General features: G+C 39.0%; 117 protein-coding genes (2 of these 117 only partly in view). 73 read left to right on the top strand and 44 right to left on the bottom strand.

Annotated features, from left to right (window positions below):
- A protein-coding gene (locus EHQ16_RS02465) for an aminotransferase class I/II-fold pyridoxal phosphate-dependent enzyme (protein WP_135636677.1) crosses the window boundary here: on the top strand, positions 1-515 show its 3' end. 643 nt of this gene lie to the left of the window's left edge; only the last 515 of its 1,158 coding nucleotides appear in the window; the start codon falls outside the window, past its left edge; the stop codon is at positions 513-515.
- A 37-nt stretch (positions 516-552) separates the two neighbouring features.
- Here EHQ16_RS02465 and EHQ16_RS02460 read toward each other — a convergent pair whose 3' ends face one another.
- The 5 genes from EHQ16_RS02460 to EHQ16_RS02440 form a co-directional block, all read right to left on the bottom strand.
- Positions 553-1,236 (bottom strand): cytochrome c-type biogenesis protein CcmH, encoded by a 684-nt coding sequence (locus tag EHQ16_RS02460; protein ID WP_135636679.1) that lies wholly within the window; start codon positions 1,234-1,236, stop codon positions 553-555.
- Position 1,237: 1 nt separating this feature from the next.
- Entirely contained in the window at positions 1,238-3,436 is a 2,199-nt protein-coding gene (locus EHQ16_RS02455) for a heme lyase CcmF/NrfE family subunit (protein ID WP_135636681.1), read from the bottom strand.
- Complete coding sequence (locus EHQ16_RS02450; protein WP_135636683.1) at positions 3,433-3,825, bottom strand: cytochrome c maturation protein CcmE domain-containing protein; 393 nt, start codon at positions 3,823-3,825, stop codon at positions 3,433-3,435. Before EHQ16_RS02450 ends, EHQ16_RS02455 begins: the two co-directional genes overlap by 4 nt.
- Before the next feature lie 100 nt (positions 3,826-3,925).
- Positions 3,926-4,702: a YdcF family protein gene (locus tag EHQ16_RS02445; RefSeq protein ID WP_135636685.1), complete on the bottom strand. Its 777-nt coding sequence runs from the start codon at positions 4,700-4,702 to the stop codon at positions 3,926-3,928.
- Between the two features lie 30 nt (positions 4,703-4,732).
- Positions 4,733-5,134 (bottom strand): hypothetical protein, encoded by a 402-nt coding sequence (locus EHQ16_RS02440; RefSeq protein ID WP_135637330.1) that lies wholly within the window; start codon positions 5,132-5,134, stop codon positions 4,733-4,735.
- Positions 5,135-5,236: 102 nt separating this feature from the next.
- Between EHQ16_RS02440 and EHQ16_RS02435 the strand changes: the two genes are divergently transcribed.
- Positions 5,237-6,247: an MBL fold metallo-hydrolase gene (locus tag EHQ16_RS02435; RefSeq protein ID WP_244241894.1), complete on the top strand. Its 1,011-nt coding sequence runs from the start codon at positions 5,237-5,239 to the stop codon at positions 6,245-6,247.
- A 58-nt stretch (positions 6,248-6,305) separates the two neighbouring features.
- Positions 6,306-7,772, top strand: a complete 1,467-nt coding sequence (locus tag EHQ16_RS02430; protein WP_208742250.1) for a sodium:proton antiporter — start codon at positions 6,306-6,308, stop codon at positions 7,770-7,772.
- A gap of 265 nt (positions 7,773-8,037) precedes the next feature.
- Here the strand turns inward: EHQ16_RS02430 and EHQ16_RS02425 are convergent, their stop codons facing one another.
- Positions 8,038-9,021: a DUF368 domain-containing protein gene (locus EHQ16_RS02425; protein ID WP_135636692.1), complete on the bottom strand. Its 984-nt coding sequence runs from the start codon at positions 9,019-9,021 to the stop codon at positions 8,038-8,040.
- Between the two features lie 27 nt (positions 9,022-9,048).
- Positions 9,049-10,116, bottom strand: coding sequence for an MraY family glycosyltransferase (locus EHQ16_RS02420; protein ID WP_135636694.1), 1,068 nt, complete (start codon positions 10,114-10,116; stop codon positions 9,049-9,051).
- 77 nt (positions 10,117-10,193) lie between these two features.
- Between EHQ16_RS02420 and dapA the strand changes: the two genes are divergently transcribed.
- From dapA to EHQ16_RS02400, 4 genes are read left to right on the top strand one after another with little or no spacing between them, the layout of a single operon-like run.
- Positions 10,194-11,078: a 4-hydroxy-tetrahydrodipicolinate synthase gene (gene dapA / locus EHQ16_RS02415; protein ID WP_135636696.1), complete on the top strand. Its 885-nt coding sequence runs from the start codon at positions 10,194-10,196 to the stop codon at positions 11,076-11,078.
- A complete protein-coding gene (gene dapB / locus EHQ16_RS02410; RefSeq protein ID WP_135636699.1) occupies positions 11,071-11,874 on the top strand; it encodes a 4-hydroxy-tetrahydrodipicolinate reductase in 804 nt (267 codons plus the stop codon). Before dapA ends, dapB begins: the two co-directional genes overlap by 8 nt.
- Before the next feature lies 1 nt (position 11,875).
- A complete protein-coding gene (gene cdaA, locus EHQ16_RS02405) occupies positions 11,876-12,706 on the top strand; it encodes a diadenylate cyclase CdaA (RefSeq protein ID WP_135636701.1) in 831 nt (276 codons plus the stop codon).
- Positions 12,703-13,752 (top strand): CdaR family protein, encoded by a 1,050-nt coding sequence (locus EHQ16_RS02400; protein WP_135636703.1) that lies wholly within the window; start codon positions 12,703-12,705, stop codon positions 13,750-13,752. The genes cdaA and EHQ16_RS02400 overlap by 4 nt, the downstream gene beginning before the upstream one ends.
- Positions 13,753-13,755: 3 nt before the next feature.
- Here the strand turns inward: EHQ16_RS02400 and EHQ16_RS02395 are convergent, their stop codons facing one another.
- Complete coding sequence (locus tag EHQ16_RS02395) at positions 13,756-14,679, bottom strand: alpha/beta fold hydrolase (protein WP_244241893.1); 924 nt, start codon at positions 14,677-14,679, stop codon at positions 13,756-13,758.
- Between the two features lie 50 nt (positions 14,680-14,729).
- Between EHQ16_RS02395 and EHQ16_RS02390 the strand changes: the two genes are divergently transcribed.
- A complete protein-coding gene (locus tag EHQ16_RS02390; protein WP_135636705.1) occupies positions 14,730-17,291 on the top strand; it encodes an adenylate/guanylate cyclase domain-containing protein in 2,562 nt (853 codons plus the stop codon).
- A gap of 4 nt (positions 17,292-17,295) precedes the next feature.
- On the opposite strand, the gene fliF is transcribed toward EHQ16_RS02390, so the two are convergent.
- Positions 17,296-18,996 (bottom strand): flagellar basal-body MS-ring/collar protein FliF, encoded by a 1,701-nt coding sequence (gene fliF / locus EHQ16_RS02385; RefSeq protein WP_135636707.1) that lies wholly within the window; start codon positions 18,994-18,996, stop codon positions 17,296-17,298.
- Positions 18,997-19,141: 145 nt separating this feature from the next.
- On the opposite strand from fliF, the gene EHQ16_RS02380 reads away from it, so the two are divergent.
- Positions 19,142-19,390 carry an AbrB/MazE/SpoVT family DNA-binding domain-containing protein gene (locus EHQ16_RS02380; RefSeq protein ID WP_135637334.1) on the top strand — a complete coding sequence of 83 codons (249 nt, stop codon included), beginning with the start codon at positions 19,142-19,144 and terminating at the stop codon, positions 19,388-19,390.
- Positions 19,384-19,707: a type II toxin-antitoxin system PemK/MazF family toxin gene (locus EHQ16_RS02375; protein WP_135636709.1), complete on the top strand. Its 324-nt coding sequence runs from the start codon at positions 19,384-19,386 to the stop codon at positions 19,705-19,707. Before EHQ16_RS02380 ends, EHQ16_RS02375 begins: the two co-directional genes overlap by 7 nt.
- Positions 19,708-19,744: 37 nt before the next feature.
- Here EHQ16_RS02375 and EHQ16_RS02370 read toward each other — a convergent pair whose 3' ends face one another.
- Positions 19,745-21,214: an aspartate aminotransferase family protein gene (locus EHQ16_RS02370; protein WP_135636712.1), complete on the bottom strand. Its 1,470-nt coding sequence runs from the start codon at positions 21,212-21,214 to the stop codon at positions 19,745-19,747.
- Between the two features lie 163 nt (positions 21,215-21,377).
- Between EHQ16_RS02370 and EHQ16_RS02365 the strand changes: the two genes are divergently transcribed.
- From EHQ16_RS02365 to EHQ16_RS02330, 8 genes are all read left to right on the top strand, one after another.
- Positions 21,378-22,028 (top strand): TetR/AcrR family transcriptional regulator, encoded by a 651-nt coding sequence (locus EHQ16_RS02365; RefSeq protein ID WP_135636714.1) that lies wholly within the window; start codon positions 21,378-21,380, stop codon positions 22,026-22,028.
- A gap of 67 nt (positions 22,029-22,095) precedes the next feature.
- The gene (locus EHQ16_RS02360) at positions 22,096-22,752 is read left to right on the top strand and encodes an HAD family hydrolase (RefSeq protein ID WP_135636716.1); all 657 of its coding nucleotides are present in this window, start codon (positions 22,096-22,098) and stop codon (positions 22,750-22,752) included.
- A gap of 85 nt (positions 22,753-22,837) precedes the next feature.
- Positions 22,838-23,332, top strand: a complete 495-nt coding sequence (locus EHQ16_RS02355; RefSeq protein ID WP_135636718.1) for a DUF7000 family protein — start codon at positions 22,838-22,840, stop codon at positions 23,330-23,332.
- A 152-nt stretch (positions 23,333-23,484) separates the two neighbouring features.
- Complete coding sequence (locus tag EHQ16_RS02350; RefSeq protein ID WP_135636720.1) at positions 23,485-23,730, top strand: DUF4160 domain-containing protein; 246 nt, start codon at positions 23,485-23,487, stop codon at positions 23,728-23,730.
- Entirely contained in the window at positions 23,711-23,971 is a 261-nt protein-coding gene (locus EHQ16_RS02345; protein WP_135636723.1) for a DUF2442 domain-containing protein, read from the top strand. The genes EHQ16_RS02350 and EHQ16_RS02345 overlap by 20 nt, the downstream gene beginning before the upstream one ends.
- Before the next feature lie 283 nt (positions 23,972-24,254).
- Positions 24,255-25,022 (top strand): hypothetical protein, encoded by a 768-nt coding sequence (locus EHQ16_RS02340; RefSeq protein WP_135636725.1) that lies wholly within the window; start codon positions 24,255-24,257, stop codon positions 25,020-25,022.
- 208 nt (positions 25,023-25,230) lie between these two features.
- The gene (locus EHQ16_RS02335; RefSeq protein ID WP_135636735.1) at positions 25,231-25,797 is read left to right on the top strand and encodes a hypothetical protein; all 567 of its coding nucleotides are present in this window, start codon (positions 25,231-25,233) and stop codon (positions 25,795-25,797) included.
- The gene (locus EHQ16_RS02330) at positions 25,784-26,386 is read left to right on the top strand and encodes a hypothetical protein (protein ID WP_135636737.1); all 603 of its coding nucleotides are present in this window, start codon (positions 25,784-25,786) and stop codon (positions 26,384-26,386) included. Before EHQ16_RS02335 ends, EHQ16_RS02330 begins: the two co-directional genes overlap by 14 nt.
- Positions 26,387-26,481: 95 nt before the next feature.
- Here EHQ16_RS02330 and EHQ16_RS02325 read toward each other — a convergent pair whose 3' ends face one another.
- Positions 26,482-27,687 carry an MFS transporter gene (locus EHQ16_RS02325; RefSeq protein WP_135636739.1) on the bottom strand — a complete coding sequence of 402 codons (1,206 nt, stop codon included), beginning with the start codon at positions 27,685-27,687 and terminating at the stop codon, positions 26,482-26,484.
- Between the two features lie 218 nt (positions 27,688-27,905).
- On the opposite strand from EHQ16_RS02325, the gene EHQ16_RS02320 reads away from it, so the two are divergent.
- From EHQ16_RS02320 to EHQ16_RS02300, 5 genes are read left to right on the top strand one after another with little or no spacing between them, the layout of a single operon-like run.
- Positions 27,906-29,504, top strand: coding sequence for a xylulokinase (locus EHQ16_RS02320; protein WP_135636741.1), 1,599 nt, complete (start codon positions 27,906-27,908; stop codon positions 29,502-29,504).
- 15 nt (positions 29,505-29,519) lie between these two features.
- Positions 29,520-30,371, top strand: a complete 852-nt coding sequence (locus EHQ16_RS02315; RefSeq protein ID WP_135636743.1) for a phosphotransferase — start codon at positions 29,520-29,522, stop codon at positions 30,369-30,371.
- Positions 30,368-31,972: a glycerol-3-phosphate dehydrogenase/oxidase gene (locus EHQ16_RS02310; protein ID WP_135636745.1), complete on the top strand. Its 1,605-nt coding sequence runs from the start codon at positions 30,368-30,370 to the stop codon at positions 31,970-31,972. Before EHQ16_RS02315 ends, EHQ16_RS02310 begins: the two co-directional genes overlap by 4 nt.
- Positions 31,973-32,032: 60 nt before the next feature.
- Entirely contained in the window at positions 32,033-32,965 is a 933-nt protein-coding gene (locus EHQ16_RS02305) for an MBL fold metallo-hydrolase (protein ID WP_135636747.1), read from the top strand.
- 31 nt (positions 32,966-32,996) lie between these two features.
- Positions 32,997-33,470 carry a DUF4430 domain-containing protein gene (locus tag EHQ16_RS02300; RefSeq protein WP_244241892.1) on the top strand — a complete coding sequence of 158 codons (474 nt, stop codon included), beginning with the start codon at positions 32,997-32,999 and terminating at the stop codon, positions 33,468-33,470.
- A gap of 71 nt (positions 33,471-33,541) precedes the next feature.
- On the opposite strand, the gene fliE is transcribed toward EHQ16_RS02300, so the two are convergent.
- From fliE to EHQ16_RS02265, 7 genes are all read right to left on the bottom strand, one after another.
- The gene (gene fliE, locus EHQ16_RS02295) at positions 33,542-33,907 is read right to left on the bottom strand and encodes a flagellar hook-basal body complex protein FliE (RefSeq protein WP_135586645.1); all 366 of its coding nucleotides are present in this window, start codon (positions 33,905-33,907) and stop codon (positions 33,542-33,544) included.
- 101 nt (positions 33,908-34,008) lie between these two features.
- Positions 34,009-34,470 carry a flagellar basal body rod protein FlgC gene (gene flgC / locus EHQ16_RS02290; protein WP_002975027.1) on the bottom strand — a complete coding sequence of 154 codons (462 nt, stop codon included), beginning with the start codon at positions 34,468-34,470 and terminating at the stop codon, positions 34,009-34,011.
- A gap of 10 nt (positions 34,471-34,480) precedes the next feature.
- Positions 34,481-34,912 carry a flagellar basal body rod protein FlgB gene (gene flgB / locus EHQ16_RS02285; protein ID WP_135586647.1) on the bottom strand — a complete coding sequence of 144 codons (432 nt, stop codon included), beginning with the start codon at positions 34,910-34,912 and terminating at the stop codon, positions 34,481-34,483.
- Positions 34,913-35,116: 204 nt separating this feature from the next.
- Complete coding sequence (locus EHQ16_RS02280) at positions 35,117-36,028, bottom strand: TolB-like translocation protein (RefSeq protein WP_167482623.1); 912 nt, start codon at positions 36,026-36,028, stop codon at positions 35,117-35,119.
- A 350-nt stretch (positions 36,029-36,378) separates the two neighbouring features.
- The gene (locus tag EHQ16_RS02275; protein WP_135636751.1) at positions 36,379-37,236 is read right to left on the bottom strand and encodes an SDR family NAD(P)-dependent oxidoreductase; all 858 of its coding nucleotides are present in this window, start codon (positions 37,234-37,236) and stop codon (positions 36,379-36,381) included.
- A gap of 52 nt (positions 37,237-37,288) precedes the next feature.
- Positions 37,289-38,143 (bottom strand): sterol desaturase family protein, encoded by an 855-nt coding sequence (locus EHQ16_RS02270; protein ID WP_135636753.1) that lies wholly within the window; start codon positions 38,141-38,143, stop codon positions 37,289-37,291.
- Between the two features lie 114 nt (positions 38,144-38,257).
- Positions 38,258-39,346 (bottom strand): helix-turn-helix domain-containing protein, encoded by a 1,089-nt coding sequence (locus EHQ16_RS02265; RefSeq protein ID WP_135636756.1) that lies wholly within the window; start codon positions 39,344-39,346, stop codon positions 38,258-38,260.
- A gap of 87 nt (positions 39,347-39,433) precedes the next feature.
- On the opposite strand from EHQ16_RS02265, the gene EHQ16_RS02260 reads away from it, so the two are divergent.
- The 7 genes from EHQ16_RS02260 to EHQ16_RS02230 all read left to right on the top strand — a co-directional run bounded on the left by EHQ16_RS02260 (position 39,434) and on the right by EHQ16_RS02230 (position 45,818).
- The gene (locus EHQ16_RS02260; RefSeq protein WP_135636758.1) at positions 39,434-40,558 is read left to right on the top strand and encodes an MlaE family ABC transporter permease; all 1,125 of its coding nucleotides are present in this window, start codon (positions 39,434-39,436) and stop codon (positions 40,556-40,558) included.
- The gene (locus EHQ16_RS02255; protein ID WP_135636760.1) at positions 40,555-41,322 is read left to right on the top strand and encodes an ABC transporter ATP-binding protein; all 768 of its coding nucleotides are present in this window, start codon (positions 40,555-40,557) and stop codon (positions 41,320-41,322) included. The genes EHQ16_RS02260 and EHQ16_RS02255 overlap by 4 nt, the downstream gene beginning before the upstream one ends.
- Positions 41,319-42,266 (top strand): MlaD family protein, encoded by a 948-nt coding sequence (locus tag EHQ16_RS02250; protein ID WP_135636763.1) that lies wholly within the window; start codon positions 41,319-41,321, stop codon positions 42,264-42,266. Before EHQ16_RS02255 ends, EHQ16_RS02250 begins: the two co-directional genes overlap by 4 nt.
- A gap of 5 nt (positions 42,267-42,271) precedes the next feature.
- Positions 42,272-42,883 (top strand): ABC-type transport auxiliary lipoprotein, LBF_0736 family, encoded by a 612-nt coding sequence (locus EHQ16_RS02245; protein WP_135636765.1) that lies wholly within the window; start codon positions 42,272-42,274, stop codon positions 42,881-42,883.
- Positions 42,884-42,949: 66 nt separating this feature from the next.
- Entirely contained in the window at positions 42,950-44,134 is a 1,185-nt protein-coding gene (locus EHQ16_RS02240) for a sterol desaturase family protein (RefSeq protein WP_135636767.1), read from the top strand.
- Between the two features lie 8 nt (positions 44,135-44,142).
- Positions 44,143-44,565: a VOC family protein gene (locus EHQ16_RS02235; protein WP_135636769.1), complete on the top strand. Its 423-nt coding sequence runs from the start codon at positions 44,143-44,145 to the stop codon at positions 44,563-44,565.
- A gap of 2 nt (positions 44,566-44,567) precedes the next feature.
- Complete coding sequence (locus EHQ16_RS02230) at positions 44,568-45,818, top strand: BaiN/RdsA family NAD(P)/FAD-dependent oxidoreductase (RefSeq protein ID WP_135636771.1); 1,251 nt, start codon at positions 44,568-44,570, stop codon at positions 45,816-45,818.
- Here the strand turns inward: EHQ16_RS02230 and pyk are convergent.
- The gene (pyk, locus tag EHQ16_RS02225; RefSeq protein ID WP_135636774.1) at positions 45,811-47,247 is read right to left on the bottom strand and encodes a pyruvate kinase; all 1,437 of its coding nucleotides are present in this window, start codon (positions 47,245-47,247) and stop codon (positions 45,811-45,813) included. The genes EHQ16_RS02230 and pyk overlap by 8 nt on opposite strands.
- Before the next feature lie 91 nt (positions 47,248-47,338).
- Between pyk and EHQ16_RS02220 the strand changes: the two genes are divergently transcribed.
- The 3 genes from EHQ16_RS02220 to EHQ16_RS02210 are packed head-to-tail and all read left to right on the top strand — an operon-like array spanning position 47,339 to position 50,196.
- Positions 47,339-48,238, top strand: a complete 900-nt coding sequence (locus EHQ16_RS02220) for a histone deacetylase family protein (RefSeq protein ID WP_135636776.1) — start codon at positions 47,339-47,341, stop codon at positions 48,236-48,238.
- Positions 48,238-49,053: a hypothetical protein gene (locus EHQ16_RS02215; RefSeq protein ID WP_135636778.1), complete on the top strand. Its 816-nt coding sequence runs from the start codon at positions 48,238-48,240 to the stop codon at positions 49,051-49,053. Before EHQ16_RS02220 ends, EHQ16_RS02215 begins: the two co-directional genes overlap by 1 nt.
- 27 nt (positions 49,054-49,080) lie before the next feature.
- Positions 49,081-50,196: a SpoIIE family protein phosphatase gene (locus tag EHQ16_RS02210; protein ID WP_135636779.1), complete on the top strand. Its 1,116-nt coding sequence runs from the start codon at positions 49,081-49,083 to the stop codon at positions 50,194-50,196.
- On the opposite strand, the gene EHQ16_RS02205 is transcribed toward EHQ16_RS02210, so the two are convergent.
- From EHQ16_RS02205 to EHQ16_RS02190, 4 genes are all read right to left on the bottom strand, one after another.
- Positions 50,153-51,775, bottom strand: coding sequence for a glycosyltransferase family 39 protein (locus EHQ16_RS02205; protein WP_135636781.1), 1,623 nt, complete (start codon positions 51,773-51,775; stop codon positions 50,153-50,155). The two genes, EHQ16_RS02210 and EHQ16_RS02205, sit on opposite strands and share 44 nt — an antisense overlap.
- Positions 51,772-53,391: a hypothetical protein gene (locus tag EHQ16_RS02200; protein WP_244241890.1), complete on the bottom strand. Its 1,620-nt coding sequence runs from the start codon at positions 53,389-53,391 to the stop codon at positions 51,772-51,774. Before EHQ16_RS02200 ends, EHQ16_RS02205 begins: the two co-directional genes overlap by 4 nt.
- A gap of 221 nt (positions 53,392-53,612) precedes the next feature.
- The gene (locus EHQ16_RS02195; protein ID WP_244241889.1) at positions 53,613-54,077 is read right to left on the bottom strand and encodes a putative lipoprotein; all 465 of its coding nucleotides are present in this window, start codon (positions 54,075-54,077) and stop codon (positions 53,613-53,615) included.
- Positions 54,078-54,147: 70 nt separating this feature from the next.
- Positions 54,148-56,034, bottom strand: coding sequence for a glycoside hydrolase family 36 protein (locus EHQ16_RS02190; protein ID WP_135636785.1), 1,887 nt, complete (start codon positions 56,032-56,034; stop codon positions 54,148-54,150).
- Between the two features lie 54 nt (positions 56,035-56,088).
- Here EHQ16_RS02190 and EHQ16_RS02185 point away from each other — a divergent pair, with 54 nt between their 5' ends.
- The 3 genes from EHQ16_RS02185 to EHQ16_RS02175 all read left to right on the top strand — a co-directional run bounded on the left by EHQ16_RS02185 (position 56,089) and on the right by EHQ16_RS02175 (position 59,371).
- Positions 56,089-56,727: a ribonuclease D gene (locus EHQ16_RS02185; protein ID WP_135586685.1), complete on the top strand. Its 639-nt coding sequence runs from the start codon at positions 56,089-56,091 to the stop codon at positions 56,725-56,727.
- Positions 56,727-58,094 carry a DNA repair protein RadA gene (gene radA / locus EHQ16_RS02180; protein ID WP_135636787.1) on the top strand — a complete coding sequence of 456 codons (1,368 nt, stop codon included), beginning with the start codon at positions 56,727-56,729 and terminating at the stop codon, positions 58,092-58,094. The genes EHQ16_RS02185 and radA overlap by 1 nt, the downstream gene beginning before the upstream one ends.
- A 365-nt stretch (positions 58,095-58,459) precedes the next feature.
- The gene (locus EHQ16_RS02175; RefSeq protein ID WP_135636789.1) at positions 58,460-59,371 is read left to right on the top strand and encodes an esterase/lipase family protein; all 912 of its coding nucleotides are present in this window, start codon (positions 58,460-58,462) and stop codon (positions 59,369-59,371) included.
- An 80-nt stretch (positions 59,372-59,451) separates the two neighbouring features.
- On the opposite strand, the gene EHQ16_RS19545 is transcribed toward EHQ16_RS02175, so the two are convergent.
- Positions 59,452-59,619, bottom strand: coding sequence for a hypothetical protein (locus EHQ16_RS19545; protein WP_244241887.1), 168 nt, complete (start codon positions 59,617-59,619; stop codon positions 59,452-59,454).
- A 61-nt stretch (positions 59,620-59,680) separates the two neighbouring features.
- On the opposite strand from EHQ16_RS19545, the gene EHQ16_RS02170 reads away from it, so the two are divergent.
- Positions 59,681-60,478 (top strand): lipase secretion chaperone, encoded by a 798-nt coding sequence (locus EHQ16_RS02170; protein ID WP_244241885.1) that lies wholly within the window; start codon positions 59,681-59,683, stop codon positions 60,476-60,478.
- Between the two features lie 38 nt (positions 60,479-60,516).
- Here EHQ16_RS02170 and EHQ16_RS02165 read toward each other — a convergent pair whose 3' ends face one another.
- Positions 60,517-61,476 (bottom strand): putative glycoside hydrolase, encoded by a 960-nt coding sequence (locus tag EHQ16_RS02165; RefSeq protein ID WP_135636793.1) that lies wholly within the window; start codon positions 61,474-61,476, stop codon positions 60,517-60,519.
- 86 nt (positions 61,477-61,562) lie between these two features.
- On the opposite strand from EHQ16_RS02165, the gene EHQ16_RS02160 reads away from it, so the two are divergent.
- Positions 61,563-62,126 (top strand): hypothetical protein, encoded by a 564-nt coding sequence (locus EHQ16_RS02160; RefSeq protein ID WP_135636796.1) that lies wholly within the window; start codon positions 61,563-61,565, stop codon positions 62,124-62,126.
- A gap of 67 nt (positions 62,127-62,193) precedes the next feature.
- A complete protein-coding gene (locus EHQ16_RS02155) occupies positions 62,194-63,135 on the top strand; it encodes a histone deacetylase family protein (RefSeq protein WP_135636798.1) in 942 nt (313 codons plus the stop codon).
- Positions 63,136-63,149: 14 nt separating this feature from the next.
- Here the strand turns inward: EHQ16_RS02155 and EHQ16_RS02150 are convergent, their stop codons facing one another.
- The 3 genes from EHQ16_RS02150 to EHQ16_RS02140 form a co-directional block, all read right to left on the bottom strand.
- Positions 63,150-64,421, bottom strand: a complete 1,272-nt coding sequence (locus EHQ16_RS02150) for an esterase/lipase family protein (protein WP_135636800.1) — start codon at positions 64,419-64,421, stop codon at positions 63,150-63,152.
- Positions 64,422-64,490: 69 nt separating this feature from the next.
- On the bottom strand, positions 64,491-65,801 hold the full coding sequence (locus EHQ16_RS02145; protein WP_135636802.1) for a DUF1554 domain-containing protein: 1,311 nt from the start codon (positions 65,799-65,801) through the stop codon (positions 64,491-64,493).
- A 76-nt stretch (positions 65,802-65,877) separates the two neighbouring features.
- Positions 65,878-67,482, bottom strand: coding sequence for an NADP-dependent glyceraldehyde-3-phosphate dehydrogenase (locus EHQ16_RS02140; RefSeq protein ID WP_135636804.1), 1,605 nt, complete (start codon positions 67,480-67,482; stop codon positions 65,878-65,880).
- 84 nt (positions 67,483-67,566) lie between these two features.
- Between EHQ16_RS02140 and EHQ16_RS02135 the strand changes: the two genes are divergently transcribed.
- The 5 genes from EHQ16_RS02135 (at position 67,567) to EHQ16_RS02115 (ending at position 72,023) form a co-directional block, all read left to right on the top strand.
- The gene (locus EHQ16_RS02135; RefSeq protein WP_135637340.1) at positions 67,567-67,749 is read left to right on the top strand and encodes a hypothetical protein; all 183 of its coding nucleotides are present in this window, start codon (positions 67,567-67,569) and stop codon (positions 67,747-67,749) included.
- Positions 67,750-67,820: 71 nt separating this feature from the next.
- Positions 67,821-68,999 carry a MaoC family dehydratase gene (locus EHQ16_RS02130; protein ID WP_135636806.1) on the top strand — a complete coding sequence of 393 codons (1,179 nt, stop codon included), beginning with the start codon at positions 67,821-67,823 and terminating at the stop codon, positions 68,997-68,999.
- Positions 69,000-69,008: 9 nt separating this feature from the next.
- Entirely contained in the window at positions 69,009-70,031 is a 1,023-nt protein-coding gene (locus EHQ16_RS02125; protein ID WP_135636808.1) for an MBL fold metallo-hydrolase, read from the top strand.
- Between the two features lie 772 nt (positions 70,032-70,803).
- A complete protein-coding gene (locus EHQ16_RS02120) occupies positions 70,804-71,253 on the top strand; it encodes a TFIIB-type zinc ribbon-containing protein (protein WP_167482622.1) in 450 nt (149 codons plus the stop codon).
- 146 nt (positions 71,254-71,399) lie between these two features.
- A complete protein-coding gene (locus tag EHQ16_RS02115; RefSeq protein ID WP_135636812.1) occupies positions 71,400-72,023 on the top strand; it encodes an SH3 domain-containing protein in 624 nt (207 codons plus the stop codon).
- 48 nt (positions 72,024-72,071) lie between these two features.
- Here EHQ16_RS02115 and EHQ16_RS02110 read toward each other — a convergent pair whose 3' ends face one another.
- Entirely contained in the window at positions 72,072-73,901 is a 1,830-nt protein-coding gene (locus EHQ16_RS02110; protein ID WP_135636814.1) for a DUF2079 domain-containing protein, read from the bottom strand.
- A complete protein-coding gene (locus tag EHQ16_RS02105) occupies positions 73,902-74,693 on the bottom strand; it encodes an aldolase (protein WP_135636816.1) in 792 nt (263 codons plus the stop codon). It abuts the gene before it with no gap.
- A gap of 112 nt (positions 74,694-74,805) precedes the next feature.
- On the opposite strand from EHQ16_RS02105, the gene lepB reads away from it, so the two are divergent.
- The 3 genes from lepB (at position 74,806) to EHQ16_RS02090 (ending at position 78,112) form a co-directional block, all read left to right on the top strand.
- On the top strand, positions 74,806-75,843 hold the full coding sequence (gene lepB, locus EHQ16_RS02100) for a signal peptidase I (RefSeq protein ID WP_409035672.1): 1,038 nt from the start codon (positions 74,806-74,808) through the stop codon (positions 75,841-75,843).
- A complete protein-coding gene (locus EHQ16_RS02095; RefSeq protein ID WP_244241883.1) occupies positions 75,824-76,072 on the top strand; it encodes an AtpZ/AtpI family protein in 249 nt (82 codons plus the stop codon). The genes lepB and EHQ16_RS02095 overlap by 20 nt, the downstream gene beginning before the upstream one ends.
- A gap of 348 nt (positions 76,073-76,420) precedes the next feature.
- Complete coding sequence (locus EHQ16_RS02090) at positions 76,421-78,112, top strand: thiamine pyrophosphate-binding protein (protein ID WP_135636820.1); 1,692 nt, start codon at positions 76,421-76,423, stop codon at positions 78,110-78,112.
- Positions 78,113-78,158: 46 nt separating this feature from the next.
- Here EHQ16_RS02090 and EHQ16_RS02085 read toward each other — a convergent pair whose 3' ends face one another.
- Positions 78,159-78,506: a P-II family nitrogen regulator gene (locus EHQ16_RS02085; RefSeq protein WP_100734139.1), complete on the bottom strand. Its 348-nt coding sequence runs from the start codon at positions 78,504-78,506 to the stop codon at positions 78,159-78,161.
- 5 nt (positions 78,507-78,511) lie between these two features.
- A complete protein-coding gene (locus tag EHQ16_RS02080; protein WP_244241882.1) occupies positions 78,512-79,801 on the bottom strand; it encodes an ammonium transporter in 1,290 nt (429 codons plus the stop codon).
- Between the two features lie 329 nt (positions 79,802-80,130).
- Here EHQ16_RS02080 and EHQ16_RS02075 point away from each other — a divergent pair, with 329 nt between their 5' ends.
- The 17 genes from EHQ16_RS02075 to EHQ16_RS01995 all read left to right on the top strand — a co-directional run bounded on the left by EHQ16_RS02075 (position 80,131) and on the right by EHQ16_RS01995 (position 96,832).
- Positions 80,131-80,616, top strand: a complete 486-nt coding sequence (locus EHQ16_RS02075) for a glutathione peroxidase (protein ID WP_135586738.1) — start codon at positions 80,131-80,133, stop codon at positions 80,614-80,616.
- A gap of 61 nt (positions 80,617-80,677) precedes the next feature.
- The gene (locus EHQ16_RS02070) at positions 80,678-81,043 is read left to right on the top strand and encodes a MarR family winged helix-turn-helix transcriptional regulator (protein WP_409035605.1); all 366 of its coding nucleotides are present in this window, start codon (positions 80,678-80,680) and stop codon (positions 81,041-81,043) included.
- A gap of 242 nt (positions 81,044-81,285) precedes the next feature.
- Positions 81,286-82,302: a DUF5018 domain-containing protein gene (locus EHQ16_RS02065; protein WP_135636827.1), complete on the top strand. Its 1,017-nt coding sequence runs from the start codon at positions 81,286-81,288 to the stop codon at positions 82,300-82,302.
- Between the two features lie 130 nt (positions 82,303-82,432).
- On the top strand, positions 82,433-82,921 hold the full coding sequence (locus EHQ16_RS02060; protein WP_244241881.1) for a hypothetical protein: 489 nt from the start codon (positions 82,433-82,435) through the stop codon (positions 82,919-82,921).
- Positions 82,890-83,969 (top strand): F0F1 ATP synthase subunit A, encoded by a 1,080-nt coding sequence (atpB, locus tag EHQ16_RS02055; protein ID WP_425269950.1) that lies wholly within the window; start codon positions 82,890-82,892, stop codon positions 83,967-83,969. Before EHQ16_RS02060 ends, atpB begins: the two co-directional genes overlap by 32 nt.
- Positions 83,970-84,017: 48 nt before the next feature.
- Entirely contained in the window at positions 84,018-84,302 is a 285-nt protein-coding gene (gene atpE / locus EHQ16_RS02050) for an ATP synthase F0 subunit C (RefSeq protein ID WP_002975055.1), read from the top strand.
- 2 nt (positions 84,303-84,304) lie between these two features.
- Complete coding sequence (locus EHQ16_RS02045; protein ID WP_135636831.1) at positions 84,305-84,829, top strand: F0F1 ATP synthase subunit B; 525 nt, start codon at positions 84,305-84,307, stop codon at positions 84,827-84,829.
- On the top strand, positions 84,826-85,389 hold the full coding sequence (gene atpH / locus EHQ16_RS02040; protein ID WP_135636833.1) for an ATP synthase F1 subunit delta: 564 nt from the start codon (positions 84,826-84,828) through the stop codon (positions 85,387-85,389). Before EHQ16_RS02045 ends, atpH begins: the two co-directional genes overlap by 4 nt.
- Positions 85,386-86,900 (top strand): F0F1 ATP synthase subunit alpha, encoded by a 1,515-nt coding sequence (gene atpA, locus EHQ16_RS02035; protein WP_135599993.1) that lies wholly within the window; start codon positions 85,386-85,388, stop codon positions 86,898-86,900. The genes atpH and atpA overlap by 4 nt, the downstream gene beginning before the upstream one ends.
- A gap of 11 nt (positions 86,901-86,911) precedes the next feature.
- Positions 86,912-87,781, top strand: a complete 870-nt coding sequence (gene atpG / locus EHQ16_RS02030) for an ATP synthase F1 subunit gamma (RefSeq protein WP_135636836.1) — start codon at positions 86,912-86,914, stop codon at positions 87,779-87,781.
- Positions 87,782-87,802: 21 nt separating this feature from the next.
- A complete protein-coding gene (gene atpD, locus EHQ16_RS02025; protein ID WP_135571323.1) occupies positions 87,803-89,209 on the top strand; it encodes a F0F1 ATP synthase subunit beta in 1,407 nt (468 codons plus the stop codon).
- 5 nt (positions 89,210-89,214) lie between these two features.
- A complete protein-coding gene (gene atpC / locus EHQ16_RS02020) occupies positions 89,215-89,595 on the top strand; it encodes an ATP synthase F1 subunit epsilon (RefSeq protein WP_135636838.1) in 381 nt (126 codons plus the stop codon).
- Between the two features lie 128 nt (positions 89,596-89,723).
- A complete protein-coding gene (locus tag EHQ16_RS02015; RefSeq protein WP_244241880.1) occupies positions 89,724-89,939 on the top strand; it encodes a hypothetical protein in 216 nt (71 codons plus the stop codon).
- Between the two features lie 9 nt (positions 89,940-89,948).
- Positions 89,949-92,198, top strand: coding sequence for a hypothetical protein (locus EHQ16_RS02010; RefSeq protein WP_135636843.1), 2,250 nt, complete (start codon positions 89,949-89,951; stop codon positions 92,196-92,198).
- 1 nt (position 92,199) lies between these two features.
- Positions 92,200-94,368, top strand: coding sequence for a GAF domain-containing protein (locus EHQ16_RS02005; protein ID WP_135636845.1), 2,169 nt, complete (start codon positions 92,200-92,202; stop codon positions 94,366-94,368).
- Positions 94,355-95,779 (top strand): MBOAT family O-acyltransferase, encoded by a 1,425-nt coding sequence (locus tag EHQ16_RS02000; RefSeq protein WP_244241879.1) that lies wholly within the window; start codon positions 94,355-94,357, stop codon positions 95,777-95,779. The genes EHQ16_RS02005 and EHQ16_RS02000 overlap by 14 nt, the downstream gene beginning before the upstream one ends.
- Before the next feature lie 9 nt (positions 95,780-95,788).
- Entirely contained in the window at positions 95,789-96,832 is a 1,044-nt protein-coding gene (locus EHQ16_RS01995; RefSeq protein ID WP_135636847.1) for a hypothetical protein, read from the top strand.
- Here EHQ16_RS01995 and EHQ16_RS01990 read toward each other — a convergent pair.
- Genes EHQ16_RS01990 through EHQ16_RS01980 form a run of 3 tightly spaced genes read right to left on the bottom strand, consistent with a single transcriptional unit; the run spans position 96,794 to position 98,661 of the window.
- Positions 96,794-96,979: a DUF5808 domain-containing protein gene (locus EHQ16_RS01990; protein WP_135636849.1), complete on the bottom strand. Its 186-nt coding sequence runs from the start codon at positions 96,977-96,979 to the stop codon at positions 96,794-96,796. The two genes, EHQ16_RS01995 and EHQ16_RS01990, sit on opposite strands and share 39 nt — an antisense overlap.
- A gap of 28 nt (positions 96,980-97,007) precedes the next feature.
- Complete coding sequence (gene carA / locus EHQ16_RS01985; protein WP_135637348.1) at positions 97,008-98,093, bottom strand: glutamine-hydrolyzing carbamoyl-phosphate synthase small subunit; 1,086 nt, start codon at positions 98,091-98,093, stop codon at positions 97,008-97,010.
- A gap of 46 nt (positions 98,094-98,139) precedes the next feature.
- Complete coding sequence (locus EHQ16_RS01980) at positions 98,140-98,661, bottom strand: hypothetical protein (protein ID WP_135636852.1); 522 nt, start codon at positions 98,659-98,661, stop codon at positions 98,140-98,142.
- Between the two features lie 223 nt (positions 98,662-98,884).
- On the opposite strand from EHQ16_RS01980, the gene EHQ16_RS01975 reads away from it, so the two are divergent.
- Positions 98,885-99,811, top strand: coding sequence for a porin OmpL1 (locus tag EHQ16_RS01975; RefSeq protein ID WP_135636854.1), 927 nt, complete (start codon positions 98,885-98,887; stop codon positions 99,809-99,811).
- A gap of 56 nt (positions 99,812-99,867) precedes the next feature.
- Here EHQ16_RS01975 and EHQ16_RS01970 read toward each other — a convergent pair whose 3' ends face one another.
- Genes EHQ16_RS01970 through EHQ16_RS01955 form a run of 4 tightly spaced genes read right to left on the bottom strand, consistent with a single transcriptional unit; the run spans position 99,868 to position 102,898 of the window.
- Positions 99,868-100,164: a 4a-hydroxytetrahydrobiopterin dehydratase gene (locus EHQ16_RS01970; protein ID WP_135636856.1), complete on the bottom strand. Its 297-nt coding sequence runs from the start codon at positions 100,162-100,164 to the stop codon at positions 99,868-99,870.
- Positions 100,161-101,048 (bottom strand): DMT family transporter, encoded by an 888-nt coding sequence (locus tag EHQ16_RS01965; protein ID WP_135636859.1) that lies wholly within the window; start codon positions 101,046-101,048, stop codon positions 100,161-100,163. The genes EHQ16_RS01970 and EHQ16_RS01965 overlap by 4 nt, the downstream gene beginning before the upstream one ends.
- The gene (gene ung / locus EHQ16_RS01960) at positions 101,038-101,703 is read right to left on the bottom strand and encodes a uracil-DNA glycosylase (protein ID WP_135636862.1); all 666 of its coding nucleotides are present in this window, start codon (positions 101,701-101,703) and stop codon (positions 101,038-101,040) included. Before ung ends, EHQ16_RS01965 begins: the two co-directional genes overlap by 11 nt.
- Positions 101,684-102,898: a hypothetical protein gene (locus EHQ16_RS01955; protein ID WP_135636864.1), complete on the bottom strand. Its 1,215-nt coding sequence runs from the start codon at positions 102,896-102,898 to the stop codon at positions 101,684-101,686. The genes ung and EHQ16_RS01955 overlap by 20 nt, the downstream gene beginning before the upstream one ends.
- A 42-nt stretch (positions 102,899-102,940) precedes the next feature.
- Between EHQ16_RS01955 and EHQ16_RS01950 the strand changes: the two genes are divergently transcribed.
- Complete coding sequence (locus EHQ16_RS01950; protein ID WP_135636866.1) at positions 102,941-103,855, top strand: DMT family transporter; 915 nt, start codon at positions 102,941-102,943, stop codon at positions 103,853-103,855.
- 47 nt (positions 103,856-103,902) lie between these two features.
- On the opposite strand, the gene EHQ16_RS01945 is transcribed toward EHQ16_RS01950, so the two are convergent.
- Together EHQ16_RS01945 and EHQ16_RS01940 are read right to left on the bottom strand one after the other, a co-directional pair.
- Positions 103,903-104,961, bottom strand: a complete 1,059-nt coding sequence (locus EHQ16_RS01945) for an AI-2E family transporter (RefSeq protein WP_135636868.1) — start codon at positions 104,959-104,961, stop codon at positions 103,903-103,905.
- Positions 104,958-105,479, bottom strand: a complete 522-nt coding sequence (locus EHQ16_RS01940; protein WP_135586785.1) for a cyclic nucleotide-binding domain-containing protein — start codon at positions 105,477-105,479, stop codon at positions 104,958-104,960. Before EHQ16_RS01940 ends, EHQ16_RS01945 begins: the two co-directional genes overlap by 4 nt.
- A 59-nt stretch (positions 105,480-105,538) precedes the next feature.
- Here EHQ16_RS01940 and bioD point away from each other — a divergent pair, with 59 nt between their 5' ends.
- From bioD to serB, 7 genes are all read left to right on the top strand, one after another.
- On the top strand, positions 105,539-106,231 hold the full coding sequence (gene bioD, locus EHQ16_RS01935) for a dethiobiotin synthase (protein ID WP_135636871.1): 693 nt from the start codon (positions 105,539-105,541) through the stop codon (positions 106,229-106,231).
- On the top strand, positions 106,221-107,543 hold the full coding sequence (gene bioA / locus EHQ16_RS01930) for an adenosylmethionine--8-amino-7-oxononanoate transaminase (RefSeq protein ID WP_135636873.1): 1,323 nt from the start codon (positions 106,221-106,223) through the stop codon (positions 107,541-107,543). The genes bioD and bioA overlap by 11 nt, the downstream gene beginning before the upstream one ends.
- 63 nt (positions 107,544-107,606) lie before the next feature.
- The gene (bioB, locus tag EHQ16_RS01925) at positions 107,607-108,662 is read left to right on the top strand and encodes a biotin synthase BioB (RefSeq protein ID WP_135636875.1); all 1,056 of its coding nucleotides are present in this window, start codon (positions 107,607-107,609) and stop codon (positions 108,660-108,662) included.
- A gap of 92 nt (positions 108,663-108,754) precedes the next feature.
- Positions 108,755-110,269, top strand: a complete 1,515-nt coding sequence (locus EHQ16_RS01920) for an MFS transporter (RefSeq protein ID WP_135637350.1) — start codon at positions 108,755-108,757, stop codon at positions 110,267-110,269.
- Between the two features lie 24 nt (positions 110,270-110,293).
- Positions 110,294-110,473: a hypothetical protein gene (locus EHQ16_RS01915; RefSeq protein ID WP_002975048.1), complete on the top strand. Its 180-nt coding sequence runs from the start codon at positions 110,294-110,296 to the stop codon at positions 110,471-110,473.
- 19 nt (positions 110,474-110,492) lie between these two features.
- On the top strand, positions 110,493-111,218 hold the full coding sequence (locus tag EHQ16_RS01910) for a GDSL-type esterase/lipase family protein (RefSeq protein WP_135636877.1): 726 nt from the start codon (positions 110,493-110,495) through the stop codon (positions 111,216-111,218).
- A gap of 2 nt (positions 111,219-111,220) precedes the next feature.
- Positions 111,221-112,132, top strand: coding sequence for a phosphoserine phosphatase SerB (serB, locus tag EHQ16_RS01905; protein ID WP_135636879.1), 912 nt, complete (start codon positions 111,221-111,223; stop codon positions 112,130-112,132).
- Here serB and mutS read toward each other — a convergent pair.
- The 3 genes in view from mutS to EHQ16_RS01890 are tightly spaced (at most 16 nt apart) and all read right to left on the bottom strand, a layout consistent with a single transcriptional unit that may run on beyond the window.
- On the bottom strand, positions 112,103-114,625 hold the full coding sequence (mutS, locus tag EHQ16_RS01900; protein ID WP_135636881.1) for a DNA mismatch repair protein MutS: 2,523 nt from the start codon (positions 114,623-114,625) through the stop codon (positions 112,103-112,105). The two genes, serB and mutS, sit on opposite strands and share 30 nt — an antisense overlap.
- On the bottom strand, positions 114,609-115,241 hold the full coding sequence (locus EHQ16_RS01895; RefSeq protein ID WP_135636884.1) for a phosphoribosylanthranilate isomerase: 633 nt from the start codon (positions 115,239-115,241) through the stop codon (positions 114,609-114,611). Before EHQ16_RS01895 ends, mutS begins: the two co-directional genes overlap by 17 nt.
- A gap of 16 nt (positions 115,242-115,257) precedes the next feature.
- A protein-coding gene (locus tag EHQ16_RS01890; protein WP_135636886.1) for a TetR/AcrR family transcriptional regulator crosses the window boundary here: on the bottom strand, positions 115,258-115,343 show its final stretch. Its footprint extends 535 nt past the window's final position; the window shows 86 of its 621 coding nt (coding positions 536-621); its start codon lies beyond the right edge, outside the window; it ends in the stop codon at positions 115,258-115,260.

Genomic DNA, 115,343 nt, shown 5'->3' with positions numbered 1-115,343 from the left:
TTCGGGATTTAACTCTGTCGGAAATTCATTCCATTGATTACAGAGTTTACACTTTGGGAAAGTCCTTGGGGCTTGAAGGTGGAATCATTGTCACAAAAAAAATTGGCCGTGACCACTTAGTTAATGTAATGCGATCTTTTATTTTTTCTACGGCACCACTTCCTATGATTTCGGAATTTGCATCCTACTCATTGAAACTCCTTAGTTCGATGGACAAAGAAAGAGATGAATTGTTAAAAATAGCAGATACACTGAAAAATTCTTTAAAAACCAATGGATTTATCATCACTGCCTCTACTTCACATATCGTTCCTCTGCTTCTTGAAACAGAAAAAGAGGCTTTGTTTTATGCTGCCAATTTACAAGAGAAAGGTTTGGATGTACGTGCAATTCGCCCGCCGACGGTTCCAAGCCCTAGGTTACGAATCAGTTTGAACGCTAAATTAAAGTTAAGTGATATTCAAGTGTTGGTAGAAACACTCGTTCAAGTTAGAGAGATGTGGAACTCTCTCTAACTATTTGATTGGTTGTCGCTTTCCCAGAGAAATTTGTTTAAGCTTCTTCTTCGAATTTACGGATTTTGTTTTTGATTTCTTCTGTTGTAGATTTTTGGTTTTCTAGTTTGTTTGTATCCTTTGTTACGGATGATTCCCTCTTTTTTTTGGTTCCATACTTGTAGATTCCAAAAAGCCCAAGAACTCCTATTGCAAACAAAGTAAAGTTGATCCAGGTTCCATCAGGTTGTGCGAGAATTTTTGGCCCAAAACCATAAACAATGGAATCCACCATCCCTTGGTTCCCATTTTCCTGGAACATCACAACAATCGGATCTTGTAAAACAGAATTCCCAAAACCATTTTCCATTTTCGAAATGATTTCCTCTTCTTTCATCCCGTCTTTGATACGGTTTTCAATAAATGTTTTGAGATAACTAGACGCCGCACACATGTTAAACGAACAGGATTGGATGGGTAAACTTGGCAAACAAATACAACGAATTTGTTCTGTTACTTTTAAGAAGGTTTGGATTTGCCCATCTTCTTTTAAGTTTGTGGTTGTTTTTTGCGCTAAAAGTAATGTTGGAAAGAAAAAACAAAATCCAACCAAAACAAGTTGAAATAGAGATTTGTTTAAAACATTGAACTTAGTTTTTTGTTGGATCTTATTTAAAACAAATTTGGATGTTTCCCATCCAAACAGACTGGACGGGGTATTGTTTGGAATTGTAAAATCCATTTTAACCAACCACCTTCTTTTTCTTTTCGCCAACAGGCAGTAGTAAAAAGATTCCTGTTAAGAAATAAAGTAATGATCCTACCCAAATGAGTTTTACCAGTGGGTTTACCCATACTTCTAAGTTGGCTACAATTTGTCTTGGGAAGTTCAGAAAGAATTTGAGTTTGTCCATTTCACTTCCTGGTGTGAAGTAATACTGCATAAACATCAAAGGTAGGTCGGGGTTTTCTGATTTTAGATCCGAGGTTTCTATCGCTCCCAGTTGGATGTAAAAATCTTCTTTAGCCATAGAGAGAATGGCTGGTTCACTTGTAGGGATATGTGTTTCAAAATCTCCTGTTAGGTGAGAGATCTGTGGATAAAATCTACGTTCTGTCACAAGATCCGAAAGTTTATCCATCCCTCGAAAGATAGAATAAGTTCCTTCCTGGGCAACAATTACGTTTTGGATGTTTGGTTCCCCACCAAGTCCTGAAATTAATACTGGTTTTAATTTGAGAGTGGATGCTTCAATTTGGTATCCACCAATCATTGCTTTGTCGATCGATTGGTAAACAATCTCTTCTGAAGTTGGTGGTTGGAGTTCGTAAAAGAAACGAACCGATGTATTGATTTTAAATGCATTCCCTGCATAACCAATAAAAATAAGAACCAGTGAAAAATGTACTAAATACCCACCATACCGCCGTTTGTTTTTGAGTAACATTCGGTATCCAGCAATCACGATATTTTCGTTTTGGAATTCTTCTCTTCGTGCTCGGATCCCACGATAGTATTCTTGGATGATGCCTGAAATGGTAAAGACACCAATCGTAACCGTCAGAACCGAATAAACCTCAGCTAAAACATCTCCATACTTACTGTCTGGTTTGGTAAAGTTTTGTGAATAAAAAAGAATATAAAGTCCACCGCCGACAAGTCCGGCGATAAAGGGTTTGAGAAGTGTGGAAAAAAATACAGCTCCCGCTCCCTTTCTCCAAGCAAGGAGTGGTGCGGCCCCCATTAGGAGTAAAAGAAATATTCCAGCAGGAACTCCCCAAGAATTAAACCACGGCGCTTTGAATTCTTTTCCGTATAAAAGAGGAGAAAAGACACCGAGCAAAATGGCTGCGGTCGAAAGAACCAGTAAAAAGTTATTTAAAAGAAAACTTCCTTCTTTGGAAGTGATGGCTTCTAAGTTTCTTTCTGGTGTTAGGTGTTTTCTTCTATAAATCACAAATCCTGTGAAAAATAGAAAACTAGCAATGATATAAATGATAAAAGGAGTTCCAATGGTTGATTTAGAAAAACTATGAGGGCCTTCCAAAACTCCAGAACGTGTGATCCAAGTTCCAAGCAAACTAAAATGAAAAGCTAAGATCACAAGTAACATATTCCAGAACTTTAACATCCCTCGACGTTCTTGGATCACAACTGAATGTACAAAAGCACTGGTCAGTAACCATGGCATAAGCGACGCATTTTCTACCGGATCCCAAGCCCAGTATCCACCCCAACCTAACTCTTCATAGGCCCACTTGGACCCGAGTAAAATCCCTGTTCCGAGAAAGAACCAAGAAAACAAAGTCCATTTACGAATGAACTTCATCCAATCTTCAGAGAGTTGTCCCGACACAAGAGCAGACATCGCAATAGCAAAAGGAATAGAGATACTCACATAACCAATATAAAGAATTGGTGGATGGATGATCATCGCCCAATGTTGGAGGAGGGGATTGAGTCCACGACCCGCCGCCGCTTCCGGAACAAATTCACGGAATGGTTGTGCATCTCCATAAAAAACAGCGAGGAAAGAAAAAAATCCAGAAAGAACCGCAAGGATAAGATTCATCATCGGGATTCTATCTTCGATGGACTTACGAGTTTGCCATAAAACAATAAAAGTAAAAACGTTTAGAATCAAATTCCAAAATAACAAACTTCCAGAAGATCCCGACCAGATGGATGTCATTTTATAAAACAGCGGGAGGTGTTCGCTGGAATGCATGACCACATAATAATTGCTATAGTCTGATCTTACAAGCTGTGTGAGTAAAACTGTAAAAGTCAGGATGATGACAAAAGGATTTGTCATCAGAGCCAGGCGGCCTAGTTCAACGGCTTTTCTTTCTTGTTTGTAGATTCCGTAGATGGTTTGTAATGCGGAAAAAATTAAAATGGCGAGAGAAGATGCGAGAAGGATGGTTCCTAAATTGTTCATTGTTCCTCAGCATATCCCGCTTCATATTTGGAGGCACATTTTGCTTCTACGTGACTCGCAACAAGAACTCCGTGATCTAACTTTCCATCCACGCGAGCCCTTGCGCCTTCTTTAAAAGCATCTGGCAAAAGAGTGGCTCCTGTGAAAAACACGGGGATGATTTGATCATTCAGTTCCAAATCAAATTTGGCTTTTTTTCCTTCGCGAACAAGGCTCCCGATCCGAACAAATCCTCGCACGCGAAGGTTTTGGTCTGAATATTTTGTGGGGTTTGCTGCCAGTTCCGACGCATCCAAAAGAAGGTAAGAGGTTTCTTGGGAGGAGAAAAAAGCGATTCCTCCCAGAGAGAGTCCGATGAGAAACAAAAGAGTTAAAAACTTACGATTCATAGTTCATTCTTTAGACGGATTCCCGTCTTTCCTCTAGCCTCTCTGATTGCAGGTTTCGGTCAAACAAAAAGGTCTTAAAAAACGCGCAGATTTGGAAACGTTATAAATAGGATTTGGCACGATATACGAAGTATCCTACCCATTCTTTGATGGCCATAGAGGTTTGGTCTAAAAATCCCGCAGAAGGAATGTAAAGTTCAAATGCCCCTGATTGTAGGTCTGTGGCTCTGTAGTCGGTGGGATAAACCACAAAAGAAATACTTTGTTTTTGAAAACAACCGGCCGCACGTTTCATATGGAATGCAGAAGTCACAAGGATCGCGGATTCTATCTTTTTATCCTGGAGAATCTTTTTTGTTTCAACAGCATTCTCATAAGTGTTTCGCGAATTATTTTCCCAGATTAGGTCTTTTTCAGGAACTCCTAAATCCAAAAACAATTCTTTGGCAAGGTCTGCTTCGCGGTATGTATTGGCAAAGAGAAGACCGGATCCACCAGTAAATAGAATTTTTTTTACTTTTCCTGCTTTGTACATTCGCACAGCGTCTGTTAGTCTGTCAGCCGAGTCAGATAGTTCGGGTCTACCGGGGTGAGCTGAAATGGTTTGGATCATTCCACCTAACACAATCGCAACGTCTGATTTGGGAAGTTCTGCAATGTTTACGGGTGGGTAATCTTTTTCTAGAGTTTGGACTAGAAAGTTGGAAATAAAAGCATTGGAAGCCAAATATAAAAACAAAATAATCTGAAAGAGTCTGTATTTCCCATGCCCTGATTTTGTTTTAAAGATCAAAAGAAGTGCCAAAAGAAAAAAAACAGGAAGAGGATACAGTAAGATGGTGCCAAGTTTGGAGAGAATAAAGAAGATTGAATCCATTGGTGATAGGATTTGTAGGACTAAAAAATCTTACCAGTCTAAATCGGGACCAAGAACTCCTATCCCACTTCCCCAATATTGGGAAGGATGAGGGTAACGTACGGAAATGCCTAAGGGTGAGCGGGAATATTTCCAATCGCGTGCAATTTGTTTTCGTCTTTGGATTTGTTCTTCTGGAATAGAAGTTTCCATTGTGTTTAAATACTGTTTGGTGAGTTCCACCCATTCTTTGATGGCGGCAGGATTTTGTTTTTTTAAATCTTGGATGAGAATCCTGAGTTCGAATTCTGCATCTTCCCTTAGGTCACGTGCAATTTCCGAAACTTCGGCATTGGCCCCAAAGACAGTTTCGCTCCCTTCCGTACGATCTACAGTATCTCGCCATTTTGCATAGGCAATCATTAGATCTTTTGTCTCATCATACCTAAACATAGTATAAGAAGGATCGTTCCTAATTCTAAAAAACGCAATCGAAAATTCCAAACACCGGAAGTTTGTTTCTGTCTAATCCTCGTGAAGTTCCTATCTTTCCTTTTGTTAGTCTTCTTTTTTTCCCTCTCTTGTTTTACCGATGTGAGTGTTCGCAAATCCCATCACACAGAGAGCGGATATAAAAATCCAAACCCAACCTTCGAAACCAAAGGCCTGTGGAATGTAATCGTTTGGCAATTCCAAAGGTTCCGACTGCCCAATAGTTTGGATCCGGCCGACTATCCCCCGTTTCCCGTTGTTGGAAATGACGGTGTGGAATTGAAGAACAATCCATCCAAACTTTCAGTCACTTGGGTGGGACATGCCACAACCCTCATCCAAATCGATGGAGTGAACATTCTGTCCGATCCCATTTGGAGTGAAAGATGTTCCCCGGTTAGTTTTGTTGGCCCGAAACGTTATACCCCTCCCGGAATCAAAATTGAAGACCTTCCCAAGATAGACATTGTGATTTTATCGCATAACCACTATGACCATACAGATTTACCTACACTCCGGCAACTTGAAGAAAAGTTTCATCCCCTGGTTCTCACTGGGCTTGGTAACAAAAAATTGTTGTTAGGTGAAGGTTTGAAAAATGTGTTGGAGATGGATTGGTGGGATGAAACAAAAGCTTTCGGACTGAATATCACCTTCACTCCTACCCAACATTTTAGCGGGCGGGGTTTGTTTGATCGGAACGAAACTTTATGGGGAAGTTATCTCATTTCGGGGAAAAAGGAAAAAGTCTACTTCGGGGGAGATACCGGATACTACACCCATTTTCGTGAAATTGGTGAGAAGTTTGGGTCGATCGATGTGGCGATTTTACCGGTGGGTGCCACTGAACCTCGGTGGATGATGCAGCCCGTACACGTGGATCCCAAGGAAACAGTGCAGGCCTTTGTCGACCTAAAGGCTAAATATTTGATTCCTATGCATTATATGACCTTTGTTCTCTCGGATGAGCCCCTTGATTCTCCTGTGCCCCGCACTAAAGAGGAGATAAAACGATCGGGAATCTCCGAAGGACAATTCGTTCCTTTAAAAATTGGTGAATCTCGGTTTTTTTAGTTCCACGAGGTTTCTATTTTAGGTAAGCTGTCCTAAAAAAAATAGGATGGTGAGCATGTTGAAGAAGCTTCTCACAACGATAGTATTCCTGGTTTGTTTGTCAGTGACAACAGCGGGTTTATTTGCGGAAGACCCGACTCCGGTTCCGACGCCAACAACCACTCAGGAAGAAACAGGACATTCGTCTCACGGCGAATCAGTACATCAGGAATTACCGTATTGGACGGTCTTACCTTTTGTTGCCATTTTACTTTCCATTGCAATCTTGCCGGTTGCCTCTCACAAAACTTCTCATTGGTGGGAAGACAATAATAACAAATTGATCCTTGCTGTGGGACTGGGAGCCATTTCTTTTGTGGTTCTTCTTGTTTATGGTTATAGCCATAATATTGTTCATACAGTTTTCTTTGATTATATCCCTTTTATCATTTTACTCGGATCTTTGTTTTATATTTCCGGTGGGATTGTAATCAAGGGTGATATTCATGCAACACCACTCAATAACACATTGTATTTGTTAATTGGTGCTGGTCTTGCTTCTTTTATTGGAACTACAGGTGCTTCCATGTTACTCATTCGTCCTTTGTTAAAAACAAATAGCGAAAGAAAACATGTGGTTCACACAGTTGTGTTTTTTATCTTCCTTGTTTCTAACATTGGTGGATCTTTAACACCACTCGGTGACCCTCCACTTTTCCTTGGTTATTTGAAAGGAGTTCCTTTCACTTGGACATTTAAGTTATTACCTGAGATGCTCGTGGCAGTTTCTATTTTACTTGTTGTGTATTTCGTTTGGGATACGATCGCCTATAAAAAAGAAACCAAAAAAGATCTAAAGAAAGACGATAAACTCGCTACTCCTTTTTCTATTGGTGGTCAAGTGAACTTCATTTGGTTACTCGGTGTGATTCTTGCAGTTGCATTTTTAAACAGTAACTACATTCCAGAAATCAACAATACTCCAACTCTTGGATTTATCCGTGAAGCAGTATTACTGGTTCTCATTGGTCTTTCTAAGTTTACTTCCAAAGAAGAAGACCGAAAGTTTAACAACTTTACCCTTCATCCAATCCAAGAAGTGGCATACCTTTTCATCGGTATTTTCATTACGATGATTCCGGCTCTTGTACTTCTCGAAGCACATGGTAAGGAACTTGGGGTTACTCAACCTTGGCAGTTTTTTATTGCAACAGGAGCTTTCTCTTCTGTCTTAGACAATGCGCCAACTTACCTCACCTTTGGTTCGTTAGCTTCTGGACTTCTCACTCCAGCGGGTGCAGCAAGCCCTCTCACTCTCGGCCAATTCATTGGAAATGTCCAAGCGGAAGAAATTCTAAAAGCCATTTCTGTTGGTGCGGTGTTTATGGGTGCGAATACTTATATCGGTAACGCTCCTAACTTTATGGTGAAATCCGTTGCCGAAGAAAACAAAGTAAAGATGCCATCCTTTGGTGGATACTTAGCATACTCTATGGGAATTTTAGTTCCTGTGTTTATCCTAATAACTTTCGTATTCTTTGTTTAAAATTTAAAATGGACCGGGGAGTTTTCCCCGGTTTTCCTCTCTCGCATTCCCATCACATCCCCCGAATTCAAGTTTTACTCTGAACCCAGCTCTTTGGCAGTGATTCCTTTCTTCACGAGAACTAATTTCTTCATCTAACAACTGTTTTAATATCTGCGATAGAAAGAATCTACTAAGGGTATTGTTTGCTATGATTTTGAAAGAGAGAAGAAGTCTGGACTGTAATATCCAGACTTAAAAAAGGAAGGAAATGATTGGGAAGGGGTTACTTTTTCTCTTGTAAGGATTCCAATTTGTTCAGACCAAATCCAAGAACCAGTCCAAAAACAAGGGCTGCGAGTGGGATTTGTGCTTCTTCAAAATCTTTAGGCAAAACATTCTTTGCCGTCGCAATTTGGATGTCTCGTTTCACTTCGCCTGATCTACCAACAATGGATTGACCATTTGCATAATCTTTGAAAGGCCAAAGGATAAAAAATGATCCGAGGATGAGGCCAAGGAGGAAAGTCATTGTGTGCGACTTATATTTTACAAATAACCATTTTACAAAATGAGTGAAAATAAGAAGTCCCAGTAAACATCCAATCGCAAAAGCTCCGAGGAAAACAATAGAACTTGGTTCGAGGATGGTAGAAAGTTTTCCAATCACAATCTGATATTCACCTAACACAAGCATGATGTAGGATCCCGAGATTCCGGGAAGAATCATGGCTGAAATCGCAATGGCTCCTGTTAAAAATGCAATCAAAGGATTTTCAGAACCTGTTGTATCTCCCATAAAGAAACTAGGAACAATGGTAAGGAGGATTCCCGGAATGAGAAATAACCATACAAAGAAACTATGTTTTTCGATGAGTTTGTAAGGAACGGCTAGGGAAGGGAAGATCAGTCCAATAAAAAGTGCAAGTGTTGCTTGTGGATGGTTTTGGAGTAAAAACTGAATGAGTTTCGCACCAGAGATCACAGAAAGTAAAAGACCAATTCCCAGGAACACAAGGAACCAAAAATCGATTCGTTTCATTTCTGCTGCAAAACGTTGTCTTACATCTTCTTTCCAAAATCCAAACACTAATGCGAGTGAAACTTTGATGGTATCTAGGTTTAGAGAAGTGATGGCAGTGATGAGCCTGTCATATAACCCGAGGATGAGTGCAAAAGTCCCTCCGGAAACACCGGGAATGAGGTTGGCAATCCCGATGAGAAAGCCATTGAGAAGGCAGAATAAAATTTCTTTTTTCGATAGAGGCATAAAGGAAAGGATGGGAGTCCGAAGACTTTATGCAAGGTTTTTTCTGGGTACAAAGATCCAGAGGATACCATAACTAAAGGCAGAAAACAAAAAGAGAAGGAGAAGAATCAAACTGTTGGGAACACCATAGGTTTTTAATACAAAATGGAAACAAACTAAGGTGAAGTTGAGGGTTGAAAAAATACCTAATGACCCAATTTTTCCTAACTTGGTTTCAGTGATCCTTTGGTAGAGATGTTCCCGATGTGCTGAGAATAAATGTTTCTTTTGGAAAAATCGTTTGATGAGAATAAAAATTCCATCCAACCAGAAATAAGGGAATAGATAAAAATAATATGTGGCATCCCAAACTTCCGATTTTGGTTCCGTCCATTTCCCAACAAACAAAGGTAATGCCATTACAAAAAATCCTAAGGCCAATGACCCACTATCTCCCATAAATAGTTTTGCTTTTGGAAAATTATAAAATATAAATCCGAACATGGAAACAAAAAGAATCAGATAAAAACTATAACCAAAGTTTCCCACTGCGAAAAAATTGGGGAAAATAAAGGCCAAAGAAAAATAAGATAAAAAGATGGTTGTGACCAAATACCAATCCATTCCATCCATAAAGTTTACGAGGTTCACTGCAAATACGAGAAAGATAGTAAGACCCATTATTTGTATGAACTTCGGAATGGAAGCCAAATGAAAATACGTGATCTCTGAATTGGTCCAATAAAGAAAAACGGCCACTAAGGTTAGTTCCAAGAACAATCGAAGTTTGGGGCTGAGATGATACAAATCATCGATGAGTCCTAGGATACAAAAAAGAAAAATGCCAGCTAACAAAAGATATATGTCCATTCTTTGGATTGGATCTGCGGGAAGGGGGAGAAGTTCTCCCATTTGCGGGCAAAAGAGGAGAAAAAGAGTCGCGATTAGAAACAGAGGGATAAAAAACATGCCCCCAGATTTTTTCGTGACCACGTCGTGCAGACTTCGTTCGTTTGGCACATCTTTGACCCCAAAACGGGAATAGACATAGAATGAATGTAAAATGAGGCTAAGAATCGCGAGAATGGCAATCATAAGAGGTAAAAAAGAGACCATTTTCGTAAAGTTTATGGGTTAGGGGTGTTTTGGCAGTTTTTTATTGCAAAATTCCGTCCCTCTTCGATGTTTAATTTATGTTTCAGGGCGTTTATACCGCGGTCATCACCCCCTTCCGCCAGGGGAAAATCGATTATGATAGTTATTTTAAAATCCTAGAAAACCAGATCCGCTCCGGCGTGGCGGGTGTGGTTCCTTGTGGGACAACGGGAGAATCTCCTACCCTTTCTTACGAGGAACATAAGGAACTCATCCAAAAGACCGTAAAAGTTGTCGCCGGAAAAATCCAAGTCATTGCAGGCACTGGCTCTAATTCCACAAAAGAGGCCATTGAACTCACTGAGTCTGCTTGCGCGGATGGAGTGGATGGAATTCTTTCCGTGAATCCTTATTACAACAAACCCACTCAGGAAGGGATGTTTCGTCATTTTACAGAAATTGCTAATGTATCTTCCAAACCGGTGATATTGTACAACATTCCAGGAAGAACCAATGTGAATTTACTTCCTGAGACGGTAGCAAGGCTTTCGGCTCACCCACAAATCGCCGCCATCAAAGAAGCAACTGGTGATTTGGGTCAAATGGCAAAGGTCATTGCCGCTACACCGTCTGACTTTGATTTGTTGTCTGGTGATGATAACCTAACTTTGCCAGTTTTATCCATTGGTGGCAGGGGAGTTGTTTCTGTAGTCTCCAATCTTTTTCCACGCGCTTGTGTGGATATGGTCTCACTATACTTACGCGGTGACCTAGAAGCATCTAAAAAGATTTATTACAAACTCCTTCCTGTGTTTATCAATGCCTTCATTGAAACCAATCCCATCCCCATCAAAGCGGCCATGAGTTGGTTTGGGTATTGTGAAAATGAACTTCGTCTTCCAATGACTTCTTTGTCCGAAGGTTCTCCTGCAGATGCTTTCAAAAAAACAGTATTCCAACTCAAAGAGGAAGGCATTGTCTAAAATCAAAGTTGGTGTCATCGGCGCTGGGGGAAGGATGGGGAAGGCCATCATCCAAGTCCTTTCCCTTTCCAAAAAATCAGAGTTAAGTGCTGCTGTCGTGAGAGAAGGTGCCGTGTATGCAGGATTTGATTCGGGAAATCATGCCGGCATCAAAGAAACGGGAATTTTACTTTCGACCGACTTACAGAAAGCATGTGAGACTTCTGATGTCCTCATTGATTTCAGTACCCATACTGGATTTGAATCCATTTTGAATTCTGCCTTAGCCAATAAAAAACCATTGGTGATTGGAACCACGGGACTTACTGATTCGGATAAGGCTCTCATCCAATCGGCCGCAACCTCCATCCCGATTGTATTTTCCCCCAACATGTCGGTTGGTGTGAATCTGCTCTTTAAATTAACAGAGATCGCAGCAAAAGTTTTAGATGAAGACTTTGATATCGAAGTTCTCGATATCCATCATCGTCATAAAAAAGATGCACCTTCGGGAACGGCTATGTATTTAAAAGAGGTTCTTTTGAATGCAACTAAACGTTCGGAAGAAAATGTCATTTACGGTCGTCATGGAATGTATTCCGAAAGAGACCAAAAAGAAATCGCTATGCATACAATGCGAGCTGGCGAAGTGGTTGGTGAACATACCGTATATTTTTTAAGTGCAGAAGAACGAATTGAAATCACACACAAGGCTCAAGATCGTAAAACCTTTGCCACTGGTGCTGTAAAAGCTGCCGAATTTTTGCACGGAAAATCCAAAGGTCTTTATAATATGTTTGATGTGTTAGGATTATAAATTGGATTTTTTTCGAGGATTATACATCATTCCATGGAGTAAAAATTATATCTCCATATCTTTAGATGTTTTAATCGTCGCATTTTTAATTTATAAAACTTATACAACACTTCGTAGAACACGAGGGATTCAACTTTTACTAGGTGTGGGAATCATTTGGATTTCCGGAAGCCTTGCCGAGTATTTAGGTTTTGAACTTCTGGAGTGGATCCTAACGAACATTCGTCCAGCTTTAGTTTTTGCGATCATTGTCCTTTTGCAACCGGAACTTCGTCGTTTGACCGGCGATTTAGCACGCATTCGCCTACTTCGATTGTTCTTTCTGAAACCTACTTTTGATCTTGATCCTATTGTCGAAGCAGTTCGGGTCATGTCACAAGAAAAAACAGGATCCATCATCGTACTTGTCAAAGACATTAGTTTAAAAGATATCTCTGAAAACGCTGTGCCAATGGATGCACAAGTGACATCTGAAGTTTTACAAACTATCTTTTTTAAAAATTCACCTCTACACGATGGAGCTGTGATCATAGAACAAAACCGAATTGTTTGTGCGGCCTCTTATCTACCAATGAGTAGTTCGGTGGAAATTGCAACACTCGGTGCAAGGCATAGATCCGCTTTGGGGCTTTCGGAAGAAACAGATGCCATCATCATCGTAACGTCTGAAGAAACAGGTGATATTACTATTTGTTATGAAGGGGAAATGTTACATCCGGTAAAACCTCTCGAACTCAAAGCACTTGTCAGTAGCCTAATGACTGGAACCCGAAGGTCAAAAGATGAATCTCTTCGTAAACCCAAAGAGAAAGATACGGGTGTCAGTATATGATTTTAAAGTTACTTGGGAAAATTTCCAGAAACTGGAAGGCAAAATTAGTTTCTTTGATCATTGCTAGTATTTTTTACGTAAACCTCCAGAATTCGAAGGTTTTGATTAAAACAATTAACGTTCCTGTCGACTATCCAAAGTTATCCGGTAATTTAAACTATTCTAAAAACCCAGAAAAAACCATTCCTATTCGTGTGGAAGGTTTGAAAGACGTTGTAAATTATTATTCACAGTTTATGAAAGCTGTGATTGATCCAGAAGATGTTCAACTCGGAGTGACAGAAGTTCCAATTAAAAAAATTGTTGGGGTTCCGAGTGGAGTTAAGGTTACCAAACTTAAAAAAACTGTACCTGTTGAAATTGAATCTCGTGGATTAAAAGTAGTTCCATTAGAAGTTGTTTTTGAAGGAGCACCGCCAGCTAACTTTGAAAAGTTGACTCAAATTGTGAGTCCTCAGAAAATTACACTCAGTGGAAAACCGCAGGATTTGGAAAAAATTACCAAAGTAATTTTGCCTGAAATTTCACTTATGGATAAAAAGGAACCATTTGCAAAAACGGTTCGAATTCCAGAACTTCCCAAAGGTGTGAGTGTTCTTGGATCCCGGGATGTCACTGTGAATGTAAATATCATTCCTTTGTCGTATAAAACAGGAGAACAGACTGCCGCAGGGATTCCTATTGTTTGTTCGGGTTCAGATGTTAGGTTAGATGCAGAACTTTCTGAAGAACAAGTTGCCATCCGTTATTTTTCTCTCAAACCCATTCGGTCGGCGCAGATTCTTACGGGAATTACTGCCCAAGTTCCTTGTAATTATATCTTTGATCCTGTCAAAAATAAAATCATTCCCGAATTACAGCCGCAAGTTGCCAAAGTTCGGATCATCAAAAGTAAAGATTTAAAAGGGATTGAGATTTTACAAATCAGTCCTGAGAAAATTGAAATTCGTTATAAAGTGAAAGAACAACAAAACCCAGATTCCGACCCCACTGATGATGGAACCGGAATGGATGGCCCGGGTAATGTTCCTTCCGACAGGTCTTAAGTTTTATTTTAAAAACTCGTAGATTTCTTTAAAACTCTCTTCTGGGTTTTCCCATTGAGGATAATGTCCAATTGTTTCCCAACGAATCAGTTTTTTGTTTTTGATTGGAAGTTTTTCAATTTCATCTGCTAGGTGACGACCACTTACTGGATCCTCCGCTCCATTGATAAAAAGGAGGGGAACTTCTGTTTGTAAGAGGGCATTTTTCCATCGTTCCCCATGTAACCTTCTTTCTTTAATGTATTTCAGAAGTTTATGAGGGATTAAAACTTTATTGGGATAAGTGATGAGTTTCCAAAGTACAGAAATTTCTTTGTCGTTTGGTTTTGTGTTTTTTCCAAATACTTGTGCAAAAGCCACTCCAAACTTTTTTTCATCATAAAACTTTGAAAGAATAGCACCTAAGATTGGTGTTGCGAGAAGTTTTTGTTTGAATGTAGGTCTGTGGAGATGGGGGAAAAGTCCTCCATTCATAAATACAGCTCCATCAATTTCATACTTACGATCCGCGCGTTCTAAGTGCCTTGCTAAAATTTCTTGGCCCACACTCACTGCATAATCATGAAAAACAAATTTCACTCTTCGTAGTGCATTCTTTTCGATAAAGTTTTCTATAATATCTGTTTGTTCAATGAGTGTGTATTTATGTTTTTTTGGTTTGGAAGAATATCCGAATCCTAAAAAATCAATTGCGATTGTATTGAAGTAACGGGAAAGGCCATTAAAAATTTTGGAATAGTCCCAAGAGGAAGTAGGGAATCCATGCAATAGGATTAAGTTTTGTCCTCGTCCTTCTTGGATAAAGAAGATTTGAAACTTCTTATATTCGAAAAATTTGCCAGCTGCCAACCATTCTGTTGCGTTCTTTTTTGGAAAGTTTAGATCCACCATATCCGACATAGCACAATAAAAGAGGAAGTGAGTCAAATAGAAGAATTTGCTACTTTCTGATTTCCCGAAAGCCGATCTTTAAAGAGATGGAATCATACCCTCTCATTTATTTTATAAAACCTGAAGGAACCATATCCGATTGGGAATATTTTTGGCATCAGATCCCTTATGGAGCGCCGGGGATCCTTACTTTTTTTGTTGGAGTTTTTTTAAGTTACTTTGCCTTCCAAAAATTTCGCAAAGCAGAGGTTGATACTAAATTTTTTCATTTAAACCTTACCATTTCTTTTATTAGTTTTGGATCTGTTGGGCTTGTGTTAACAACAAGAGCTTGGATTCAGGATGTAAATACATTAGTTTTTTGGAATGATCTACTATACTTTCTTGTCGCCCCATTAGCCCCAACAGCATTTTATTTGGCCTATCATATGACAGGCAAACAAAGTAAGTTGTTATTGTATTATTCTTATCTTTGTTGGTTTGCAAGTTTTGTTTTGTATTTTGGTGTTCTGATTGGGAAAGGATTTGAAACCACTGTTTTCGAATTCACTTTTGGGAAGTATCCAAGAGGAAGTTCTTTTGTTCGGCCTTGGGGAATTTTAGCACCATTAGGGTATTTCTTTTTAATTTTACCTTCGTTTATCAAACATTACCAATACATTCGTAAACATTACCATCTTACATTATTCCATGGAGTGAATTTACTTTTTTTACTCACAACGATGAATGCACCCAGTATCCTTGGGTTCAAAGTTTATCCGGGTGGATTCTTTTTATTCATTCCAATGTTACTTGTGGCATACGGTGTTTTTCGTTCTGACTTTTTTGATGTGAACGAACTTCTATTCCAGAAGAATGGGATGTTTTACTTTTTATTTGCACTTCTCTCTTTTGTTTTAATCTTTATTTCTTTTGGTGTCTCTTTTGGACTTTCACCCGATGCTTATGAATCGGCAAAATGGTATCCTTGGGGGATTCCTCCCGTTATATCAGTGTTTGGTGCCGTGTTCCTTTCTATCATTGTGGCCGGTGCCAATCCCTCAGCAAGGATCAATCAACTTTGTGCCTTTGCTCTCATCCTTACTGGATTTTATGTCATTCAGTCGGTTCCTTTAAAACTAAATATATCTTATGTTGTGCAACTTCGCATTTCGCAAATGACCTTTGTCGCTTTTGCCTTTGCTCCAAGTATCATGGTGCGTTTGGTATTTGAAGCCATCGGTCAAAAATCTCCAAAATGGGTGCAAGGGATTGATTTTCTTTGTGTGAGTGCAGCGATTCTTGCTCCTTCTCCTTATTTATTTGTAGGATATTTTGATTATCCTTGGTCGAGAGTCCATCATGGTGGTCCCGCTGAGTTACTCGTTGGTATGAATGGTGCCATTGCTTTAATTTTGGTGCTTGTGACTTTTTTAAGAAACAAAGGTTATATCAACTTTGCATCTAAATGGATCATAGGATCTTTTTTATTGTCCGCTGCTTTGTTATTAGCGGCCCTTTTGCCGAGCCATGGTTTCCCAATTTATCCAATTGCGGACTTTCAATTCATTCCGGCATTTTTACTTGGTTATGCGGTGCTCCGACATGGTGCATTGTCATTGGAAGGAAGAACCATCCAACTCAGTCAAAGACTTGCCAACTTAGGTCTCATTACCATGGCCATTGCTGCGATACTATATTTCCCTCTCATCCGTGAACAATATGGAGTGGGAGAATCGGCATTTCATTTAACAATGATTGTTTTGCCACTCGTTTTGTTTAATTACTTAGTGGTTTACATCATGTCTCGTCCTTTGGCAGAAGAACTTGATATCAGTTATTTCCTATTGGATTTGGAGAAACAAAAGGCAGATGAAGAAAGAGAAAAAGCTCTCATTGCTCAGGATAAAGCAGAAGAGGCAATGGAGGAATCCGAAAAATTACTTCTCAACATTTTGCCTTATAAGGTAGCTCAAGAACTCAAACAAAAGGGAAGTGTGACACCTTCTCGAATCGAAAACGTAACAGTCCTTTTTACTGACTTTAAAGGATTCACTAAGGTTGCCGAAGGTATGGATGAACAAAGTCTGATTGAGGAACTCGATGCCTGTTTCACTCAGTTCGATGAAATCATTCTTAGAAACAATTTAGAAAAATTAAAAACCATTGGTGACAGTTATATGTGTGCCGGTGGACTTCCTGTAGAAAATAGAACCAGTGCCATTGACGCTTGTTTGGCGGCATTAGAAGTGCAAAGTTTTATGAACCAGTTAAAAGAAATCAAAACGGCTCTAAACCTACCATTTTGGGAACTGAGACTTGGCCTTCATACTGGCCCCGTGGTGGCAGGAGTTGTGGGACGATTTAAGTTTGCTTATGACATTTGGGGAGATACGGTCAATACGGCTTCGCGAATGGAGTCCGGTGGGGAAACAGGAAAGATCAATGTTTCTAAAGAAACCTATGAGTTAGTGAAGTATTTTTTTGTTACGGAATACAGAGGGAAGATTCACGGAAAAAATAAAGGTGAGTTGGATATGTATTTTGTTCACCGCCTAAGGCCTCGTTATTCGCAAGACCCTGATGGGAAGGCACCGAATCAGTATTTCCGGGAAGTGTATTCCCGGATCTCTCATGGTGCCAATATTCGTTGGAAGAGCGAAGTTTAGTGTTTTAAGTTTGTTCTTCCTCGGCAAGCCAAGTGCGTAGTAGCTGTGCCACATCTTCTGGTTTTTCTTTTGCCAAGTTGATTGCGTTTTCTAAAAGTTCGCGTCTTAGTTTTTCGTCGAGGGAGAGTTCGACTTCCGCTCCCCCTTCGTCCATCACTCGAAGAGCCGCTTCTCTCATCATTTGTTGTTGAGCAGCAAGTTCTTCTTCTCTGAGTCTTCTTCTTCTTGCGATTTCTTTTTTGATCGCACGGTAAACTAAGATCGCAAGGATAAGTAAAATAAGAATTACAAGGGAAGCAATCACCATATTGCGGATGGCTCTTTGTTTTTGAAACTCTTCATCTTCGGCACGGAACTGTTCCGTTCTATCTTTAGGAATGGTAATGACACTGATTTGGTCACCACGTGATCTTGTATAACCAATCGCTGCTTCTAAGTTTTTACGAACGAGTTTTAGATCCCCTTCTGCAACTGGAATGTACTTTCTATCATATCCCATTCCATCTTCTCTTTCTTTTCGTTCCCAAACACCATCTACAACAACAGAGAGTCCAATCTTTTCAATTTTCCAAGGTTGGCGTTTGATATCTTTCACACGTTTGTTGAATTCGTAGTTATTGATATTTTCGTCTTTGGAATATTCGGCTTTTTGGTAGTCTGTGTCTTTGTATCCAGGAGGAAGGTTTGGTTCTGTACCAGCAGGGCCATCAGGAGTGAATCCACGTCCCTTAAAAGATTCTTTTGTTTCTTTGGAAGATACTTTTAAGGAATATCCATCCACCAACTTTCTTTCGTTATATGGTGTATCAGGGTTATCTTCTTCCGCAACCACAGGTAATACTTCATTTTCTGTTAAGGATTCTTGGTCCCAATTGAAAGAATATTCAAAACGTGTGATATCAACACGGTCTTCACCACCCAAATACCAACGAAGGGTATTGCGAATGTCGATGAGTCTTTTGACTCGTTCTTCTTCTTCAATTCTAAGTTTTTCTTGGACGATACGAAGTTCTAATCTTTCTTTTTCTAAATCTTCTTCAAAGTCAGAAATGATTTTACCATCGGGATCGGCAACACTTACGTTTTCTGGTTTTAACTTAGGAACAGCACGTGCAACTAAGTTCACAATCCCTTTGATTTCTTTTTTACTCATTCCTTCCACACCAGGTTTGAAGTGTAAAATCACACTGGCTTTGACAGGATAGGAATTGGATTCAAAAAGATCTCCTTCGGGGATGGCAATGTTGACATCGGATCTTTCAATGGGTCTTAAGGTATTGAGTGATTTTTCAATCGCACCTTTGAGAGCTCTGTACTTTTTAATGTCTTTGTCGAATTGGGTCTCTGTAAATTTTTCGATGTCGAATAATTCCCAACCTGTGACACCAGCAGGAATCAAATTTTCTTGTGCAAGTTTTGTGACGATCTCTTGTCTTTGTTCGGGATCAACAGTGATGAGACTTGTTTCACTCGACCCATAAGAATAACCGAGAGCATCCAGTTTTTTGGTTACTTCTGAAAAGTCTTTGGAATCCAAATCCTTAAAGAGAACCACTCGGTTTCGTTGTGACGAGACGTTGGATAAGATGATGACTGCCACCACCACAACGGCGAGCACACCACCCAAAATCATTTTTTTGGTTTTATCGAGTTTGTTTAACAACTCTTTGAGATTATCGATGATCTTTTGCAGTGGTTCAGGCATAGTACGGGCCTCGTCGAGATTTGAGACATAATCTCTCGGCAAATCCGAAATGTACAAGTACTTTTCGGGAGTAGGCGGAAATTAAGGGGGATTTCGGTTAGGATTCGCATTGACATCTTTTTTGTGTGATTACATTGTAATTACAATGAAAGCGGCAGTCATACAAATCGGAAATTCGAAAGGAATCCGAATTCCCAAAACAGTTTTAGCGGAATGTCAGATAGAAGATGAAGTCGATCTACTGGTAGAGGACAATAAAATCATCATCACGCCGGTTAAAAGCAAACCGCGAATGGGTTGGGAAGACCAATTCAAAGCGATGGCAAAAGGAAACGAGGATGAGTTACTCATTCCAGATTCTATTGATTTGAATTCACAGGATTGGGAATGGTAATCAAACAATACGAAATATACTTAATCAATTTAGATCCAACCGTTGGAATTGAAATTCAAAAATCTAGACCTTGTATTGTGATCTCGCCTAATGAAACGAATCAGTTCATTGGAACTGTGATGATTGCGCCGATGACAACCGCTTCTAAAAGTTATCCCACAAGAGTGGCGCTAACCTTTCAGGGGAAAAACGATTCTGTCGTTTTAGACCAAATCAGAACTGTTGATAAATCCAGGTTAGTCCAAAAACTAGGGACAGCAGATTCTAAAACCATTCAGAAAATTAAAAAAGTCATAAAAGAAATGTTAGTCGATTAGACTGAAATTTTCTTTTACGACTCTTAAACCAAATTTTTTATGCCACACCTTCCACTTTTTGGAACACACGATCAAATCGTTTGAGGGCATCATCAATCACCGCATCTGTATCGGAAGCACTGGTATAAAGTCTACTTCCTGCAAGAGTCACAAGACCTTCCGACATATACGCCGCACCCATTTCTTCCATCGCATGTTTTCTTTTATGTGCTTCGGCAATGGTTTTTTTGATGGTCCAGAACTTCTTGATATTGATATCGAGTAACATCGTTCCAACGGTTTCTAAGTGGCAAATGGAACCTTGGTTGAAAGCAACAAAAGGAAGGTCATACTTTTTGATTAGTTTTTGTAATCCTTTTGTGAGTCTGTCACCAGCCCTTCCTGATTTTTCAAGAGCTCCTGTTTTTTCCATTTCACAAAGTGTAAAGTAACCGGCAGCAGAACTGAGTGGGTTTGCGGCCATCGTTCCACCGATTAACGCCTTTTTGGTGCCAGTTTGTAATCCAGCAGAGACATACTTCATGTATTCTTTTTTACCACCAAGTCCACCAGCTGATGGATATCCACCTGCCACTACTTTACCGAAGATCGTAAGATCAGGATCCACACCGAAATAACCTTGGGCACCGCTAAGACCAATGCGGAAGGCAGTCACCACTTCATCAAAAATCAGAAGGGCACCATACTTATCGCAAAGTTCTCTCACTCCTTTGTTGAAATTGAGATCAAGAGGTCTTGTTCCACTTTCTGGTCCTACTGGTTCAATGAGAACGGCAGCAGTGCCACCAAATAAACGATTTCGTTTGAGAACCGACTCTAAAGCGTTCAAATCGTTCGGATAAAATTCTTGTGTGTATTTGAAAATGGATTTAGGAACTCCATTGGCTTCGAAATGTCTTGTGCCAGGAATCCGAAGACCATAAGCCAATTGATCACTCCAACCGTGATAAGCGCCACCCATCTTCACGATGTTCTTTTTCTTTGTCGCAAGCCTTGCGACACGAATGGATGCCATACAAGCTTCGGTTCCCGAGCCAAGCATTCGAAACATTTCGACGGAAGGAACTAACTCTACAATTTTTTCGGCTAACTTATATTCGTATTCATGAAAAAGACCAGTCACAGGGCCTGTTGTATTGAGAAGTTCGATGACTTTTTTGCGAACAATGTTTGGATTACTTCCGAGAACGGTGGGCCCACCTGCTTGTAAAAAATCGATATATTTGTTTCCATCTAAATCATAGAGATAAGCACCCGATGCTTCTGTGAATACAAGAGGGAATGGATGGTTGAAGGAAAGATTGTGTTGGACCCCGCCAGGAATGTATTCCGAAGCCTTCGTGATCATGGCTTTGGACTTACTGCATTTTTTATCGAAGTAATTATGAATGATGTCCTCCATCGCGTCTTTACGAATGGAGCGGATCGGAAGGGAAATTAATTTCCTTAGGTCTTTGTAGATCTGGTCTACGTTCGGGTATTCGTTCATGGAAAAGCCTTGGGCCATATAATCTTTCCTCTTCCGGGTCTTTTTTCTTGACAATGAGTGAGTTATCACTCATTGTCAAGAAGGAATTCATAAAATTGATCGAGATTGACGGATTCTTTGGAAAATTGCATAAATTTCCTGGAGAAATCCAGCCTTTTTCGTTTATTGGACGGGGATAGATATGGTAACGAAGCATTTTAATGATAGTTTTGAACGAATTTCCGAAGAAAAGAGAAATCGGATTTTATCGACAGCCATTTCTGAATTCGCCAATCGCGGGTTTACGAGCGCCAATACCAATACCATTGCTCAAAAAGCCGGAATCAGCGTTGGATCTCTCTATAAATACTTTGAAACCAAAGAAGATTTTTTTCTTACCGTTGTGGATCATGGAATCACCCAATTAGAAAAAACCTTAGAGTCTGTTCTTTCTATGGATCTGGATTTGTTTGGGAAAATTGAAAAAATCATTCGTATCATCCAAACCCATTCGCGGATCAACCAAGACATCATTCGCCTCTACAATGAAATGACAACAGAAAGTAATTATGAACTCATCACTCGTTTGTCAGGTGAGTTAGAATCATTATCTGCAAAATGTTATATTGAAATGATTAACCTTGCTAAAAAAGAAGGAACGATAAGTTCGGATGTGGATAGCAACTTGTCTGCTTTTTTACTCGATAATATTTTTATGACACTTCAGTTTTCCTATTCCACAGTGTATTATAAAGAACGAATGAAGATCTATTTGGGTGAAGATATTTTTGATAAGGACGAAGACGTTGTAGCGGGAGTTATGAAAGTCATCCGCAGGGCACTGGGTGGGTGAGAAAGAAACCAACTTTTCGGCTATCAACTCTTAAATGAATTTTGGATCAAACAATCACTGAATTGCTATGATAAAAGCTATTTTATTCGATTACGATGATACTTTAGTGCAAACAAGAAAGACTCGTTATCAAACAATATACAAACTATCGGAAGAGCTCTTTGGAACGAAAATCACTGAGAAAGAAATCGATGCGGCTTGGGGACTTCCTGCGGAAGAATTTTTGCTAAATCTCTTTGGGCGATTTTCTTCAGACATTCATTACCTTTGGTCTATCTATATAGAATTTTCAAAGAAAGATTTAAACATTCCTCATTTGAATGCTTTTGATTTTATCGATAAATATAAAAACTTCGTAAAATTTGGAATTGTCACTTCATCCAGTGAAAAAGTGGTTCTTCGTGAATTGAATGAGCTTCGAGTTGATACGAATTTATTTTTGCAGATCCAAACCTCTGATCATACTGCTGTTCATAAACCGAATCCAAATGTTTTTGAACCAATCTTTGCATTATTAAAAAAAGAAAATATGAATAAGGAGGAAATCATCTATATTGGTGATTCTCCTGCCGATTATGAATCTGCGAGTAAGTTTGGATTTCATTTTCTCGGGATCGCACACGACGATAGGCACACTTCTTATTTCCAAACGGGGGAAATTCCCTTCGTTCGAAATTTTTTGGAATTGGAAGAGTATTTAATCGATCAGTATAGTTTCATATAACAAGTGATAATTCGTTTGCGTGTTTTGTATTCTTGTCTGCGATAACAGTGACAAATAAATATTAAGAGAAGCGGAAGGTTGCCCTATGAAAGACTTCAATGATTATGTAAATGCATACAAAAAACAACTCCAGATAGGAGACATCCAAGAAGCATATGCAGGTCTTGTCAAATACGTAACCAAACTCGGCACCACTTTATCCAAAAACCTCTCTAAAAGTTATTCCTTTGGAAGTCTTTTCCAAGGCTATATGGACTATACCTATTTCTATTATTCGAACAAGTTCTTGAAAGATAGAAAATTAAAGATGGGGCTTGTGTTAAACCATCCAAAAATGCAATTTGAAGTTTGGCTTTTGGGGCAAACCATTCCCATCCAAGAAAGGTATTGGGAGTATTTTAAAAACACGAAGTGGAATAAAAATAGAACAACCAAACCACAATATTCCATTTTGGAAACGATCCTTATTGAAAATCCCGATTTTAGTGATTTGGATCGGCTTACGAAACAAATTGAAAATCATTTGATTCAGGTGACTTCGGAAATTATTGAGGACATCAAACGCAGTAAATTGAAATAAAAGAAATTGGGTCATTTGTTTTTGATGTGCCGCTTAACAGCAAATAAATACTTTTCTTTGAGCTTTATTCTTTATAAAAGTAAGTTAGCTGCTCTAAACATTTAGACAGTTTAGTTGTTGCAGAAACGATTGATTTATTCTCTGATAGATATATGCCGAAGGTATTTGAAAGGAATGGTTATAAATTTTTCTTCTTTTCGAACGAGGGTAACCCTCGTGAGCCATTACATATTCACGTAAGAAAGGGTGAGAAAATTGCAAAATTTTGGATGAAACCAAACGCAATTTTAGTTGATAATTACGGCTTTACATCTAAAGAATTAAATTGGATTGAAGAAGAAATAGAAATAAATTCAAATCTAATAGAGGGCAAATGGAATGAATTCTTTAATCTCTGAAGCAAAAGCACAAAAAATTTGGTTTGATGACGATAACCTTTGGATCTCTTTGTATGATGGTAGATCTTTATCCGTACCGCTTGCATTCTTTCCTCGATTAAGAAAAGCAAAGAAAGAACAACTGGATCGATTTGAAATTAGCGGAGGGGGGATTGGAATTCACTGGGAAGAATTAGATGAAGATATCAGTGTGGCAGGCCTCCTACTTGGTACAGGTGACCTATCCTCTTCTAAGAAATAATTCAAAACGAACGATTCGTTCTAAGTTTTCATTCATATAACCCGTTTTCCATCCTGGGAATGCCAAGTCCATTCTAGATCTATTCTCTAACCTCGGTGGTGATATGCATTAAGCATACGTTAAGTAGTTGAAAGTTGCTATTTTAGATTTGACTCTAATTTATTTTCGATTTACCAATTGTGAAAGGAACTGCCATCCATTCACCATTCCAATGAATCTGATTCCTTAATCCAGGGGAAGATTTTAAAGTTCGGTTTGTCGGCAGTATGTGTGCAATCATTCTATGAAGAAAATTTTGATTTCTTGTTTTCTTGCCTTGTCAATTTACAATTTAGATGCTGATGAACGTAAAGATATTCAACATATAACAAAATATATTAACGAAAAAGGCGTAAACTGTTCTTGTACGTTGCTTTATGCCAGTGAAAAAGATCAAAATTTGTATTCAGTTAATTATTATGCGAAAGATGGCTTTTTTAAAATGCTTTTGAATAGTTCATCTCGACAAGAAGCAATTCAAAAATGGGGTAACAAACGTAAGTGGTTAGTCTCGAAAAACCAAGGCGTAGGTGAGTCTCTGTATCTATTCCATGAGTTTCGAGAAGTGAATGAATTTTGGGATTATTCACCAGAATTTAAGGTAAAAAACATTCAAGATATACACAATTTTGCATTTAAAAACTATTGCGAGGTTGGCGGGAAGATAAGTGAAGACTTCGCTCGTATCAAAAAACTAAAGATTACTTTTTTTGAATCCAAATATCAGCTCGTAAATAATATGATGAGTTATGCCCTGGTGACACCATTTAAAAAAACGGAGTCATTTGAGATTTCTTTCCCTAATGAGGCAAGTATTGTGCAGCCGATGCCTGCATATAAACCAGTTGGTCATACGGAGAATTCGCGGGGCAATATATTCCTTATGAAACTTACAGTTCTAGAGGTATATTCAGGGAAAGAAGGCCAACCCTTATGTGCAGAGGATTTTTATCTAGGTGAAAAATGGCGCGGGGAATATATAGAGGTTTTGAAACAAATTGATAAAATTTAAACAAATCATTTTTGGTATTTTTCACATCTTATTTTTTGTTTTTGTGGTATCAGGTCTTCACGCTGATGAAAAAGCAGATTTAAATTCGATTGTAAAATATATAAATCATTACAACCAGAATTGCTCCTGTGGTTTCCCGATCGCATCTTCAAAAGACCAACATTTTTTTACAGTAAATTACTACGTAATAGATGGTAATTTTAAATCCATGTTAAAAAGTAAGAACAGAGACGAATACATTCAAAAATTTGGAAACAAACGAAAGTGGCTTGTTTCCAAAAACCAAGGTGTTGGAGAATCCTTATATCTGTTTCATGCCATTCAAGAAGTCGATTCGAGTGCGAAATATTCCCCAAAACATAAAGTACAGAACATGCAGGACACTCATCATTTTGCATTTAAAAACTATTGTGAAGTAGATGGGAAAATACAGGATGAGTTTGCAAGAATCAAAAAATTGAGGATTACTTTTTTTGAGACTCAATACTATGAAATTAATAATGGAATGAGTTATCATGTTTATGATGAATTTAGAAAAACAAAAAGTTTTGAAGTCTCGTTTCCCAACCAAGCTGACATTGTATACCCAATGCCTGCCTACAAACCAGTAGGATCTACAGAAAATGTGCCTGGAACAATCATCGTGTTGCAGTTAAAAGTGTTGGAAGTATACCCTGGGGAAGAAGGAAAACCATTATGTGCTGAAGATTTTTATCTTGGGTATAAAGAACGTGGGGAATACACTGAGGTTTTAAAACAAATTGATAAAATTTAATCATCTCATTCTCGGTGTTTTGTTACTGGTAATTTGTTTTTTCACCTTCATAACAGAATCGGTTGCAGAAACAATGACTCCTGACCCTGACCTGCCTGAGGGTTGGGAATTCCAATTCAATGCACCGTTTGGCCAAATTGACGATATCACTCCTATCCCTGGACCGTTTCAACCCTACCAGATGGATGCTTATTACTTTATCATTCAAACTGCCACTTTTGCGAATTTAGTCGGCACTCATAGTGATAACAGACAAATCACTCGGTATGCATGTCTTGCTCTTGACACCAAGAAAGGTGAGGCTGTTTTGAAATTTTTATTCGACCGCACCTTCTATATGTTAGATGTAAAGAAAATCTCTTCCCAAGTCTTTGAACTCAGTTATAAAGGCGACAGAAGGAAGATAAAACTTTTTAAAATTAGCCCAGAATCAAAAGATCGTTCAGATTATCGTCTCCGGTTTGCCGATGGATTTACAGGAGGAGATGATTTTTATTCGAAAGGTGCTTATGCAGCAACCAGTGATACTTATCTTTTCCCAACTATGAGTGCTTGTATTAACAAAGCAGTCAAGATGTCGCTCAAGTGATGAGAGAGTGTTTGTGATCGAAGAATCTTTGCGCTCCTCATTCTGGCACAGGGGGCAATTCCCATTGACTACCTGTGTGCCGAATATTTCCTCAATCAACTTTCCATAAACGGTGATTCTTTTAACCAAAACACCATCACAAAATTAATCAGCGACAAGATGAGAAGGATATAAAGAAACGATATCATCCCAAAAAAGTTTAATCCTAAGATAAATAAAATTCCTGATACTTGTCCAACTAGAAGTAACAATCCTTGCGAAGTGGACTCTGGTGCGGGGGATGTGATCTCCGCGCAGTATTGGAATCCGATAGGGGCACCAATCCCGAGTAGAAAAAATCCAATGATCACAGAACCTGTGAGTAGGAAAATAAAACCTTGGAATAAGGTAAATAAACTAAGGCCTATTAAGAATCCAGCCATCGCAATGATGAGGAATGATTTTCTTTTTTGTAATTTATCGGATAACGGAGGAATGATGATCCCACCAATGATTCCAGAGATGAGCATCACTCCACCCACGAGCCCTGATTCTTCGATATTCAGTCCTTTGATTTCGCAGATTTGATCAATACAAGTGCTGACTGCATTGAAGACTCCAAGGCCAATGAGAAATAAAAATAGGATTTTTCTCATATCCTTCTGTTTCCATAGAAAACGAAGTCCTTCTAAGAACGGGAGTTCATGGTCTTCGCCGTGAGTGCTTGGAGAAGTCGGAGGTTTTTCTTTGATGAGCAGAAGAAAAAGAATGGCGGAAGCCACAGAAACAAAACCATAAATCATCATGACCTCAGGAATGGAATTTCCCGATTGGAGTAAGATGGGGGTGAGGATCATCACAAGAATGATTCCGAGAAATTGTGCGAGAGTTCCCAGGGCTACGGCCGTGGCTCTTTCTTGGATGGGAAACCACAAGACACTAATCTTTGTGACGGCATTCAGTAAAAACGGTTGTGCTACGGCCAAGCCAATTTGGCAGATAAGGACAACTGTATAATCGGCGGCATAAATTCCTTTGAGTAACCCGCAAACACCGGTTAGTATGGCTCCAAACCCAACTCCTTTTTTGATCCCGTAGGTATCAATCACGTAAGAAGCAGGAATGGCTATGATGACAAAAACACCGAGGAATACTAGAGAGAGTAAATCAATTTGCAGGGGGCTTACATGATAAAATTCTTTGGCATCGCGTGCGATCGAAGCATAGGTCAGCCATTGCAAACAAATCGTTGCAGTGATGACGATGTATGCGAACAGGACGACCCAACGGTAAACATATAATTTTGGTTGGTTTTGGCTCATTTTGACTCCCTATTTTACAATCGATGGATTTTGCTTTCAAACATTTGTTCGGAATAAATTCTCTTAAGAAGAAATGCCGAAGGAAAATGATTTGCCATAGGAGCTGATGATTCTAATTCTTTGTGAGTGATCACTCACTTTTTTCTTTTTCTGAGAGAAAAACGATAAACTGCTGGTTGCGGCGGTTATCTGTCTTTTGTGAGTTCGCTGGAGTTTTCATGGAATCGGAATACATACTTACCTATGATATAGGAACAACCGGAGTCAAAACCTGCCTCTTTCGGATGACTCAGGCATTGGAGCTGGTTCAGTCCGCCACAAAGGAATATTCGATCCAACTTTTGGAAAACGGGGGTGCGGAACAAAATCCGGAAGATTGGTGGTCATCGATGAAGGACACCACGGCGCAAATTCTAACCCAATCCAAAATCCATCCAGACGCCATCCAAGGGATTTCCTTTTGTTCGCAGATGCAGGGCCTTGTGCTCACCGATTCGAAGTTTCAAGCCGTACGCCCGGCGATGAGTTATATGGACCAAAGGGCCACAAGGGAAATGAAACAAGGGATTGTACACGGTTTTAAAATTGAAGGGATCAATGCCATTAAACTCTTGTTATCTCTTTGGATCACGGGAGCAGTGGCTGCCAGCGTGAAAGATCCCATTTGGAAATACAAATGGGTCGAAAAAAATGAACCAGAAGTATTTTCGAAAGTGAAGTGGTGGTTTGATGTAAAGGAATATCTAATCGCACGCTCTACAAACGAAGCTGTGATGACTAGAGATTCTGCCTTTGCTACTTTTTTATATAACTCAAGGGTTGGAAAAGGAAATTGGAGTCCTCTTTTATGTAAATTGTTCGGAGTTCGTTTGGATCATTTGCCAAAGATTGTGAATTCCTCTGATCGTGTGGGAGGACTTACAAAAGAAGCTGCCGAGTATTTAGGACTCAAAGAAAACATAGCAGTGTTTGGTGGTGGTGGTGACGCCTCTCTCATTGGAGTGGGAGCCGGGGCAGTGAGCGAAGGTGACACTCATATTTATGCAGGAACTTCTGGATGGATAGCAACCGTAACCAAAAAGAGAACTGTTGATATTGGAGCAAGGATCGCATCCATCGTTGGAGCCCGAGAAGGTTTTTATAATTTTTTTGGGGAACAAGAAACATCGGGTAAATGTTTACAATGGGTAAGAGACCACTTGGCTTTAGATGAAATTGATTTATATTTGGAAAAAAAGAAAATCACCGATGGCCCTGATGCTGTGTATGAAAGTTTATTTGAGTTTATGTTTGATTCGATTAAAGATACAGAGCCTGGGTCTCACGGAGTTATCTTTACGCCATGGCTTCATGGAAACCGTTGTCCCTTTGAAGACCCAAAAGCAAGAGGGATTTTCTTTAACATCAGTTTGAATACAGGCAAAAGAACTCTCATTCGATCGGTAGTAGAAGGAATCCTTTTTCACAAACGTTGGATTTTGGAACTATCCCATCGGAAGGTGCCTACTTCTGATACAATTCGCTTTGTGGGAGGTGTAGCAAGATCTGGCTTTATCTGTCAGTTGTTAGCTGATATCACTGGAAAAACCATTGAAAGGGTGGTCCATCCGGAAAACGTTGGCGCGATGGGAGCCGCAGCAATCGTAGCTTTTGGAATTGGAAAAATTCAAAAATTTGAAGAGATCAAATCGATGATTCCTATCCAAGACAAATGGATTCCCAATCCAAATCATAAAGAGATCTATGATAAAAACTTTAAGGTCTTTCAAAACCTTTACAAAGTGAATCAAAACAATTTTGCAATTTTAAATACATAAAATCGGGAATAGGAAATGGCTAAACATAACATTGAATACAGTATGGAAAGTTTGGGGAAACCTTTTGCAATTGGTAGATCGGCGGATCTATTTATTTTGCCAGAGAATCGAATTCTAAAACTTTTTTTTCCAGAGGCAAAAGAATCAGAAATTGATTTAGAGGTAGAGAATACTGTTGAGGCCAACAGAAAGGGTGCATCCAAGATGCGATGTTACGGAAAAGCCAAAGTGGGAAATCGATTTGGAATTATTTTTGATCGTCTGAATGGAATTTCGCTGACCAAACTACCTGATAAAAATCCATTGGAGCTCTTTCGCATTGCAGGTAAATTGGCGCATTTGCACTATGGGATCCATCAAATTGAATCAGAACGTTTTAAAGATATAAAAGAAATTTTAAATCATTGTTTGGATTCTGAACCACTGTCCTTTCTAAATCTTGGTGAAAAACAAAAAGTCAAATCCTATATAGCCGGATTGCCAAACGGAAATTCTATTCTTCATTTAGATTTCCATCCAGAAAATGTAATCGTCGAAGGGAAGGATGAAATCATCATCGATTGGATGACTGCGGCAAAAGGGAATTCGGCGGCAGATGTTGCTTTCACCTTCCTACTGTTCACCGATGGTGAACTTTGGCCGGGAACACCGAAATTAAAAATTATTTTTTATACAATCGTCAGAAAGTTCATTCTCTCTGGATATTTGAAAGCCTATAAAAAACTTAGTGGGATTACTGACGCGGAAATTTCTGCTTGGAGACTTCCTGCACTCATCCTTCGTTTGGGTTTATGGAATATTGAAAGCGAAAGGGAAAGTTTAAAAACACAAATCGCTCGTTTGGTGGTGAATGGTGGGAAAGTATGAATTTAAAACTAGAACGTTTTATTGAGTCATACGAAGGTGAGGAATTTGATGTTACCATCATCGGTGGAGGAATCACCGGTGCGACTTTGGCTTACGAAGCAGCAAGTCGTGGTTATACGGTTGCCTTACTTGAAAAAAAAGATTTTGGTGGGGCCACTTCTGCGGCCACTGGGAAATTAATTCATGGTGGGCTTCGTTATTTAAAACAGTTTGAAATCGGTCTTGTGAGAGAAGCACTAGGAGAACGAAGGATTCTTTCCAACATCGCACCCAATTTAGTTTATCCTTATCCAATGATCCTTCCGAAACCGGGACTCATTGCAAGGATTGGACTTTTTGTTTATGACCTTCTTTCTTTTGATAGCAAGTGGACTTGGGACGAATCCAAACAAATTCCCAATCATAAATATCTCAAACGAAAAGAACTCTTAGAAAAGAATTTAGGTGATTTTGAGGACGCGGCTTATTTTTATGATGCCATTTGTTTGAGTCCAGAAAGGTTAACACTTAGTTTTTTAAAGTCTGCTGCTTCCTATGGTGCAAAAATTGCCAACTATACAATCGTCGATGATTTAATTTGGAAGGAAGGTGCTGTTGCGGGGATTCAAGTCCATGATGTATTGACCGGTGTTAAACACCAAATTCGTTCCAAGGTAACAGTCAATGCTTCCGGACCTTGGACACACAATATTCTTTCTAAATCTCCTAAAACAGAACAACCTATGCCGAAAAAACGTTCGGAAGGAATCTATATCATTACTAAAAAGTTAACAAACCTAATGACTTTGTATGTGGGTGATAAAGGACATTTTAGTTTTGCTCCTTGGCGTGGCCATTCAATGATTGGTCCAACTGAAAAGTCTTACTTTGGTAATGTGGAAGATTGGAAACTCACAAGGGAAAGTATCGTTGAATTTATTGATTATATCAATGAAACTTCTCATCTAAAAGAAAAGTTAAGTGTTGATGATGTTATTTTTGCTTACGGTGGATTACGACCTTTAATTGAAAGTTCTGATGATACTTATTCGGCGTCCAGAAGATCAGAACTTTATGATCATGCTCGTGATGGAATCCAAGGCCTCATTACCGCAGCTGGTGGGAAGTATACAACAAGCCGACATTTTGCAGAATCAATTTTCAAACGAATCCAAAAGAAATTACATAAAAAACCTGGTGATAGCATTTCCGCAAAACAACATTTATATGCTTCACAAATTCCGAATGTTGAAATTTTCATCCAAGGGGCAAAAAAACAAAATTCTGACTTCTCGGAAAATACTATCGATTATTTAATCCGTCACTACGGGTTACAATATGAAATCATTTTGGATCTTGCGAGAAAAACAAAAAATCTAGCAGCAGTTCTTAATGCCGATGGAGAAATTTTAGCAGAAGTTGTTTATGTGATCCGTTATGAAATGGCAAAATCTCTTTCTGATGTTTTTTTAAGAAGGACAGGGCTTGGAACACTGGGAATTCTTTCTGATGAAATCATGAAATCGATCATTGACACGGCTAGTGCAGAATGGAATTGGTCAGAGGAAACAAAAAAGAAAGAAACAGAAATCATTTACAGAACATTAAAATTACCTGTTTGATTCTTTTTAGATTATAATTTTCGGCTGACAAAGAGCACTTTCCCCATTTACTATTTTGCTATGGGCAAAGTGCTTACCATTGATACAGAATATGCAAACTACCCCCAAGTGGCTTCGGCCTATCTTTTGGAAGAAGAGGGCCATGGGGTTGTTGTCGAAACCAATACAACCTATGCCATTCCGAGGATTCTAAAGGTTATGGAGACCGAGGGAATCAAACCAGAAAATTTAGACTATGTGATTGTCACTCATGTGCACTTGGATCATGCGGGTGGTGCTTGGGCTCTCCTCGAAGCTTGTCCGAACGCTATTTTACTTGCTCATCCCAAAACCGCCAAACACTTGATAGATCCAAGTTTGCTGATTAAAAGTGCCACGTCCGTCTATGGAAAAGAAAACTTTGATTCTTTGTATGGCGAAATCAAACCCATTCCAAAAGATAGAGTTCGTGTGATGGAAGATGGGGAGTGGCTTAGTTGGAAAGGCCATTCTTTTCAGTTTATCTACACCAAAGGACATGCCAATCATCACTTCTGTATCTATGATCAAAAAACAAATGGGATCTATACCGGTGATTCCTTTGGAATTTCCTATCCTCATTTAGAAAATGGACAACGATTTATTTTCCCTACCACAACACCCACTGACTTTGATTCTATAGAAGCCATCCATTCACTCGAACGAATTTTAGATACAGGAGCTGAGGTTGCCTATCTCACACATTTTGGCCCGATCGGAAATTTAAAAGAAAATGCCGGCGACTTAAAAGAAGGTCTAATCCTTTGTCAGGAAGCCATATCAAACTTGGAAACCATCCCAAAAGAAGAACGTTTGCCATTTATGGAATCAAAAGTGAAAGCCATGATCCAAACTTTGGCAGATAAAAACTCCATTACACTTACCGAATCGGATTGGAAGTTACTCCGTTTGGATGTAAATTTAAATGCACAAGGGTTGGTTTATGCTTTTGAAAAGAAACAACCCAAAGTATAAACACCAATAAAAATTTTTAATACAAAATCAAATGAATCAGAATCTAATCAAACCGAGGAATCGAGGGAGGAATTTATTTTTACCACGATTCATTTTACTAAACCTAGTATTATTTCTAATTTTATTACTCTCTCAATGTTCCTTACCTTCTAAGTCCAAAAAATCCAAAGATCCTCAAATCCAAATTCATTTTGTTTCGGATGATTACGAAGAAACAAAATTCATTCCTTCTTCTTTGTTTGAATCAAAAGACTTACTCCTGATCCTTGCTGAGTTATCTAGAAAAGAAGATCCATCCATGCGATTTATTTCTACCAATCGAACGGAAGAAATTATGGAAGTGAATGGGAAATCGAATTCTTGGTCAGAAGGTTGGGTGGTTTACGTGAATGAGGAAAGGGTGGATGGAGTGCAGATGAAACGCGGTGTTCGAGTTTCTCCAAATGATAAAATTGAAATTCGGTATGAGGCCGTAGAGCGCGTGTTTGGTCGCCCTAGGCCATAACCCATTGAAGGAACCTGTATGTTTCAAAGAGAACGGATCTGATTGACTGTACAGGTTTAGTGATTTAAATTTTATCTAAGAGTTGTGAGTTCTCTATAAGCTCTGACAAATCCATCAGACATTGTTTTTGCAAATGTCAAAGAGATCCGAGCCTTCTCTGCCGCAATCATCACATCATGAAGTTCCACAGAGTTTGGATCAAAAACAATTTTTTGTGTTAATTCATCTGCTTCTACTTGTTGGTCATTCACTTGTTCGAATGCTTTTTTCAAAGCATCTCCAAAAGTTCCAGCCACCTCATCCGGAGATTTGGCTTCATTGGTTTTACCATAATGACGTTCATTGGAGCGAAAGATTCCTACCTTATCACCTTGTGGGAGTAGGGAATGTGGTTTGTAAGTTTGGGAACTGATGTTTGAAATTCGATCAATGGACATGGGTCTTTCCTCACTCTAAACATCGACCAAATCTAGAAAACCTAAATAAAAAAATTATGTCACATTAAAAAAAGTGAAAATCACGAGGGATTTGGCCGGGGTTACGCCCGACCGATCTCCATGGCCTTATTCATCATGGCTTTGGACCCATTGATGAGTTGGACATTGGCTTCATAAGAGCGAGAAGCGGAAATCATATCCGTCATCTCAGTGACGATATTGATGTTCGGAAGTTCCACATATCCTTTTTTCGGGCCAGTTTGGATGGCATCTGGGTGGGTTGGGTCATAAGTGAGTCGTAAAGGGCTCATATCCTTTTCGATTTTCATCACCTTCACCCCTTTGCCTTCACCAGGAGCGACCCCAAAAGGATACACAGGGCTTTTCCAATTGGTTCTTAGGTTAATCGGTGTTAGGATGACGCGGTCTCTACGAAAAGGACCGTCTCCATTGGTATTTCTCGTAGTTGTCGAGTTAGCGATGTTATTCGAGATAACATCCATTCTAAGTCTTTGGGCCGAAAGGCCAGTGGCTGATATATTAATCGAATCAAACATTCCCATAACTTACTCCTTAGTTGGTTCTCATCACAATGTTGAGAAGGCGGTTGTTTTGGTTTAAGCGATCAATCATAAGGCTGTAACTCATTTGGTTTTGGTTTGCCTCTACCACTTCTTTTTCGATGTCTACGTTGTTTCCATCGGGTCTCATCGTTGTGAGATAATCCAAATTGGTTTTGGGTTTGGCGTCCCTGTAATCTAGCGGTTTAAAGAATTCAATATGACGGTCGTTAGTGATTTTTGTCGGAACCGCTTTGTCCTTTTCAATTTTTTCTGATTCGATGGCACGTTTCAGCATCGATTCAAATACCACTTCTGAACGTTTGAAATTAGGAACGTCTGCATTGGCGATATTATCAGTAATCACTTTACGCCTTTGGCTCGCTGCACCAAGGCCACGTTCCAAAAGGTCTTGAGTTTTCATGAAATGTGTTGCTTCAAACATATTTCTCTTCCTCTCTACATTCCCCTTCGGTCGGTTTTTCTTCCCCCTAAAGCATTTTATGTCGCCTCTTTTTGATTTTTTTTGGGGCGGCCCCAATGATTTCTAAAACCAGACGAGCCAGTTTGAAGGGTCGGGCTCTCCCTCCAATCCTCCCCAAGGTTCTGGGGAGGGATTTCCGCTCGATCCCTGCCGCAGGCTATGGAATCAAAATCCGAGTTCTTGGAGGGATTTTTTCGACCAAACAGGGGTTCTTCCTGCTCGTATGTACCGAACTACTTTTGAGTCCAAAGAAACGATATGTAGGCCAAATTCAGTAAATCGATTGGATTGGAATACAATCTCTTTTCCATTCGGTGAAAAGTCTGGTGCAGAATCATTATAGTTTCCAAAGGTAATTTGTGAAACTTCATTCGTATCTACATTTGCGATATAGATATGAGTATAGTCTTCTCCGCCATTACGAGCTGAGCTAAAAGTAATCCACTTACCATCGGGTGACCATTTGGGATCGGCATCGGATCCTGAATCTACACTTGGATGCACAAAGTTTGTAATTTGTGAAGTAGATAAATCCATCATATACAATCGAGAAGGGAATGTTCCCGCAAAGTCTTTGTTAGATTGAAAAACCAGTTTCGTTCCATCGGCTGAAATACCAGGAGCAGCATGGAGTTTATCTCCCCCTTCGTATAAAGTAGATTCCGTTCCTGTTTTTAAATCATGTTTTATCAACCTAAGTTTGGAAGGGGCAAAATAAGTTCCTCTTTGGAAAACAATCGTGCTCTCATCTGGGTACCAGGCGGCTCGTTGGTTTTCATCAGGTGCAGAAGTGTTCGTTACACGTCGTACATTGCGAGATGGAAAATCCATTGTATAAATTTCAGGTCTGTTGTGACCGTGAGCTGTTCGGCGACTATTAAAAGCAAGGCTCGTGCCTGTGGGATTCCATCTTGGCGCAAGATCCCTTCCCACATTTTCTGTTACATTGATGGTTCGATTTTCTTTTATGCCATAAAGATAAATTTCATCATCTTGAGTTGGATCGAAAGCATACGCAATGGTTCCATCATTTGTAAAAGTAGAAAAAAGAGCTAAACCTAAGAAAAGATCATTCATCTTTTCATTTTTCTCGGTCCCACAACGTATTACCCCAAACACCAAAAGGAAACTTAAAAAATACCTAAACATAAAACCCTCCGTCTGCCAATATTCGCAAACGCAATTGTGTTGCAATAAATAAATGCAACTTTGTTGCGTTTATTTATTGGGATGGAAGGAGAGGTTTCATTGAAAGATTCTGGAATCAGGTAATTTCAGGAAGTGAATGGAAATTGAAAGTCATTGAAAAAGGTAAGTGACTGTCGAAAGAAAGCCACGCCCAAAGGAAAGTGACTTTCCTTTTTCAGCGAGTACCAATCGAAACTCACTTGCTTTGGCCATCCAATTCTCTTTTTGCATCCATTTCTCTATTTTTGTTTCTTGGTTCTACTTTCCAAGTCGAGAACTAAGGATTGGATGCGCTTATGATTGGCAAGTAGCCAGTCAGAAAAAATCCCAACAATCCCTCGGAAGAGTTGGATGGGAATCCAACGAGCCGGTACAATGATTCTTGGTTTTCTTTGAGTGAGTCCTTTGGCAAGGGCGGTAGCTACCTTTTCGGGAGAAATTGCCTTTCTTAGGAAAGGGGGGAATCCAATTTCTCGCATTTCTGTTGTTAATCGGTCTCCTCCAAACACACCATCGGTGAGTGGAGTTGTAATCCATCCTGGATACAATACGCTAGCACTGGCCCCTTTGCCCGAGAGTTCCGCCCGTAGAGATCTTGATAACATTTCAATCCCTGCTTTGGAAGTGGCATAGGGTGCATTACACATCCCATTGGTAAATGCATAGATGGAAGAGGTAACGACCACTTGGCCTTTGTTTTTCACAATTTCGGGTAAAGAGGTTTTGATGGTGCGCCAAACACCGAGTAAGTCTACATCTATAATTTTTTCAAATTCAGATTCATCACAATTAAACACAGTATAGGCTGATTCTTTCCAGGAGATCCCGGCATTGGCAAAAACAATATCAAGTTTTCCGAAAGTGGTAATGGTAAGTTTGATTATATTTTTTATGGAACTCCAATTGGTTACATCCATTGCCTTTGCGAGAACTCTTTCTTTTGCAAACTCAGATGCCAATGTATCCAATGATTTTTGAGATATATCGGTTAATACAAGGTTGGCACCATTTGCATATAGTTCTCTGGCACAAGCAGCTCCGATTCCGCCAGCCGCACCTGTAATTAGAATTACTTTATTTCTAATATCATAAACCATAACATTCCCCTTGTATCTGTTAGGTCATACGAGGGGAATTGGTCAACTGGTTTTAAGAAACTAGAAGTTCTGTTTCTGTTTTTCTTTTTGATTCCAGTTTCCTATCTCTTTCTTCGGTAACTTGGTCGAAATATGTTTCGTAATTTGGAAAGTTAGTTCCCATCAAACGATCCCAAACATTAAAATAAAGAGAGTAGTTCCCTTGGAATTTTTGATGGTGCATGTTGTGGTGCGTGGAGGTGTTGATCCACTTGGTAATGGAGTGGGAAGCCCAACCTTTAGGGAAAAATTCATATCCTAAGTGCCACCAAATATTCAGAACCATTGCATAAAAAGTATGGAAGATCAAAACATAGAAATGGATCGGAACAAACATAACAAAAGGAACAATGTAGACAGCTTCTAAAAATGCTTCTGTAGCTTGGAATCTGTAGGCAGCCAGTGGGGACGGGTTCACAGATTGGTGGTGTTCTGAGTGCACATGAGGATAAACTTTTTTTAAGTGAGCAAACCTGTGCATCCAATAGAACCAGGTCTCGTGCCAAACGGTGATGAGAGCAAAACTTAAGAATATATATCCAACTCCCGACCATCCTGAAACAGGTCCGAAGTATACAGCACTCGGAACAATTTTTGCTTTCATCAAAGTGATGTTAGTCACAGCAACTAAAGTAAAAACAATCAGAGTCACAGCAGATTGGCGAAATTCCTTCCAAATTTTTTCTGCTTTAGGATATACTTTCTGAATGCGATAGGTTTCAAAAAAATCCTTTCGCCAAACATAGAATAAAAGAAATGCCAAACCTGCAATGGGGTAATAACGCAGGAAATTCAAAACTCCTTGTGCAAAACCTATTTTGGTAACACAATCTAAAACTAATTCACACTGAACTGGTCCACCGAACATAAATCTCTCCTAAATTTGCTCTGAGATTGAATCCATTTTAACAAAAACAGAAAAGTAAATCGACCGGATCGGTAAAGCCGGAATAAAAAAAGATTCCGAGTAGACCCATCCGGATTAATCTTTTAACGATTTTCGGAACTCGCTAGGACTTGTACCTACCTCACGTTTGAAGGCGTCATAAAATGTGGATTTGGAAGGAAAACCAACATCGTAGGCAATGGTGAGGATATTCCTATCTGGATGTAGTGAAAAAAGCTCTTTTGTTTCTCGGATGCGGTAATGGTTCACAAACTGAAAGAAATTTTTCTTTTGGTGAAGATTCAAATACTCAGAGAGTTGGTGTTCGGAAAGATCCATCTCTTTGGCTAACTTCTCTAAGTTGATGTTTTCATTGCGGTAAATTTTTTCCTCCTCCATTAAGTGTTTGAGCCTATTTTGTAGAGTTTCTAGGTCGAATCCACCTAGTTGAGACGTTTGGTATTTTTTTTCCTCAATCACAATCCTTTGCACTTCTCCCCAAAGTTCAGGACTTTTTTGCCTAAGTAAATAAACACCAATGAGGAGTAAGGCGATGAGAGTTGATACAATTTCCAATCCATGTCTTTGGTGGAAAAATAAAGTATAAATACCCACTAAACTAGCAAAGGTTCCAATGCCTACGACAATTCCCACCAAACGAAGGTGAGCTGATTTTTTGAAACTTTCGAAACGAATGAATTTCATCATATTTGTGAAAACATAAAAAGCCGCATAAAATATGGGTGAAACTGCAATCAGAATGGTCAATTGAAATAGGAGGGGAACTCCTTCTGCCAAATATTTCGAATGGATGGCGATTTTATTTTCGGCGGACGAAAAATAAAAAGGCAGCATCAGGATCGTGACAATACCTGCGGGAACCAACTCCCAAAAGGAAAACTTGTTTTTACCCGGACTTTCATCCCAGAGTTCAGAAAAATATCGTTTGAGGAGGGCTCCAATACAAGCAGTGAAAGGTAAATGCACCAGATAAAAATGTGGGAAAGATTGGTAAAGGCTGGTGCATGTAAAGAAGGTATGGGCCTGGAACATGGCAGCAAAGAGAAATAATAATCCTTGGACTTGGGTTTGTCCTGAAGAATTTTTTCTCAGGAATTCTCCCCATGCGAAGAGGAGGGATAGGCCTGCAGAAAAGGCAATCAGCTGGCTGGTTAAATTCCACATTGATGTTCATCTTTTAATCAATCGATTGGATTGTAAAATAAAATCACTTGCCTCGGGTTCGTTCTGAATTAGAATTACGTTTGAAACGTGGATACCATTCATCGACAATCCTCCTTTTTGTGGGAAGGTAGCACCTTAGAAATCCACCTCCCCGCAACTCTTACTGCCAGCGAAACTGGTAAAGATTGGACAACCTTTTCTGAAATTTTTAAAAAAAGCCCACCACGTAAAGTAACGATTCTTGCCAATGGACTAGAGGAATCTGATTCTTCTGGAATTTCTTTTTTGAAATTAGTTCGTTTGGAATGTGAAAAAAAAAGGATACAGTTCGTATTACTTGGATTAGATGAAAAGTTCAAATATCGGTTGGACATATCTGAAGATGATAGCAAAAGGAATAAAGACACTCTTGCGAACTCACTTCGAAGATCTGAAAAAATCGGAAAACTTACCATCGACTCACTGTTAGAGTTCAAATACCTGATTACCTTTACAGGGGAACTTACTGTTTCCTTTTGGCGTTCCTTTTTACATCCTTCCAAAATTCGGTGGAAGGATACATTCCGTGTGGCTGAATCGATGGGGGTCAATGCATTTCCCATCATCGCGATGATTGGATTTTTACTTGGACTCATCATGTCTTTCCAATCTGCCATTCCTATGCGAAGGTTTGGTGCAGAGATTTTTGTCGCAAACCTTGTTGGTCTTTCTTTATTCCGAGAACTAGGGCCTCTTATGACTGCTTTTATTTTATCAGGAAGATCGGGATCGGCCTTTGCGGCGGAGCTTGGAACCATGAAAGTTTCGGAAGAGATTGATGCACTCACAACGATGGGACTTCCTCCCGTCCAATTTCTCATTATCCCTCGTTTGGTGGCCTCTCTCATTATGACTCCACTGCTTACGATTGTTTTTAATTTTTTTGGACTGATTGGTGGGGCAGTTGTATTAATCAGTTTTGGATTTCCTCTTGTCACTTTCATCAACCAAGTGAATCTCGCAGTGGGACTTTCCGATATCTTAGGTGGACTATTAAAATCCTATTTTTTTGGAATGATCATTGCTTCTATCGGTTGTTACCGAGGTTTAAAAACAGCATCGGGAGCCGGTGCTGTTGGGGAATCAACCACATCGGCTGTGGTTGGTTCTATCATTCTTGTATCCATACTGGATGGAATTTTTTCCGTCTTATATTTTTACCTAAAAATATGAAAGATAAACCAATCATTCGAGTAGAACATCTAACAACGGGATATGGCCAAACAGTGGTTATGGAAAACATTTCCTTTGAAGTCAACCGTGGTGAAATATTTGGAATCCTTGGTGGTTCTGGATGTGGAAAGTCTACAGTTCTTAAAAATATGATTGGGTTAACCTCTCCATTTAGCGGCCGTATATGGATCGATGAAGATGATATCGTAATTGCAGAAGGAAAAAAAAGAATTCAAATTTGGAACCGCATCGGCGTGATGTACCAACAAAGTGCTTTGTTTGGTTCCATGTCCTTATTGGAAAATGTTCGCTTGCCTTTAGAAGAGTTCACGGATCTTCCTTTGGCCATTATGAACGAAATTGCCTTAACCAAATTAAAAATGGTGGGTTTATTTCCTTTTGCTCATCTTTTTCCTGCTGAACTTTCTGGTGGGATGAAAAAACGTGCTGCGATTGCACGTGCGATGGCGATGGATCCAGAAATTTTGTTTTTGGATGAACCAAGCGCAGGACTCGATCCCATAACAAGTGTTGAGCTAGACCACCTAATCATTCGTTTGTCGAGGACTTTGGGTGTTACTTTTGTGATAGTCACACATGAATTACCTTCTGTTTTTACAATGGCAGATCGTGTCATTGTTTTGGATAAAGCCACAAAAGGAATCATTGCTGAAGGGAAACCCAAAGACCTGAAAGAAAAATCTAAAAATCCATTTGTAAAACAATTCTTTAATCGTATTCCACAGGAGAATTCCCCGTTATGAACCAATCCAATAAAATTTATTTTAAAGTTGGGATTTTTGTTTTGGTGAGTTTTTTCACACTCATTTTGTTTTTGATTGTGTTCACCGCTGGAAATATTTTCCAAAGATCGGTTAGTTTAGAAACTTACTTTGATGAATCAGTGCAAGGTTTAGACATTGGATCTCCCGTCAAACACCGTGGGGTCAAAGTAGGAACAGTCCAAGAAATCACTTTTGTTCAAAATGAATATTCGGAAAAACTTACCGAAGACACAGAACTTCGGTATGGAAGATACGTTCTCATCAAAATGTCCGTCCCTGACTTTGTAAAAGGTGTTTATGGGAATGATTTAAAGAAAACTGTGCAAAGGATGATTCAAAGTGGGCTTCGTGTTCGTCTCGCCTCACAAGGATTAACTGGAACTGCTTATTTAGAAGTGGATTATTTGAACCCAGAAAAAAATCCACCTCTGTCTATTGAATGGGAACCAAAAGCAATTTATATTCCTTCGGCACCAAGTACCATCTCTAGGTTCACAGCAACTGTAGATAAGTTTTTTGATAAAGTAGAAAAAGCGGATGTGGATAAAATCCTTTTGGGAGTGGGGGAACTCATTCGTAACCTAAACCAAACCATCCAAGAAGCAAAACTGGGAGACCTAGCACGGGAATCGACAGGATTACTTGTAGATTTAAGGAAAACAAATGCTGAGGTCAAGGCTCTCATCGCAAGCCCCGAAACACAAGGTTTACCTAAAAAATTAGATGCCTCTGTCACTCAGTTACAAACAACATTAAAAAGACTCGATACTCTTCTTGCTTCGAACCAAGGAGACATCTCCACTTCCATTGAAAATTTACGAATTGCTTCTGAAGATTTAAAAGAAGTCACGGCGAATGCTAAAAAATATCCGTCTCAGTTTCTCTTTGGAGAAGCCCCAAACAAGTCTAAACTCTGGAAATAACAATCATGAAAACACCAATTCGTTTCATACTTTTAACTGGCCTTGTTTTTTTTCTTAGCCAATGTTTTGGTGTTAGTAAAACATTTCCTGAAAAGAAATTTTACTTAATTGAAACTGGCGACACCAAACAATTGTTTTCTACTCCAAAACCTAGAACTTTTGTTGTCCGAAAAGTTTTTATTTCGCAAAGGTTTGAAGGAAAAGAATTTGTGTATCGCAAAGATAACGCAGTATACGAATCCGATTATTATAACGGATTTTTTATCCCTCCCGCGCATAACTTTAAAGATGAGTTTGTCCGTTCTTTATTGAAATCGGGTAACTTTGAATGGGATGCAAACATCAATACCAGAGTTGCGGTCACTCATTTTATCGAACTCAATCTCACTCAAATGTATGGTGATTTTCGAACCAAAGAACCAAAAGCGGTAATTGAATTTGAAATGGTTGTTTATGAAGATAAGGATTCCATTTCCACACCTGTTTTTCGCAAAACATACAAACAAATCCAAGCCATCGAAAAAAAAGAACCAGAGGAATTGGTTCTTGGATGGAATTCGGGACTCACCAATACATTCAATGAATTGAATTTGGATTTGAGTCAAAAACTGAAATAGTTTTTAGAAACGAGGTTGCTTTTCGACTGAAATCAGAATGAATCATTAGAACTTAAAGGATGAACTATGAGACTGATCGAATCCATCGCACCTTTTTACATTCTTCTAATGTTACTCGAGATTCTTTATAATCGTTTTAAAAAAAAGGATTATTATTTTTACGAGGATTCTCTCGCCGATCTTAGTTTAGGTGTCCTCAGTCGAATCTTTGATGGTCTGATTTTACTTGGTTTGGTTTTTGTTTATAGCGAATTATACAAACTTTCTTGGGGTGTTTCCTTTCTAACCAAAATATTTTTATCACCTTCGTCGGCCTTACATTGGATTGTTTTATTTGTTTTACTCGATTTTCTTTTCTATTGGGCTCATCGTTATAGTCACGAAATCAAAGTTTTGTGGGCCTCTCATGTCGTACACCATTCGAGTGAAGAGTTCAATCTATCGGTAGCTCTTCGCCAATCCTTTGTTCGTAACATTGGCATTGGTCTGTTTTATTTACCGTTGGCACTCCTTGGATTCCCTGTGGAATCTTATTTGATCATTGATGCACTCAACAGAACCTACCAATTTTGGGTTCATACCCGTGCCATTGGAAAACTTTCACCTTTGTATGAATCTATCTTTGTCACTCCTTCTCACCACAGAGTCCATCATGCGATGAATCCTGAATACATAGACAAAAATTATGGAGGAGTGTTTATTTTTTGGGATCGTATCTTTGGAACCTTTTGTGAAGAAAAAAAAGAGCCAAGATATGGACTTGTTTCTCAATTGAATACCTATGATCCTGTGACTGCTGAAATCCATGTGTTTCGTGATTTGTTTTCTGATCTTTGGAAAACAAAATACAAATGGCAGGGGATTCGTTCCTTTTTTTCTTACCCTTCCGTGAGGCCTGATGACCTCCAACCCATAATGGACAGGGGAGTGCGAGATCCAAAAGTTTGGTTGAACCATCATAGATGGGACATTGAGATTAAATCAATGGCACCACAATATAGAAGTAAGGCGGGAAGTCTCACCTATCGAATTTTCCTACTTGTTTCTTTTCTCATCCCAACGGGATTTACTTTGTATTTTTTGAAACGGATGCACCTGTTTTCTCTTGGAGAAGTTATTTCTGTATTGTTTCTTCTTGTTTTATCCTTTGTTTCTTTGGGTAGACTTCTGGAAGGAGAACGGAATTGGCTTCGTTTTGAGATCCCTAAATATATTTCTTGGTTTGTGCTTTTGGTCTATTTTTTCTTATAGTAGAAAATATGAAATATTTACATACGATGATCCGGGTGAAAGACTTAGACAAGGCCCTCCATTTTTTTGTGGAGATCCTTGGGCTCAAAATTACCAGAAGGAACGAACATCCAGAAGGTAAGTTTACATTGGTATTTTTATCCACTGGAGAAGTGGATGCTCCTGAGATTGAACTCACTTACAATTGGAACCAAACAGAAGCCTATACGACAGGAAGAAATTTTGGTCACTTGGCTTATGAGGTTGATAATATTTATGAGACCTGCGCGCGAATCCAAAAGATGGGAATTACTATCAATCGTCCTCCTCGTGACGGTCGTATGGCTTTCCTTCGTTCTCCCGATTTAATTTCTATTGAACTTTTGCAAAAAGGAAAACCTTTACCATTATTAGAACCTTGGGTTTCTATGCCAAGTGTGGGTGAGTGGTAGGGTTGGAGAAAAAACCCAAAATTGCCATCATTGGCGCTGGTGCTTCTGGTTGTTTTGCCGCACTTCAAATTTATGACACATTACAAGGGTTATGTGAGATTCAAATCTTTGAAAAGTCAAAGGAACCCCTTTCTAAACTTCGGATTTCTGGTGGGGGACGGTGTAATGTCACCCATAATCTTTTTGATCCCGAACTTCTTTCCGAACGATATCCCAGAGGAAATAAAGAATTACGTTGGGCCTTTGAAAGTTTTGGCCCCAAAGACACAATTGAGTGGTTTCGAAAAAGGGGAGTGGCACTCAAGGCAGAAGCCGATGGGAGAATGTTCCCAACAACAGATAATTCGGATACCATCATCCAATGTTTTTTAAACGAATTAAAATCCAAAAAAATTCCAATTCACTTTGAACAAGGGTTAGTTGGTATTTATTCAAATTTTCAATTAAACCAAACAAATGGGTTTCGCGTTTTATGGGAAGGGGGAGTGGAAGAATCCTTTGATTTCGTAATTCTTGCTACTGGATCCAATCGTAAGGTTTGGGGTATTTTGGAAAAGTTGGGTCATAAAATCATCCCTCCTGTTCCTTCCCTTTTTACTTTAACTTTAGAAAATACAGACCTTATGGAACTGACTGGACTTGTGGTTCCGCATGTGGAAATCAAAGTATCACCAAAAGGAAAAACACAAAAAGGCCCAATCCTCATCACTCATTGGGGACTGAGTGGCCCTGCTGCTTTACGTTTGTCGGCATGGGAAGCGCGAACCTTATTTGAAGCGGATTACAAAGTAGATTTGTCCGTCAACTGGATTGGCGGAGAAAAAACACAAAACATCGAAGAAAGTTATTTATCTAAAAAAGAAAATACTCCGGCGGACAAATTGTCCCCAGATCCCGAATGGAAACTACCTTCGCGGTTTTGGGATTGGATTTTAAAAGAATCAAACGTTCAGGCAAACAAACGTTATTCGGATATTTCAAAATCTGAAATCAGGGATTTAAGTCTAAACCTTACCCAAATGAAACTACAGATGGTCGCCAAAGGTGTTTTTAAAGAAGAATTTGTAACAGCTGGTGGTGTTTCCAGAAAAGACATCCAATTCCAAACTATGGAAAGTAAACAATGCCCTGGTTTATATTTTACCGGAGAAGTGATCGATGTCGACGGAATTACAGGTGGGTTTAATTTTCAGAATGCCTGGACCACAGCTTTTATTGCAGCCCGGGGCATTCGAAAAACAATTGTTACTTGAGTTTGTGGATTTGAATAAAGTCTACTGTTTGTGCGACAGATCCCGGTGCTCCCGATAGAATCACAACCGTATCACCAGATTTTAATTTTCCTTCTGACTTTAAAGTTTTACTCATAAAAGCAATCATATCAGGAAACTTATCCATCATTGGCATTACATAAGCTTCTACACCCCAGTACAATTGCATCTTTCTTGCCGTTCCAAGAAATGGAGTGAAAGAATATATTGGTTTCATAGGACGAAACTCAGAAGAGAGAAGGGAGGAATATCCTGATCTCGTAAAGTTGATGATGGCTTTTGCGTTGATGGATCTGGAAATTGCTTCGGCAGCACTGCCAAGAGCTGTTCGTTCCACTTCAAATTCAGAACGATCCATACTACGTAAGTGTGATAAGTAAATTTCCGATTCCTCTGCTGCTTGGATGATACTTGTCATGGTTCTTACAGTTTCAATTGGATACTTTCCAGAAGCAGTTTCACCTGACAACATAACGGCATCTGTTCCATCCATAACCGCATTGGCAACGTCACTGGCTTCGGCCCTTGTCGGACGAGGGTTGTCAATCATTGTCTCTAACATCTGTGTGGCGGTGATGACAGGTTTCCCTTGTTGGTTTAACTTGGTGATCATTTCTTTTTGGATGATAGGAACATATTGTGTATCTAATTCGACACCCAAATCTCCACGAGCAATCATAATCCCATCACAATTATCAATGATTTCTTCTATATTCTGAATGGCCTCAGGTCGTTCAATTTTTGCGATAAGACCTGCATAACTGTCCTTCATAAATTGTCTTGCCATCTCTAAATCACTGGCTCGTCTAACAAAAGATAGAGCAATATAATCGACTCCGAGTGATAAAGCAAATTGTAAATCTTCAATATCTTTTTCAGAAAGAGCAGGAGCTGAAATAGGTGTTCCCGGAAGGTTGATACCCTTGTTGTCTTTTAAAGTCCCTCCAATGACGGTTTCCAAAACTGCTTTTTCTTTTGTTTTGGATTTTACAACAAACGAGAGTTTGCCGTCGTCAATTAGGATCTTATGTCCGACATCTATGTCATTTAAAATGTACTGGTAGGTACAACCGATTTCTTCTTTTGTTCCGAGGAAATCACCTTTGTTGTTGATGGCGATTTGGTCTCCTGTTTTCAGTTCCAAGGATCCCGTTCCCAATTTCCCTGTTCTAATTTTCGGGCCTTGTAAGTCGGCAAGGATGCCGATGGATTTGCCAGATTCCTGTTCACATTCACGCAAAAGCTCAAAAATTTCTTTGTGGTAGTCATGGGTGGAATGGGAAAAATTCATCCTTGCCAAATCCATTCCTGAATAGATCAATTTTAGAATCGTTTCACGGTTAGCAGATGCAGGACCAATGGTACAGATAATTTTAGTGCGTTTGTTAGGGATTTTGTCGTCTTCCGGCATAGGCCCTATTCTTAGCTTTTTTGATTTTTCCTGCAAGTAAATTGTACGGATTGAATTGACTTGTGTCATTTTTCGCAAAAATATCAATTTAATGGCATCTAATGCACTCGCTCTCATTTACCATTCTTCGTACAATCTCGAATTACCTGGCCATGTGTTCCCGGCACATAAGTATTCTCATCTTTACAATCGTGTCAAAAGGGATCCGGTCTATGCATCCTGGGACATTTTGTTACCCAAAAAAGCAGAAGAAGCAGATTTAGAACTCGTTCATACCAAAGAATACTTAGATGATCTGTTTAGTTACGAACATACATCGCGAACTATGTATTCTGAACTTCCGCTTAATCGAAGTATTGTGGAAAGTTTTATGTATGGTGTCGGTGGGACGATTATGGCAGCAGAACTTTCAAAAAACTTTCAATTTGCTTTGAATATGGGCGGCGGTTATCATCATAGTTTCCCTGACAAAGCTGAAGGTTTTTGTTATTTAAACGACGTTGCGATTGCGATCAGAAAACAAAAAGAAACATCTCCGAACATAAATGCCCTCATCATTGACTTGGATTTGCATCAAGGAAATGGAAATTCCTATATTTTCCAATACGATGACAAAGTTTTCACATTTTCGATGCACCAAGGTAATCTTTACCCTAAGAAAGAAGAATCTAACTTAGATGTGAACTTAGAAGCAAACACCAAAGATGATGAGTATTTATCTACATTAGAATCTTCCTTAAATCAGATCCGAAAAGATTTTGATGCCAATATAATTTATTATGTTGCAGGAGCTGATCCTTATGAAGATGATTCTCTTGGTGAATTAAAAATTTCGATGAAAGGTTTAAAAGAAAGAGATTTAATGATCCGAAAGTTTGCAGAGTCTCTCAATGTCCCTTGTGTTGTGACTCTTGCCGGTGGATATGCACGTGATTTTCGTGACACTGTCGAAATTCATTTTAATACCATCACTGCATTTGGTGAAAAATAATGGGTGTTTTTTCATCTACAGACAAAAAGAAAAACGAATCCGATTGGTTGAATCTGGATGAGTTGTCTTTAGTTGATGTCTCTAAAGAACTCAATACTTCTCTTAATATGGAACCAAGGTTATTCAACCGGTTCACTCATTACGAAGTAGAACAGTTGCTAGTTGGCGCTGGGTTAATTTCTGCTGTCGAAAAACGTGGATTCCCCAATCCAATCATTGAATTAGAAATTTTAAATAATTTCGACAATCGTATTTATATCAAAACAGAAAATAGAAAAATTTTAGTTCATACTCGTTTGAAGGTATCTCAATTTCAAATGAAAGGGGATGATGAACAGTTCCCTATGATTTATATCGATTGGCTTCTCACTCAAAATATTAATTTTGAACCGGGGGATATCAAAAAGGAATTATACTTTGGACAAGAATATCCAGGCCTTAACGTCTTAAATGAATTCACTGACTTCATCCGTGTTCTTTCTAAAAAATTAGGTACATCGGGAGCTTTTAATGTTCCAGAATACTTTCATGATGCAGTTTTATTTTCACGTAAGTTTCGTTTTATCGATCCTGAGAAGGAAGGAACGTTTCGAGCCCTTGTCAGAAATTTTCGAGGGACGAATCTACGAAATTTGTCTTCTCAAATCCATCAGAACAGAGTTCGTTATGAAAATGGGGAACCTTATGAGTGGAAGTATGGAGAAATGATTTCCTGCACTGATCCCTATTTGGAGAAAAAAGTTTTCCATGAGGCCTATTTTAAGAGGGTGGAGGAAGTGAAAGAAAAACTAAAATTCACTTTGGTCTCAAAATAACCATTCCAAAAGCCGATAATCTAGTAGATGTCCGAATATTCTTTTAAACCCGAGATTCTCATCATAGATGATGATACAGAAATCTGTGAAACCTTAGAACTCATTATCAATGGGTTGGGATATTTTGTAAGGTATTTTACAAACCCTCTCCAAGGTTTGGAATACTTTGAAGGGGAACGCAATCCCATTGTTTTTTTAGACGTCAATATGCCTCAAACTACGGGTTTAGATTTGTTACCAAAAATCAAAGCCCATGATTCCAAAACGCAAGTCCTTATGATGACAGGGGAACATGACATTCAAACTGTAGTTTCCTCTTTATACCACAGAGCCTCGGATTTTATTTTAAAACCATTTCATACAAAATCCATTGAAGCTGCGATTTCACGTGCATTTGAATATTATAATTTTTTAAAAGATAAAGAGTCGATGGATGAATCCATCAAACGTGACCTTCGGCTTGCTGCAAAAATTCAGACAAGAACTATGAATCTACCACAAGGTTTAGGTCACAAAATCTTTTCAGAAATCAAACCAGTCAGTTTTGTTTCTGGTGATTTTTTCCAAGTTTTACCTTTAAACGAAGATCGGACATTGATTTTGATGGGTGATATAGAAGGCCATGGTGTCACTTCTGGTCTCATCGCCATTCTTATGACTGCCATTCATAAAGAATTAACAAGAACAACCACTATTGCACCTTCTGAATTACTTTCTCGGTTGAATCGAGAACTTTGTAATGAAATTGGCACTCATAGTATGACAGCCATTAGTATCGTAATCGACCATCGTAAAAAAAAGATCACCTACGCCAGAGGAGGGCATCCATTCCCTTTAGTTTTCCAAAAAGGAAATCGTGCTCCTTTGATTTTACAAGATCAATCCGGTCAAATTTTAGGGATTCTCAAAGAAATGGAATTTGCTGAAAATGAAGTTTCTGTGGAAACCGGAGACATTCTCTTCTTGTATTCGGATGGGTTACTTGCTTCTAGCACCCATCCTTTGGTTCAAACTTTAATCCAACTCCCAGGTGGGGAAAATCGGATTGAAAGTATGAGAACAGAAATTACAAACTACATTCAATATTTAGAAACATCTTCTAAAGCATCGGATGACATATCTTATTTGCTTCTAGAGATTTGATATATTCTACATTTGTTTTTGTTGCTTCTTTTAAAAATATACCAAGGGAATCTTTGGATTTGAAACTTCCATCTTCGAATCCTTTTTTCCAATCGATTCGGTGTTGTTTCATTTTCTTGATGATCTCTTGTTTTTGTGGAAAATCACAAAGTTTGTTTGTGATCACTTCGCCTTTATAAAACAAAAAATCACCTTTGGCAAAAAACTTTTTATCTTCTTTGGGAAGATTGTCTATATAAGTTTTGTTTTCGTTAACATAAGTTTGGATTGTAACTTTTGTAGTTTCCCAAAGTTTTTCCTTGTTTGGATTTTTTTGGTTCAAAGTGATTGCCGAAAAAACCACTATTACCGTTCCAAATAAAAATGGAGGAATCCATTCAACAGAAATTTCTTTTGACTCGATCCAAAACTGATGGGCAAGGAATGTAATGGATAACCAATAAAAACCCATCAAGTCCCAGTCAGCCGGAAAACCCAGTTGAGGGTTGTGGAAGAAACCATGTAGAAAAAATGCTAATATGGATACGAGGATCACCTTTGTTTCTGGTTTCTTTACAAAAACCTTCCATTCATTTTTAGAAAAGAAAAACTGATATAGTAAAAATAGCGTAGCGATCGAAGCATTCCAATACAAAACAGATAGAATTTCTTTCAAATGATTGGAAGATAACAATCGGTTTTTAGGATAAAAGGGTGGATGGATTAAATGTGTACTATTTCTATCAATGGCCGGGTCGTGGAAAAAAAGAAAGTAACTGAACCAAGGTAGGAGGATTCCAAAACCTATCAGACTACAAATGAATAAATGTTTTAATTTCTTTTCTTTTGGCGAATGGAAATACCATAAATATACTAATAAAAGAACCAAATATCCTGATACCAAATGGAATAACATAGAAATGGCAACAAGGGCAGTTGAGCCATATAACAAAAGGTCGTTGTCTTTTGGATCTTTTGTATATTGTGAAACAAAAATATAAAGTAATAAATGGCATCCAGTGACCAATGTATAGTTTTCGGCATAACCAAAAGTGAGTAATATTCCACCTGATGCAAGTAAGATGGTTATAGAAAAGGAATTGGATTTAAGTTTTTCTTTGGCAGTCCATAAAAAACCAAAGATCATTCCGATCCCCGTGAGTTGGGACAAAAATGTATAAGAAACTCTTGGATCATCTGAAAATCCAATTCTAAAAAGTAAATTGGAAACCTCACTATGAAGGATTGTTTCTAGAATTTCATCCAATGTGAACTGAAATCCAAAGAGTTTGGTTTCTAAAAGGTTGGTTTCAAGTAGGAGAAGTCCATCACCCCAATCCATATTCCGAACTGGATATAAAACTAAAAATATAAAAAAGAGAATTCCCAAAACCCAATTGGGTGGAATATGACTTTTTAATTTTTCCACCAAACGAGTGTTTTTTGATACAACAAATAAAAAAATAGATTGGATGAAGATGAAAAAAACTGAGAAAAAAAGATAAGTGGTTCTTTCTCCCGGAAAAAACCATAATTTTGTTGGTAGGAATTGGGCTCCCAAAAGGAAAAAATAGGGAATGTAGAGAGTGGCTTTTTTCATGGGGATTCTTTTTCGTAGTATTCTTCGGGGATATCTTCTGCTGCTATAAAAGGGAAATGTCCTTTTCGGATATTAAAAAATGCAAGTTCCGGAAGGCTATAAAATACAGACTCAGTTCCTTTGGAAAATTTTTGTCCTTTGTCGAAGGGTGCTGTCAAAATTCCTATCCCGGTATATCCTACTCCATAAATGGTATTGGCTAAACCAAAGATGGGACGATTCCAGATTGTTTCTTCTGTAAAAAACAAAAACGGAGGGTCGAGTGGATTGGGTTTATAAATTTTTGACGTAGGAACAAAACGTTCTTTCAAATGTTTTTCAGTGAAGTTTTTCAGATTGTTTCGTTTTAAATTTCGATACGAAAAAAAAACTTTTGTTTGTTTGGTGCCTGCATTGGATTCCAATTTCAATGCTGCCACTGCCGGTACAAAATTTAGGCTAATTATTTTTGTAGAAAGTGGATTCCAAATCACTTCATTTCCAATTTTACCATCGGGAAACATTTCATTCATGTAACGGAAAAGTTCAGATGTACAATTTTGGTGAGTCAGGTGATATGAATATAATTTTCTAATTCCTTCCGTGTAGGATTCATAATCTTTTTGTTTTTCAATGTTTTTGTTTTGGTCTGAATTTTGTGAGGATCGTGATTGGTTTCTGTAAGGATTGTATCCTACCCAATTAAATTCAAGTCCCTCTGATGATACACCAGATTCAAGATACCCTTGGTAACGAACAAGAAAGGATTCCCAATTAAAAAAATGGATGGGATCAAAACCAGAAGCAAAAACTTGTTTTTTAGTCGCAAACAAATGAGCGTATTCTTTTTGTTTGGTTGTTTTCACTGATTCTGGTAAATCGGTAAGAGGATGGTATTGGAATCCGTCAAAATTTTTTTTTGGAAAAACAATGGTTTTTGCCTCTATTGATTTCTGTAAATAAATGATGCGGATGAGTAAAGTTATCTCTTCCCAATCGTTACAATCTTGACTAAAAATACAGGATCGCAGATTCTTTGTTAGCTCTCTTGTATATCCTTTCCAGATGTTTATTTCATCTTCACTTAACTGGAATTCTGGTCCATTCAATTGTAAAAAAGCAGGTTCATAGATAAGAACTGGATTTAGTAAATACATCCGAACAAAGTTTTTTTTCTCTGCACTTGCGAATGAATCAGTTTTGGTTTGGATGGTATGAATCAGTTGGTAAGGAGAATCTGTTTTCGGTATAGAAAATGTATCACTTGAGAGAATTTCTTCACTATATTTTTTTTCATTTTCTGTGATGAATTTCTCTATAAACTCATTTTCATTCTTGGTTAAAGAAAACAAATGAGGAATGGGAGAATAGGGATCAGGGATGTTCGTAAAATATCCGAATCCCGGAATGGGTAAGGAGATGTTGTTCCCATTATGTTTCGATTCAGAAAACTCTAAATCTCGTTCTAAATTTTTTTTGTTTTGGATATGGGTTTCCTGAACTAAATATAGTTCATTCCATTTTTGGCGTAACAAACGTTTTGTGGAATCGGATAAATCCCATTCGTAAAGTTCAATATTTCTGTTTTGGACCACACCATATTGGAATCGAAAGTCCTCCCAAGGTTCCCGAACCAAATGAAAGATTTTGTCTTCAAATGAATATTGGAGATGATATACCCGATCACCAAAGCGAAGTGCAGAATGTCCGCCGCTGGATTGACCGGAATTCGAATCGATATATAAAAAACCATACTGGTTTTCTTTGGATACAGAATGTATTGGGAAAAAAGATAGAAATAAGAAAACGAAGAAAAATAAGGAAAGGGCGGTGTTTCGCCGCCCCCAATTGATCTGAATTATAGGTTGTACCCGTCTAGGATTAGTTTGGCGACAACGGCATTTTGTTTTGCCACGTCTTCTGTTACCAGTTTCATTTCAGATGGTGAAAGGTTTGCTTGTTTCAAACCTTGACCAATGGCAATGTAAGTAACACTGTTTGATCTCCAAGCCACCACACCGTGAGATTTTGCTATTGCAGCAAGTTGGTTTTCCAATTCTTGTTTATGGTTTTCATAACGAATTTGTAAAGCTACGCTTGCAATGATATCCTCTTTGTACTCGTTCATTGCTTTTTCTTTTTCACCATCAGAAATGGAAGAGATACTTTTGGAAACTGATTTCACAAATGCAGATGTAGAATCAGAGACAGAAATCCCTAATCGGCTTACACTTGTAGAAGCAGAATCTAAGATAGCACAGTTGTTAAATGAAATTAGAACCGCAATTACGGAAACTAGACTCAAATGTTTGATCATACGCATAAAAAACCTCTTACGACGAATTGCAAAGATTCTAAGCCCAAATTTTTACCCGTCAATTAATTTTCTAAAGTCAAACGGCGACAACTACAGAACCAAAAGCTGGCAGGGTTACTTCAAAATGGCCACCAATGATCCTAAGGTTTACCATTGTACCTGTCCAGAAATCCAAAAAAGGCTCTTTGGTTTTTAGTCCTTGGGGAACGGCTACTCGAATGGTTTTTTCCTCTTCGGTTGGATTCCAAATCCCAAGGTATCCGGCTGGATTGTACATTGCATTGGGAAATTCTTCTTCAAAAATTCCAATAGGAACTGGGGTATAAGCTTGGCATTCCCGATTCAACTGAAAGGCCTTTTTTAAAAGATCCAAACGATCCATCTCTAATTTAGTAAGGTCATCAGAAACGAGTAACATCCCACCTGACACTGCCATGACGGAGGCCATCAGCTTGGTTTGTGCTTCGTTCATTTTGTTTCTTTTTTTACGAACAAGCAAACAATCTGGATCATTCAACCAAAGATGTCTGTGCATGGAAGAACGAGTGATATCATTGATCAGGGCTGTTCTTGTACAAAGGGCATTTCTATCTTTTAAGAAAACACGAAGTTTTTCCGGGTACCAAAATGGTGCAACGTCACAAGAAATACGCATTCCATCAAAAATTCCGACTGATGGTAACATGGGTGCCCCACATCCAAGTAAAAAGGTATTTTTGCCGACTGTTTTACGAATCAGTTCTAATGCATTTCTATATCTTGCTTGTGGCGATAAACTCTTGTTATATACGTCACCAGGAAGGAGGCCCGCATATAAAAAATCCAATTTTAAGTAAGGGTAACCCCATTCTTTGACCATCGTTGAAAAAACTTTTTCTAAATAAGAAAGGGCAGTTGGATGGGTGATATCGAGAGCGTAAGTATAACCTTTTCCCCAAAGAGGTTGGTAGATAGCAGGAACTGGTTTCCCATTTTGGTCTTTGAGGATGGCCTCTGGGTATTTACGAAAGAATTCTGATTTTTTTCGCACCAGAAAGGGTGCAAGCCAGATCCCGGGTTTTAGTCCTACACGTTTGATTTCGTCAGCAAGAATTCTCATCCCACCAGGAAATTTTTCGTTGGGAACAAGCCAATCTCCGATTTCTTTTTGGTATCCATCATCAATCTGAAAGAACTCAAAAGGTAAGTTAAGTTCTCTAACTTTTGTTAAATTGTCTAAAATTGTTTTTTGATCAATTTTTGTATAATAATAATACCAAGAACACCAACCCGTAGGAACTTTTTTTGGTAAATTGCCAGGGCCTTCTTTTTTTCCCAGTTCTTCAAAGTATTTGGCCAGTTTGATTTCTGGATTTCCTTTGAAAGGAAGGACTTTGATTTTTGCGATGCTGAGTTTTGCATTGGGCCTGAGGTCAGGCAAACAATGTATATCGTAGATGACTTTAACGGATGTTACGACACCATTCTCACCCAATACCACTTCGAATTTGGTTCCGAATTCTCCCTGTTCTATCGGAGCATACAAAATTCCATTTCCTGATTCTTTATTAAAAACTAGAGTGAGATATTCTGAGATAAACTTTCCCACTTTCGATTCATGTTTAGAATAAATATTCTCTTGAGAGTATTGTAAAAAAGACAAAAAGGGAGGTTTGTCAATGGAGGTATTTTCCACTTTTCTTGAAATGGACCAAGACTGGTATCCATGTTGGAAGAGGTTATAACCGCCACCTTCTGGAAGGATGGATAATTCCAATTCCAAATGGTCTACAGAAAATCCCACTTCGGGCCTTGTGGATTCCCGCCAAATGAGTTTGGGGCTAAGGATTGTTCCTGTTTTGGTATCAGTGGCCTGTGGAAGTAAAAGTTCGAATTTTTTACATTCGGATTGGTAAACACCTGCCTTTACAGGAAGGAAGTTAGAAATAGTGACGGAATTATGAACTCTGTATTGAATTTTCATCTTGGAAAAATCTATTTGATGATTTTGTTAGGGTAGTTTCCATAGTAAGCCATTATGACCCAAAAACGTTCAACTATAAAACCAGTCGTCTTACAAGGAGATCTGAACGAAGAATTTTTTGAAGCCTTTAAGAAGGATGACCGGTTGTCTGTGGATTGTGAAATGATGGGACTCAATCCCAGAAGGGACAGACTCTGTGTTGTACAAATTTCCGATTCTAAAAATAAAGTCGCTCTTGTCCAAATTTTACCAGGACAAACCGAAGCCCCGAACATCCAAAAATTATTTGAATCCAAAGATATCACAAAGATTTTCCATTTTGCAAGAATGGACATGACCTTCCTTCGCGCAAGGCTCGGGATCAAAGTAAAAAATGTGTTTTGTACAAAAATTGGAAGCAAACTTGCTCGAACTTATACCGATAAACACGGGTTAAAGGAACTCATCCGCGAATTTTTTGAAGAAAACATCGATAAAAAAAATCAAAGTTCGGATTGGGGAAAAAAGATCCTCACGAAAGACCAAGTGGATTATGCATCGACAGATGTTCGGTTTTTAATTGCTCTTGAGTCCATCCTCACGGAGATGATGATTCGCGAAAATCGTTTTGCTTTGGCCGAACGTTGTTTTGCCTTTTTAGAAACCCAAGTGGAACTTGATCTTTTGGAAGTACCAAATCTTTTCGAACACTGATGGCAAAAAAACAACTCCCGCAATACCAATGTAAGTCCTGCGGGGATAGTTTCAGTCGTTGGGCTGGAAAATGTCCCTCTTGTGGGGAATGGAATCAAATTGAAGAAGTGTCAAACACTTCTGCTGGCAGGTTTGATTCTCCCATCTTACAAAAACCAAAAGACAGAAAATACACAGATCCTAAATCTATAGGTTCTGTGGTGAGCGATGCTCACTTTCGCACTTCAACAGGATTTAGCGAATTGGATTTGGTTCTTGGTGGGGGAATTGTTCCAGGTAGTTTGGTGTTAGTTGGTGGAGAGCCAGGGGTTGGAAAGTCCACACTAGTTTTAGAAATTGCAAAAAACATCGCAAACGAAGGATCGGTTTTGTACATTTCGGGGGAAGAGTCTGCTTCCCAAATTGGACTTCGTGCCAAAAGGATGGGTGTCACTTCCGAAAACATTTTGTTATCTTCCGAAGTGTATGCGGAGAATATTTCGCAAATGATTTCTGACTTAAAACCAAAAGTTGTTTTTGTCGATTCCATCCAAACCATCTTAAAAGAAAGTTTGGTGAACCAAGCCGGAACCATCACCCAACTTCGAGAGTCCTCGCAAATTTTTTTAGAAACTGCCAAACGAACCTCTGTTCCCATTTTTCTCATTGGACATATTACCAAAGAAGGACAAATTGCCGGACCCAAAGTTTTGGAACATTTGGTTGATACGGTTTTGTATTTTGAAGGAGACCGGTTTAACTATTACCGGATCCTCCGTGCCGTCAAAAACAGATTCGGTGCCGTTGGTGACACCGCCATTTTTGAAATGGTATCTGGTGGACTCAAACAAGTCCTCGACCGCCATCGTTTGTTCATCTCTCCTGAATCAGAAGAAAGATCTGGTAGTGTTTTGTCTTCCGTGATGGAAGGTTCCCGTGCCATTGGTGTGGAAGTGCAAGCCCTTGTCACAAAATCATCCTATGGACAAGCGCGTCGTATGGCAGAAGGTTTAGACAACCGCCGTGTGATTTTACTTTCTGCGGTGTTAGAGAAGTATTTGGGATTCCCTCTTTCCGAATCAGATATCTTCAGCAATCTTGCTGGTGGGCTTAGCATCGACGAACCAAGTCTCGACTTGGCCATTGCCGCATCCATTGCTTCTTCGTTTAAAGACAAACCTGTGGCTCGGGAAATTGGATTTCTAGGAGAAGTGGGACTTTCGGGAGAAGTGAGAAGTGTGGGGCAAATCAGTCTACGGTTGAAAGAACTGGCAGGCATTGGGATTTCGAAGGTGTACATCCCACAAGGGAACTTCAAAGAGGTAGAAGGTCTTTTTTCTTCTTTAGAACTTATTCCTGTAAAACACTTACAAGAGTTAGGTTTTTAATTTTTACACGAATCGACGAATCGGCCTTCTCAATTCTCAAAGACAAACCGACACTTCTTTCGATTTGCTAAATAATTGTTTTAAATGATTCCTGAACAGAGCGCTTACGAATAGAACCCAAGCCCAAAATTGCAAATGGATGAACTAGGTTCCTCAATCCTTTCTCCCGAATGACAATCTTACTAGATCTTCTACTAAAAAAAATGGCCTGCAGAGTCATTTTTACTCAGTTGGGGGCACTGAACTTACAGCGTTAATTATGAACATTGTTTCGAAACATTTGACCTAAAGTTGCCATAAGTTATTGACTAGTGTCACTAATGTGAACTTATATTGTAAAAAAACATAGAAAGTTCAGGTGAAATATGAAAAAGAAGTTTTTAATCGGGTTTTTAGCGACCCTTCTCTCCGTCCCCACCTCCGGTCTGTTTGCCGGTCCTCTTGATGGTCAGTGCATTGCACTCGTTCATGGAATTCTTGGTTTTGATGATACACAAGGCCTAGCTGGTGGACTCGTGAAGTATTGGGGTGGCCTTGACGGTTATCTTCGTAGCCAAGGTGCAAAAGTCACCACTCCTGGAAGTTCGGCTACAAATTCTATTCCTACTCGTGCGAGCCAAATTCAGGCTTCAGTGAATACTTGGATGACAGCAAACGGTTGTTCTAAGGTTCATTTGATGGGCCATAGCCAAGGTGGACTCGTCATTCGTTATATGGTATCCAATCTTGGATTTAACGGAAAAACACAAACTGTTACTACTATCAACTCCCTTCACCAAGGGGCTCCTATGGCTGACATCGTTCTTGGAGTCATTCCAGGTTGGTTGCAACCATTCGCAAATTCAGCACTTAGCCTACTTGCAAAACTAGTTTACCGTGATGGTCGTCCTCAAGACGTAATCGCTATGGGAAAATCACTGACTGTAAGTTATGTGAAGACTTTTAACACAAACTCACCTAACAAATCTGGAATCAAATACTACTCTTACGGTAGTGAAATGGCTTGGGCAGATCTTATCCAACATCCAATCATGGCACTCACTCACCCAATCACTTGGGCAGGTGGATTGTTTTATGGTTTAGGTGGAGGTAATGATGGTGTGGTTCCATTGAACTCTCAAAAATGGGGAGCTTGGAAAGGAACACCTTCTTCTTATTGGTTTGCAACAGGAATTGACCACTTACAAGCTACAAACTTGGCTTGGAGCGGACAAAACTACTATGATGTGCAAGGTCACTACTTAAACATCGCAAAAAACGCAAAAGCTGGTTTATAAAACCCGCTGACAAAAGCCGGATATCCATCCGGCTTTTTTTATTCCTAAACAATTCCAAATTTTTATTCCACATTAGGTTTTTATACATTCAGAATGGATTTTAAAAAAATTATTATCATCATAGTTATCGTTTTTGTCTTTTTCTTTAGGTCTTCAAATTGTTTTACCCGTTGTTCGGCAGGTAAGTTTGCCGATTGTTTGATAAAGTTTTGTGTTCCCTCTAAAAAAGATACTTGAGATTCTTCCATTCCAAAAATCAAATCCGCTTTTTCTCCTTTTCGTGAAGACAGAACCAAACCCTACTTAGAGTTGTTAGACGAACTTAAGTCAGGTAAAATAAATTTTGTTTGGGAAGTTTGGGCACTCCGTAGGAAATGTAAAGCAGGTTATACTCCTGACCAATGTAATGCAACCATCATTGCCTATATAGAAGCTGAATATGAATCACCAGATAAAGAAAAAGTAAAAGATTTGTTTTTATCCTATTTTCGTTATGAAGAAGAATATAGAAAATGGGAACAACCAACAGACTTATCCTTCGTAGAACTATATGAAAAAATCAAAGCCAAACGTAGAGATGTCTTAGGAGAAAAAGCGGATTTGATTTTTGGAATGGAAGAATCTCAAGTATCTTTTTTAGAGGGAACACAAAACTTTATCAAACAATCGGCAAACTTACCTGCCGAACAACGGGTAAAACAATTTGAAGACCTAAAGAAAAAGACATACGGGACGTATTACGATTCTCTTGTTTCTAGAGAAGATAAGTTCGACCATTATCAAATGGAAATGAGCCTTCGAGATAAAGAGTTCAATAACATTTCCGATCCAAAAGAAAAAGAAAAATATTTAAGTCGTATCGAAACCAAATACTTTGGAAAAGAACGTGCTGCCAATTTGGCTGAGGAAAGAGCAAAAGAATCTAAATTCCAAGAATCAATTAGCAAATACGAATCGAAAGAAAAGGAATTTTTAAGAGAGAATGCTAGTCTTTCGCTTTCTGAAAAAGAAAAGAAACTCAAAGAAATTCGAATTCAATTCCTTGGTTCTGAAGAAGAAGCAGATGCTTATATCAGAAGAAAGAACATAGAAGAGGCGGGAAAATAAATTCCCGCTTTTTTAACAAACTACCAAGTTCGTTTTAGTTAATCGTTTTTACTTACTTTTTGGCGTTCGGGTGTGGGTTCGGATTTGTATTTTTCGTACGCAGTCATTGTGTCGATGTATTCATTTCCAGCATTCCAAACAATGAATCCATGCCCCAGCGAATCTTTTGCACCTTGCATTTGCACTTTGATATAGTCGGTATAACTTAGTTTACTTGGGCCAACCATCATATTGAAACCTTGCACCCAAGCGATGGCTTTGGTTCCTTGTTTGGCGCGTTTGACCGTTAGATCAAGTCCGTCTTTGATTGTTCCATACGGATCTGCCACTCGTTTGGTCAGTCCGTAAAAATGCGAAGGGTATAACATAGGATACAGTCCATTCAGTTCTTCACTAAACGGTTCTACCTTTTGTCCAATCACATCATTTTCAATGAATGGCACTCTCCCGAATACATCGGCAGTCCAACGAGTGTCCTTAGAACAACTGTCTTTGGTTTTTTCTTTATGATCTTTGATGATTCCAAGAATGGACTCGTATCGTTTTTCATAACTCATGCTGAAGTTGGTTCCGCCATCAGCATAACGAATGTAATCCAATTGAATTTCTGGAAATCCTAATTCACAAGCCTTACGAATTGACTTTTGAATGGAAATCATCAGGTTAGTGTTAGGTGTCTTTTCAGTAAGTCCACCTTCAAAGTTGACTACACGAGCAACCATATAAAAACCAAGTGCTTTTGCCTCGGCAACTTGTTCTGGACTTGGTGGGTGCGGTTGGATATCGACTACTGCCGTATTCATTCCCGCATCTTTCATGACTTGAAAAAGCAAACTCCAACGTTTTTTATCACGTATGGTTTTGGTATTGATATAAAGCCCTTCGATAAATTCGGGTGTGGTTCCTGAAGAATCTGCATTTTGCCTTTTTTCCACTTTGGATGTCGATTGGCAGGAGAAGAAAAATAGAAGTAGGATGGAGATGGTGAGTCGTTTCATGGTAGTAATGACAAGATTTTGACTGCGTTTGGAAAATACAAATCGAATCGATTGACGAAAATGACTGACTTTCAGAAAATTTGGGTATGTTAGAAATTTCCAATGACTTCAATTTGAAATCTTACGGTCGTTTTCCAGAGGAATTATCGGATCCAAAAAATTTTAAAGACCGTATGGTGGAAGTTTCCCGCCTCTTCCAAGGAATGGGTGAATCGTATTTAGAACATTTGGGAGATGATTCCAAAATTAGCGGATCAGAGAAAAAGAATCTCATAGAACATTTGGAAAACATTTTACTGGTTCTTGTGATGCTTCGTAAAATCGATTTTTCACCTGCCGACGAGGAAACCTACATTCGTAAAGACAGGGGTTTGTTTGAACTTCGTTTGCGGTTTACGGATGGATCTGTTTGGGAACTCACGGGTTCGATCAAACCGGAATATAAAATGAAACAAAGGTTATTTAAAGAGTGGTTTAATACTTCTTTTTCAACGGATATCAAAACATTTTATGCAATTTATGGAAATGCAGGAATGGACAAGGTAATTACTCCAGAAGAAAAAAACCAAATCACAAAACAAATCGATCGTATCATTGCAGAAATTGTGGAGATGATTGTTTACATTGAAAGGTTTATGTTGTTTCAATAAATCATTAAAACGAAACAAAATCTTTTTACAAAACGATATCTCATAATTCACAGCCAGCGGAGGACAAGTGGGATCATTAAAAACAGGGATTACCTTTCATGAAGAATTTCTAAAACACAATACAGGTGCTGGCCATCCGGAAAATCATGGAAGATTGGAGTCAATTCTTGATCATATATCCGATTTACCTTCAAAAAACTTTTTATGGAAAAAGGATTTTAAAGTGGCTCCACTTTCCATTATTTCCTCTATTCATGATCCAAATTATGTTCGTTTGGTGGGGCGTACTTGTGAAGAAAAAGGATCCGGATATTTGGATGGAGATACAGTTTTTTCATCCCATTCGTTTCTTGCTGCAAGCCTTGCAGTTGGTGCTGGCCTCCACCTTGCTGATGAAGTTCTTTTAGGGAACTTAAAAAATGGAATGGCATTGGTGCGTCCTCCCGGCCATCATGCGGAGTCAGACCATGCTATGGGATTTTGTATTTTTAATAATATTGCTGTGACGGCAAAGTATTTACAATCAAAAGGGATCAAACGGATTTTGATTTTGGATTGGGATGTCCATCATGGGAATGGCACCCAACACCAGTTTTACGAAGATGATTCGGTTTACTTTGTTTCCCTTCATCAATATCCATTTTATCCAGGAACAGGTGCTTCTCATGAGCGAGGTAGAAATGAAGGGCTTGGAACCACTCTCAATCTTCCTTTGGCTCGGGGTGCAGGGGAATCGGAATACTTATCTCATTTTGTTTCGATCCACCGCGAAATGGAAAAATTCCAACCAGAGTTTGTTTTGGTATCAGCAGGATTTGATGCTCATATAAATGATCCGTTAGGTGGTATGAATCTTTCCACTTCCTCGTATGAAATTTTTACAAAGGAAGTGAAAAAAATTGCTGATACTTATGCGAGCGGAAAACTCATTTCCTTTTTGGAAGGCGGTTATGATTTTCGGGCCCTCGCAGAGTCTGTGAAGTTACATTTAGAAACTTTGGCTACTTAAGTTTAAACTTATAGTTAGGATGCCACACCAAAAACTACCTTCACCCAATGGATGAGGGGCCTAGCACTAATGATGGAAAAATGATTTTGTTTGTTGAGTTCCAGCGTTCGCAAAGTTTGATTTGTTTTTTTGTTAAAGACCTTGTCTGTTAAATAAGTGAGGCTTTTTTTCTCAACAATCCCATCTCCGAGAAAGTTTTGTAAGGGATTTTCTGCCCCTTCCATAAGGGCATAGGCTTGGTAAACATCTACGTCGTCCAACTCACCAAAATAGGTTTCTCCAAAGTAACCAGAAATGGTTTCCATCCAACCTTTCTCTTCTTTCCGAATCAGTCCAAAAGATAAGTCTTTGATGGCATCACTACGTAAGTTCCCAATCATTCCAATGATTTTCAGAGCTACATTCGGACTTTTTTCAAATAAGAATCCGAGCCAAAATCCAATTTTTTCTAAATACGAACCTTTGTTTGGTGCGGCAATGAGTACAATTTTTCCAAACTTTTGAATCCAATCTTTGTTTTCTAATTTTGCATGATAGAGGCAAGACCTAAAGATGAGACAACCCAAACTGTAACAGATGATATCTGGTTTTGCATTTGGATCCTCATTAAAAAATACATCCAGTAGATGCATTAGTTTTTTCCCATTTTCATGAATCGGAAGTCCGTGATTGTATCGTAAATAAAATGGGTAATATCCTACTTCTTGTAAATCTGTGGCAAGGCCAGGAGAAGTAATTTTTCGATCTTTGTATTCTACCGTTTGTTCTTGCCAAACCGTTTCATCAGTAAACAATCCAGGAAGAAAGAGAACTGATTTCGTTTTTTGTGAAGCCTTAAATTCAGCAATGGACTCTTTTGCAGTAATGTCTTTCCCAATAGCCCTGAAACTCATGTCAATTTTAGTGAGTTTGAATTTTTGATTGTGTGAACTTCCAAGAATACTGGATACCATTCGATTATCAAAAACCATATCATCGCTTTGTTTTGCCGTAAGTTCTACTTTAAAGAGAGCTTTGTCAAAGGCTTGGTTGGTTTGTTCTATCGTTTTCTGTAAACTTTCATTGGATTTTTGACCAGTTTCCTTAACTTGGACTCCTGCTTTTTGTAGGGCTTCTCTCCATTCCGGTTTATAAAAAAAAGCATTGGAAAGTAGATCCAGTCCTCCACCTGTACTGGTTAGGCTACCCTTAACTAAAAATTGCACCCCTTTGAGTAGGGAGTCTGTTGTTTTTTGTGTGAGAGAAACTGTTTTCCCGGCTAGGGAATTAATAAGGATTTGGATCACGGAGAAAGATTGTAACTTAGTTTCTAGGGAAAGCGAGTGAAAAAAGTAAGTGAGTTACTTTTTGAATTTTTATTGTTCTACACAAAGCAGGTAGTAGGAGGTGGAACAACTCCTACCACTTCCATTCCGAAGGGCAGTGTAATTAGTGCTATTGGATGCTCCAACCCGCCCACCATTACTAGGAGGTGATGTGGTAGCATTCGACGTCCAGCCATTACAACTATTTTCATTTTGAGCCGTTGCCGTTTGCCAATAATTAGTTTGAGCAAACCCTGTCCAAAATTCCTTATTTGTAGTTCCTGAATCAAAGGAATGGTTTAGATAGTAAGGATTGGTTGTAAAATTGCCAGAACCATCTGCTGGTAAAATTCCCGCAGCATTGGGACTGAGTAAACTTGCTGAATCACTCGCACGAATGTAAATCCGCCCAGATTGGAAAACCCAATCCGTGTTTTCTCCGACGCCACCACCACAATTGTCAGTAGAACAAGGTCTTCTTGCTCCAGCATCGGTCGTAAGCATGGCTTTGTAAGTTCCCGTCGCAGGTTTGTTTGCATCGGTATTGCATTTTAAGTCGGCCCCAGCAGGACCATTGGCTGCGGCACCTTGTAAATTGCCGTCGTAATTTGCTGCGGTAACAAAAACTTTGTATACGGTTGGTTCAATGCGAATGGTGATATTTTCGCCATCCGATTCTGATCCATTGGTTGCAGTCACTGTATAGGTGGTTCCTGCTTGCGGATCGGTGGGAGTTCCTGAAATCACACATGTGCTTGTATTTAAACTAAGGCCGTTCGGGAGCGCAGGTGCCACCGAACAAGAAGTATGTGAAAAGCTAATCGTAGGAGTGAGAGTTGGTGCCACTACATCTTCTTGAAAGATAAACGAACTTCCCGTATAAACAATATTGACGTTTCTATGAGTGATCGGAATGGAACCGCTCGTTCCGTTATAATAGCTGTCTGTGCTACTCGCAGTGACACTGAGACTAGAGGAATCTATAATTTGTGTAGCAGAAGATAAACTAACCGTTTGGACAGCACTATAGTTTGCTGGTGTAAAAGTGAGAACGTTTGTTAGTGGAGAGTTGGATCCGTTTACTTGTAACTTAGAGGAAGTAAACGTGAGAGTAATTGTAACATTGGCAGTGGGTTGTCTGACGAGGGAAATTCCAAAGTTTTGCGGTGTCCCGTAAGTGAGAGTGACACTAGCACTGGAGACATTGATCTTACCTGTCGTTGGAATCGAAATTATGGTGGTTGTTGCAATCGGACTAAGTCCACTGACAATCGTGAAAAGAAGCTCGTCCCTGGGATTCACCTGGTTACATGAAAACAACCAACCTAAGAAAAGGAAGGAAACGAAAAAATTCCAACGCATGTTTCCAACCCCCTCCCACAATACTTAAAACAAGTAAGTGACTTACCTTTTTCAAGTATCGGAGAAAGAAAGTTTGTTACAAGTGAAATTCTTGGCTTAAGTAATTGGAAGATCTCTCTTTCAGTACTTCCCCTAGAAGATTACGTCCCATCTCGTTGTCTTTAAAACTCACAACTGTGCGGATGGAAAAAACTCGGAGAGCATCAGAAACGGAAAGGGTTCCATCAGCAGAATCTTTTCTTCCAGAGAAAGGAAAAGAATCCGGCCCACGTTGGCACTGTGCGTTCCAATTCACTCGCGCGACTTGGTTCACCAGGACATCAATCAACTTCCCAACTGTTTTGGGATCTTTACCAAAGACACTGGCTTGTTGGCCCATATTGGACTCAAAGATATAATTTAAAGGTTCATCGACAGAAGAAAAGGGGACAATGGGAACGATCGGGCCAAACTGTTCTTCATGATACAAACGTGCGTTCGGTGAAACAGGGGAGAGAATCGCTGGAAACATAAAGGATTCATTGATTTCACCACCACCTGGGTTTAGAATTTTTGCACCATGACTCACTGCATCATCCAAAAGTTCCTTTAACCATTTGGTTTTTCCTTCCTCAGGGAGTGGTGTAAAATTCACATCTTTATCCCAAGGCATACCGGCTTTCCATTTTGAAAATTCTTCTAGATAAAGTTTTGTAAATTCATCTAAGATATCTTTATGAACAAAAAGAATTTTGAGTGCTGTACATCTTTGTCCATTATAAGCTAATGACCCAGCAAGAATTTCTGGAACCATTGTTTTTAAATCGGTATCAGGTAAAATGATGGCAGGGTTTTTCGCATTCAGTCCCAAAACAGATCTTAGGCGGTTGAGTTTGGGATGTTTTTTTGTGATGAGATTGGCGGTAGAACTAGATCCAATAAAAGCAAAGACATCAATTTTGCCTGACTCCATAATCGGAGAGATGACTTTGGCTCCATCACCATAGACGGTATTGATCACACCAGGTGGGAAAGCTTTTTGAAAACATTCTAGGAGCGGCTGTAATAGGAGCACACCATACTTTGCCGGTTTGAAAACAACGGTATTTCCCATAAGGATGGCTGGGATCAGAGTACAGAATGTTTCATTTAAGGGATAATTGAAGGGTCCCATACAGAGAACCACTCCATAAGGGGAACGTTTGATTTGCGCAATGAGTCCTCCTTCTTTGATGTAGTTTGCTGAACTTGTTTCGAGTTCTTGGAGTGATTCGATGGTATCAACTAGGTATTCTATGGTTCGATCAAATTCCTTTGTGGCATCTTTTTCTGTTTTGCCAATCTCCCACATGAGAAGTAAAATAATTTGATCCCTTTTTCCCTTCATCAGTTCTATAAACTTGCGAACGGCATCGATTCTTTCTTTTGGTGTGGCAATGGGCCAAACACCTGTTCCGTGGTTATAAGCTTTTACGGCAGCATCTAATGCGAGTAAACTTTGGTTTGCATCAAAATTGGGATAGGACCCTAAAACTACTTGTTCCAAATTGCCATTTTTGTTTAAAAAAATGGGAGACTTTACGATTTGGGATTCACCTTCCCAGATCCGAATTTCTCCACCGAGTAGGTATTCTTTTTGGTGGATGGGTTTGATCCGATATTTTTCAGGAATAGAATTTTCAGTAGGAAAAAGAAAGCTCATGAACCATGAATCGAATGGGGAGGAGACTAAAAAAGCAACATTTTACTGAAAAGATCGACCGATATAAAAAATATGGAACCATGGATGGACCAAAACAAAGAAGAGTGGGAAGCCTTGACCTTACGACTTTACCGTCGTGTGGAAGAATTGGAAACTCTTATGATGGAAGTCCGCAGTGATCTCGTTCGGTACCGCGCCGTCCGGGAAGAATGGTATCATTGGCATAGTGCCTGGAAGGAGGAATACGCCAAACGCGCGACCGGCTGAATTGGAAAAATCGTTTTCCGTAGGACCTCTCTTGGAAAATTAGTCCTATCCCATTCGAAAAAGGAATTCCCATGGCCGAAAAACCTCTGTCCCCCTTTGGTGAGTTAGCTCCCAGCACCCCTGCTTCTCTCTCTGATGTCAAAAAGAACATTTATGGACGATACCTCGAAGAATTCAATGTAGGTGATATCTATGTTCACCCTCGTCAATTCACAGTGGACAGAAGTTTTGCCCAAGAATTTGCCACAGTGTTTATGGATGCGAATCCACTTTATCTTTCTGCAGAATATGCAAAAGCTCATGGATTTGCGGATCTACTCGTTCATCCACTGATGGTCTTCAACTTAGCACTTTCCATCGGGGTTCAAAATAACAGTGAGAAGGCGCTTGCCAACCTCGGTTATTACAACGCACAATTTTTATTACCCGTTTATCCGGGAGACACTCTTTCTTCTCGAACTAAAATTTTAGCAGTTGATGACAAAGGCCCTGAGAAACCAGGAATCGTAAGTGTGAGAACACTTTGCCTCAACCAAAAAAACGAAGTGGTTTTACAATACGAACGTAAAATCATGATCTACCAATCCAATGGAAAACCAAAAGGCAATCCAAAACCGGGTGATGCTTCTGCATTCTTTCCAGAGTCAAAAACGCCTGCCCTCAAACTTCCTAACCTCAAATTCCCAACTGAGATGAAAGATGTAACTTGGGGACATACTTACTTTGAAAACTTCAAACCAGGTCAAATCTATGTTCACCAAAATGGAAGAACCATTACTGATGAACATTACCAATGGACTTTCCGTGTAGGAAACACTCATCCACTTCATTATGATAAATTGTATTCTGCTGGAATCTCTGGCCCTATGGGTGGAGAACCAGTCGTATACGGTGGGCTCGTATTTGGTTGGTTAGCTGGAATGGCATCACGTGATATTTCCGAAAATGCAATTTGGGAACTTGGATTTACTGAAGGATACCATACCCAACCTGCTTTTTCTGGTGATACCGTAACTTGTATTTCCCGAATTTTGACTACGGAAGACAAAGGAACAGAATACGGAATCCCTGCAGGAGAAGTTCAAATTCAGTTCATTGGACTAAAAAACATCAAAGCAAACGATGCTTTGGATAAGTTCGGTGCTGATCTTTTCCTCAAAGAAAACGATAAAAAGAAATTAGGAAAAGAAAAGATCCCAGAGAAAATCTTCGAAATCGAAAGAAGATTGATCATCAAAAAACAACCATAAGGTGAACCCATGAAAGTTACCATCCCCAAACGAATTCCTGACATGGAAGACATCGGGGATGGTGTCTTTAAAATTGTCCTTCCTCAACCGTTTTATGCACCAAACAATATCTATTTGTATGAAGGTAATGATGGTTTAACTTTAATTGATTCGGGTTATATTGAATCCGTTCCCATGTTACAGGCTTCCTTAAAAACTAAGGGATTTTCTTTTAAAGACATTCGCCATATCATTTATACACACAACCATCTGGATCATATCTCTTCTTCTTTAGTTCTTAAATCCTATGCAAAAAATGTGACCTATTACGGGTATCGTTCGATGGCAGATGGGGTTGGGAATTATTTAGAATCGATGGTGCTTTTTGAAGAGGCAACAGAAGATCTATTTCATAAAGCATTTGGTGATAAAGAAGAACTCGATCGGATTTTGGAAGAATCACGCCAAGGTTGGCGACAGTTTTATAGTAAATTTAGTGAAACCAAAAAGGGTGATCCTGTTTTAAAAATTGATGTCGCCATCGACCATAACGACAGTTTGGAGTTAGGTGGAAGATTGTTTCGATTTTTGCACACACCAGGTCATAATTTATATCATATCACGCCTGTAGATCCTTCGACGGGAATCTATTTTTCTGGAGATTTGATCATTGCCAATCTTACGGCCATATATTCTGAAATGGATGGAAGTTTAGGTGATTATTATTTTACTCTTTCCAAACTTTTGGAAGAGCCCATCAAACGTATGTTACCTGCCCATGGTAGCGAAATAGAAGATCCTAAAAAAACCATCACTCTTGTGAAAAAAACGCTGAGTATCCTTGAGAAAGGTGTGCTCCGAAGACTCAGAGAAGGGGAATCCGACTTAAAAGTCCTTATGGAAGCGGCGATTGGGAAAAAAGTACATAATGGGGGCCATTTACCAACGGCTCTAGGACTTGTGTATAGCATCATCCAAAAACTAGTTTTAGAAGGCCAGATCCGCATCGAAAAACGAGAGAATGGATACGAAGTCTTTCATTTCGTAAACTAAGGAATACCGAACTTTATCCTATGAAGATACCTTTATTAACTTCTGTAGCTTAATTATTTTCAAATTTTTTAATCATGAAGGCAAATTTCAACATTGTTAACAACTCAAATAAATTCTATTAAAAATGATAAAGATTTCTTTAGAAGTATTTTACATTTTGATATGGATATTTTCATCCCTTTCGTTATCAACTCAATTCAATGGCAAATTTGCTAAACTTTCAGTAATTGCATATATAATTATTTCAATTATATATTTATTTTATTCTTTTATCATTCAAAGAAATAAATATTGTTTCGCTACATCAGTAACTTTGACATTCCATTTAATATTTTATTATTTGATTTCGGAATTTCATGTCCTCAAAATTACATTTGAATTTCCATCAATAGCACATTTGTTTGGAATAATTTTTAGTATTAATTATATTATTTCTTTAATAACTACGTTGGTATCGTTCATTCAATTTATTTATTACAATAAAAGTAAATTCATATTGAATGCTTTATTTAATTCTGTATTATTGGCCTTACATTGGTTTTTCTTGCCCTTTATAAAGGAAATATTTTTCATATAAAGAGATTTCATTTATAAAAATGTCAGCTTATTATAGACGTGAAAACGTCCTCTGTGTTAGTTCATTAGGCGAAATTTGTTAAATCCTATGGAAAAATGCCAAAAATGTAATGTAGAACTAAACCCCATAAAAACAAATTATGGGAAATTGATAATCTGCAATAATTGTTTTGGACATTACTATTCTGAAAATACATTGGAACTGCTATTTAACGGTTCTACTTGGCAGAGTGAAAAAGATGCTTCGAAAGTTTCAAAATCAAAACTAGAGTGTCCTAAATGTAAAGATAGAATGCGATTACACAGGTTTTCTAAAAATTACAATTCTGTCGAAATTGACATTTGTTCTAATTGTAAGATCCTTTGGCTTGATTACAATGAAATTGAAGATTTAAAACTTAACTCAATAGAAACCCGAAATTTGATAACCAATAGCAAAAATAGAATTTCTAAGGCTGAAATAAACTATATCTTAAACATAACTAAGTTGGATGCAAAATTAAAAGAAGCTAAAACTATAAATAAAATTAACGAAGAGGCTATTAAATTTTCAAAAATCCATCACTACGATAGTGTGATGAACGCAAGTGTGTTTAATGCTTTTGATATAGTAACCTTTTTTAAAACAATTTTCAAAAAAGAGTAATCACCTTAAAGAAGATGAAAAAGCGAGTAAATGACTTGAACACTAATTATTTAAAAATAATAGTTAAAGACATTAATAATTTAGAGGAACTTCGGTTGGACTAGTTCGTTATAAACCATTCCCATGACTTACCTTAAACCAAAATTATGAAGAATCACTTTATTTGTTTATTTTTAATGATAATTATTCAGTTGGAAGCGAAAGACGGATATTTGCCAGTAGCCGCATCAATTGTAAATGTTCGTAAGGAACCCAGCTTGAATTCACCAGTTATATCTCAATTAACCATTGGTAATTTGGTAAAAATCATTCCGAATAAAAAAGTAAAAGATACAGTAAACAGTGTAAATGGGTTTTGGGTTAATGTCGAAATTGGCTATAGTAGTAAAAGTAAACTCAAAGATGGTTGGATTTTTGATAACTATTTAGGTACGCCGGAAAAATTCACCAAACCAACTTACTGGTTACATAAAAAATTTAATGGATGCTCTGGTGATTATTGTCTTACACTAAAAATGAAACCAAATGCAACTTATACCTACAGTTACGAACTTTGTACAGGTGGGAATTGTAATGAGGAGACATCTTGCTATGAAAAATCAGAGAAAAAGATTAGTAATAATGGTTATATCCTTTGCGAAGGTTCTGGAGTGATTAAAGTTTATAAAAACTTAGTTTGGTTACAAAAATTTGGCAAAGAAACTAACGAATATATTTTTCTAAAGGAACATAAATTATGTATGCCTGGAATGGATGAGTGCATGGATTAAAAACTGGAATGGTATATAACTGACGGTATCCGATTTTGTACTTTCTGCCTAGTTCATAGGTTTTAATTTCCAAATTTCAATTTGTCTCCCTTTCCAAACAAAAGATCCATTTTGGTTTTCTAATTCTTTTTTATATTCCAAAATTCTAGACTTAGGCCATAAAACCTCATCTGTGAATTCGGGTGCCATTACCACATAACAAAAGTATGTTTTTTCGCAAATTGATGGAGCATTTTTAATCTGCTCTAGTGGATAGGTTTTTGTTTGGTCTGTGATTAGAAACGAAAGGTTGTATTGCGAAAAGACAAAAGTACCATTTTTGATTTTTTGATTTTTATCATTTTCGGGATTGGAATTTGTATTCGGATGCAGATTGGTGTTTATGGTTTGCGGTATAATCTTTAATGAATGAGAAAGAATTAATGTATTGGCTGTTTTAAAATCTTCTCGCACTTCGTTTTCTATTGCTTCGTTTTTCCATGGACTTTTGATGTTTGAATCCATTGGGAAATTTTGGTCCAGTGAATTTTTCCAGAAAAGACAAGTTAGAATCAAAAAAGAAAAAGATAGGGATATTTTTTTCTCCGATTGGATCCAAAGAATTCCGGTATAGAGAATCATAGGAATCAGTGAATAACTGTAATACGTATAAACCTCATGGTGCCATGGCCTTGAAGAAAATATATGTGTAGCGTATACCAATCCGACCCCAATGACTTCCGGTAACATTTGAAAGATTCCGAGTCCCCCGCTCGTGATTAATTCTAGAAATATTTGAAATGATTTTTGGAAACCGGTTACTTGTTTGAATGCGGAATGGTATTCTTGGGTAAGAACATTCGTCCAAGTGATGGATGTCTTAGAGTCACCAAACATAGGGTAAATGAAAAAAACAAAACCCAACCATAAAAAGAGAATGCTAATGATCACAAAGAGTAAGCGGAACGTAAACGAATCTTGGATGGTAGAAGATGGTTTGTATCCAGTTAGTCCAGTTTTTGATTTTGTTTCGAAACGATTGTATAACAGTCTTAAGGCGATTGGTAGAAAAAAGAGAAGGAGATAGATACCAATATCCTCTTTGAGTGATAGATAGAGAATGGTGGCAAAAGATAAAATACTACAGTAAAACCAAAAGAAATACGATGAAACCTTTTGTATCTTTTTTCGTTTTTCCCAAATATAAAAAAAGAAAAGGGCAAATAATAAAACTAGAACTTCGAAGTGAAAGCTGGAACCAATGCGGTAGAGATAAAGTTGGTTTGTGACAAGAACCCAGAAAACTAAAAATTTACGTCCCTGATCTTTTAGATTATTTTTGGTAATTTGATATGCCCAGAAAAGCCAGAGGATCGTCGCCAATTGGTAAACAAAAAATACACCCACGGCGAGTCCCCACCTTTCGGGGATCCAACTCACAAACGGTGCCAAAATAAACATTCCTGGTGAGAAGTGGTGTTGGAGGTAACTTCCTTCTCCTGATTCTGAATAGTAGCCGCTAGTAAATCCTTCTCCACGAGAAATAGAGAGAAGAATATCCGAAATGCCAATATAATCTGCATCTTGAAACAAAAAAACTTCGGCAAGTGACTTTGTTAAATGGAACGCATGGTATGTACTTGTGATAAAAAATAAAATACAACTGATACAAAGTAAATAGGGGAGAATGGTGATTTGTTTGTCAGATAACAAACTAAAGTTAACCAACTTGTCATTTGGTTTTGTTTCAGATTTTGTTTTTTTTTCTTTCCAGAAACTGAAGATAGTTAAGAAAAACAAAAAAAGAAATACCCCCTTTTGAAAGGGGGCATGAAAGTTTTTAGGAGAAATAAAGAGAAAAGGAGAAACTAAGCTGAATAAAAAAAATAAATAAACCACTTAACGAATAAAGTACAATACCTTTCTTTCGCCGATCCGTTCTCTGTTGATTTCCACTCGGTTACGATAATAATAACCTTTTTCTGGAAATGTTTTAGAGAAAAATTCAAATAAATCCATTTCGAATAACAACATACATTCGGCAACATCAGTTGTTCCAATCGACTTTGCTTTTTTTGTATCCACCATTACATGGCGAGAGTTGATAAAGTCAGGTTCTATTTCATTGGCAATGAGTTCAAAATTTGTTTTGGTGATGGTTCCACCAACAGATGTTTTTTTCCCTCTACTTTTTGCTTCTGAAATGATCTTTTTGGAAATCCTTGTGACTTCTTTGTCATCAGGTTTTTTATCCATAGAAGCACTTAAGTCTGATCTAGCAGCTGTTACTTGTTCTAAACTTTGGAACGGAACTGAATCAAAAATATCCATTAAGTTTCTGTAACCGGTGATGGTTTCCATATTAATCGATTTATTATAGGATTCGTATTCAGCAGGTGTCAGGAGATTCTTCATGGTTTGGATGAAGTTTTTTAATGCGTATTCTGACTCCACCATGGGTGCAGAAATTCCAGAAACGCCGATCCTTTGGCAGATTCGGATATCGTTTCTGGCTTCCGGGCCACCGATTTTGACGTAGAGGGGCAAAATTCCGGCTGTGATCGTTTTTAGGAGGGAGATTTCTTCTTCTCCCATGTCCTCGGTTTCCGTACCTGTTTTGATGCAGACAAAAGAGTAGTTTTCTTTCATCTCCAGTAAGGTTTTTCGTAAAACGTGGATTGATGTTTCCATAAGCAGAAGATCTCCATGTATGGTATCGTCGATTCCCGAAAATAGTACAAGTCTTTTGCGCTTTTTTTCCCCCTTTCTTGACAGAAAATTCCAATTCCCTAGCTTCGAACCTATGGGAATATTCTCCTCCATCTTCCAATCCAAACCAAAACAAGATTCTAAAGAACCACCAAAAGAAGGAGCTGCCGCTTCTGGAATTTCCTTCGGAATCATTGTGGTGCTTGTATTTGCTTTCAAATCATCTATATTAGATGCTAATAATATTCCTTCAGGATCGATGATCCCCACACTCAAAATCGGGGACTTTTTATTTGTTAATAAAATGCGTTACTCTTTCCGTATGCCATTTACAGAAAAGGAACTCTTCCGGATTGATGATCCAAAACGTGGAGACATTGTTACTTTTATCCCACCGGCAACGGCTCTTGCTCAAGAAGAATCACGGACTGGAATTTTTGCTAAACGATTTGTAAAACGTGTTGTAGGCCTTCCTGGAGATACAATCCGAATCACTCGCAAATATATCGATACCAAAGACAGGGGACGTGTACACTTTGCACTGATCGAATATAAAGAAAAAGGTTCAGAAGAGTTTCAGTCTTACCAACCCAAAGAAGTTCCGATTGGAAAAGAACTTTCTGATTTGGATAATTTAGAAGCTACGCAAAGAGCTCTCTTTCAGGAAGTCAAACCAGGGTTTGAACATTTTATTCTGGAAGGTTTTGAAGATGATCGTCGTGCTCATATCTTTGAATATTGTGTCTTCTTACATGGTTGTGTGATTCCAGAAGGTCAGTATATGGTAATGGGTGACAACCGAGATGACTCTCACGATTCACGTGCTTGGGGATTTGTAAAACGAGAAGATATTTTAGGAAAGGCGCTAATTATTTATTTTTCCATTGATTGGAAAGACTCCACTTGTGAATACAAAGATGGCCAAGAGCTTGCAGAAAAAGGGCCCGAGATTGCAGAACGTTATGAAGGTGATGCTCTTGATAGACGTTGTCACTACACAGAAGTATTTTCTTCACATAATTCTCGCTATAGAGACGATGAGTCTAGATTAAGTTGGATTGAAAGAACTATCCGTTATCGTTTGTGGAGACTGAGTGTTAGATGGGAGCGAATTGGTCGTATTCTCCAGTAAGATGACAAATGAATCAGAAAAACCATCGGCCAAAAAACCAGAGAAGTCACCTATGGCAATGGCTGGTGCTGGTTTTGAATTTGTATCTTCCATCGCGCTTTTTGTGGTGGGTGGATACTACCTCGACGAATATTTAAAAACAGAACCACTTTGGCTTCTCATTGGATTTTTTCTGGGTTTTGTTTTGGCTTTTTATTCTCTGATCAAACGAGCCAAAGAAAACGAATAGAATGTGTTTCTGTTCTTGGCTGCCGATGGAAGTACGCTTTTATATCTGCACCAGAAGTTGATTGGTCCAAAGAACAAAAAGCGACAACTGCCTTCAAATAAATTCTTGACAGCTCTTTTCTTTGCAAAAAACATTTTAAGTGTAATGGCTCACCAGACAAATTCAAACTACGAGATCATGAATTCCATGCCCGTTCTTGGATTGTCTAGCTATGTCCTCTCTACCCTCGTCCTAGTCGTCGTTGTAGTCTCCTCATACATACGTAGCTTTCTGTCATAATTCTCACTTGTTTCCTCGGTCGACAGAAAGCTCGAAGTCGACGGGGAAACCAACAAGGAGAGGATCTTTATGCGGGAAGAAATCACTGTAAGTCAATACATCATACATTTTTTAGAATCAAAGGGAATTACATGGATTCCGGGTGTTCCTGGTGGAACTATATTACCATTATACGAAAGTTTGGCGGAGTCAAAGATAGAACATGTTTTGGCAAGGCATGAACAAGGCGCCGGCTTCATTGCTCAAGGAAGGGCAAGGAGCACAGGTGAGGTGAGTGCTGTGTTTGTTTCCTCTGGGCCTGGTGTTGCCAATCTCATCACGGCCGTTGCCGATGCTCAAAGAGATTCGGTTCCTTTACTTATTTTTTCAGGACAAGTTCCATTGGGCTTAATGGGAACAGATGCATTTCAGGAATTACCAACAGCGGAGATTGTTTCATCACTTGTTAAAAAAGTTTATTTGATCGAAAAACCAAATCAAATCATAGAAACATTAGAGGAAGCATACGGGTTATGTGGCCAAGGAAAAATGGGTCCAGTATGGATTGATTTACCAAAAGATATCCAAACACAAACCATTACTTTACCTAATGAAAAAAATGATATTGGTTCATTGCCTAAATCAGATAACAGTGAACTTTTTCCAGAGGAAGATGATTTATCCTTTGAAAGGATAAATTCGTTTTTACAAGAATTCAAATCCTTATTAGAAGAATCTCGTTTCCCCTTACTTTATGTAGGTGGTGGTGCTAAAAGAGAATATTTACGTTTAAGAGAGTTGGTTTCGCGTTTTCAAATTCCAGTGGTAACAACACTTATGGGACTTGGGATTTTTGAAAAAGAAGATCCTATGAACTTAGGAATGATGGGAATGCACGGAACGGTTACCGCAAATGAAGCACTTGGTGTTTGTGATCTTTTGATTGCGATCGGAGTTCGTTTCGATGATCGAGCTACTGGCAATATCCAAAAGTTTTGTAATGACGCAAAGATCATTCACATTGATATTGATGCACGAGAAATTGGTAAAAATAAACCTGTGACTTTGAGTTTGCAAAGAGATCTTTCTGAAGTGATTCCATTTTTATTGGAAGAAGATTTTTGTATTCAAAATGAAAAGGCCTTACAATTAATCGAAACTTGGAAACAGATCCCGGAAGAACATCCAATGAAATCGATTCTTTTGGATTTTGTTTCTGTGATGCCACTTGGTGAACATTTTGTACTTACGGATGTGGGCCAACACCAGATGTGGGTGGCACAGTATTTTCCCTTTTTAAATCCTATGTCCTGGATCACTTCCGGTGGACAAGGAACCATGGGGTTTGGTCTTCCTACAGCAATTGGTGTGGCTTTAAGTCATAAAGATGCTCATGTATTTTGTTTTTCTGGCGACGGTTCGATTATGATGAACTTACAAGAGTTGTCTACTTTAAAGGAACAGAACCTAAATGTAAAAATTATCTTAATCAATAATGAACATTTGGGACTCGTCAAACAACAACAAGATTTGTTTTACGGAAGTCTGTATTCTGGATCGAAATTCCATTTTCATCCCGACTTTTCTTTGTTATGCCAATCTTTTGGAATTGGATACTTTGAATGGGATTGGAAATTAGGAGTGAGTGATTTAGAGAAAGTTCTACAAACAAAAGGGCCGGCTATGATTGAAGTGAGGGTTCCATCTAATTGGGGAGTTTATCCATTTGTTCCTGGTGGAAAATCCAACCAAGAATACATTCTAGAAAAAATTGTAACTTAAGGATGCACTTCCGAGGGAGAAACTCCCTCGGATCGCCAAATATTAATTAAATGGCTTTACTTCCTCGTTCTCCGCTACGAATGCGAATCACCTCTTCTAATGGCATCACGAAAATTTTTCCATCTCCGATTTTACCTTCAGGCCCCGTTTTTGCAGCTTTCAAAATGGCATCCACGGTTGGTTTAACAAACTCATCATTCACTGCGATTTCTAATCTTACCTTTCTAAGAAGGTTTACTTGGTATTCATGTCCACGGAATACTTCGGTTTTTCCCTTTTGTTGGCCATAACCCTGAACGTCACTGACTGTTAAACGATAGATTTCGTTTTTGGTAAGTTCGTTTTTTACTTCTTCTAACTTATGTGGTTGGATGATTGCGATGACTAATTTCATATTGATTACCTGATATCATATCCTTTTTCACCGTGGATCTCTTGGTCGAGTCCGGTGATTTCTTTATCTTCTTCGATTCTAAAGCCGATTGTTTTTTCGATCACAAGTGCAAGTATATAGGAAACTACAAAAGAATAAACAGCAGTAGCAACAACACTGATCGCTTGAGCAGTCAATTGATTTCCTAAAGTCATTCCTTCTGCGAGTTCTAAAGCAAAGATCCCTGTAAGAATGGCACCAAAGGCTCCACCTGCACCGTGGATTCCAAATGCATCGAGAGTGTCATCATATCCAAGTTTGCCCTTTAGTAAAATCGCCATATAACATATAGGAGATACTAAAAATCCCATAATCATTGCCCCCTGTACACCCACATAACCAGAAGCAGGTGTAATGACGACTAAACCCGCTACAATTCCTGAAGCCGCACCAAGTGCAGTCGCCTTTTTTGTATGTAGCCATTCAATGAGTAACCAACTAGCTCCGGCTGCTGCTGGTGCAATCAGTGTCACTAAAAAGGCTCTAGCGGCAAGACCATTCACAGAAAGTCCAGAACCGGCGTTGAAACCAAACCATCCAAACCATAAAAGTCCTGATCCAAGTAGCGTATAGGTCATGTTATTCGGATGAGTTAGTAAACCGGCGTCACCTTTCCGTTTACCAATGACAATGGCAGCGGCAAGACCTGCAATCCCTGAAATCAAATGAACGACTGTTCCTCCTGCAAAATCAAGAGCATTCATTTTTAATAACCAACCTGAATCGGCCCATACCCAATGTGCTACTGGATCATAAACTAACGTTGACCAGACGAGAATGAAAACAACGTAAGCGGAGAGTTTGATTCTTTCTGCGATTGCCCCAGAGATGAGTGCGGGTGTGATGATTGCAAACATTCCTTGGAATAAAAAATGCACATAAGTTGGAATCGTACCCTTTACGGAATCGAGATTTATCCCATTCAGGAATGCTAAATCAAAATTCCCGATATAAGGATTCTCCCCTGAAAAAGCAAAACTATATCCAAAAATAGTCCATTGCAAAGTCATCACGATGATCGCAACAAAACTATGCATCATTGTTGATAGAACATTTTTGGAACGAACGATACCACCGTAGAACAAGGCAAGTCCCGGAATCATAAAAAACACAAATGCGGAAGATACTAACATCCAAGTTGTATCGGATTTATCGATGGTAGGGGAGGATGGTAGTTCTCCTTCGGCTGCCAAAAATCCAGGCAAAAGGAAAAGTGCACATACCAACAAAGGCCGTAAGACCAATTGTATATTCATTGTTTGCTCCAAATATCTTTTTCGAGATGCGAAATAAAATTCGTATCATTACGATTGTTTTCTATTTTGAAAGCGAGTCAATTCTGCAAAACTAGGAACTTTTTTGTAAAAAATATTGGGGAATCGGGAAGGTGGTGGCCAGATTTCTGAGGTTGTGGTAAGGCGAAGGTATTGGGTGGCGGGTCTAGTTCCCCACCCAAATCAGGGCGGGGATAGTTAGATTCACGCCCACATCGCGGAAAAACCTCGAAAACCAGCTAAAATCTAAATAAAAAGATTGAACAAAATTAAATTGTGCACAATCTAAAATGCAAATAGGGAGACCAAAAATGTCAGATGAATTTTACAAAATTAAAGTAAAACGAGGTTCCGAGGAAGTTCCTCTGGAGCAGTTTAAAGACAAAGTCTTACTCATAGTTAACACAGCTAGCGAATGCGGCTTTACTCCACAATACAAAGGTCTCCAAGAAACGTATGACCGTTGGAAAGGAAAAGGTTTGGAAGTTTTGGCATTTCCATGCAATCAATTTGGGGAACAAGAACCTGGAACGGACGCAGAAATAAAATTATTTTGCGAAAGAACATTCTTAACAACTTTTCCTATCTTTTCTAAATTAGAAGTGAATGGACCAAATACGGATCCACTTTACAAACATTTAAAAAAACAAGCTCCTGGGATTTTCGGTTCCCTTGACATCAAGTGGAATTTCACAAAATTTTTAATCGATAAAAATGGAAACGTTGTGAAACGATATGCCCCCATTACAAAACCAGAAGCGATCGAAAAGGATATCGAAAAACTTGTCCAAGCTTAAGAATCCCACAGATGAGGTTCTTCTTTTGAAGAACCAAATTTGTTTTTCTTTATATTCTTCCATGCATCGTTTGATGAAGATCTATCGCCCGTTACTTGCCGCGGTGGGCCTGACATATCCACAATACCTTGTTATGTTGGTGCTTTGGGAAGAGGAAGAAGCTACAGTCAGTGGACTCGGAGAACGTCTACAGTTGGACTCTGGAACATTAACTCCCTTGTTAAAGAGATTAGAACAAAGTGGGTTTGTCGAGCGAACGAGAAGTCTGGATGATGAGCGAGTTGTGGTTGTGTCTCTCACAAAGAATGGTAAACATTTACGCGAAAAGGCAAAAGCCATACCAGAACAAATTTTTTGTTTGTCTGGGATTGAAGAGAACCAAGCAATCCAATTAAAAGCAATTTTGGACGAACTTGGTCAAACTTGAAAGAAAACGAAATTTCTACCAATAATTTTCTGCTTTATTCTTGACGTTGGATCGATACCCGAAAAGGATCTAACATCGTTTAGGTTCACTTCCATTTTTACCTGCGAAAGCGAAGGTTCATTGCGTATATGCCGAGGCTATTTTCGTCACTTTGCTTTTTCGTCTTACTATTCATAGTTTCTTGCAAAAATCCTTTTTCTGAAAATCCCTGCGACCCGAATGGGCAAAAATTTATAGACACTTTGTTCTTTAAATGGGCAACTTCGGATAACAGCACGACTTGCGATAAAATATACCTCCTAACAGCCGGTAAAGAAATTTTAGAATATTCAATCCCTAGTTTAGGAGTGACTGGGATCATCAATGGAAACCAAATTGTAATCACTTCAGAATCAATCGTTACAATCTCTTCTTATGTTGCTAATTTTAAGACTAACGGTGTCTCTGTTTCTGTGAATGATGTTCCGCAAACGAGTGGGGTGACTTCTAATGACTATAACTCTCCATTAAAATACATTGTGACCGGAACGGATGGAAGCAAAAATGAATACACTGTTCAAATGGTGGCACCAAGAGTGTTGGGTTCCAGTTCTCTCCGACTTTGGTTTAAGGCCGACCAGCTAACATTAAATGATGGAGATCCGGTTGCAAACTGGTCAGATGTTAGTGGATATGGGAATCATATATCTCAAGCTAATTCGGATTATTGGCCATTCTTTCGAAAGAACCAAGTGAATGGTTATCCTGTCGTTGAGTTCAGAAGTGTACTACGATCGGAAATTGAATTACCAAGTGGTGGCGTTGGACTCTATGCAGGCAATAGTGGAAGTACATTTTTTGTTAAGCGGCTAGTTTCAGTTGGTGCCGCAATCACTTTGTTACGATTATGTGATACCTATGGTCGGGAGATTGCTATTAATGATCCAAATGGCGAATACTTGGTTTGCCGTAGTGGTACTGGTTGTACGACTGTTTCGGCTTTACCTATTCCAAAGTTACAATTCATTTCAATTGGTTCTGTGCAAACTTTATTTTCGGACGCTCGTGAGTATCGGAACGGGAAATTGATAGGACAGTCTGCATTAAATACATATTTTGATTATACTTCAGCATCGGGCCAGGGTCGTGTTTTATTAGGAAATAGAAATCTTGATGCTGATATTGCAGAAGTTCTGTATTTCAATACTAATCTTTCAGAAGAAGATGTGGAAAAAGTTTTCTTTTATCTGAATACTAAATATGGGCTTTCGCCAATGTGAAATTCAAAGTAGACTTCTTCTTTGATCATTAGACAAAAACATGAACTTTCTTTTATAAAAAAATTGGAAGTATTGGATTTTTCGTTACAAACCAACAAACATGTGATATACGGAAACCATTGGGTGGCGGGTGGTTAACCCCACCCAGTTCGATATGGGCGGGGATCTCTACCTTCCGATCCCCCAAACACCCCCATTCCTACTTGCCCACAAATCCCCAACCTCCCATCTTGAACCAATGGATCTAAATACCATCAATCTCAAAAGGTTCCATCTTCATTATTTCAGTTACTTATTTCTTATATTCATTCTAAGTCTTCCGCTAACTGCTGGTTTGGTGGCGGATGGATACCGTTTGATTTTCTATTTCGGTGGTGCCATGTCCTTTGCCATCCAAATGGCCATCTTGCAACTTCGCTTCCTTCCTAGAAAAATTCCGGCATTGTCTGAGTCTGGGTTCCCCTTTTTTACCGTATTTCTCTCCTTTTTTCTAAATCTGGGCATTTTGACTGCTTTACAGGTCTTAGAGTACCCTTTTGAGGCAACTTCTGGATTTTTAATTGCCTATTTCGTCCACCTTCTTTTCCTTGTATTTGCGAGCTATTTCAGTGGAAAATAAGTCTAAATATCGGTTTTTTTTATCATTTTTATTAGTTTTTTCCCTTAGTTTTACGAATGTTTTTGCAAACGATTCGGAAGGGCACGGCTCTGAAGAGGGCTTCGATTTCAGTGAAGTCATGGCACACCACTTGGGTGATGCTCCTATCTTCCCTCTCAACTTTGGTGGTACGATTGTTACAGAAGGACAACCTGGTTTTGATGCCGAAAACCACGATGTTTTCGTGAACCATGACGGCGTAAAATACCATTATGTAGGTGGACTTGACCTCCACATTACAAAACGAGTGACCATGATGTGGATTGCTTGTTTCTTTTTGTTCCTCGTTTTTATCCCTGCAGCCAATTTGATTTCAAAAAACCCTAAAAAAGTTCATAACAAATTCACATCGGGTGTAGAGGCTTTTGTTAGTTACTTAAAAGAAAATGTTGTGGATGCATCTCTTGACCACCACGGCCATTCTTACTACCATTACATCTTTTCTTTGTTTTTCTTTATCCTTTTCTGTAACTTGTTTGGCCTCATTCCATCAATCGGGGAATTAACAGTTGCCGCATCTGATGCACTTGTTGCAGTCGGGGCAGTGGATCACACTCCGCATTCTCTCCATACTTTCGGAGAAATTTGGTCAGGGATCACACCTACTGGTGACATCAGTGTCACACTCTCTCTCGCATCCATTACACTACTGACAATCTACGGAACAGCTTTCTCCTACCAAGGGATTTCCTTCGTAGCACATGCCGTTCCTAAGGGAGTGCCGCTCCCACTTTGGCCGCTGATGTGGGCCTTAGAGTTTATTGTAACTCATATTGCTCGTTCTTTTGCATTAACCATGAGGTTACTTGCCAACATGACTGCGGGACACGTAATGATCCTTGCGTTACTTGGGTTTATTTTTATGAGCGAAAGTTGGCTCATCGCACCTGTATCTGTTCTCAGTTCGGTGCTCATTTACTTTTTAGAACTACTTGTAGCCTTTTTACAAGCGTTCATTTTCTCACTGCTCACAACCGTGTTCATCGGAACTGTGATGCATAGACATTAACATTGGTTTTATTTATATTATAAAACACACAGGAGTGAAACGAAAACAATGGAATTCGGTTTAGGATACATCGCAGTAGGACTCGCAGCAGGACTTGCATTACTTGGTGCAGGAATCGGTATTGGTAGAATTGGTGGATCAGTGGCAGAAAGCATTAGCCGCCAACCAGAAGCAGCGGGAAAGATCCAACTCGTTCTTTACGTAGCAGCAGGTATGATTGAAGGTGCAGCACTTTTCGCAGTGGTAATCGCTCTTCTTATCGCGCTCAAACTCAATGGCTCAATTGACAAAACAATTGGTGCTGGTGCCACTAAAGTAGAACAAGGACAATAGTCTTGGTTATCCTTGCGGCTTCCGGCTTCAATTTGCTGAAAGTCAATCCGGGTCTGGTCATCTGGACCCTGGTCACTTTCTCAGTTGTTGTCTTCGTTCTTAAAAAATTTGCATGGGACAAGATCCTTCATGCTCTCGAAGAACGTGCTTCCGGCATCCAAGGCGATATCAACAAAGCAGAAACCCTTCGAGTAGAAGCAGAAAAGTCTTTAAAAGAATACAAAGACCAACTCTTCAAAGCGACGGAAGAAGCTCATAAAATTGTAGATGAAGCTAAAAAAGATGCAGTTGCTCTCCGCACAAAATTGACGGAAGAAGCACACAACGAAGTGAAAGGCATTAAAGACAGCGCAATTCGCGAAATTGATTTAGCGAAAAGCAGAGCTTTATCTGAAGTGCAAAACCAAATTGTGGAAATGTCCGTTCTCATCGCGAGTGAGATCTTGGAGAAACAATTGAAGAAGGAAGACTATGCTTCCTTTGTCGAAAAAGAGATCGCAAAACTCGATAAACTTAAAATAAAATGAGTCTGAACCAAATTTCAAAGGTTTACGCAACGGCACTTTTGGAGTTAGCTCAGGAAGCTAACTCACTTGAGTCAACAGAAGAGGAACTGTCAGCTTTGGTTGATGTTTTCTTTTCCGATGACTCAATCCGCCATTATTTCCTTTCTCCATTAGTTGATCCTTCTGAGAAAGAACGAACTGCTGAAAAGTCAGTTCAAGGGAAGGCATCGGAAATCGTTGCCAACTTCATTACACTTGTGGTTCGTAAGAATCGATTTCTATTCCTCAAGGATATTTTGGAAGATTATAGAACAGGAGTGGATCGACTTAAAAATCGTAGTTCTCTTCGCATTGTTTCCAAAGATTCTCTTGGCAAAGAAGCCGTAGATCGAATCACCAAGTCTATCTCTTCCAAGTTCGAACGCGAATTACGTGTTACAGAACAAACGGATCCAACCCTTATTGGTGGATTCAAAATCTTTATAGACGACTTTTTAATCGATGCCTCGATCCGTGCAAAACTTGCCGGAACTCGCGAGGCTCTCCTCCAAAAGAAAATCCCAGTCGGAGCATTTGAATGAAAATTAAAACAGACGAAGTAACGTCGGTACTAAAACAAGAAATTAAAAACTTCAAAAAAGACCTTCAAGTTGAAGAAGTCGGAACAGTTCTCGAAGTAGGGGACGGGATTGCGAGAGTTTACGGACTCACTAACGTAATGTCTGGAGAGCTTGTTGAATTCCAAAACGGTGTTCGAGGACAAGCCTTCAACTTAGAAGAAAACTCCGTTGGGGTTGTAATCTTCGGTGATTATATTAAAATTGAAGAAGGTTTTTCCGTTAAACGTGTAGGAAAGATCTTCGAAGTTCCAGTAGGACCAGAACTTCTCGGTCGAGTTCTTAACCCACTCGGGGAAGTGATCGACGGAAAAGGACCACTGAACGCTAAAAAATCAAGACCTGTTGAGTCTCCAGCTCCAGGGATTGCGATGAGAAAATCAGTTCATGAACCAATGCAAACTGGTATCAAAGCAATCGATGCAATGATCCCAATTGGACGTGGACAAAGAGAGCTCATCATCGGTGACCGCGGAACAGGAAAAACTTCCATCGCGATCGACACCATCATCAACCAAAAAGGTAAAGGTGTGATCTGCGTTTATGTAGCGATTGGACAAAAAGCATCTACTGTTGCTTCCACCATCGAAATGTTACGCGAAAAAGGTGCTCTTGAGTATACGATCATCGTATCTGCAAACGCATCAGAACCTGCTCCCATGTTATACATTGCACCTTACTCTGGTGCGACTATGGCTGAATACTTTATGTATGAAGAAGGAAAAGCAACACTCGTTGTGTATGATGACCTTTCGAAACAAGCCGTAGCTTACAGACAAATGTCACTCTTACTTCGCCGCCCACCAGGTCGTGAAGCATATCCTGGGGACGTATTCTACCTTCACTCTCGCCTCCTTGAAAGAGCAGCAAAACTTGATGATAAATTCGGTGGTGGGTCTATGACAGCACTTCCAATCATTGAAACGCAAGAAGGGGAAGTATCTGCTTACATTCCTACAAACGTAATCTCCATCACTGATGGTCAGATTTACCTTCAGTCCAACCTATTTGCATCGGGCCTTCGCCCTGCGGTGGACGTGGGGATTTCTGTATCACGGGTTGGATCAGCGGCACAAATCAAAGCGATGAAAAAAGTAGCAGGAACTCTCAAGTCAGATTTGGCTCAGTTCCGTGACTTGGAAGCGTTTGCACAGTTAGGAACAGAACTTGACCCAGTAACTCAAGCTCAGCTTGATCGTGGTTACCGAGTTCTTGAAATTCTAAAACAACCAAACAACTCACCATCTCCAGTAGAAGAACAAGTGATTTCCATCTTCGCTGTAACAAAAGGATTTATGGATGCTGTTCCTACTGCAAAAGTAAGAGAATTTGAAGCTTTCCTTTTGAAAACGATGAGAGAACAACACTCTGAAATTTTGGAAGAAATTAGAACTGCCAAAGAAGTAAAACAAGAAGCAGCTCTGCAAAAAACAATCAAATCGATTGTAGAACATTTTCTAGCAAAGAATAACTAAGGGGAAAGATCTTGGCGACACCGCGTGAGATAAAAAAGAGGATTAACTCGGTTAAAAACACGAGAAAAATCACTCGAACCATGGAGATGGTCTCCACGGCGAAGGCAAAAAAAGCGACTAACAAGGTTAACGCGGCGAAACCATACGCTGATTTAACTCGTGAGTTAGTATCTTCTTTGTCTAGCCTTGCTGGGATCATCCACAGCCCTTACTTAAGGAAGCCGGACAAAATCCGTAAAGTTGCTATCCTTGCAATTGCCGCAAACCGTGGGTTATGCGGTGGTTTTAACTCCAACCTTCTTCGTATGGTAAAAAACCGTATCGAAGAGTTGAAGTCAAAAGGTGTGGAAGTAGAAGTTCACGCAGCAGGAAAAAAAGCAATAGCCTTCTTTAAATTTGCAAAAGTTGAGTTGGTAACAACACATACCAATATCGATGACAAAGCAGGAAGTAAAGAGGCGAACGATCTTGCTTCTTATTTTATGGAACGTTTTGCAAACGAATCGGTAGATTCTGTTGAAATTATTTCCACTCATTACTACTCGGCAGCAACTCAAAAACCAGAGATCACAACAGTTCTTCCTTTATCAATGGAAGATACAAGTTCCAAAGGATCTTCTGGCCCAGAGGTTTTGTATGAGCCGGATCCAAAAACTATTTTGGAAAACCTACTCCCTATGGTGATCAAAACAACTTTTGTTAAAATCATTTTAGAGTCAGTAGCTTCCGAACACATTGCACGAAGAGTGGCGATGAAAGCGGCTACGGATGCTGCTGGTGAGATGATCAAACTTCTGACTCGCGGATACAACCGAGTTCGTCAGGCAAAAATTACGCAGGAAATTTCAGAAATCGTAGGGGGAGCGGAAGCCATCTCCTAACAAAGGTCTTTCGGAGTATATATGAATAAAGGTAAAATTAAACAAATCATCGGTTCGGTAATGGACATCAGTTTTGAGTCCGGGAATATGCCTGAAATCTACAATGCCGTAGAAATCCAATCTAAAGTTAACGGCAAAGACGTAACAATTACTGCAGAAGTGCAACAGCACATTGGAGACAACACAGTTCGTGCGATCTCCCTTCAATCCACTGACGGATTAAAAAGAGGATTAGAAGTAATTGATACAGGAGTTCCGATTTCTGTTCCCGTAGGAACAAAAACTCTTGGTCGTATCTTTAACGTACTTGGTGAGGCAATCGACGAACTCGGTGACCTTCCTAAAGACGTAAAAAAGATGCCAATTCACAGAAATGCTCCTTCTTACGAAGAAATTAAACCTAAAACTGAGATCTTTGAAACAGGGATCAAGGTTATCGATCTTCTTGCTCCTTATATCAAAGGGGGAAAAACAGGACTATTCGGTGGTGCTGGGGTAGGGAAAACAGTTTTAATTCAAGAGCTTATCAACAACATCGCAAAACAACATGGTGGTTACTCTGTGTTCGCTGGTGTGGGTGAAAGAACTCGTGAAGGAAACGACCTTTGGAACGAGATGAAGGAATCGGGAGTTATCGACAAAACGGTTCTTTGTTTTGGTCAGATGAACGAACCACCAGGTGCTCGTCTTCGTATCGCACTTTCTGCTTTGACTATGGCAGAAAACTTCCGTGATGAATCCGGATCAGACATTTTACTTTTCGTAGATAACATCTTCCGTTTCTCTCAAGCAGGTTCTGAAGTATCGGCCCTTCTTGGTCGTATGCCTTCTGCGGTAGGATACCAACCAACCCTTTCTACAGAGATGGGTGGATTACAAGAGCGGATCACTTCCACGGTTCGTGGTTCCATCACTTCTGTGCAAGCGATCTACGTTCCTGCTGACGACTTAACTGACCCGGCTCCTGCGACTGCGTTTGCTCACTTAGATGCGACAACGACATTATCTCGTGCGATTTCTGAAAAAGGGATTTATCCTGCTGTGGATCCACTCGATTCCACATCACGGATCATGAACCCACAAATCGTTGGGGAAGAGCACTACAACACGGCTCGTGAAGTACAAAGAATCCTTCAAAGATACAAAGACCTACAAGATATCATCGCGATCCTTGGTATGGACGAACTTTCTGAGGATGACAAAATTCTAGTATCTCGTGCTCGTCGTTTAGAGAAATTCCTCTCACAACCATTCCACGTAGCGGAACAGTTTACTGGTCGACCTGGAAAGTATGTAAAACTGGAAGATACCATCCGTTCCTTCAAAGGAATCATCGAAGGTAAGTATGACACACTTCCAGAACAAGCATTCTATATGGTCGGATCGATTGACGAAGCGATCGAAGCGGCGAAACAACTCAAAGGTTAATCAGGATGAGTAAAGAACTGACTTTAACAGTCATCTCTCCTGACAAAATCCTTTACCAGGGCAAGGCAGAATCTGTGATTCTGCCGGGTTCTGTGGGTTATTTTGGAATTTTACCAGGCCATGCGACCCTAGTCTCCCAACTCGATTTTGGGCTGATCAAATTGCATACTGCCGGAAAAGAATTCCGAATCGCCATTGATGGGGGATTCTGTGAAGTGAGAAATGACCAAATCAGAGTGCTCACCGAAGGTGGGGATTCTGAAGACGATTTGTCTCATGACCACGCTGTGGAACTCCTCGAGGAAGCGGAAGCCCTTCCACTTTCCAAAGACAAAGAAATTCTACTAAAGAAAGCAAAAGTTCGCATTTTACTGCACGAACGTTAATTTTTTTCCCCCCTTCTTGCCGAAAATAAACCAGAGGGGGATTTCCTTTGGCTATAGATTGGATTCGACGTTCCGTATTGGTAACGATACTATTTGCCGGATTCTATTACTTAAAGGAAAACCCTGATTTGCGAAAAAGAATCTATTCTGAAAAACCGGTTCGTGTTAAAATTGAAGGATCAGTAGTGAATCCTGGATTTTATACATTGGATGCAGGTTCGAACGGAAAGGATTTGGTTGAAATGGCGGGTGGATATATACCCGGAACGCAAATCAAAACGGAGGACAGTATCTTGGAACAGCCGTTAGAGGATGGCCAGATACTAAATTTGGGAAAACGGTAATCGAGGCGAATGGCGGATCAAGAACAGAATAAAAACGAAGATCTAGAAAACATCGAACCTATACTCGATGAAGATTCGTTTTCCTTGGATTTGGATGATTTTGATATGGGTGATGATGATTTGGATGTATCACCTGGAATTGAAGCTCCAAACCTAGACGATATTTCCGCTTTTGATGATGAAGACGATTCCATCTCAGGTTTGGTCGCTTCCTCAGATTCTTATGATGATTTATTAGATATAGACTTAGATTCAGATTTAAACTTACTTGGGGAAGAAGACCCCATTTTACATGATGAAGACATTCATGCTGATTTTTCCGATTATGAAGAAGAATCTGAAAAAGAAAATACTCCTTCAAAACCAAAACAATTTCATAACCAAAACGATCTCGAAGATGATGATCTTGAATTAGAGTTCGATGATGATTTAATTGATCTTGATAAAGAAATCGAGTCTATCCTCAACGGGGAAGATGGAATTCTAACTTCCAAAAAATCCAAACAAAATTTGGAAGAAGAGGAAGATGGTCCAATTTCTCTTTCAATGGAAGAATTAGAAAACATCGCCGGCACTTTGGAAGAAGAAGAACATTCTGGAGAACCAGAACGTTCTCATTTCGAAGATGAGGAAGAACACGAACATGATTTAATTGATGAACATTCTGATCTGGATTTAGATTTAGATGATTCAGAGATTGATACAAACCTCGCTTTTGATGAAGAGGGTAAACCACAATTTGATTTAACAGATCACGACGAAGAAGATTCTTTTATACCTAAAGATGATTTAGGCCTTGGTGATGAGGAAGAAGAGGAAGCAGGATTCCAACCACTTGTGGATCCAGAAGAAGAAGAACTTTTCGGTAAAAACAAAGAAGATGAAAACCTCACTCTTTCTGATGAAGAGTTAGGTAGTATTTTAGGTGCAGGTGGCGAAGCGAGTTTAGAAGAATCTCTTGGTTCAGAAGAAGAATTTTTAACATCAGATGAAGGATCTGACCTTCCAAGTTTTACCGATGAAGAAGAAGGCGGATTTGATCTGTTAGGTGGTGACTTCGGAACACCAGAAGACGAAGAAACTGCATTATCATCTGAAGAAGAAGAGGATGAAGGCCCTCTCACCTTATCATTAGAAGAATTAGAAAATATTTCTGGCGAAGCCATAGAAGAATTCGAAGAACCAACTTCTGATATCCTTAACGAAGAGTTAGAAGATGAGTCCATCACACTGAGCCCAGACGAACTTGGAAATATCATTGCTGGTGATCCGGTTGAAGAAACCGAAGATTCTGAAGTAGAAGAAAATCATGAATTAGATACTGATCTCGGTGATGACTTTGATTTTGATTTAGGAGAACCTGAATCGGATCTCGAAGAACCAGAGAGTTCAGAAGAAGGTCTTGAAGGCCAAATGGAAGGATTTGAGTCCTCCGAGGAAGAGGATGAAGGCCCTATCGCTCTTTCTATGGAAGAATTAGAATCCATTGCATCTGATGCAGAAGAAAATTCCGAAGAGGAACTTGTTGATAGTTTAGACCGAGCTCCTCTCCCTTATGAAGAAGAGCTAACACCAAAGTCAGACTTACTGGCTGAGGATGAAGAAGATGAATCCATTGCTTTATCAATGGAGGAACTAGAAAATATCACTGCGTCAGAAGAAGAGGAAGAAAGTGAAGACATCACTCTATCTGCAGAAAGTTTAGATGAAATTTTAGGTGAGGAACTTCCGGGGGAAGGATTAGAAGACATTGCAGACCTTCCAGAGGAAGAAGTTTCTTTATCAGAACAAACTGGCCAAGAAGAACCAGCTGACTTTGATTTAGCGTCATTCGGCGGTGATGATTTAGTTGAACATGAATCCGAAACCGACTTTGGTGATTTTGGTTCTGACACAGCGATTGATGATAGTTTTGATTTATCAACACCTGAATTACCGAAAGAAACAAGAACTCCTACACTTGCAAGTGACGAATCAGAAGAATACGAAGTTGATTTAGACGAATATGCAATGGAAGGAAAACTTTCTCCATTGGAAGAACTTCGTAAATCAGATGTATCTGCACCAGAAGCCAAACCCGCTACTGAAGAAGCACTTGCGGAGGCAGGTGGAGATAACTTATCTGCTGGGGAACGCAAAAAAGTATTAGGATATTTAGACAATTTACTTGGTAACCTTCCTGATGATGTGATCCGCGAATTCTCGAAATCTCAATACTTCGAGTTATACAAAAAAATGATGAAAGAACTGGAGTTATAAAGTGGGACTTCTCGACAGAGCCGAAGAAATTAAAAAAACTTCGGGTTCCTCGACTTCAAAATCTTCTACACCTAACTTAGGCAAACCGTCTTTATTAAAAAAAGCAGAACAATTCCATGAGGAAAATTTAGTTCAAGAAAAAGAGTCTGTCCCTGTTTCGGATACCGACTCCGATTGGTTAGACGATAGTTTTTCAGATTCACTGGCTACTGAAATTGGCGACCTCCCTAGTCCCGATGGAGAAGAGGAGTTTGACCTCAGTGACATTCCTGAGTTGACGGATGCAGACTTTGGTGAGTTAGGTGATGATACATGGGACGAAGATCCGTTACCACAATTGGAAAATGATCTAGAAGAGGGACTTGGTGATTACGAACCAATTGCTGATGAAGATGCGGATTCCGAAATAGAACCTGAGCCTGAATTAGATATCAAACCAGAACCAGAACCTGAAACCCCAATACCAAATTTCGAAGAACCAGGGCTAGGTGATGATCTGATTGATCGAGATTATCACGATGAAATTTCTGAGCCCGATGCCCCTCTCCCGGAAGTAAATATATTTGATGAGTGGGAAAACGACGCTAAAAAAGAAGCCGCCAAACAACCCTTAAGGCCTGCCAAAGATGATCCAGCTCCGATTGGAGAAGATGTATTGTTTGATGATGAATCTGATTTTGGTACAGCACCAATGTCGTATCATTTGGCTTCCAAAAAACGTATAGAAAACTACCAGGCCATTTTTGAAATCACTAAAGAAATAGCTTCCTCCAAAGAGTTTTCAGATTATTTTGATAACTTAGTTTATAGTTTGATTGGTCAAGTGGGTTGTAACTCAGTTGTGGTTCTCACTTCTACGAATCCCAAAAATCCTAAATGGGAGGCAGTGACTGCACAAGGGGTTCAATCAAAAGATTCTTGGTATCTTTCCCCGAATGACGAAATCTATTCACGGATTTCTGATTCAGAAACAGTCATTTATGCAGGAGAATTTAAGTCCTCTCGTTTGCCGGATAGAGAGTTTAAGTTACTCACTGAAATGGGTTCTGAAATTTTAGTGCCTATCCGTCATGGCGAAAAATGTTTTGGTGTGATTTCCCTTGGAAAATTAATTAACGGTGAAGAATACATTACCGACGATTTAGAATTTGCAAAAATCGTAGGTGATATTGCAGGTTCGGTTTTTGAAAGAGTATCCGAATTTGAATCGATCAATGACGATTTAGTCCAAGCTAAAGAAGTGATTGAAATTAATGAATCTGTATTACGATTTGCCCGTGATTTTGCTCGTGTCCGTAAAATGGATGAAGCCTATGATTTACTTATAGAAAATATCAAAACCAAACTTGGTGTAAAACAATTCTCCTTTTTAGTTTTAGATTCAGAAACACGCTCCGACTACATTGTGTTTGGTTCTAATTTCATATTACCAGAAAGAACAAAAGACTTCAAATTAAGTAAAGACTCTGACATTGTGGGAATGGTTTCCAACGTTCCTGGTGTTTACCGGTTAGAAAACTTCAGAGAAGACTCCGAATTAAAATCCATTTTCACAAACGATGAATTAGGGATTATGAGTGAATTCACAATTTTGCCAATCATCAATTTGAATTGGCTTGTAGGTATGATCATCGTCCATTCAACGGGAACAGCATGGACTGATACAACAAGAGATGTAGGAGTTACATTACTCGAAACATCTGCTCCCGTTTTTGCAAACTTACTCATTCTTCAAGAAAAAGAAGCTTTATTTAGAAATCCATTCAATCCATTAGAATCACGAATTTTAAGTGAAATCGAAAAAGCTTCACAGATGAATACAAATTTTACTGTGACTCTCTTTAAAATTCAGAATGTATCCAGAATGGTTCATTTGGTCGGAGCAGGAACTTTTGCCCGTTATGCGGATGTTCTACGAAAAACAATGATGGATCATATCGGAGAATTGGACTTTTTTACTCGCGTGGGACAAGGAAAATTTGCTATGGTTCTTCACGGAAAAGACAAAGAAGAAACTGATGTTGTGATCAAAAAAATCAAATCTTCGTTTGCAAAAAAAGAAGATTCGATCATTGGATCATTCCGTGCAACCTATCGAGTGCTAAATTTATCGTATCCGCATGATACTAAGGACAAAAATCAGTTTTTGGAAATGGTTGAAGAAGCCTAAACAAGTAACAGCCGTGTTATTTAATTCGATTTCCTTCTTATCGCATTTTTTAGTATTCTATTTAATTTATTATTTTGCAACGGAAAGGATACGTAAGTATTTACTCCTCTCTTTTGGGGTTTATTTTTATTCTCAGTGGAATCTAAATGCCACCTTCTTACTTTTTATTTCAGTAGTTTTTAACTATAGTCTCGGAAGGTATCTCACTCTTCTCACTGGAAAAACAAAGAAAAGAACCTTTGTTTTAGGGATCACTGCTAACTTAGTTTATCTTGGTGTTTTTAAATACTTTGTTTTTGTCTGGGAATTGTTTGGTGATTTAAAAGTTGGGTTTGGGTTTCCCGGTTTGGAATGGAAACCAGAAATTTTATTGCCTATAGGAATTTCCTTTTATACCTTCCATAACATTAGTTATTTGATAGATGTTTATGATGAAAAAATTCTTCCTTGTAAAAACTTTTTTACCTTTGCGATTTATGATTTATTTTTTCCACTTTTATTACTTGGGCCAATTGAAAGACCGGGTAACCTGATCCCGCAAATCGAATCGAAACAAATCATTCTAAAAGAAAATATTTGGAATGGGATTTCTTTATTTCTTTGGGGAGTGTTTATCAAATCGACCATTGCGGATCCTTTTTCTAGGTATGTTGAAATTCATGCAAAAGGTTTTGAAACCTTAGAACCTGGAATCTTATGGATCGTAGCTCCTGTCATTGCCTTCCAAATCTATGCCGATTTTTTCGGATATTCTCTCTGTGCGATGGGTCTTGCCGAAATGATGGGTTTTCGTTTGATGAACAATTTCAAAAGACCATTTTTTTCCTCCAATCCCGCTGAATTTTGGTCCAAATGGCATATCTCTCTTTCTACTTGGCTGCGTGATTACGTATATATAAAGTTAGGTGGAAATAGACATGGATTTTTTAGAGAAAATATAAACCTTATGGTTGTTTGGTTCCTTGCTGGAATTTGGCATGGAGCAGGGTATGGGTTTGTGATTTGGGGAGTTTATTTAGGTCTTTGTTTGGTTTTATATAGGTGTCAGAAACATTTCGGTTTAGTGAAACAAGGAAACCGGCTTCAGTCTATACTTGGAACTATTTTTACCTTTTATAGTTTTTCACTGGGATTACTGTTATTTCGAATCAATTCTCCCTCGGAAACCAAATTGATTTTAGAAAACCTATCTTTTTTTCCTAAACTTTCATCCATCCCAATGATGATAGTGATCACTTTGATTCCTTTATTTGTTTTTGATTTTTGGCAAGAATGGAAAAGTACGGAACGTCCGACTTTTTTTATCTCCACCAAACCATATTCATTTCTTTTTCTGTTCGCTTTTTTGTTCTTTTGGTTTTCGTTATTTTCCCCTTTTGGGAAACAGGATTTTTTCTATTTTCAATTTTAAATTAAATTTATGAAAATTCGTTATTTTATATTCACATTGTTTTTGATCTCTATTTTTATGCACCTAACATGGGGATGGTTTATTCCTTATTGTGAAACCACTTCTTCTTATTGGTATTTGTCCAAAACTAGAAAAATCAATAAGGAGGCAAAAATTTTAGTTTTAGGAGATAGTCAGATCGTCAGTGGAATCTCTCCTGATTTTTTTGCAGAAGTCGAAGGCCTGTCTTCGGAAGATATTTTATACTTTCCTAAACCTAGCCAACAACCAGAGGGAATCCTTGTTGATTCCTTAGAACTCATCCACCAACTTCCCAAACTAAGAAAAGTGTATGTGAATCTTTCTCCATTAAATACTAGTAAAAACTCAGTGACCGATGCGAATCGGCAATTGTTTTATTCCTTTGGAAATTTAACAAAAGAAAGTATCATCCATCCATTAGTTCGAAAAGCATATTTCACTAACCTAACGGATCTAAGTTGGAAGATCGTAATTCTTGTATTCCCTTATTTCGGACTAAGTTCAAATTTAAATCGATTGGTTTATGACCCGGCTGCACAGGCCGATGTAACGAGAAGGAAACAAGAGTTTTTATACATTAGGGAAAGTATGGAACAAAGACAAGGTTCTTGGGTATGGAAATCAATTGGTGAAGACCCAAGTTTGCAAGAGGAAGAAGAATTCCCAGATAAGAGTTCCTTAGTTCTAGCGGGGAAACGAGAACTTTCTGTGACCATATGGCGTGAACTTGCAAAACTATGGACGGAAAAAAAAGTGAAAGTTGTTTTTCTTAGAATTCCATTTTCGCCAAAAATGGAAAAAGACATCCTTCAAACGAATGCTAATGTTGTCAGTGATGAGATTTTTAAAACGGTAACCGCAGATTTTAACAAAGAGCAGGTTGCCGTATTTGATTTTCGATCTGTGTTTTTAGATCAGTATCAGTATTTTGCGGACTTAACCCATCTCAACCAAAAAGGAAGAGATGTGTTGTCTCTAATTTTAAAAAGCGCTTTATTTGATCACGCCCACTCTTCGACCCAGGGCATGTAGGTTGATCCCCCAACCAAGACCAAAAAATTGTTTTGGTGTAAGGATTTCCTCTGTGCTAGGATCCCAGATATCTTTTACAAAAGCTTCTGCTGAGATTTCGGTTCCGTAAGGAATTCCCCAGAAATTTTTATCTTCATTGTATGACATGAATTTGCCTCCCTTATTTGACCTAAGTCTAGGATTTGGAGGATTCTACCATAGTATAAAATTCTTGGAAATGATAAGCGGAATCGTGAGGTCCAGGGCAAGCTTCTGGGTGGTATTGAACTGCCATTACCGGTAAACCCTTGGTTTTGAGACCTGCCACTGTATTGTCGAATAAATTGATTCTTGTAATCGGCATATCGCTAGAAGATTCACCTAACACATGAAAGCCATGGTTCTGGGAAGTGATTTCAATTTTTCCCGTTTCTTCGTTTCGGACAGGATGGTTCCCACCTCTGTGACCAAACTTTAGTTTGGCTGTCTTTTTGCCCAATGCAAGTCCAATGATTTGGTGCCCTAAACAGATTCCAAAAAGTGGTTTTTTGGCATCCATGATGGCTTTTGCCGATGAAATTGCATAGTCAAGGGGGGCAGGATCTCCCGGTCCATTGGATAGGAAATAGGCATCAAATCCATCTTTTAACAAATCTTCTGCTTTGGTTTTCGCAGGAAAAACATGTACATTGAATCCAGCTGAGTCGAGAAGTTTTAAGATATTTCTTTTGATTCCAAAATCATAAACAGCAAGTTTGAATTTACTAGGTGAATGAGCTCCAAACAAATATGGTTTTTCACAAGTCACCACTTGTGCTAGATCTTGGCCTTCCATGGAAGGTGCATTTTTCACTGCTTCCAAAAAAGAATCTTCATAAGTTTCGCTGATAAAAATTCCGCAAGACATTGCTCCAGAATTTCGAATAATGCGTGTTAGCTTTCGTGTATCAATCCCTTCAATGGCAGGAACCCCAAATCGAATGAGAAACTCACTGAGTGTTTCTTTGGATTGGAAGTTGGAAGGTCGTTTTACATATTCTTTGACAATGAGTCCAGAAGCTTGGATCTTGTCTGATTCCATATCGTCTGGATTGATTCCATAGTTCCCAATCATGGGGTAGGTTAGGGTCACGAGTTGGCCTTTATAAGAAGGATCAGTGATGATTTCCTGATATCCCGCCATAGAGGTATTGAAGACTACCTCGCCAATCGAATTCTTATTTGCACCGAAGGATCGGCCCTTCATGACCGTTCCGTTTGCTAAAACCAAAAAAGCCTGCATCAAATCCATTCCAAAGAATCAGGTCCTAATGACGAACAAAAATTCATCAGTCTTTGATGTAATATCGTTTGATCCTGTCGTAATGGTAGTCCCCATCGATTTCCACGGTTTGCATTCGGGAAAGGGATTCCGCCATTTCCTTGGCAAGGGAAGGCTCTATGGTCATGTAAGACCGTCTCCCTCGGACAAGATAGACGATTTGGCCTGTTTCTCCATCGGCCTCGATGACCTGTCCCTGGATCCTTTTTCCCTGAGAACTAGGAGAATTCACGGAGACTTGGTATTTTTGGAAGATATGCGGTTTCCCAACACAGAGCCAAATGTCTGAGGTGGGTGAAACTTGTGTGGCCTTTCCTTCAATATGGCGTTTTTCGTAAGGCTGATTTCCCAATGCTAGGCGCATGGTATCGGCATCACAAAATATGGTTTTTTCACGAAGGCTCGTGCTGTCCAAATAGCGGAATTGTGGTTCCGGGCTCTGTGCCTCCCAACGCACCAATTCGCCTGAAAAACGAATTACCTTCCTTTCTTTAGGAGAGAGATCGGTGGAAAACAGAACAAAAAGCAAGATTAATCTGCAAATAAGGAAAAGTTGCTTAGACGGCGTTAGACTCATTCGAATTACCACATTTAACACAATTTTCGTTAAGATTTAACAATTTTATTTGACAAATCCTATGAGAAGCACTAGTTTCATTGCAATTGTCGGTACGAACGACTGCTCACTTGCATTCGTTTGTCCACAGGTACGAAAAAAATTCAGGAAACAACTCACTAAGGAGTAATCATCAATGCTGAAATCTCTACGTTTTGGAATGATGGGGTTCTTATTATTGTGCTTAGCTGGTAGCTTAAGCGCACAATCTGGTCCTCGTTCTTATTTTATGATCGGTCTTGGAGCTCAATTTGACCTAGCTCAACTCGGTGGAACCATCACTAAAGATGGTCTTGATTCTGGCCAACCCAGAGTTACAGCTTCTGGCCAACCTTACGGAACACCTCAAAAAGCAATCTATGCAGAAAACACATTGATCAGCTTAAAGAGAACGACTGGTGGTGCGGTAGGTGCAAAAACTAGCGGAGCTATGGTCGGTGGTAACCTTAACGTAGGTTACGAAAAAGAAGGGATCTTTGGAATCAATAGCCTTTTCTGGAGAATCAACGTTAACTACACTACTAAAATCGCTGGTGGTGAGACGTCTTCTACAGTTATGGGATACAAATGGTTAGACCAAGAGTGGCACTATACTGCTTGGACTGTACCAACTTACCTTGGTATCAAATTATACAATGCAGCAAATGACACAGCAATCTACGTGGGAGCTGGTGTGAACTACTTCCAAGGATGGTGGGGAGTTTCTGGAACAATCAACAACCCAGCATTAGAAAGTTTTACTGCAGGGATGGGACGTAACGGTGGTCCATTGTTAGGTGCTGGTGGTGGAACACTTCTTGGTGATGCTCCAAGTCCAGGAATCCACAAAGAAAACGTACGTTTTGGTGCTAGCGGGATCGGTCTCAACTGGCTCGTAGGTGCACAAACAAAAGTAACTGACAAAGGTCACCTTTTCTTCGAACTAGAAACTATTCTTTCTGCAGGAATGGGAGTGGGTGGAGTTTCTTCTATCGGTGGTGCTTCTGCTCTTGCTCCTTGGGTTGCTTACCCAGTAGTAATCGGTGGACAAACTTACCGTGTAGGTTACAAACTCGAAATCTAATCAGTTTTTTTACTGATCAGACGAAAGCCGGAGTTGGTTTCCAACCCCGGCTTTTTTTATGCCATCAGTTGGGTGATGAATTGTTTATCTTTTGTCGTTAGTGAATTTGTATCATGCGTAAAAAGTTTGATTCGCAGTTTGTTGTAAACATTCCAAATTTCAGCATGGTGGTCTAGAGATTCAGAAATTAATGCTAGTTTTGTGATAAAAACAAATGCTTCTTTGAATGAGGGGAATTCTTTTTCAAAGTAAAAAAAAGAATCACCATCCTTTGTTTCCAGTTTCCATTCTTGGTAAGTATCTAGTAGGTTTTGAATTTCGATAGTTGTCAGGTTGGTTGGTTTTTCTCTCATGGTTTCACCTTCTTTTTATGAAAAACAATCAAATACAATCCCAGAAGGATAAAACCTGCACCAATTAATTTTTGACTATCAAATGGTTCCTTCATAAACAAAATTCCAACAAACATTAAAAAAATGGGTTCTATCAAGAGTGTGGCATTGAGTTTACTAATAGGTAAATGGTTGTGTGCTTCAAAATAAAAGGCTCGTCCTAAAAAATACCCTAGTAATGAAAATAATCCAAGGATGACTATGACTGAAATATTTGGAATATGGAATGAGCCAATGTATAAAGAGTATAAAAAGAAAAATATACTCAGGAGGAAAAGACGTAAGTAAGCATACTCAAGTCCCAAAATTTCAGGAATGTATTTTTTGATCATATAACTTTGGATCGCAAAGAGAAAGGCACTAAGTAAAATCAAAAATGCCGAAACTAATTTGATCTGGCCTTGTAAAGTGGAGATCATATAAATTCCAAGAACGGCAATCAAAATACCGAAGACTTCTCTCCCTTTTAATTTTTCGCCTAAGAAAAATACTCCCAGTAACACGTTATAAAGAACAGTGGTTTTGATCAGGATGGCAGATGGTCCTAAATCTGTTTGTCTGAGAGCATAATAATACAAAACAATCCCGATGGCATTGGAGATGGTTCCTAACGTTAAAATGAGTCCATCCCGTTTGATGGTAGTGATGACTTTGGATTGTCTTTTTTTGGAAAATAAAAAATAAGGAGTTACAATGATAAAAGCAAATCCCACTCCAAATAGAGCAGCTATCTCAGGTTCTGTATTGTACTTCCTAAAGATTTCTTTGAAACCGATGACCTCAAAAGCAAAAAAAACTCCTGTTAGGAAAACGTAAAAATATCCTTTTTTCTCATTACCAGTCAATGGGTTCTTTTCCTTGGGAAACTAAATACTCATTTGTTTTTGAGAAATGTTTGTTTCCTAAAAATCCTCTGTAAGCCGAGAGTGGGGAAGGGTGCGCTGATTTTAACACATAGTGTTTGTTTGGTGGGATGAGGATCTCTTTTTTCTGTGCAAAAGATCCCCATAACAAAAACACAATGTTAGATTTTTTTTCAGCCAAGATACGGATGGTTGCGTCAGTAAATACTTCCCAACCTTTGTTTTGGTGAGACCCTGCTTTATCTTTTTGAACTGTAAGAGTAGCATTTAACAGAAGTACACCTTGGTTTGCCCAGCGTGTGAGGTTCCCTGTTTTAGGAATGGGTTTTTGTATGTCTTCCCCAATTTCTTTAAATATATTTTGTAAAGAAGGAGGAAAGGGAACACCATCATTTACAGAAAAACAAAGTCCATGGGCCTGCCCTGGGCCGTGGTAAGGATCTTGGCCAAGGATGACAACTTTCACTTTATCAAAGGGACAAGAGTCAAAAGCGTTAAAAATTAATTTTGCAGGTGGGTAAACAACCTTAGATTTATATTCTTCCCTGATCCATTCCCTTAAGGTAGAAAAATATGGTTTTTCAAATTCGGATTGAAGGACTTCTTTCCAACCTGGTTCAATTTGAACGTCTTTCAAGTCTTCCCTCCGAATGAAAGTATAATACTCGTAAGTCGATCCCACCATGAGTGACATGGATTGTTTTTTTATTGAAATTACGGAGTTCTCTCATACAATCACTCCATTTTTCTTCTGTGGGGCAAAGGATAAATCCAAATAACTTGGGTTGGTTTTTGGTTAGTTTGAGAAGTTCTTCCAATCGTTTCCCAATTTTGGAATAGAGTTTCTCTTCTGGGCCCGTTCGTTCATGTTTACGAAGTCCGTAAGGAGGGTTCAAAGGTAAAAAATAATGGGAAGAATCAGAATTCCCTTCGGGCAAAACAGGAAAGGTTCTAAAAAAATCAGAGATACTATGATCCCAATTTTCTACTTTGATTATTTTTTTCCAACGTTTGAATTCTTCTGCCCAGTAACTTTCTAAAGCAGGATCAGTGTCTTGGATGACAATGGGTGTGGAATGTAGCTCTGAAGTTAAAAAAGTCTCTTTTCTTTTCTTTTTGAAATGTTCGAATGATTTTTCTGGGAAAAGATTCAGTTTAAAAAATATAAAATCTCTAGGTAATGATAAAAGTGGGAAATTTTCTTCTTGTAACGCCCATTCGGTGGCAAAAGTTAATGTCCCGGCAAACGGAACATAAAGTGCGACAATATCTTTTTTGGGTATTAAAAAATGATTCAAACACTGTTGGATTAGTATTTGTGTTAAGTCTTCTGGAACAGGTGCACTCGTCGGAAAATTTGCTTTGATCCCACGTTTGTATCCTGGTTCTCCAAGGAGAGATAAGGAAACAGTAATTTCATCTTCAAAATAACTGATATGAAGGTTTTCTTTGATTTCGTAAAATTTTGTATTTGGATCAGAAAACAATGGTTTTGCGATGGGAACAGATTCCGTAAGGATCCGGTCCCACTCTTCTTCCCTTAGATCAGAAGATTTGTCCCAATCTGTTGTGCGTCCAATCACAAGGCGAAGGTCTCGGATGAATAGACCATGAAACAAAAGATAGGCGATTTGATGGGAATTTGTATTTTCTAATTTGATTTTTTCTGAAAATACACGGATATTTGGTTCTGGTTGGTTCGGTAAAGGAACCGAATTCAAAATTTGTTTTACTTTATCACCAACCCAGGTAGCAGTTCCCGGTGGAAAATACAACTCCCAACTGAGGGCCGTTCCAGTTTGTGGTTTTCGGATTCTAAATTTCCAATTCATCTTTTTCTTGCTCTAGACCTTTCTTTCAAGAGATTGACTCATATGTCTAGGATCTTCACTCCCGAACTCTTTTTGGTGATTGCCGCCATTCTTTGGGGTGGAACCTTTGTGGTCATCAAACTTGCACTGGATTCGGTGCCTCCCTTCTTATTTTTAGCCGTTCGGTTTTGGCTCGCAGGAATCATCGCTTTACTCCTATATCGTAAAACTTTATTTTCCAAAGCAAATAGAAGGTGGGATTATATTTTCCCAGCCTTTCTCGTGGCTTTGTCAGCTCTTTTGGGTTACGCCTTCCAAACGATTGGACTTGTTTATACTACGGCTACGCAGTCTGGATTTATGACGGGAGCCTATGTTGTGTTTGTTCCTTTGTTACAAATTGCCATCGAAAGAAAGTTACCTTCACTTCGCACCTGGGTTGCTGTTTTGATTGTGGTGGTTGGTTTGTTTCTAATCTCACAAAATGGAAAAACGTATGATGAAATTGTTACTTCCATTGGATTTGGGTTTGGTGATGGACTGACTCTCATTGGTGCTTTTTTCTTTGCTATTTATATCATCCTCATCGATATTTTTAGTAAAAAAATTCCTGCACAAATTTTAGTTTCCTTTGAGATCCTTCTCATTGCAGTTGTTTCCACCTCCTTATTTCCTGTAGAATCCATTTTTTTAAACCAAACCATCTCCATTCATTTTGATATGAAGTTTTGGATTGGAATCATTTATACTTCTGTTTTTGCTACGATCTTCACGACCCAAATCCAAACTAGATACCAAAAGGCTGTCCCTCCGGCTCGGGCAGGATTACTTTATAGTATGGAACCGGTGTTTTCCTTTTTTCTCGCTTACTTGGTGTTAGGAGAAAGGTTAGGGGTTGTGGGAGCGATTGGTTCGGGTCTTACCCTGTTTGGAATTGTATTTTCTGAATTAGGTAAGTGGAACAAACGAGAAGAATGATCAACGTGTAGATTTGTATTCTCTACACATCTTTTCTTAATTTTGAATTATATGATTTGGTGTTCTTTCAGTGCGTGGTAAAGAATCCCAATCGTAACCTTTAAGATGGACAAAACGGGAATGGCGAGTAACATCCCAAAGATTCCAAAAAAGTTACCTCCAACAGCAATTCCAATGAGTATGGCAAGAGGATGAAGAGAGACCGCATTGGCTATCACCACAGGTTGGACGATGGCATTGTCTACTAACTGCGCTACCACAACAACAGAAGCAATGGATCCAATGGATGGGGACATCTCAGGGAAAAGAATCGAAAATAAAATGGGCGGAACCGCTCCCACGAGTGGGCCCAAATAGGGAATGGAATTGGCAACACCGAGAAAAATTCCAAAGAGAAAAAAGAATTTCACTCCAACAAGATAAAATCCAAGAGATGCTACGATGGCCATGATTCCACATTGGATCACTAAACTTTTTAAATAACTAGTGATTTGTTGGTTCATTCGATAAAACACCATGAGGAACATTTCAAAAAAACGATTGGGTATAAAACTAATCATTGTTTTATAAATTAAGTTAGCATCCAAAAGCAAAAAGAAACTGATGATAGGAATGATGATCATCCAACTTATAAAAGTAGGAATCATCACAACCATTCCTCTTAAAAATTCTTCTAAGTTGCTTGTTGCCATTTTGGCAACTTCTTCTGGGTTGATGATTTTTTTCCAAAGTTCTGGATTTTTTGAAAGTACGGGAAGTTTATTAAAATCGAGTAACTGAAAATTCGGATCTTCCATTTTGATAGACCATTCTGAAACTATGGGTTGGGCCTTTTCAAAAAGATTTGGTAAGTAAAAGGCCAAAAACCAATAAGCCCCTGCAATCAAAATTGAAAAAATAATAATGATAGTAATGGCTCTATGGATTCCTCTTGATTCAAAATAATCCACAATCCCATGAAAGATATAAAAATGGATTCCTGAAATAAGAAGTGGGATCGCTAAAAATTTAACACCAATGATGCCAATAAGGGCTGTGAGTATGATGAGCCCAAAAAAAGCACTACGCAAAATTAAGGAAGAGATATTGTTTTCTTTGGTGCTCATTTGGATTTATTTTTTTTACTTTTGAAGTAAGCAGCTTCGAGTGTATCATTTGTTTTGCGAAGTCTATCCGCAATGATGGATGCAAAACTAAGGAGTAGATCATTTCCAACTCTTGGTTTTGTTTCTAATAAAGTTTTTAGTTCTGGTTGGAAAAATCCTAACAAAATGGAATCAACAAGTGCTACTGCCGTTGCTGATCTTGGAAAGTCTTGAAACAGAGCTAACTCTCCAAAAAAGGCACCTTTCTCTAGTTCGGCGAGTTTTAAAGTCACTCCTTCTCTTTCTGAATAAATTTCTACCTTACCTTGGAGGATAAGATATACTCCTGTCCCCGCTTGGCCTTGGTAAAAAATGGTTTCACCTGCATAATACTTTCGTTTGTGGATGAGCCTTGCGACTTCACGTAAAGTTCGGCGAGACATACCTTCAAAGATAGCGGTTTCGCGTAAAAAATGCGAAATCTCCGTAATTGGGTTTTCGTCACGTTTGAGAATTGATTTCCAAAGGGGAAGTTGCATAAAGCCTCTCCTATATAAATCGGATAGACGGGGCCTGGAATTGATAAAACTTGATCCGTATGGGCCAAGCTTTTTACGTAACAGGCACGGGAACGGACATTGGAAAAACTTTTTTTTCGAGTCTGTTTATGGCAAAGTATGCAAAGCGCCATGAATTTCGATATTGGAAACCCGTCCAAACAGGTGCGCCTAGCGCAGGGGATACAGAATTCATTCGAAAAACAACAGATCTACCTGATTCCTACTTTCTGAAACCGGTTTATGAATTTTCTACACCCGCAAGCCCACATTATGCCTCCAAACAGGAGGGGATCGTTTTGGATCCCAAACACCTACTGAATGTTTTAACCAAGGAAAGAAAAACTAACACTTTGATTGAGGGGGCAGGAGGGGTTTTTGTTCCCTTAACGGAGAATTATTTAACTATCAGAGGGATTGGGGAAAGTAATCTTCCTGTCATTGTGATTGGATCCACGGAACTTGGAACGATCAATCACACACTTTTAACCTTAGATGCATTGACCAGTAGATTCATTCCTGTCCTTGGTTTTTATTTAGTAGGACAAAATAATCCCTTACAAGCCGATAATGCGGAAACCATACAAAGATTAGGTGGCGCTCCTTGCCTTGGAATTACCAATTTCCCAGAACAAAAATTATCACCCGAGGAATTCCTTGTTTTTGCCAACAATCATTTTGATACCAACCGTAATGTCATTGATACAATTTTAAATCCAGAAGATGAATTTTAATCCAATTGAAACAAATACCTGGGTTCCTTTAACCATCCAAGAGGAAGGAGAAACCTTAATCAATTTCGTTCAGGCAACTGATGAGTTCGTAATTGATTCTTTTGGGAATTCCTGGATTGATGCGATTGCTAGTTGGTGGACAATGATTTTTGGACATCGCCATCCTAAACTAGTTTTGGCTTTAGAGAAACAATTGAAAGAACTGGATCATATCATGCTTGCTGGTCATATCCATCCTCCAGCTGAATCTTTATCAAAAGTTTTGTTGGAATTAACCAACTCTGAATTTCATAAAGTTTTTTATTCTGATAACGGATCCAATGCGATAGAAATTGCCTTAAAACTTTCTGTTCAGTTTTATCAAAACCATCCAGATTATAAACCACGATCGGAGTTCCTCGTATTTTCCAATTCATATCATGGGGATAGCATTGGAGCTATGAATGTTTCTGGAAAAAATTACTTCAATCGTATTTATTCTGAACTTAGATTCCCAACAAAAGAATTCCCAGCTCCGAATTGTATGTTTTGTCCTTGGGGAAAATCAGCAAACAGTTGCCATACGGAATGTTTGTCCGATTTAGAACTCGCAATCAAACAAAAAGAATATGTAGGGATTGTGATTGAACCACTGGTTTTTGGTGCCAACGGCATGTTGTTTTATGATAAAAAGGTTTTAGTCAAACTAAGGGAACTGGCAACCGCAACAAATACACTTCTTATCTTTGATGAAGTGTTTACCGGAATGGGGAGACTTGGTGAATTTTTTGCTTACCAAAAGGCAGGTGTGAAACCGGATTTACTTGTAATGGCAAAAGGTCTTACCGGAGGAATGTTACCCCTTGGTGCTACTTTGGTTTCAAAATTTATTTACGAACAATTTTTATCAAAAGATCCGTATAAAGCTTTTTTCCATGCCCATACGATGACGGGAAATCCACTTGCATGTAGCGTGGGTTATGCGTCCGTGAAACTTTTAAAAGAAACAGGACTCGGCCTCGTAAAAAAACTTGAGGCCTCATTACAAAAACGGATCGAACCATTCCAAAAAACGTTGGGAAATCGAATCAAAAATGTTCGAGTGATGGGCGGGATCTTTGCTTTTGAGTTTCAGGAAACCATTGCTGAAGATGAGTATTTGAATCCTGTTGGGAGAAGGATCCGAGAGAAAATGAAGGAATATCGAGTTCTGATCCGCCCGCTCGGCCGAACGATTTATATCACTCCGCCTTATACAATTTCCGAAAACTCTCTCGACCAAATCTTTTTAGGATTGGAACAAACCCTCCTTAGTTTTGCCGAATCAGATTGAGACTAAATATACGAAGCGATTTTCTTCGTTTACACAGGTTGGCTCCATCCAGAACCTGTTCCCATGATTGCAGAAGTCCAAGAAAAAACAGTTTCCCAAGCACCATCCTTAATTACGGAAGCGGAAGCCTTTGAAATCCTAGAAGGAAAAGTCCCTTTGCTTTCGGTTGTTGCTCGTGCGGCAGAAGAACGAAATCGTTATTATACCAATCGTGTTCGCATTCATATATTAGATAATATCAAAAATGGTTATTGCCCCGAAGACTGTGGATACTGCGCACAAAGAAAAGGCGGAGATTCTGGAATCCAAGAATATTCTTTAAAATCTCCAGAAGAAATTTGGGAAGATGCCAAACGTGCCAAAGACAATGGTGCCTACCGGTTTTGTATGGTGACCTCGGGCCGTGGTCCAACGGACAAGGCAGTTGATAAACTCGCTGAGACCATCTCCAAAATCAATGGAGAACTTGGAATGAAGGTTTGTTTGTCTGCAGGAATTTTGGATGCTAAAAAAGCCAGAACCTTAAAAGATGCAGGCCTTGACAGGTACAATCATAACCTCAATACTTCAGAGTCCAAATACAATGAAATTTGTTCCACTCATACCTTCAAAGACCGACTAACAACACTTGAGGCGGCAAAAGAAGCAGATATCGGACTTTGTTCTGGGATCATAGTCGGGATGGGAGAAGAATTGAAAGACCTTGTGCAAGTTGCTTTTGAATTGAAACGTCTTGGTGTTATATCTATCCCTGTTAACTTTTTTATTCCTATCAAAGGTCATGCCATCCAGAAGTCATCACTCACTCCAGAGTTTTGTATCCGAGTTTTGTCTGTATTTCGATTGGTAAATCCAGATTCAGAAATTCGGATTGGTGCAGGAAGAGAAGGCCATTTAGGTTCCTTACAATCTATGGCTCTATTTGTAGCCAATTCATTGTTTGCTGAAGGATACTTAAACGTAAAAGGAAGTGAAATGGTTCAGACCATGAACTTAATTCGTGACTGTTCTATGGTGCCTGAATTTACAGAAGGTGTTCCTGAAGGATGGGAAGAATACGAAACACAATCCCTTTACGACGAGAAAAATTTTCCAGAGCTCTATAAACATAAAAAGTAGTTTGCCTTTTTTACTTTTGGCGGTAGTATGCTCCTACTTTACCGCCTCTAGTGAGAAACATGCGAAAACCATCTTTACCATTTCGAAAACAAATGAGTTATGCGATCGGCCAATTGGGTTGGTCCACACTCATCAATATCATTGGTCTCCACCAAGTTTACTTCTATCTACCGCCAGCACCGAAACCGGGGCAGGAATGTTTTCCCGACCTCATTGAAAAAATGGCCTTCTGGGGGCTTTCCACCATTGGAATTGTTGCAGCCGTAGGCCGTTTGTGGGATGCCTTTACCGATCCTGTCATTGCCAATTCCTCAGACAGATTTTCTTCCCGGTTTGGGAGAAGGATTCCTTTTCTTTTTCTCGGTGGAGTCCCAGCTGCCGTCTTTTGTTGGTTAATTTTTGTTCCTCCTTACAACTTCGTCTCTTCCGCAAACCTGGTTTGGATGACTGGTTGTATGTTGCTTTTTTACCTATTTTTAACCATCTATGTGACTCCCTTCTTTGCTCTCATTCCAGAACTTGGGCATACTCCAGAAGAAAGGTTAAACCTTTCTACTTATATTTCTGTTACTTATGCTTTAGGGATCATTGTGGCATCCACAGAACCAATGATTGCCAGTGCCCTGAAAGCAAACTTTGTTTTCGATGCTGATCTAACCATCCAAACTTTGGTCGCGCGTCAATATGCTCTTGGAATTTTATGTGTGTTTGCAGCGATTTGTATGTATTTCCCTGTATTTACGATCCATGAAAAAACCTATTGTGAGGCGGAAGCCTCGAGTGTTCCTTTCAAAGAAGCCATCTTTCTTACATTCAAAAATAAGAATTTTCTATACTTCGCTTTATCGGATCTTTGTTATTTCCTTGCCCTTACCATTCTCACAACAGGGATTTCTTATTATGTAACGGTTCTTTTGGAACTAGAACGAGAATTTGTAACACAATTACTTACGGTAATGTTACTAGTTTCTTTTGCTTTTTATCCAGTGGTCAATGCAGTGGCAAAGAAGATCGGTAAGAAAAAAACAGTTCTATTTGGCTTCTATGTTTTTCTATTTTTGTTCCTCTCTATCTATTTTATCGGAAAAGATAGTTTACCTTTATCTCCGCATATCCAAGGTTATTTGATCGTAACCATTGCTGCGGTTCCCATTGCCATTCTTGGGATTTTACCGAATGCCATTTTGGCTGATATTGCTGAACTGGATTCATTAAAAACAGGATCAAAACGAGAAGGTTTGTTTTATGCGGGTAGAACCTTTATGCAAAAGTTGGGACAAACACTGGCTGTTCTTATCTTTAGTTCAGTAATCCTACTTGGACTTGACCGTGAAACAAAGAAAAACGCATCACCCCATGTTACGGGAATCATTGCACCTTCTGTCTCCGATTCCAAGCTTGAAGTGAAAAAAAATTTAGAAGTTGAGGCAAAAATAAGTAAGGAATCTACCATTTGTAAAGTCGAAGAAGAGGAAGCAGGAGGGGAGCTAGGCGTTCGTCTGACTGGTCCTCTTGCCTCTGCATTCTGTATTTTGGCCATCTTTCTCTTTGGAAAATACAAGGAAGATGAAACTTTAGAAGAGATTGCAAAGATACGTGGTAATTAAATCCTGGTTTTTGGAGCTATTCAGATGAGATATCGCATTGAGACAACCAAGTTAAAGAACGGGTATATCGAAGCCAAACTCATCGAGACAACCACAAATAACCCGATTGAATTTCGGATTTGTGATACGGAAGAATATGCGCAGGCCCAAATCAAAGATTGGCAAAAGCGCTTCCGAATGAATGAACCGCAAGAACAGGATTAAATTCTTCCTTCGATGGGGCATGGTTCTTGCCCTGGTTTCGAGTGTTACGGATTGTAAATCATACTCGAAACGAGACTATTTCGATACCAGTTTTAAATGTTTTGCAGAGCCTGGGTGGCGAGACGACTCTAACTTTAAAAAGTATATAGAGAAGGCTTGGCTCCCCATGCGTTTGTTATTCGCAGAAGACAATGCAAAAATCAAAAGATCCGATGTTGTTTTTGCCGGCGATAGTTTAGTGCATTTATTTGTACCGGAACTTATGGCGAAAGAATTTCCGGGCCAGTCTGTTACCAATCGTGGGATTGGTGGGGACATGACAGAAACCTTACTTTCTCGCATTGAAGAAGATGCTCTTATCCTCCATCCAGAAAAAGTAGTCATCGAAATTGGGGGAAATGATTTCATCCAAGGCAAATGTCTGAGTTTGGTGCAAAACAACTTACTATCTATCATCCAAAAGATTCATTCTAAAAATAGAAATACGAAGATCTTTCTGATCGCAGTTCCTCCCACAAGGGTAAAGGAATTAAACCAGATCGTCCCTGTATTCAATTTGTTTTTAAACCAAGTGGCAAGAACAACAAACAACGTGGAATATATCGAAGTTTGGGATATGATGCGTAAAGTGGATTCTCCCACTCTGAGTGATGAATTCATCCGTCCGAATGGGGACAGTCTCCACTTTAATGAAAAAGGATATGAACTTTGGGGTAAAAAACTCAGACCCTATCTACAAAAGTAAAAATGAATTCACTGCTTCTCATCTCTCGTTTCCCTATTTCTGATTCCATTCTTTCAAAAACCTTTCCTGATACAAAATCTGAACATCCCAATGCTTCAACGGACAAAACTTTTACGATCAAGGATTCTCAAATATTTCGTGCAGAAAGATTTGGGTTACACTGTGTTCGGATTTTAAATAATGAATTTCTTAACCGAGACCAAGTTCTAAAAATTCGAAAGGATTTGGCCCAGTCCCAAATAGATTTTTTATCCATTGGTTCTTTGTTACCAAAAAATAAAGAATCTCTTTTTGTATTTGATATGGATTCCACTGTCATCAAAGAAGAAGTCATTGATGAGTTGGCAAGAAAACATGGAGTGTATGAGGCAGTAGCCACTGTCACGAAACAAGCCATGGAAGGTGGGATGGGTTTTGATGAAGCCCTTCGGTTACGAGTGAAACACTTGGCGGGACTTTCTAAAGAAAGTTTTAAAGAAGTGTATGATCTATTAACACTGAATGATGGAATGGAAAAGGTATTTCAGTTTGTTCCAGCAAATGCATCCAAACTAGGAATTCTCAGTGGTGGGTTTACTCCTGTTTTACAATTATTCTCAGAAAAGTATCCAGTGAGTTTTTACAAAGCCAATGGATTGGAAGAGGTGGATGGTGTTTTTACCGGAGAAATTTTTGGTGAGATCATCAACCGCGAAAAAAAAGAAATCTATCTAAAACAATATGCAAGGGAACTTTCCATTCCGCTCGAACAAGTGGTGGCTGTGGGAGACGGGGCAAACGATGCTTTGATGTTAAATGCCGCATCAATTGGAATTGGTATCCACGCCAAACAAGGATTAAAAGACCAAATTACCAATTGGATCGATTTTACCGATCTATCGGCTTTAGTCTTTCTCTTTGAGGATACGTTTTAATTCATCTAAAATAGACAAAGCTTCAAGTGGTGGAATTTGGTTGGGATCGATTTGTTTCAATCGTTTCAAAACCTTTTCTTCGTTTGGCGACATATTGGATGTGCTACTATCCATAAGACCTGCAAACAAACTTGGTTCTTCGTTTTTGATTTTAATCTCTCTTTTTTTGGATTCTAAACCAGAAAGGATTTCTTTGGCACGATCTGAAACGGTTTCTGGAATCCCTGCGAGTTTTGCCACGTAGATTCCAAATGATTGTTTGGATTTTCCACGTTTGACTTTTTTTAAGAATAGGATCTCTCCTTCCTTTTCAAAAGTATCCAAATACAAATTAAAGATTCCATTTCCTTTTTCGAGTTCTGTCAGCTCATGATAGTGAGTGGCAAAAATGGTTTTCGGTTTGGGAAACTTAACTGTTAAAAACTCTAAAATGGCCCAAGCAATCGACAACCCATCATAAGTGGATGTTCCCCGGCCCACTTCATCAAAGAGAATGAGACTATTTTCTGAGAATTGATTGAGGATGGTTGCCGTCTCTTTCATCTCTACAAAAAAAGTAGATTCTCCTTTTGTGAGGTTGTCTCCCGAACCAATCCGAGTGAAGATCCGATCCACAACGGCCAGAGATGCTTTTTTTGCCGGAACATAAGAACCCATTTGGAATAGGATTTGATTGATCGCAATTTGGCGCATAAAGGTAGACTTACCTGCCATATTGGGACCAGTTAACACGGCAATGGCGTTGTCTTTTGGGTTTAGTTCTAAACTATTGGGTACAAAACGTTCACCAATGGGTAAAAAAGTTTCTACAACGGGGTGGCGGGATTCGGAATAGTTTAAGATTCCATCATTACGAATCTCAGGCCTTGTCCACTGGAATTCTTCTTTGGTTTCCGTAAGTGAGAGATGGTAATCTAAAGAGGCCACTTCTGTGGAAAGAGTTAGAAATTCTTCATAAAGAGAAATACAATGTGCGACAAGCTCATCAAATTTTTCTTTTTCAATCCTTTCGATGATTTCATCAGCTTGGAGGATGGCTCTTTCTAATTCTTCTAACTCAGGAGAAGTGAATCTTTCTCCAGTCACCAAGGTTTGTTTTTTTAAAAAATGCGAGGGAACTTCTTTGGCTTGTGCTTTGGATATTTCAATAAAGTATCCAAGGATTTTGTTGTAACGAATTTTTAAAGAGGAAATGCCTGAGGCTTTTTTTTCCTTCTCTTCTAATTCCAAAATCCAATCTTTTCCTTTTTCGCGGGCAAGGATGGCATCATCGTATTCTTTATTGAATCCTGATTTTAGAAAGGGAGAGTTCCCAAGAAAAACAGGCAATTCTCCTTCGTAGAGGGTGTCGAAAAATAACTTGGATAGGTTGGTTAATTCTTTGGGAAGTTTTGAAAAATCGTAACCAATTCCATCCAAAATGGTTTTGATTGTATTTGTGGATTCTAAACTTTTATCGATCCCACGGAAATCACGGGGTAGGGCCTTCCCTACACGAAAACGAGTGAGAACTCTTTCTAGGTCGATCAAATCACCTAACGATTCTTTGATTTTCTGCCTTTCTTTTTTGTTGGAAGATAAAATTTCAATTTTATCCCAATGAGATTTGATTTTATTTTCATCTCGGGTTGGGAAAAGAATTCTTTGTTTGAGATACCTTTTACCGGTGGCCGTAATACAACGGTTGAGAACTCCAAACAAAGTATGATTTTTATCATTTGGATTTTCTACTAATTCTAGATGGGAAACAGTTTGTTCATCCAAAATCAAATATTCGTTTTCATCAATCCGTCTGGGAGACTTAAAAACAAAGTTTTGTTTGCGATAATTGTATTGAAGATAAGCGTCTAGTACGTGGACGACAGTATCAATTCCAGCTCCCTTCTTTTTAGGAAGGTAATCAGGTGGAATTTTGGAAAGAATGATTTTAGATTCTCTTGTTAAGGGAGGTAATTCATCTGTGTAAATGATTTCCTTGGGAGAAAATCGTTTGATGGTATCGTTGATTCTTTCTGTTTCATTTTCTGAAAAAAAGAAATATAAAAGTTCGGAAGTGGAAACGTCAGCAAACGCTAAGTAAACGGATGTTTTTTCTTTGTAATATAAAGACAAATAGTTGTTTTGGTATCCGCCAAGAAGGTTGTCCTCCACCACTGTTCCTGGTGTGATGATTCGCACCACTTCCCTCGACATGATTTTGGCTTTGGGATCTTCTGGTTTGGTTTGTTCACAAACGACTACTTTTTTACCAGCAGCAATCAGCCTTGATATATAACTTTCAGTGGCATGGTAAGGGATCCCTGCCATAGGGATTTGGTTTTGGCGTTTGGTGAGAGTGATGTCTAAAATCTGTGCAGCAATTTTTGCATCATCCAAAAACATTTCATAAAAATCTCCCATACGAAAGAACACAATCCCATCAGGATGTTGTTCTTTCACTTCCGTATACTGGCGCATGACCGGAGTGTTCAATGCTTCATATTGTTCGGACATTGTGTACCAATTCTTTTATTTTATTTGGATCTTTTTTGCCGTCTGTTTCGACTCCACTTGCCACATCAATTCCATAAGGTCTTACGGTTTCTAATGCTGTTTTTACATTGGTTGGTGTAATTCCTCCAGCAAGTAAGAAGGGTCGTTTTACGGACGTTACATACTCCCAAGGAAAACTATGGCCTGTCCCACCACCTAAGTCTTTATTGTAACTATCTAAAATTACCAATTCAGACTTTGGCTCCAGATCTTTATCGGAAGTTACTTTTTCTTGGATACGAATGGCTGGTAGGAGTGTTTTTTTCTCAGTCAGGTAATCCCAGAGTTCATCTGTGAGAAATTTGTCACCGCGAATGAGTTGGACAAGGTCTGGATGAAAACGTTCGGTTAGATTTTGGATTTCGGAAACAGAGTTTTCAAAAAATAAAAATACTAATTTAGGGAACCCAGGTTTGTTTCTGATTTTGAGTAGGGCTTCGGCCGTCTCGATATCAATCTGGCGCACGGAACGTGGGGAGAAGTTTAGGCCGACAAAATCGACCTGGAGGTCCACACAGAGTTCGAGTGTGGCCAGGTCTTTGATTCCACAGATTTTGATTTTGTATCCGGTTCCCATCGAGAACCAGATTGAATCAACTCAGATCAGAGGCAATCGATCCTTTGTATCCGTAATGTAAAAATTTAAGGAAACTATCCTGATAGAACAACATATCTTCTT

The sequence above is a fragment of the Leptospira kanakyensis genome (assembly GCF_004769235.1).
Lineage (GTDB): Bacteria > Spirochaetota > Leptospiria > Leptospirales > Leptospiraceae > Leptospira_A > Leptospira_A kanakyensis.
Note: the sequence above shows the minus strand (reverse complement) of the source record. Positions and strands in the feature narration are given on the sequence as shown.

Coding starts and splice junctions, on each gene's coding strand:
- EHQ16_RS02460 (WP_135636679.1), bottom strand. CDS start 1,236: ATGGATTTTACAATTCCAAACAATACCCCGTCCAGTCTGTTTGGATGG.
- EHQ16_RS02455 (WP_135636681.1), bottom strand. CDS start 3,436: ATGAACAATTTAGGAACCATCCTTCTCGCATCTTCTCTCGCCATTTTA.
- EHQ16_RS02450 (WP_135636683.1), bottom strand. CDS start 3,825: ATGAATCGTAAGTTTTTAACTCTTTTGTTTCTCATCGGACTCTCTCTG.
- EHQ16_RS02445 (WP_135636685.1), bottom strand. CDS start 4,702: ATGGATTCAATCTTCTTTATTCTCTCCAAACTTGGCACCATCTTACTG.
- EHQ16_RS02440 (WP_135637330.1), bottom strand. CDS start 5,134: ATGTTTAGGTATGATGAGACAAAAGATCTAATGATTGCCTATGCAAAA.
- EHQ16_RS02425 (WP_135636692.1), bottom strand. CDS start 9,021: ATGCCTCTATCGAAAAAAGAAATTTTATTCTGCCTTCTCAATGGCTTT.
- EHQ16_RS02420 (WP_135636694.1), bottom strand. CDS start 10,116: ATGGTCTCTTTTTTACCTCTTATGATTGCCATTCTCGCGATTCTTAGC.
- dapA (WP_135636696.1), top strand. CDS start 10,194: ATGTTTCAGGGCGTTTATACCGCGGTCATCACCCCCTTCCGCCAGGGG.
- EHQ16_RS02400 (WP_135636703.1), top strand. CDS start 12,703: ATGATTTTAAAGTTACTTGGGAAAATTTCCAGAAACTGGAAGGCAAAA.
- EHQ16_RS02390 (WP_135636705.1), top strand. CDS start 14,730: ATGGAATCATACCCTCTCATTTATTTTATAAAACCTGAAGGAACCATA.
- fliF (WP_135636707.1), bottom strand. CDS start 18,996: ATGCCTGAACCACTGCAAAAGATCATCGATAATCTCAAAGAGTTGTTA.
- EHQ16_RS02380 (WP_135637334.1), top strand. CDS start 19,142: ATGAAAGCGGCAGTCATACAAATCGGAAATTCGAAAGGAATCCGAATT.
- EHQ16_RS02375 (WP_135636709.1), top strand. CDS start 19,384: ATGGTAATCAAACAATACGAAATATACTTAATCAATTTAGATCCAACC.
- EHQ16_RS02370 (WP_135636712.1), bottom strand. CDS start 21,214: ATGGCCCAAGGCTTTTCCATGAACGAATACCCGAACGTAGACCAGATC.
- EHQ16_RS02365 (WP_135636714.1), top strand. CDS start 21,378: ATGGTAACGAAGCATTTTAATGATAGTTTTGAACGAATTTCCGAAGAA.
- EHQ16_RS02360 (WP_135636716.1), top strand. CDS start 22,096: ATGATAAAAGCTATTTTATTCGATTACGATGATACTTTAGTGCAAACA.
- EHQ16_RS02355 (WP_135636718.1), top strand. CDS start 22,838: ATGAAAGACTTCAATGATTATGTAAATGCATACAAAAAACAACTCCAG.
- EHQ16_RS02350 (WP_135636720.1), top strand. CDS start 23,485: ATGCCGAAGGTATTTGAAAGGAATGGTTATAAATTTTTCTTCTTTTCG.
- EHQ16_RS02345 (WP_135636723.1), top strand. CDS start 23,711: ATGAATTCTTTAATCTCTGAAGCAAAAGCACAAAAAATTTGGTTTGAT.
- EHQ16_RS02340 (WP_135636725.1), top strand. CDS start 24,255: ATGAAGAAAATTTTGATTTCTTGTTTTCTTGCCTTGTCAATTTACAAT.
- EHQ16_RS02335 (WP_135636735.1), top strand. CDS start 25,231: ATGTTAAAAAGTAAGAACAGAGACGAATACATTCAAAAATTTGGAAAC.
- EHQ16_RS02325 (WP_135636739.1), bottom strand. CDS start 27,687: ATGAGCCAAAACCAACCAAAATTATATGTTTACCGTTGGGTCGTCCTG.
- EHQ16_RS02320 (WP_135636741.1), top strand. CDS start 27,906: ATGGAATCGGAATACATACTTACCTATGATATAGGAACAACCGGAGTC.
- EHQ16_RS02315 (WP_135636743.1), top strand. CDS start 29,520: ATGGCTAAACATAACATTGAATACAGTATGGAAAGTTTGGGGAAACCT.
- EHQ16_RS02310 (WP_135636745.1), top strand. CDS start 30,368: ATGAATTTAAAACTAGAACGTTTTATTGAGTCATACGAAGGTGAGGAA.
- EHQ16_RS02305 (WP_135636747.1), top strand. CDS start 32,033: ATGGGCAAAGTGCTTACCATTGATACAGAATATGCAAACTACCCCCAA.
- EHQ16_RS02300 (WP_244241892.1), top strand. CDS start 32,997: ATGAATCAGAATCTAATCAAACCGAGGAATCGAGGGAGGAATTTATTT.
- fliE (WP_135586645.1), bottom strand. CDS start 33,907: ATGTCCATTGATCGAATTTCAAACATCAGTTCCCAAACTTACAAACCA.
- flgC (WP_002975027.1), bottom strand. CDS start 34,470: ATGGGAATGTTTGATTCGATTAATATATCAGCCACTGGCCTTTCGGCC.
- flgB (WP_135586647.1), bottom strand. CDS start 34,912: ATGTTTGAAGCAACACATTTCATGAAAACTCAAGACCTTTTGGAACGT.
- EHQ16_RS02280 (WP_167482623.1), bottom strand. CDS start 36,028: ATGAATGATCTTTTCTTAGGTTTAGCTCTTTTTTCTACTTTTACAAAT.
- EHQ16_RS02275 (WP_135636751.1), bottom strand. CDS start 37,236: ATGGTTTATGATATTAGAAATAAAGTAATTCTAATTACAGGTGCGGCT.
- EHQ16_RS02270 (WP_135636753.1), bottom strand. CDS start 38,143: ATGTTCGGTGGACCAGTTCAGTGTGAATTAGTTTTAGATTGTGTTACC.
- EHQ16_RS02265 (WP_135636756.1), bottom strand. CDS start 39,346: ATGTGGAATTTAACCAGCCAGCTGATTGCCTTTTCTGCAGGCCTATCC.
- EHQ16_RS02255 (WP_135636760.1), top strand. CDS start 40,555: ATGAAAGATAAACCAATCATTCGAGTAGAACATCTAACAACGGGATAT.
- EHQ16_RS02250 (WP_135636763.1), top strand. CDS start 41,319: ATGAACCAATCCAATAAAATTTATTTTAAAGTTGGGATTTTTGTTTTG.
- EHQ16_RS02245 (WP_135636765.1), top strand. CDS start 42,272: ATGAAAACACCAATTCGTTTCATACTTTTAACTGGCCTTGTTTTTTTT.
- EHQ16_RS02240 (WP_135636767.1), top strand. CDS start 42,950: ATGAGACTGATCGAATCCATCGCACCTTTTTACATTCTTCTAATGTTA.
- EHQ16_RS02235 (WP_135636769.1), top strand. CDS start 44,143: ATGAAATATTTACATACGATGATCCGGGTGAAAGACTTAGACAAGGCC.
- pyk (WP_135636774.1), bottom strand. CDS start 47,247: ATGCCGGAAGACGACAAAATCCCTAACAAACGCACTAAAATTATCTGT.
- EHQ16_RS02220 (WP_135636776.1), top strand. CDS start 47,339: ATGGCATCTAATGCACTCGCTCTCATTTACCATTCTTCGTACAATCTC.
- EHQ16_RS02215 (WP_135636778.1), top strand. CDS start 48,238: ATGGGTGTTTTTTCATCTACAGACAAAAAGAAAAACGAATCCGATTGG.
- EHQ16_RS02210 (WP_135636779.1), top strand. CDS start 49,081: ATGTCCGAATATTCTTTTAAACCCGAGATTCTCATCATAGATGATGAT.
- EHQ16_RS02205 (WP_135636781.1), bottom strand. CDS start 51,775: ATGAAAAAAGCCACTCTCTACATTCCCTATTTTTTCCTTTTGGGAGCC.
- EHQ16_RS02195 (WP_244241889.1), bottom strand. CDS start 54,077: ATGCGTATGATCAAACATTTGAGTCTAGTTTCCGTAATTGCGGTTCTA.
- EHQ16_RS02190 (WP_135636785.1), bottom strand. CDS start 56,034: ATGAAAATTCAATACAGAGTTCATAATTCCGTCACTATTTCTAACTTC.
- EHQ16_RS02185 (WP_135586685.1), top strand. CDS start 56,089: ATGACCCAAAAACGTTCAACTATAAAACCAGTCGTCTTACAAGGAGAT.
- radA (WP_135636787.1), top strand. CDS start 56,727: ATGGCAAAAAAACAACTCCCGCAATACCAATGTAAGTCCTGCGGGGAT.
- EHQ16_RS02175 (WP_135636789.1), top strand. CDS start 58,460: ATGAAAAAGAAGTTTTTAATCGGGTTTTTAGCGACCCTTCTCTCCGTC.
- EHQ16_RS19545 (WP_244241887.1), bottom strand. CDS start 59,619: ATGGAAGAATCTCAAGTATCTTTTTTAGAGGGAACACAAAACTTTATC.
- EHQ16_RS02165 (WP_135636793.1), bottom strand. CDS start 61,476: ATGAAACGACTCACCATCTCCATCCTACTTCTATTTTTCTTCTCCTGC.
- EHQ16_RS02160 (WP_135636796.1), top strand. CDS start 61,563: ATGTTAGAAATTTCCAATGACTTCAATTTGAAATCTTACGGTCGTTTT.
- EHQ16_RS02145 (WP_135636802.1), bottom strand. CDS start 65,801: ATGCGTTGGAATTTTTTCGTTTCCTTCCTTTTCTTAGGTTGGTTGTTT.
- EHQ16_RS02140 (WP_135636804.1), bottom strand. CDS start 67,482: ATGAGCTTTCTTTTTCCTACTGAAAATTCTATTCCTGAAAAATATCGG.
- EHQ16_RS02135 (WP_135637340.1), top strand. CDS start 67,567: ATGGACCAAAACAAAGAAGAGTGGGAAGCCTTGACCTTACGACTTTAC.
- EHQ16_RS02130 (WP_135636806.1), top strand. CDS start 67,821: ATGGCCGAAAAACCTCTGTCCCCCTTTGGTGAGTTAGCTCCCAGCACC.
- EHQ16_RS02125 (WP_135636808.1), top strand. CDS start 69,009: ATGAAAGTTACCATCCCCAAACGAATTCCTGACATGGAAGACATCGGG.
- EHQ16_RS02115 (WP_135636812.1), top strand. CDS start 71,400: ATGAAGAATCACTTTATTTGTTTATTTTTAATGATAATTATTCAGTTG.
- EHQ16_RS02105 (WP_135636816.1), bottom strand. CDS start 74,693: ATGGAAACATCAATCCACGTTTTACGAAAAACCTTACTGGAGATGAAA.
- lepB (WP_409035672.1), top strand. CDS start 74,806: ATGGGAATATTCTCCTCCATCTTCCAATCCAAACCAAAACAAGATTCT.
- EHQ16_RS02090 (WP_135636820.1), top strand. CDS start 76,421: ATGCGGGAAGAAATCACTGTAAGTCAATACATCATACATTTTTTAGAA.
- EHQ16_RS02085 (WP_100734139.1), bottom strand. CDS start 78,506: ATGAAATTAGTCATCGCAATCATCCAACCACATAAGTTAGAAGAAGTA.
- EHQ16_RS02080 (WP_244241882.1), bottom strand. CDS start 79,801: ATGAATATACAATTGGTCTTACGGCCTTTGTTGGTATGTGCACTTTTC.
- EHQ16_RS02075 (WP_135586738.1), top strand. CDS start 80,131: ATGTCAGATGAATTTTACAAAATTAAAGTAAAACGAGGTTCCGAGGAA.
- EHQ16_RS02070 (WP_409035605.1), top strand. CDS start 80,678: ATGCATCGTTTGATGAAGATCTATCGCCCGTTACTTGCCGCGGTGGGC.
- atpE (WP_002975055.1), top strand. CDS start 84,018: ATGGAATTCGGTTTAGGATACATCGCAGTAGGACTCGCAGCAGGACTT.
- atpH (WP_135636833.1), top strand. CDS start 84,826: ATGAGTCTGAACCAAATTTCAAAGGTTTACGCAACGGCACTTTTGGAG.
- atpA (WP_135599993.1), top strand. CDS start 85,386: ATGAAAATTAAAACAGACGAAGTAACGTCGGTACTAAAACAAGAAATT.
- atpD (WP_135571323.1), top strand. CDS start 87,803: ATGAATAAAGGTAAAATTAAACAAATCATCGGTTCGGTAATGGACATC.
- atpC (WP_135636838.1), top strand. CDS start 89,215: ATGAGTAAAGAACTGACTTTAACAGTCATCTCTCCTGACAAAATCCTT.
- EHQ16_RS02010 (WP_135636843.1), top strand. CDS start 89,949: ATGGCGGATCAAGAACAGAATAAAAACGAAGATCTAGAAAACATCGAA.
- EHQ16_RS01995 (WP_135636847.1), top strand. CDS start 95,789: ATGAAAATTCGTTATTTTATATTCACATTGTTTTTGATCTCTATTTTT.
- EHQ16_RS01990 (WP_135636849.1), bottom strand. CDS start 96,979: ATGTCATACAATGAAGATAAAAATTTCTGGGGAATTCCTTACGGAACC.
- carA (WP_135637348.1), bottom strand. CDS start 98,093: ATGCAGGCTTTTTTGGTTTTAGCAAACGGAACGGTCATGAAGGGCCGA.
- EHQ16_RS01975 (WP_135636854.1), top strand. CDS start 98,885: ATGCTGAAATCTCTACGTTTTGGAATGATGGGGTTCTTATTATTGTGC.
- EHQ16_RS01970 (WP_135636856.1), bottom strand. CDS start 100,164: ATGAGAGAAAAACCAACCAACCTGACAACTATCGAAATTCAAAACCTA.
- EHQ16_RS01955 (WP_135636864.1), bottom strand. CDS start 102,898: ATGAATTGGAAATTTAGAATCCGAAAACCACAAACTGGAACGGCCCTC.
- EHQ16_RS01950 (WP_135636866.1), top strand. CDS start 102,941: ATGTCTAGGATCTTCACTCCCGAACTCTTTTTGGTGATTGCCGCCATT.
- EHQ16_RS01945 (WP_135636868.1), bottom strand. CDS start 104,961: ATGAGCACCAAAGAAAACAATATCTCTTCCTTAATTTTGCGTAGTGCT.
- EHQ16_RS01940 (WP_135586785.1), bottom strand. CDS start 105,479: ATGCAACTTCCCCTTTGGAAATCAATTCTCAAACGTGACGAAAACCCA.
- bioD (WP_135636871.1), top strand. CDS start 105,539: ATGGGCCAAGCTTTTTACGTAACAGGCACGGGAACGGACATTGGAAAA.
- bioA (WP_135636873.1), top strand. CDS start 106,221: ATGAATTTTAATCCAATTGAAACAAATACCTGGGTTCCTTTAACCATC.
- bioB (WP_135636875.1), top strand. CDS start 107,607: ATGATTGCAGAAGTCCAAGAAAAAACAGTTTCCCAAGCACCATCCTTA.
- EHQ16_RS01920 (WP_135637350.1), top strand. CDS start 108,755: ATGAGTTATGCGATCGGCCAATTGGGTTGGTCCACACTCATCAATATC.
- EHQ16_RS01915 (WP_002975048.1), top strand. CDS start 110,294: ATGAGATATCGCATTGAGACAACCAAGTTAAAGAACGGGTATATCGAA.
- EHQ16_RS01910 (WP_135636877.1), top strand. CDS start 110,493: ATGGTTCTTGCCCTGGTTTCGAGTGTTACGGATTGTAAATCATACTCG.
- serB (WP_135636879.1), top strand. CDS start 111,221: ATGAATTCACTGCTTCTCATCTCTCGTTTCCCTATTTCTGATTCCATT.
- mutS (WP_135636881.1), bottom strand. CDS start 114,625: ATGTCCGAACAATATGAAGCATTGAACACTCCGGTCATGCGCCAGTAT.
- EHQ16_RS01895 (WP_135636884.1), bottom strand. CDS start 115,241: ATGGGAACCGGATACAAAATCAAAATCTGTGGAATCAAAGACCTGGCC.